This is a genomic window from Flammeovirga sp. AWQ4_249 (assembly GCF_056161045.1).
Map to the genome: position 1 here is coordinate 1 of NZ_JBSWYJ010000011.1, position 115,343 is coordinate 115,343.

General features: G+C 31.5%; 98 protein-coding genes and 2 tRNA genes (1 of these 100 running past the window's edge). 47 read left to right on the forward strand and 53 right to left on the reverse strand.

What is annotated here, in order from left to right; genetic code table 11:
* Positions 1–113 precede the first annotated feature (113 nt).
* Positions 114–186: transfer RNA gene (locus tag ACXAHM_RS10450), tRNA-Gly, on the reverse strand.
* Positions 187–653: 467 nt separating this feature from the next.
* Here ACXAHM_RS10450 and ACXAHM_RS10455 point away from each other — a divergent pair.
* Complete coding sequence (locus ACXAHM_RS10455; RefSeq protein ID WP_474960386.1) at positions 654–1,019, forward strand: hypothetical protein; 366 nt, start codon at positions 654–656, stop codon at positions 1,017–1,019.
* Positions 1,020–1,028: 9 nt separating this feature from the next.
* Here ACXAHM_RS10455 and ACXAHM_RS10460 read toward each other — a convergent pair whose 3' ends face one another.
* Positions 1,029–2,687, reverse strand: a complete 1,659-nt coding sequence (locus ACXAHM_RS10460) for a tetratricopeptide repeat protein (RefSeq protein WP_474960387.1) — start codon at positions 2,685–2,687, stop codon at positions 1,029–1,031.
* A gap of 139 nt (positions 2,688–2,826) precedes the next feature.
* Positions 2,827–3,189, reverse strand: a complete 363-nt coding sequence (locus ACXAHM_RS10465; protein WP_474960388.1) for a response regulator — start codon at positions 3,187–3,189, stop codon at positions 2,827–2,829.
* Positions 3,190–3,842: 653 nt separating this feature from the next.
* Between ACXAHM_RS10465 and recQ the strand changes: the two genes are divergently transcribed.
* Positions 3,843–5,984 (forward strand): DNA helicase RecQ, encoded by a 2,142-nt coding sequence (gene recQ, locus ACXAHM_RS10470; protein WP_474960389.1) that lies wholly within the window; start codon positions 3,843–3,845, stop codon positions 5,982–5,984.
* 45 nt (positions 5,985–6,029) lie between these two features.
* Positions 6,030–6,923, forward strand: a complete 894-nt coding sequence (era, locus tag ACXAHM_RS10475) for a GTPase Era (RefSeq protein ID WP_474960390.1) — start codon at positions 6,030–6,032, stop codon at positions 6,921–6,923.
* 68 nt (positions 6,924–6,991) lie between these two features.
* On the opposite strand, the gene ACXAHM_RS10480 is transcribed toward era, so the two are convergent.
* The 4 genes from ACXAHM_RS10480 to ACXAHM_RS10495 all read right to left on the reverse strand — a co-directional run bounded on the left by ACXAHM_RS10480 (position 6,992) and on the right by ACXAHM_RS10495 (position 11,041).
* Positions 6,992–7,810, reverse strand: a complete 819-nt coding sequence (locus ACXAHM_RS10480) for a hypothetical protein (protein ID WP_474960391.1) — start codon at positions 7,808–7,810, stop codon at positions 6,992–6,994.
* 12 nt (positions 7,811–7,822) lie between these two features.
* Complete coding sequence (locus tag ACXAHM_RS10485) at positions 7,823–9,298, reverse strand: BatD family protein (protein ID WP_474960392.1); 1,476 nt, start codon at positions 9,296–9,298, stop codon at positions 7,823–7,825.
* Positions 9,299–9,750: 452 nt separating this feature from the next.
* Positions 9,751–10,689: a tRNA epoxyqueuosine(34) reductase QueG gene (gene queG, locus ACXAHM_RS10490; RefSeq protein ID WP_474960393.1), complete on the reverse strand. Its 939-nt coding sequence runs from the start codon at positions 10,687–10,689 to the stop codon at positions 9,751–9,753.
* Entirely contained in the window at positions 10,682–11,041 is a 360-nt protein-coding gene (locus tag ACXAHM_RS10495) for an Hpt domain-containing protein (protein WP_474960394.1), read from the reverse strand. Before ACXAHM_RS10495 ends, queG begins: the two co-directional genes overlap by 8 nt.
* Before the next feature lie 585 nt (positions 11,042–11,626).
* Between ACXAHM_RS10495 and ACXAHM_RS10500 the strand changes: the two genes are divergently transcribed.
* The 8 genes from ACXAHM_RS10500 to ACXAHM_RS10535 all read left to right on the forward strand — a co-directional run bounded on the left by ACXAHM_RS10500 (position 11,627) and on the right by ACXAHM_RS10535 (position 21,896).
* Complete coding sequence (locus ACXAHM_RS10500) at positions 11,627–11,938, forward strand: DUF4286 family protein (RefSeq protein ID WP_474960395.1); 312 nt, start codon at positions 11,627–11,629, stop codon at positions 11,936–11,938.
* 19 nt (positions 11,939–11,957) lie between these two features.
* Positions 11,958–13,979 (forward strand): protein-disulfide reductase DsbD family protein, encoded by a 2,022-nt coding sequence (locus ACXAHM_RS10505; protein WP_474960396.1) that lies wholly within the window; start codon positions 11,958–11,960, stop codon positions 13,977–13,979.
* Between the two features lie 170 nt (positions 13,980–14,149).
* The gene (locus ACXAHM_RS10510; RefSeq protein ID WP_474960397.1) at positions 14,150–15,094 is read left to right on the forward strand and encodes a polysaccharide biosynthesis/export family protein; all 945 of its coding nucleotides are present in this window, start codon (positions 14,150–14,152) and stop codon (positions 15,092–15,094) included.
* A 27-nt stretch (positions 15,095–15,121) separates the two neighbouring features.
* Positions 15,122–17,596, forward strand: a complete 2,475-nt coding sequence (locus tag ACXAHM_RS10515; protein ID WP_474960398.1) for a polysaccharide biosynthesis tyrosine autokinase — start codon at positions 15,122–15,124, stop codon at positions 17,594–17,596.
* A 93-nt stretch (positions 17,597–17,689) separates the two neighbouring features.
* Positions 17,690–18,463, forward strand: coding sequence for a tyrosine-protein phosphatase (locus tag ACXAHM_RS10520; RefSeq protein ID WP_474960399.1), 774 nt, complete (start codon positions 17,690–17,692; stop codon positions 18,461–18,463).
* Between the two features lie 24 nt (positions 18,464–18,487).
* Positions 18,488–19,468: an NAD-dependent epimerase/dehydratase family protein gene (locus ACXAHM_RS10525; RefSeq protein ID WP_474960400.1), complete on the forward strand. Its 981-nt coding sequence runs from the start codon at positions 18,488–18,490 to the stop codon at positions 19,466–19,468.
* A gap of 100 nt (positions 19,469–19,568) precedes the next feature.
* A complete protein-coding gene (locus ACXAHM_RS10530; RefSeq protein WP_474960401.1) occupies positions 19,569–20,957 on the forward strand; it encodes a tetratricopeptide repeat protein in 1,389 nt (462 codons plus the stop codon).
* A 168-nt stretch (positions 20,958–21,125) separates the two neighbouring features.
* Complete coding sequence (locus ACXAHM_RS10535; protein ID WP_474960402.1) at positions 21,126–21,896, forward strand: phosphosulfolactate synthase; 771 nt, start codon at positions 21,126–21,128, stop codon at positions 21,894–21,896.
* A gap of 56 nt (positions 21,897–21,952) precedes the next feature.
* Here the strand turns inward: ACXAHM_RS10535 and ACXAHM_RS10540 are convergent, their stop codons facing one another.
* The 5 genes from ACXAHM_RS10540 to ACXAHM_RS10560 form a co-directional block, all read right to left on the reverse strand.
* Complete coding sequence (locus tag ACXAHM_RS10540) at positions 21,953–22,801, reverse strand: flavin reductase family protein (RefSeq protein ID WP_474960403.1); 849 nt, start codon at positions 22,799–22,801, stop codon at positions 21,953–21,955.
* Positions 22,802–23,724: 923 nt separating this feature from the next.
* Positions 23,725–25,065, reverse strand: a complete 1,341-nt coding sequence (creD, locus tag ACXAHM_RS10545; protein WP_474960404.1) for a cell envelope integrity protein CreD — start codon at positions 25,063–25,065, stop codon at positions 23,725–23,727.
* Between the two features lie 194 nt (positions 25,066–25,259).
* Complete coding sequence (locus tag ACXAHM_RS10550) at positions 25,260–25,949, reverse strand: hypothetical protein (protein ID WP_474960405.1); 690 nt, start codon at positions 25,947–25,949, stop codon at positions 25,260–25,262.
* A 51-nt stretch (positions 25,950–26,000) separates the two neighbouring features.
* On the reverse strand, positions 26,001–26,291 hold the full coding sequence (locus tag ACXAHM_RS10555; RefSeq protein WP_474960406.1) for a winged helix-turn-helix domain-containing protein: 291 nt from the start codon (positions 26,289–26,291) through the stop codon (positions 26,001–26,003).
* The gene (locus ACXAHM_RS10560) at positions 26,288–26,893 is read right to left on the reverse strand and encodes a hypothetical protein (protein WP_474960407.1); all 606 of its coding nucleotides are present in this window, start codon (positions 26,891–26,893) and stop codon (positions 26,288–26,290) included. Before ACXAHM_RS10560 ends, ACXAHM_RS10555 begins: the two co-directional genes overlap by 4 nt.
* A gap of 224 nt (positions 26,894–27,117) precedes the next feature.
* Here ACXAHM_RS10560 and ACXAHM_RS10565 point away from each other — a divergent pair, with 224 nt between their 5' ends.
* Complete coding sequence (locus tag ACXAHM_RS10565; protein ID WP_474960408.1) at positions 27,118–27,855, forward strand: head GIN domain-containing protein; 738 nt, start codon at positions 27,118–27,120, stop codon at positions 27,853–27,855.
* Positions 27,856–28,273: 418 nt separating this feature from the next.
* Here the strand turns inward: ACXAHM_RS10565 and ACXAHM_RS10570 are convergent, their stop codons facing one another.
* Together ACXAHM_RS10570 and panB are read right to left on the reverse strand one after the other, a co-directional pair.
* Positions 28,274–28,975, reverse strand: a complete 702-nt coding sequence (locus ACXAHM_RS10570) for an RluA family pseudouridine synthase (RefSeq protein WP_474960409.1) — start codon at positions 28,973–28,975, stop codon at positions 28,274–28,276.
* 33 nt (positions 28,976–29,008) lie between these two features.
* Positions 29,009–29,827, reverse strand: coding sequence for a 3-methyl-2-oxobutanoate hydroxymethyltransferase (gene panB / locus ACXAHM_RS10575; RefSeq protein ID WP_474960410.1), 819 nt, complete (start codon positions 29,825–29,827; stop codon positions 29,009–29,011).
* A gap of 178 nt (positions 29,828–30,005) precedes the next feature.
* On the opposite strand from panB, the gene ACXAHM_RS10580 reads away from it, so the two are divergent.
* The 4 genes from ACXAHM_RS10580 (at position 30,006) to ACXAHM_RS10595 (ending at position 34,715) form a co-directional block, all read left to right on the forward strand.
* The gene (locus tag ACXAHM_RS10580) at positions 30,006–30,800 is read left to right on the forward strand and encodes an SDR family NAD(P)-dependent oxidoreductase (RefSeq protein WP_474960411.1); all 795 of its coding nucleotides are present in this window, start codon (positions 30,006–30,008) and stop codon (positions 30,798–30,800) included.
* Positions 30,801–30,880: 80 nt separating this feature from the next.
* Complete coding sequence (locus ACXAHM_RS10585; RefSeq protein ID WP_474960412.1) at positions 30,881–32,563, forward strand: PHP domain-containing protein; 1,683 nt, start codon at positions 30,881–30,883, stop codon at positions 32,561–32,563.
* A gap of 125 nt (positions 32,564–32,688) precedes the next feature.
* Positions 32,689–34,305 carry an ATP-binding protein gene (locus ACXAHM_RS10590; RefSeq protein WP_474960413.1) on the forward strand — a complete coding sequence of 539 codons (1,617 nt, stop codon included), beginning with the start codon at positions 32,689–32,691 and terminating at the stop codon, positions 34,303–34,305.
* Positions 34,302–34,715 (forward strand): response regulator, encoded by a 414-nt coding sequence (locus ACXAHM_RS10595; protein WP_474960414.1) that lies wholly within the window; start codon positions 34,302–34,304, stop codon positions 34,713–34,715. The genes ACXAHM_RS10590 and ACXAHM_RS10595 overlap by 4 nt, the downstream gene beginning before the upstream one ends.
* 60 nt (positions 34,716–34,775) lie before the next feature.
* Here ACXAHM_RS10595 and ACXAHM_RS10600 read toward each other — a convergent pair whose 3' ends face one another.
* The 6 genes from ACXAHM_RS10600 to ACXAHM_RS10625 all read right to left on the reverse strand — a co-directional run bounded on the left by ACXAHM_RS10600 (position 34,776) and on the right by ACXAHM_RS10625 (position 42,084).
* Complete coding sequence (locus ACXAHM_RS10600; protein ID WP_474960415.1) at positions 34,776–35,219, reverse strand: DUF5606 family protein; 444 nt, start codon at positions 35,217–35,219, stop codon at positions 34,776–34,778.
* Positions 35,220–35,452: 233 nt separating this feature from the next.
* Positions 35,453–39,325, reverse strand: coding sequence for a DNA-directed RNA polymerase subunit beta (gene rpoB, locus ACXAHM_RS10605; RefSeq protein ID WP_474960416.1), 3,873 nt, complete (start codon positions 39,323–39,325; stop codon positions 35,453–35,455).
* Between the two features lie 221 nt (positions 39,326–39,546).
* Positions 39,547–40,131 carry a TlpA family protein disulfide reductase gene (locus ACXAHM_RS10610; RefSeq protein WP_474960417.1) on the reverse strand — a complete coding sequence of 195 codons (585 nt, stop codon included), beginning with the start codon at positions 40,129–40,131 and terminating at the stop codon, positions 39,547–39,549.
* 68 nt (positions 40,132–40,199) lie between these two features.
* Positions 40,200–40,664 (reverse strand): hypothetical protein, encoded by a 465-nt coding sequence (locus tag ACXAHM_RS10615; RefSeq protein WP_474960418.1) that lies wholly within the window; start codon positions 40,662–40,664, stop codon positions 40,200–40,202.
* Between the two features lie 104 nt (positions 40,665–40,768).
* The gene (locus ACXAHM_RS10620) at positions 40,769–41,359 is read right to left on the reverse strand and encodes a hypothetical protein (protein WP_474960419.1); all 591 of its coding nucleotides are present in this window, start codon (positions 41,357–41,359) and stop codon (positions 40,769–40,771) included.
* Between the two features lie 23 nt (positions 41,360–41,382).
* A complete protein-coding gene (locus ACXAHM_RS10625; RefSeq protein WP_474960420.1) occupies positions 41,383–42,084 on the reverse strand; it encodes a DUF4136 domain-containing protein in 702 nt (233 codons plus the stop codon).
* A gap of 216 nt (positions 42,085–42,300) precedes the next feature.
* Here ACXAHM_RS10625 and ACXAHM_RS10630 point away from each other — a divergent pair, with 216 nt between their 5' ends.
* The 5 genes from ACXAHM_RS10630 to ACXAHM_RS10650 all read left to right on the forward strand — a co-directional run bounded on the left by ACXAHM_RS10630 (position 42,301) and on the right by ACXAHM_RS10650 (position 49,621).
* Positions 42,301–43,647, forward strand: coding sequence for a neutral/alkaline non-lysosomal ceramidase N-terminal domain-containing protein (locus ACXAHM_RS10630; protein ID WP_474960421.1), 1,347 nt, complete (start codon positions 42,301–42,303; stop codon positions 43,645–43,647).
* Between the two features lie 207 nt (positions 43,648–43,854).
* The gene (gene rho / locus ACXAHM_RS10635) at positions 43,855–45,603 is read left to right on the forward strand and encodes a transcription termination factor Rho (RefSeq protein ID WP_474960422.1); all 1,749 of its coding nucleotides are present in this window, start codon (positions 43,855–43,857) and stop codon (positions 45,601–45,603) included.
* A gap of 152 nt (positions 45,604–45,755) precedes the next feature.
* Positions 45,756–49,103 carry a cyclic nucleotide-binding domain-containing protein gene (locus ACXAHM_RS10640; RefSeq protein WP_474960423.1) on the forward strand — a complete coding sequence of 1,116 codons (3,348 nt, stop codon included), beginning with the start codon at positions 45,756–45,758 and terminating at the stop codon, positions 49,101–49,103.
* A 16-nt stretch (positions 49,104–49,119) separates the two neighbouring features.
* Positions 49,120–49,245: a hypothetical protein gene (locus ACXAHM_RS10645; protein ID WP_474960424.1), complete on the forward strand. Its 126-nt coding sequence runs from the start codon at positions 49,120–49,122 to the stop codon at positions 49,243–49,245.
* Between the two features lie 4 nt (positions 49,246–49,249).
* A complete protein-coding gene (locus tag ACXAHM_RS10650; protein ID WP_474960425.1) occupies positions 49,250–49,621 on the forward strand; it encodes a hypothetical protein in 372 nt (123 codons plus the stop codon).
* A gap of 60 nt (positions 49,622–49,681) precedes the next feature.
* Here the strand turns inward: ACXAHM_RS10650 and gmk are convergent, their stop codons facing one another.
* A complete protein-coding gene (gene gmk / locus ACXAHM_RS10655) occupies positions 49,682–50,251 on the reverse strand; it encodes a guanylate kinase (RefSeq protein WP_474960426.1) in 570 nt (189 codons plus the stop codon).
* Positions 50,252–50,319: 68 nt separating this feature from the next.
* Positions 50,320–50,922 carry a sigma-70 family RNA polymerase sigma factor gene (locus ACXAHM_RS10660; protein WP_474960427.1) on the reverse strand — a complete coding sequence of 201 codons (603 nt, stop codon included), beginning with the start codon at positions 50,920–50,922 and terminating at the stop codon, positions 50,320–50,322.
* Positions 50,923–51,144: 222 nt separating this feature from the next.
* On the opposite strand from ACXAHM_RS10660, the gene ACXAHM_RS10665 reads away from it, so the two are divergent.
* On the forward strand, positions 51,145–52,044 hold the full coding sequence (locus ACXAHM_RS10665; RefSeq protein WP_474960428.1) for a glycosyltransferase family 9 protein: 900 nt from the start codon (positions 51,145–51,147) through the stop codon (positions 52,042–52,044).
* Between the two features lie 56 nt (positions 52,045–52,100).
* Here ACXAHM_RS10665 and ACXAHM_RS10670 read toward each other — a convergent pair whose 3' ends face one another.
* Genes ACXAHM_RS10670 through ACXAHM_RS10685 form a run of 4 tightly spaced genes read right to left on the reverse strand, consistent with a single transcriptional unit; the run spans position 52,101 to position 54,763 of the window.
* Positions 52,101–52,778 (reverse strand): hypothetical protein, encoded by a 678-nt coding sequence (locus tag ACXAHM_RS10670; RefSeq protein ID WP_474960429.1) that lies wholly within the window; start codon positions 52,776–52,778, stop codon positions 52,101–52,103.
* Positions 52,765–53,133, reverse strand: coding sequence for a GntR family transcriptional regulator (locus ACXAHM_RS10675; protein WP_474960430.1), 369 nt, complete (start codon positions 53,131–53,133; stop codon positions 52,765–52,767). The genes ACXAHM_RS10670 and ACXAHM_RS10675 overlap by 14 nt, the downstream gene beginning before the upstream one ends.
* Positions 53,134–53,940, reverse strand: coding sequence for a hypothetical protein (locus ACXAHM_RS10680; protein ID WP_474960431.1), 807 nt, complete (start codon positions 53,938–53,940; stop codon positions 53,134–53,136).
* The gene (locus ACXAHM_RS10685) at positions 53,933–54,763 is read right to left on the reverse strand and encodes an ABC transporter ATP-binding protein (RefSeq protein WP_474960432.1); all 831 of its coding nucleotides are present in this window, start codon (positions 54,761–54,763) and stop codon (positions 53,933–53,935) included. The genes ACXAHM_RS10680 and ACXAHM_RS10685 overlap by 8 nt, the downstream gene beginning before the upstream one ends.
* A gap of 404 nt (positions 54,764–55,167) precedes the next feature.
* On the opposite strand from ACXAHM_RS10685, the gene ACXAHM_RS10690 reads away from it, so the two are divergent.
* The 6 genes from ACXAHM_RS10690 to ACXAHM_RS10715 all read left to right on the forward strand — a co-directional run bounded on the left by ACXAHM_RS10690 (position 55,168) and on the right by ACXAHM_RS10715 (position 61,630).
* A complete protein-coding gene (locus ACXAHM_RS10690; protein ID WP_474960433.1) occupies positions 55,168–56,652 on the forward strand; it encodes a LamG domain-containing protein in 1,485 nt (494 codons plus the stop codon).
* 57 nt (positions 56,653–56,709) lie between these two features.
* Entirely contained in the window at positions 56,710–57,498 is a 789-nt protein-coding gene (locus ACXAHM_RS10695) for a hypothetical protein (RefSeq protein WP_474960434.1), read from the forward strand.
* 23 nt (positions 57,499–57,521) lie between these two features.
* Positions 57,522–58,292: a hypothetical protein gene (locus tag ACXAHM_RS10700; protein ID WP_474960435.1), complete on the forward strand. Its 771-nt coding sequence runs from the start codon at positions 57,522–57,524 to the stop codon at positions 58,290–58,292.
* A 42-nt stretch (positions 58,293–58,334) separates the two neighbouring features.
* Positions 58,335–59,165 (forward strand): hypothetical protein, encoded by an 831-nt coding sequence (locus ACXAHM_RS10705; RefSeq protein WP_474960436.1) that lies wholly within the window; start codon positions 58,335–58,337, stop codon positions 59,163–59,165.
* Between the two features lie 6 nt (positions 59,166–59,171).
* On the forward strand, positions 59,172–60,629 hold the full coding sequence (locus ACXAHM_RS10710; RefSeq protein WP_474960437.1) for a LamG domain-containing protein: 1,458 nt from the start codon (positions 59,172–59,174) through the stop codon (positions 60,627–60,629).
* Positions 60,630–61,432: 803 nt separating this feature from the next.
* Positions 61,433–61,630 (forward strand): hypothetical protein, encoded by a 198-nt coding sequence (locus ACXAHM_RS10715; protein ID WP_474960438.1) that lies wholly within the window; start codon positions 61,433–61,435, stop codon positions 61,628–61,630.
* 64 nt (positions 61,631–61,694) lie between these two features.
* Here the strand turns inward: ACXAHM_RS10715 and recA are convergent, their stop codons facing one another.
* Positions 61,695–62,744: a recombinase RecA gene (gene recA, locus ACXAHM_RS10720; RefSeq protein ID WP_474960439.1), complete on the reverse strand. Its 1,050-nt coding sequence runs from the start codon at positions 62,742–62,744 to the stop codon at positions 61,695–61,697.
* Between the two features lie 560 nt (positions 62,745–63,304).
* On the opposite strand from recA, the gene ACXAHM_RS10725 reads away from it, so the two are divergent.
* The 3 genes from ACXAHM_RS10725 to ACXAHM_RS10735 all read left to right on the forward strand — a co-directional run bounded on the left by ACXAHM_RS10725 (position 63,305) and on the right by ACXAHM_RS10735 (position 66,393).
* Positions 63,305–64,690 (forward strand): pyridoxal-phosphate dependent enzyme, encoded by a 1,386-nt coding sequence (locus ACXAHM_RS10725; RefSeq protein WP_474960440.1) that lies wholly within the window; start codon positions 63,305–63,307, stop codon positions 64,688–64,690.
* Between the two features lie 133 nt (positions 64,691–64,823).
* Positions 64,824–65,534 (forward strand): hypothetical protein, encoded by a 711-nt coding sequence (locus ACXAHM_RS10730; RefSeq protein WP_474960441.1) that lies wholly within the window; start codon positions 64,824–64,826, stop codon positions 65,532–65,534.
* 175 nt (positions 65,535–65,709) lie between these two features.
* Entirely contained in the window at positions 65,710–66,393 is a 684-nt protein-coding gene (locus tag ACXAHM_RS10735) for a hypothetical protein (protein ID WP_474960442.1), read from the forward strand.
* 5 nt (positions 66,394–66,398) lie between these two features.
* On the opposite strand, the gene ACXAHM_RS10740 is transcribed toward ACXAHM_RS10735, so the two are convergent.
* The 4 genes from ACXAHM_RS10740 to ACXAHM_RS10755 form a co-directional block, all read right to left on the reverse strand.
* Entirely contained in the window at positions 66,399–66,899 is a 501-nt protein-coding gene (locus ACXAHM_RS10740) for a GNAT family N-acetyltransferase (protein WP_474960443.1), read from the reverse strand.
* Positions 66,900–66,991: 92 nt separating this feature from the next.
* The gene (locus ACXAHM_RS10745; protein WP_474960444.1) at positions 66,992–67,558 is read right to left on the reverse strand and encodes a YceI family protein; all 567 of its coding nucleotides are present in this window, start codon (positions 67,556–67,558) and stop codon (positions 66,992–66,994) included.
* Positions 67,559–67,684: 126 nt separating this feature from the next.
* Positions 67,685–68,719 (reverse strand): aminopeptidase, encoded by a 1,035-nt coding sequence (locus ACXAHM_RS10750; protein WP_474960445.1) that lies wholly within the window; start codon positions 68,717–68,719, stop codon positions 67,685–67,687.
* A 236-nt stretch (positions 68,720–68,955) separates the two neighbouring features.
* Positions 68,956–70,233 (reverse strand): spondin domain-containing protein, encoded by a 1,278-nt coding sequence (locus ACXAHM_RS10755; protein WP_474960446.1) that lies wholly within the window; start codon positions 70,231–70,233, stop codon positions 68,956–68,958.
* 319 nt (positions 70,234–70,552) lie between these two features.
* Here ACXAHM_RS10755 and ACXAHM_RS10760 point away from each other — a divergent pair, with 319 nt between their 5' ends.
* Entirely contained in the window at positions 70,553–72,211 is a 1,659-nt protein-coding gene (locus ACXAHM_RS10760; protein ID WP_474960447.1) for a C45 family autoproteolytic acyltransferase/hydolase, read from the forward strand.
* Positions 72,212–72,240: 29 nt separating this feature from the next.
* The gene (locus tag ACXAHM_RS10765; RefSeq protein WP_474960448.1) at positions 72,241–72,660 is read left to right on the forward strand and encodes a hypothetical protein; all 420 of its coding nucleotides are present in this window, start codon (positions 72,241–72,243) and stop codon (positions 72,658–72,660) included.
* 60 nt (positions 72,661–72,720) lie between these two features.
* Here ACXAHM_RS10765 and ACXAHM_RS10770 read toward each other — a convergent pair whose 3' ends face one another.
* Both ACXAHM_RS10770 and ACXAHM_RS10775 read right to left on the reverse strand, forming a co-directional pair.
* The gene (locus tag ACXAHM_RS10770; RefSeq protein ID WP_474960449.1) at positions 72,721–73,788 is read right to left on the reverse strand and encodes a hypothetical protein; all 1,068 of its coding nucleotides are present in this window, start codon (positions 73,786–73,788) and stop codon (positions 72,721–72,723) included.
* Positions 73,789–74,099: 311 nt separating this feature from the next.
* Positions 74,100–74,909 (reverse strand): energy transducer TonB, encoded by an 810-nt coding sequence (locus ACXAHM_RS10775; protein ID WP_474960450.1) that lies wholly within the window; start codon positions 74,907–74,909, stop codon positions 74,100–74,102.
* Between the two features lie 427 nt (positions 74,910–75,336).
* On the opposite strand from ACXAHM_RS10775, the gene ACXAHM_RS10780 reads away from it, so the two are divergent.
* Both ACXAHM_RS10780 and ACXAHM_RS10785 read left to right on the forward strand, forming a co-directional pair.
* On the forward strand, positions 75,337–76,536 hold the full coding sequence (locus ACXAHM_RS10780; RefSeq protein WP_474960451.1) for a serine hydrolase domain-containing protein: 1,200 nt from the start codon (positions 75,337–75,339) through the stop codon (positions 76,534–76,536).
* A 4-nt stretch (positions 76,537–76,540) separates the two neighbouring features.
* Complete coding sequence (locus ACXAHM_RS10785; RefSeq protein WP_474960452.1) at positions 76,541–78,553, forward strand: OmpA family protein; 2,013 nt, start codon at positions 76,541–76,543, stop codon at positions 78,551–78,553.
* 261 nt (positions 78,554–78,814) lie between these two features.
* Here the strand turns inward: ACXAHM_RS10785 and ACXAHM_RS10790 are convergent, their stop codons facing one another.
* The 5 genes from ACXAHM_RS10790 to fahA form a co-directional block, all read right to left on the reverse strand.
* Positions 78,815–79,864, reverse strand: a complete 1,050-nt coding sequence (locus tag ACXAHM_RS10790) for a PorP/SprF family type IX secretion system membrane protein (RefSeq protein WP_474960453.1) — start codon at positions 79,862–79,864, stop codon at positions 78,815–78,817.
* 12 nt (positions 79,865–79,876) lie between these two features.
* Positions 79,877–81,127 (reverse strand): hypothetical protein, encoded by a 1,251-nt coding sequence (locus ACXAHM_RS10795; RefSeq protein WP_474960454.1) that lies wholly within the window; start codon positions 81,125–81,127, stop codon positions 79,877–79,879.
* Positions 81,128–81,214: 87 nt separating this feature from the next.
* Positions 81,215–82,057, reverse strand: coding sequence for an aspartyl protease family protein (locus ACXAHM_RS10800; RefSeq protein ID WP_474960510.1), 843 nt, complete (start codon positions 82,055–82,057; stop codon positions 81,215–81,217).
* Between the two features lie 551 nt (positions 82,058–82,608).
* On the reverse strand, positions 82,609–83,154 hold the full coding sequence (locus ACXAHM_RS10805; protein ID WP_474960455.1) for a helix-turn-helix domain-containing protein: 546 nt from the start codon (positions 83,152–83,154) through the stop codon (positions 82,609–82,611).
* A 98-nt stretch (positions 83,155–83,252) separates the two neighbouring features.
* Positions 83,253–84,509, reverse strand: a complete 1,257-nt coding sequence (fahA, locus tag ACXAHM_RS10810; RefSeq protein WP_474960456.1) for a fumarylacetoacetase — start codon at positions 84,507–84,509, stop codon at positions 83,253–83,255.
* Positions 84,510–84,658: 149 nt separating this feature from the next.
* On the opposite strand from fahA, the gene ACXAHM_RS10815 reads away from it, so the two are divergent.
* Together ACXAHM_RS10815 and ACXAHM_RS10820 are read left to right on the forward strand one after the other, a co-directional pair.
* Positions 84,659–86,095, forward strand: coding sequence for an aldehyde dehydrogenase family protein (locus tag ACXAHM_RS10815; protein WP_474960457.1), 1,437 nt, complete (start codon positions 84,659–84,661; stop codon positions 86,093–86,095).
* A 134-nt stretch (positions 86,096–86,229) separates the two neighbouring features.
* A complete protein-coding gene (locus tag ACXAHM_RS10820; RefSeq protein ID WP_474960458.1) occupies positions 86,230–86,766 on the forward strand; it encodes a hypothetical protein in 537 nt (178 codons plus the stop codon).
* On the opposite strand, the gene ACXAHM_RS10825 is transcribed toward ACXAHM_RS10820, so the two are convergent.
* Positions 86,763–87,962 (reverse strand): DUF418 domain-containing protein, encoded by a 1,200-nt coding sequence (locus ACXAHM_RS10825; protein WP_474960459.1) that lies wholly within the window; start codon positions 87,960–87,962, stop codon positions 86,763–86,765. The two genes, ACXAHM_RS10820 and ACXAHM_RS10825, sit on opposite strands and share 4 nt — an antisense overlap.
* 100 nt (positions 87,963–88,062) lie before the next feature.
* Here ACXAHM_RS10825 and ACXAHM_RS10830 point away from each other — a divergent pair, with 100 nt between their 5' ends.
* A complete protein-coding gene (locus tag ACXAHM_RS10830; RefSeq protein WP_474960460.1) occupies positions 88,063–88,464 on the forward strand; it encodes a hypothetical protein in 402 nt (133 codons plus the stop codon).
* 323 nt (positions 88,465–88,787) lie between these two features.
* Here the strand turns inward: ACXAHM_RS10830 and ACXAHM_RS10835 are convergent, their stop codons facing one another.
* From ACXAHM_RS10835 to metG, 3 genes are all read right to left on the reverse strand, one after another.
* The gene (locus ACXAHM_RS10835; protein ID WP_474960461.1) at positions 88,788–89,453 is read right to left on the reverse strand and encodes a hypothetical protein; all 666 of its coding nucleotides are present in this window, start codon (positions 89,451–89,453) and stop codon (positions 88,788–88,790) included.
* 4 nt (positions 89,454–89,457) lie between these two features.
* Positions 89,458–89,676, reverse strand: a complete 219-nt coding sequence (locus ACXAHM_RS10840; protein ID WP_474960462.1) for a hypothetical protein — start codon at positions 89,674–89,676, stop codon at positions 89,458–89,460.
* A gap of 71 nt (positions 89,677–89,747) precedes the next feature.
* Positions 89,748–91,811 (reverse strand): methionine--tRNA ligase, encoded by a 2,064-nt coding sequence (gene metG / locus ACXAHM_RS10845; protein WP_474960463.1) that lies wholly within the window; start codon positions 91,809–91,811, stop codon positions 89,748–89,750.
* A gap of 355 nt (positions 91,812–92,166) precedes the next feature.
* Here metG and ACXAHM_RS10850 point away from each other — a divergent pair, with 355 nt between their 5' ends.
* Positions 92,167–92,904: a class I SAM-dependent methyltransferase gene (locus ACXAHM_RS10850; RefSeq protein WP_474960464.1), complete on the forward strand. Its 738-nt coding sequence runs from the start codon at positions 92,167–92,169 to the stop codon at positions 92,902–92,904.
* A 157-nt stretch (positions 92,905–93,061) separates the two neighbouring features.
* Here the strand turns inward: ACXAHM_RS10850 and ACXAHM_RS10855 are convergent, their stop codons facing one another.
* The 11 genes from ACXAHM_RS10855 to ACXAHM_RS10905 all read right to left on the reverse strand — a co-directional run bounded on the left by ACXAHM_RS10855 (position 93,062) and on the right by ACXAHM_RS10905 (position 109,613).
* Positions 93,062–93,577 (reverse strand): hypothetical protein, encoded by a 516-nt coding sequence (locus ACXAHM_RS10855; RefSeq protein ID WP_474960465.1) that lies wholly within the window; start codon positions 93,575–93,577, stop codon positions 93,062–93,064.
* Positions 93,578–93,580: 3 nt separating this feature from the next.
* Complete coding sequence (locus ACXAHM_RS10860; protein WP_474960466.1) at positions 93,581–94,756, reverse strand: C10 family peptidase; 1,176 nt, start codon at positions 94,754–94,756, stop codon at positions 93,581–93,583.
* A gap of 139 nt (positions 94,757–94,895) precedes the next feature.
* Positions 94,896–96,737 carry a tetratricopeptide repeat protein gene (locus ACXAHM_RS10865; RefSeq protein ID WP_474960467.1) on the reverse strand — a complete coding sequence of 614 codons (1,842 nt, stop codon included), beginning with the start codon at positions 96,735–96,737 and terminating at the stop codon, positions 94,896–94,898.
* 1,415 nt (positions 96,738–98,152) lie between these two features.
* Positions 98,153–99,913 (reverse strand): Ig-like domain-containing domain, encoded by a 1,761-nt coding sequence (locus ACXAHM_RS10870; protein ID WP_474960468.1) that lies wholly within the window; start codon positions 99,911–99,913, stop codon positions 98,153–98,155.
* A 107-nt stretch (positions 99,914–100,020) separates the two neighbouring features.
* On the reverse strand, positions 100,021–101,895 hold the full coding sequence (gene mnmG, locus ACXAHM_RS10875) for a tRNA uridine-5-carboxymethylaminomethyl(34) synthesis enzyme MnmG (protein ID WP_474960469.1): 1,875 nt from the start codon (positions 101,893–101,895) through the stop codon (positions 100,021–100,023).
* Positions 101,896–102,205: 310 nt separating this feature from the next.
* Positions 102,206–102,643: an rRNA maturation RNase YbeY gene (gene ybeY / locus ACXAHM_RS10880; protein WP_474960470.1), complete on the reverse strand. Its 438-nt coding sequence runs from the start codon at positions 102,641–102,643 to the stop codon at positions 102,206–102,208.
* The gene (locus ACXAHM_RS10885) at positions 102,643–103,044 is read right to left on the reverse strand and encodes an ATP-binding protein (RefSeq protein WP_474960471.1); all 402 of its coding nucleotides are present in this window, start codon (positions 103,042–103,044) and stop codon (positions 102,643–102,645) included. Before ACXAHM_RS10885 ends, ybeY begins: the two co-directional genes overlap by 1 nt.
* Before the next feature lie 16 nt (positions 103,045–103,060).
* Entirely contained in the window at positions 103,061–106,438 is a 3,378-nt protein-coding gene (locus ACXAHM_RS10890) for a DUF4175 family protein (protein ID WP_474960472.1), read from the reverse strand.
* A gap of 123 nt (positions 106,439–106,561) precedes the next feature.
* A complete protein-coding gene (locus ACXAHM_RS10895) occupies positions 106,562–108,325 on the reverse strand; it encodes an ABC transporter substrate-binding protein (RefSeq protein ID WP_474960473.1) in 1,764 nt (587 codons plus the stop codon).
* A gap of 158 nt (positions 108,326–108,483) precedes the next feature.
* Entirely contained in the window at positions 108,484–109,248 is a 765-nt protein-coding gene (locus ACXAHM_RS10900) for an exodeoxyribonuclease III (protein WP_474960474.1), read from the reverse strand.
* The gene (locus ACXAHM_RS10905; RefSeq protein ID WP_474960475.1) at positions 109,248–109,613 is read right to left on the reverse strand and encodes a hypothetical protein; all 366 of its coding nucleotides are present in this window, start codon (positions 109,611–109,613) and stop codon (positions 109,248–109,250) included. The genes ACXAHM_RS10900 and ACXAHM_RS10905 overlap by 1 nt, the downstream gene beginning before the upstream one ends.
* Positions 109,614–109,734: 121 nt before the next feature.
* Here ACXAHM_RS10905 and ACXAHM_RS10910 point away from each other — a divergent pair, with 121 nt between their 5' ends.
* From ACXAHM_RS10910 to coaE, 8 genes are all read left to right on the forward strand, one after another.
* Complete coding sequence (locus tag ACXAHM_RS10910) at positions 109,735–110,436, forward strand: ComF family protein (RefSeq protein WP_474960476.1); 702 nt, start codon at positions 109,735–109,737, stop codon at positions 110,434–110,436.
* Positions 110,437–110,543: 107 nt separating this feature from the next.
* Positions 110,544–110,619 (forward strand) — tRNA-Met (locus ACXAHM_RS10915).
* A gap of 342 nt (positions 110,620–110,961) precedes the next feature.
* The gene (nusB, locus tag ACXAHM_RS10920; protein WP_474960477.1) at positions 110,962–112,146 is read left to right on the forward strand and encodes a transcription antitermination factor NusB; all 1,185 of its coding nucleotides are present in this window, start codon (positions 110,962–110,964) and stop codon (positions 112,144–112,146) included.
* 19 nt (positions 112,147–112,165) lie between these two features.
* The gene (locus tag ACXAHM_RS10925) at positions 112,166–112,486 is read left to right on the forward strand and encodes a YtxH domain-containing protein (RefSeq protein ID WP_474960478.1); all 321 of its coding nucleotides are present in this window, start codon (positions 112,166–112,168) and stop codon (positions 112,484–112,486) included.
* Between the two features lie 183 nt (positions 112,487–112,669).
* A complete protein-coding gene (locus tag ACXAHM_RS10930) occupies positions 112,670–113,143 on the forward strand; it encodes a DUF1573 domain-containing protein (RefSeq protein WP_474960479.1) in 474 nt (157 codons plus the stop codon).
* A gap of 108 nt (positions 113,144–113,251) precedes the next feature.
* A complete protein-coding gene (yajC, locus tag ACXAHM_RS10935) occupies positions 113,252–113,572 on the forward strand; it encodes a preprotein translocase subunit YajC (protein WP_474960480.1) in 321 nt (106 codons plus the stop codon).
* A gap of 130 nt (positions 113,573–113,702) precedes the next feature.
* Positions 113,703–114,746 carry a YbbR-like domain-containing protein gene (locus tag ACXAHM_RS10940; protein ID WP_474960481.1) on the forward strand — a complete coding sequence of 348 codons (1,044 nt, stop codon included), beginning with the start codon at positions 113,703–113,705 and terminating at the stop codon, positions 114,744–114,746.
* 8 nt (positions 114,747–114,754) lie between these two features.
* On the forward strand, positions 114,755–115,343 hold the 5' portion of the coding sequence (coaE, locus tag ACXAHM_RS10945; protein WP_474960482.1) for a dephospho-CoA kinase. The gene runs 5 nt beyond the window's last position; the window shows 589 of its 594 coding nt (coding positions 1–589); the start codon lies at positions 114,755–114,757; its stop codon lies off the right edge, out of view.

Consider the following 115,343-nt stretch of genomic DNA (forward strand, 5'->3'; position numbering starts at 1 on the left):
GAGTGGGAATCGAACCCACACGAGGTTGCCCTCACAAGATTTTAAGTCTTGCGCGTCTACCAGTTCCGCCATCCCGGCTCATCTACCACAAAGATAAATGAAATTTTTAAATGAGCGAAAAACGGGGTTCGAACCCGCGACCTCAACCTTGGCAAGGTTGCGCTCTACCAGCTGAGCTATTTTCGCTTATTTGTGTGATGCTTTTCGTTTAAAGCGATGCAAAGGTAAGGCGAGATTTTATATTTCCAAAAGATTTCTAGAAAAAAGATGACAACGAATGTAAACGCATTGATTTTCAGTACTATTTTTCATGATATTTTTTTGAGAAAAAATTTGGAGAGTTTGTTTCGTGTTATAGTATCACTTTTTAGACACTCTTTTTTTATCTCTTTTATGCTTTACATGAAAAAAATAAAAATCAAATATTATAAATAGACAAAAAGATATTATAAAACCTCCAATTCTAAACAAATCTTTAATGATCGTTATCGATTAAATTTTATTAAGTGTTGTTCGTACAGAGGAGTATAAAACCTCTATATATTTGCGTCATATCTAAGATTTTTCATCGAGATCTGATGTATTTGGTGATTATCATTCTAAAATCTAGATATTTTTGGAAAGATTTCATTATTTTTAAATGAACTAATATTATGGCAATATCAACTTATCCTATGGATTTCAGTTTTACAGATACTCTTTTCGAAGGAGACAAAGAAGGATATGTAGATTTTTTATCAATTTCTATTGATGAGTTTGAATCTGACTTTCCTAAATTAAAATTAGCTTTAGAAGATAAAGATTCTGATTTATTCAGTGCAGTAAAGCATAAATTTAGCACTAGGTTACATACCTTCAACCTAGATACACTTGAGCGCTTTATGGCCGAAGTTGGAGCAAACTACAAAGAGGATGTGAACTCTGTTGACCCAGTAATGGCTTGGGCAGAGCTTGAACGTCACCTACGTAACATTCTTGATACTTTGAATGAGAAATTGACAGAGATCAAAAACAGCTAGTAGCTAATACTAATTCATATTCTCTGAAGAAATAACGACCTGTATCTCTCGTGCGTAAGTAGCGTAACGTTGAGACAGGTCTTCTTTTTTTAGCGTTTTGTAATAGTTTGATAAGTTTTGATTCGCTTGAAAACTTACCTCATTAGGTTTTCTAAAGAGTTGAGCAGCAAGACGTATTGGCTTACTGTAATATTCTTCTACGGCTTTTTCTGATTCACCTTGTGCATAGATTATATTTCCTATTAAAAGATAGCATCCGATTGTTTTGATATAATCTCTACCGTAGTTTTCTTGATAATAATTCAATAATTCCTGACTAAAGGCATAAGCTTCTTGATAATTCTGTTGATGAAAATGAATCATTGATAAATTATTATAAGCTATTGCTTTCCATCTGCTTTCCCTATCTTTTTCAAGATCTAATACAGTATCATAAAGCTTTATGGCTTCAACTGTATCACCTTTCATTAATAATAATCCTGCTAAATCAATATTTTGAATCGCTCTTTGCGTACTATCTTTCTCTGAACCAATTTTCCATTCGATAGCATACGCTTTATTTGTAAATTCTTCTGCCTTTAGAAATTCATCCAAACGAACATAACATTTAGAAATATCGTGCATTATTTCAGCAGCTTTTAAATTTTCCTCTCCAAAGCTTTTTTGATTAAAGGCTAAAGCATATTGATAGATAGTTAGTGCCAATGAGTCTTCCTTTACTCTTTCAAATTTAGAGGCTACTTGAATATACCAGTCAGCAATTTGCGTTTGATCATTCATATTTGCATTTGCAATAATGGCATCATCAAAGAGTTTTGTATACCATTTTTGAGCATAAATATATTGTCGCTTATAGAAAAAAGTGTCTGCCAATTTTCTCTCATAAGTCTGTCTTCTTTCCTGATAACCAATATTCGCTAGAAGTATTTTTGTTACTTTATCTGCTGTAGCATCCGCATCTTTATAATCACCTCTTTGTAAATATATTTCTGCTAATGATTCATACTGATTGGCTAATTCAATTGCATTATTACCAAATACCTTTTTAGCTATCAAAATTGATTTTTCAATGTTTTGAATTGCTAACTTATAGGCTCCAGTTCTCATTTGGGACTTTGCAATCCTATTCAGAATTTCTACCATATCTGAACGGTATTGAGTATCCATTTTTTCGATTAAACTTGATGCTTTGGTGTAATACGAACTCGCTGTTCCAAAATTTTCAATTTCATAATGGAATGTTCCTAAAGTCATATAAACAGTAATCAAAGAAAAATAATGTCCTCTTCCTTCGGCTTGTTCATATGCTTCCATTGCCTGTTCGTAATAGTTTATGGCAATATTTGAAAGTTGATGATGTCTAAATATCTGTGCTAGATAAATATACATGTCACCAATAAATGCATAATTCGGATTAGGATCAGACCGTAGTATGGCTAAACCTTTTTGTACATATTGAGATGCTAAGTTTGAATAACCATTGTCTGCAAATTTTTCTGCCATTCTTTTATGAAGAAGGACAATTCTCAGATCAGTATTTGGGTAGATTGTTTTGGCCTGTTCTAATAAACTATCGGCCAATGCTGATGCTTTCAGATGATAATTATTGGAAAGAAGATCATCTAGACGTTCCTGTACTTTAGAAACTTCGAGTTCTTCTATCTTCAAACTATCAAATTCTTGAACTTGGGCTATAGAAAAAAAAGGCAATAGTATGAATATACAAAAGCCTAAAAATACGGACCAATATTTATGTATATTACAAACTATCACCTTTTACTTTTTATTTTCAAAAAGCAGAATATGCTTATTTTAACTCTTCTAATTTTATAGGAGTTAATGGCTTGATAATAATACCTGCCACTTGATCATATTGCGATGCCTTTTTTCTATCTTCTTCTGTTACTTCTGCCGAAAGCATATATACTTTATCATTTTCAATATTTTTTGCTTTCAATTGATCCAAGAAATCCCAACCAGTACTTGGAGGCATATTAATATCTAGAAAAACTACCTCTGGATTTACAGCATCCCATGCATCTACAGCTTCTTGTACGTTAAGAAAGGTCGATACGTTTTCCCCAAAACCAGTTTTTTCTATCATTTTTCGACAAATTAAATTATTTGTCGGGTCATCATCAATCACAAAAATATTTTTGTAGTTACTCATAATAGAATATGAAAATGAAATTTAAAAAAAGAGACTATCAAATCAGATAATATTTAATGGATAGTTCTTTTTCATGTACTTAATTATTCTATATACAAAGTTATACACTTTTGGGGATTTCTTCGCTAAAATTTGGCACATAAAAAAAGGTGAGCATTACTCACCTCCTTTCTAACCAATTCAATTATTTAAACTTCCATCGAAATATATTCATTAAAGAGTGTTTAATTTTCACTCTTTAAACAATTCAAATAAAGAATTACAAATTTTGTAATCATTTCCTTATTTGATTGACTTCTTGATTGTAAACATATTATAATATTAACTATTTCACAAATAATCAGTTAGTTATTTTAAAGATTTTGAATAAAATAAGATTTTTATAGATGATTTATAATCAAAACACTATGCACTCGCTAATATTAAACTATAGTTTTACTAGAGTATAGTTTTTTTGAGTTCATTTTTTCACTTTTCGACTGCCTTAGATTAATCCAATAAAAAATATAATATTGTATTTTTAGTTCTTATTATTTCCAATAAATGAGGATGTTCTTAATAAATTTTGATTAAATCCTTTTTCTTACAATCCTTTTTTGTGATCCTATAAGTTCATAGTAAATTGCATGAATATTTGACAAAAAAACTTTTCAATGGATATTTCAACTGCTAAACATGCCTTGAAACAATATTTCGGGTATGATCGATTCAGACCAATGCAAGAGGACATTATCCAAAATGTACTTGCAAAGCAAGATACAGTTGTCTTAATGCCTACTGGTGGAGGAAAGTCAATTTGTTATCAGATTCCTGGTATCATTTCTCAAGGAGTAGCCATTGTTATTTCGCCTTTGATTGCCTTGATGAAAGATCAGGTAGAAGGACTTAAAGCAAACGGTGTCCCTGCCGCTTATATCAACAGTACTTTATCATATACTGAGATAAGAGAGATAGAGGAAGACTTACTTCACAACAGATTAAAACTACTGTATGTTTCTCCTGAAAAACTACTAACACCCCATTTCTTAGATTTTCTAACAAGAATTTATGTAAGCTTCATTGCCATTGATGAAGCACACTGTATTTCACAATGGGGACATGATTTTAGACAAGAGTATACTCAACTTATTTCTCTTCGTCAGCATTTTCCTGATATTTCATTTATTGCACTTACAGCTACTGCTGATAAAGCTACTCGTAATGATATCGCAAAACAGCTCGGAATGAACAATCCTAGAATGTTTATTTCTTCTTTCGATAGATCTAATTTGAGCCTTAGGGTGGAAGCAGGGCAGAAAAGAATTGAGAAAATACTTCATTTCTTGGCAGAACGTCCCAATCAATCAGGTATCATTTATTGTCTTTCGCGAAAGAATACTGAAAGTTTAGCGACTAAACTTCGAAAAGCTGGGCATAATGCTTTGTACTATCATGCTGGAATGCCGTCGCACGAAAGAGCAAGGGTACAAGAAGGGTTTATTAAAGATGATATTCCAATAATCTGTGCAACAATTGCCTTTGGTATGGGTATCGACAAACCCAATGTTCGCTGGGTCATACATTATAACCTACCTAAAAACATGGAGGGTTATTACCAAGAAATTGGTCGTGCAGGTAGAGATGGTTTAGCTTCTGATACACTATTATTCTACACTTTTGCTGATGTAATGCAATTGAGAGAAATGGTAGGAGATAGCGGTCAATCTCAATTACAGCTGTCTAAGTTGGAAAGGATGCAACAATATGCTGAAACACGTACTTGCCGACGAAGAATTCTATTAAGTTACTTTGGTGAAACGTTAGAAAAAGACTGCGGCAACTGTGATGTTTGTAGAAATCCTCCTGAATTATTTGATGGTACTGTTATCGCTCAAAAAGCAATGTCTGCTATTATTCGAGCAAATAGAGAAATGAATAAAACCCTTTCCGCAGGTATGTTGATTGATATCTTGAGAGGATCCAGAAGAATTGATTTAATTAACCTGGGTTTTGATCAACTCAAAACTTACGGAGTTGGTAAAGATATATCTTATGATCATTGGCAATTATATATTCAACAAATGCTTAATCTTGGCTTAGTTGAAATCGCATATGATCATCATAATACTTTTAGAGTAAGTAAAGCAGGTCAAAATGTGCTAATGGGTAAATTCCCTGTCAATTTTGCCAAACTTTCTCAATTCAAAGAAACACCTTCTACAAAGGCACCAACGAAGAAAGTTACTGCTAAAGAAGAATTGAAACGTGATTTATTTGAAACACTTCGTGTGCTTCGTAAACAATTAGCAGATAAGGAAGGTATTCCACCTTACATGGTATTTAGTGATGCTACACTAACAGATATGGGTGAAAAAATTCCTATATCAGTACATGATATGATGAAAGTATCAGGTGTTGGTGAGATGAAGTTAAAGAAATATGGTAATCAATTTATTGGTGCTATTGTTCATTTTGTCATAACAAAAACTAAGGAAGGCTATAAAATTAAAGGTAGTTCACCACTTTTGACATACGAATTATATCAAAAAGGATATTCGATACATCAAATCGGACAAGAAAGAAAGCTTCGAGATGAAAGTATCTTAAACCATCTTGCGACACTATATGAAATGGGATATAACATTGATATATTCCAATTTATAAATGGAGATCAGATAGAAGCTGTGGCTGAAGCCATTAGAAATGTAGGTGTAAATCAAGGTGTTAAAGCTATTTTTGATTATTTTAAAGGAGAACTTCCTTACAGTTGTATCTATTTTGGAATGGCACATTTCAAAAGGTCTGTAGGAGTCTAATTAGGTCATAAGCATAAAACATATATAAATTAGTAGAACATTATTATGAGTGAAGGGAAAAAACACAAAGCGGGTTTTGTGAGTATTGTAGGTAAACCTAATGTGGGTAAATCTACATTGATGAATGCGTTGGTAGGAGAGCGTCTTTCTATTATCACGAGCAAAGCTCAAACTACTCGTCACCGTATTATGGGAATTATGAGTACAGAGGATTATCAGATTGTTTATTCAGATACTCCTGGTATTATTAATCCTAAATATGAACTCCATGAATCGATGATGGATTTTGTGGATAATTCACTTAATGATGCTGATGTCGTTTTGTTTGTAACAGATATTTTTGAAACATTCAAAGAGAAAGACGCCTTGATTAAATTGGAGAAAACAAAAGCTCCAATTATTGTCATTATCAACAAAATTGATCAAGCAAAACAAGATGATGTTTTGAAGAAAGTACAATACTGGCAAGAAAAATTGAATCCTAAGGTGATTATGCCAGTTTCAGCATTACATGGTTTTAATGTTCCTGCTATTTTAGACGAAATATTAAATCTTCTTCCTGAGCACGATGCTTTTTATGATAAAGAAGAATTGACAGATAAGCCAATGCGTTTCTTTGTCTCTGAAATTATTCGTGAAAAAATCTTTATGCACTATAAAGAAGAAGTGCCTTACTCATGTGAAGTAATTGTAGATAGCTATAAAGAAAGTGATGATATCATAAAGATTAGAGCTACAATTATGGTAGAAAGAGAAAGTCAAAAAGGAATTATCATTGGCAAAGGAGGAATCAAGCTCAAACATGTTGGGGCTGACTCTAGAAAAGAACTTGAAAAATTCATCCAAAAGAAAGTCTTCCTTGAAACTCACGTTAAGGTAGATGCTGATTGGAGAAAGAATGACAAGAGTCTCAAAATGTTTGGATATAAAAACGACTAATGAAAAAGCCTCACAAAATTTAAAATATTCTGTGAGGCTTTTTTATTTATGCTGATACCAATATTGATTTACTCAGTTACTTTAATAACAATAATGGCGTTTGTCTCATTTCTTCTTTGATCATTCGCTTTGATTCTTAATTCATAAGTTCCTGTATCAGCAAAGACATAAGATTCATTATAATCAAAGGGGTTATTCCCTGGAGTAGGAACGTCTACAGGGAAAATGTGAATGATATTACCATCACTTTCTTCATCCTCAACTGCTGAAGGATCTTCAACGATTTCATACATCTGCATAGTTAATGCATTAATATTATCATCTAAGTCATCCAATACATAGTTAATCGGAAGCGTTACTCCTTTATTAAATTCTATAGTATCCTCTAAGATATTGTCATCAAACTTGAAAAAAGGAGCATAATTTCTGAATTCCATTGCAATAGTAGCCCTATCTGCTTCATTAAGCCCTACATCTTTTGCATCTAAATGAATTTCATAATCTCCAGTTGCCGCAACATAAGACCCTTCAGAATCAGGTGCGGTAGCAATTTTCAGTATTTTATAAATTTCTGTCTGTGCTCCTGCAATTGGAAAAGTGTCTACTTGATCCAAAAATGCTGGTACTCTCAAACCTGACGTAATGACCTCTTTGGGCTCAAAAGTGATCGAATAAGAAAGTAAATTATTATCATCAGTCAAATACGATCTTATTTCCAACTCAGTACTTAAGGTATCAATTTCAGGTTCCGAACCACTTCCATCATTTCCATTGATATAGAAATTTTCAATCACAGGAGGAGTTGTATCCACATACCTTTCACATGAGAGAAAAGAGATTGACACTAAAATTACTTTTAGAAGATTTAGAACATAAGTTCTTTTCATAATGATCAATAATTAGAACTTCTTAAAAATAAGAACACCTGTTAGAATAAGAGCAATAACCACAAATACATTCAAAATGATTTGAAGAATTGATGTGTCATCCACTGCAACTAAAGTGTTATCAGCAAATTTCATTGCATCGTAAAACGAACCTAAATCCGTTTTAGAAATCTTTGCGTCTCTTAAACTTTTACCCGTTACTGTAATTGTACCCTCAGGGTATAAGGTTTTATATTCTGAAGTTTGAGGATTAAATATTGTTAGACTAATAAAGTCTTTAAGCTGGTATGTACCTGGCTCTTGAGGTTCAATATAATAGACAAACTCTTTAGAACCCACTACTTTGCCATTTGCTCTTTTAATATTTTGAGAAACACTTGGTGGGTAAAATAATAAATCTTCAGATTCTACTAAATCAGGCTCTCTAATAGAAGAAATATTACCAATACCTTCAATTTTAAAATCAAGTGTAATGCTTTCTCCAGTCTTAATCTCTGTTTCGCTTAAGTTTTGCTTTAATCTATAATTTCCAACACTTGCTACACTTTTGAATTGACTTTCTGGTAATGGTTTCACTTTAATCGTTCTACCTCTAGATTTGAACACCTCGATATCTTCTTTTCTATTTCTACCAAAGAAAGATTGTCTTTGTGCTACTTGATATTTTATCATTTGCAACTCTGTAGGTTGAATGACAATATCTTCAGTATTCAAAGGGTAGAACATCGCCTCATAGATCTTGTATTGACGATAAGATTTACCATTAAGTGTAATATATTCAGAATGAACTGACTCTATATTAAAGTTTTCTTCCCAACAATTTTTGGGTTTGACTTTCTTCAATATTTCAGAAACTTGTTCATCTAATTTATAGAAATCCATTTCAGCTCTATTTGTCACAGCGACAAAAAATGAAATATCCATTTTAAATCCTTCACCTCTATAAACTGATTTTTTATCTGTACTTACTGAGAAGAAAGCATCTGCTTCAACATTTACAAATTGTTGACTTTGTTGATTTCGTGATGAACCTCCACCCCAAAAATCAGCAAAAGGATCGTAAGTTTGTCGTTGAACTGCAGGACCTACTTTTATATCTGCACCGCCATTTTTCACTGTCTTTCCATTAACAGTCATAGAAAATGGGGCTAATTTAAATACACCTTGTTTCATAGGAGAGTACATCTGAGAAACACTCTGCTGTGTAGAAACTTGGCCATTTATAATCGAAGTCTGGCTGGAGGTAGAAGGTCTACCTTTTCGAAAGCCCTCAATATTGGGAAATTCAGAATATTTTGTCAATCGACCATTCTTAACGGTCAATGTAATTTCAAAATTTTCATTTTGTCCAATTTCTGTTCGACCTATTGTAATGCTAACCTGTTGAGAAAAAGCAGGAATAGATAGTGCAAACGAACAGAACAATAGAAATCCAAAGGATTGTAATAAACGAGTCAATGTAAAAAATTTCAATGGTAATCTTTTCATACCGTAAATATCTATAATTAGTCGGAAGAAAAGTTGTGAAAAAAATAAAAAAAAAGAATTTTTCTTCTTAAAAATGTAACATTTACACTATATTAGCGTTACAACAAATAGCATTAATCAAATTAATTGATCAGAAAATTAAATTTTTAATTTACAAGACAACCAAGTAAAACATACCCGATCATGCTTGAATATTCAAAAGTAATTCTCAAGAAAGTGTCATTTGACCGTCACTTATTTTTAAAAGAGTTACGCAAGTCTTTGGGAATTCTTTCGATCAATGAAGTACTGTCTTTACGATCGTGGGGAAAAATAAACTTTCCAAAGTATGCTTTCACAATCCAAAACGAATGCAATAAACATCTTAATTCTTATGCATTAGTTGGCTAAAGAAAAACATACATACTTTATATAAAAATATTGATAAAGTGGTTACCTAAACTAGAAGGTAATCACTTTTTTTTTGCAAAAGCTATATTCCTTTTAAGCCCATCCAGTTTAGTTCTCTTCACAGCAGACTTTCTAAAAATTTCTTTAAAAACATCTTCTGTAATTTCTTCCCAGTCTGCTTTGTACATTTCACCTAGTTTTTCATGAGGTAAAAATTCATCTGTTTGATGAGGTTTTGAAAAACGATTCCATGGACAAACATCTTGACAGATATCACATCCAAAAATCCAGTCTTCCATTTTTCCTTTAAACTCTTGAGGAATTTGTTCTTTAAGTTCAATAGTGAGATAAGAAATACATTTACTACCGTCAACAATTCCTTTTTCTGGGATTGCATCCGTTGGACAAGCATCTATACATCTAGTACAAGTACCACAATAGTCTTTAATTGGTGCATCTTCTTTTAATTCTAAATCAATAATCAGTTCAGCTAAAAAGAAAAAGCTACCCATTGATCTATTCAAAAGTAAACTATGTTTTCCAACCCAACCTAAGCCTGCTTTTTTTGCCCAAGCTCTTTCCATTACAGGTGCAGAGTCTACAAATACTCTCCCTTCTACTTCTCCAATTTCTGCATTGATGAATTTTATTAAATCTTTGAGCTTTCTTTTTATTACATAATGATAATCTTCACCGTAAGCATATTTAGCGATCTTGTAATTCCCATCAGTTCCTAAATCCTTTTCTGGAAAATAGTTATAAGATAACATCACAACAGATTTGGCACCTTCTACAAGTTTGGTAGGATCTAATCTTTTATCAAAGTGATTAGCCATGTAACCCATTTCACCATGCATTCCATTTTGAAGCCATTTTTCTAAAGGATCAGCTTCCTCTTCTAAAAAACCAGCTTTAGCAATACCACATTCAGAGAAGCCAAGTCGATAAGCTTCTTCCTTAATAAGTTTCGAATATTTCTCTTTTAAATTTTCTTTATCCACAATTGTTACGCATCTCTTCTAATGAAGCCCATCCGCAATGTTCAATTTCATCAATCAAATCATTATCAATTAGACTCATCTCTTCTGCTTTTTTAGTTAAAAACTGTAATCTCGCAGCTCCTAAAGTTCCAGCAATACCTTTGAGAGTATGAATTGACTGGAATAATTGCAAAGGCTTATTTTCAGTTACAGCACCTCTTGCTTTATTGATAAGGTTGACAAAATCTTTACAAAAAGATTGTATCACCGCGACCTGTTGATACTCTTCGGTAGCAAAGGTCTTAATTTCTTCCCAAACATTCTGCTTCAGAAGGGGAATACTTCCGTAGGGTTTAATAAAATTAGGTTTCATAATTCATAACCATAACGCTTAAATAAGGTTACCGTTTTAGTTCCCATGTAAGAACTGTAATTTGAATTCTAAATCTGCATTAAAATTTCCAATTATTATCGAAAACGCTTTTTTCGAAACTTTTTGAATTAGAATATTACTTGTCTTTTTAATCCATTTTCTCCCTTAAAAGTTCCAATTAAATCCTATTTTTACTATTTACCCTACTTCATTTTTTATATAAAATCAGAAATTCATACATAAGTATTTAATCTAGTTTATTTCATTAAAAAGAATAAGAACATAAATAAATACGTTATTCATTAGACTAATAACCAGTTTATTAAAAATATTAATTCATAAATTTTATATAGTATTATGAATGATTATCAAACAAGCTATATAACTACGTATTTATTTATGTTATGATTAAAGGGAATTTTAAACAACTAAGGGGGAAGAATGAACGACTAATTAATATTCAACTATATGAATCTTTGCATCTAGGTTATTAATCTACTTTTTCGACTAATTCTTGAAAGAAAAAGAAATTAATAATAGCACCTTTTACTTACAGTCATTATTTTGCGAAAAATATTAAATACCATGATTATATATAATATTTCTTTTCATGTTGATGATGATGTACTAGGTGCATGGAAAGAATGGATGAAAACATTTTTTATTCCAGAGATAATTAAAACAGAGTGCTTTAAAAGCCATAAACTGATGAAATTACTTTCTGAGAAAACTGAAGCGAAAGGATCTAATTTTGCTTTAATGCTTGACGTTGAAAATTTATCAGCTGCTGACAGATTTATGAGAAATCACGAAGTTGAACTTCACACACAACTAAAACAGAAGTTTGGCGAAAAAGTAAGTCAATTCCGCTCTGTATTAAGAGAAGAAACTATCTAAGAAAAACTTTTTTAGTAACATGAACACAATTTATCGATCACTTTGTATTGTTAGTATTTTCCTCTTGGGAATTATTACTACTGCAAATGCGCAACTTATTAACCCTGTCACTTGGAGTGCTGAACTATCAAACAACTCTCCCAAAAAAGGCGACATTATTACAATTACTTATCATGCAGAAATTAAAGATGGATGGTATCTCTATTCGTCGGACTTTGATCCTGATTTAGGTCCAATATTAACTTCTGTAAAATATGGTGAAAATAAGACTTTTGAAATTGCTGGAGATTTCACTCCTATTCATCCAAAGAAAAAATATGATGAATTGTGGGAAGGTGAAATTACTTATTTCAAGAAACATGGTGAGTTTACTCAAAAATTAAAAATATTAGAGGTTCCTTTTACTATAGAAACTACTATATCTGGCCAAAGTTGTTCTGATGAAAGTGGTCAGTGTATCCCTTTAGAAAAGAGTTTTACTTTTGGAAAAGCACAAGCTGCATCAAAAGAAGTAAAGAAAACGGAAGTTATTGAAGAAGTAAAAAAGGCAAATAATGGTGAGATCAAAGCAGTTTCTTCAAGTGGTCAAGATACTGAAGAAAGCCTATTTGGTTTTATGTTATCAGCTTTCATTTTTGGTTTGACTGCGATTTTCACTCCATGTGTATTTCCAATGATTCCTCTTACAGTGTCATTTTTCACAAATCAAAGTGGAGGTAAGTCAAAAGCATTTATTTATGGATTTTCTATTGTAGGAATCTACGGTTTCTTTGGAGCCGTATTAGCACCTTTAGCTGGAGACCCAAGTGTTGCAAATGCAATTTCAACACACTGGTTACCAAATATATTATTCTTTACAATATTCATTGTTTTTGCAATGTCTTTCTTTGGCATGTTTGAAATTACATTACCAAGTTCATTGGTAAATAAAATGGATAAACAATCTGATAAAGGAGGATTAGGTGCAGTTTTCTTTATGGCATTTACATTAGTTCTTGTTTCATTCTCATGTACAGGTCCTATCGTAGGTACTATTTTAATTGAATCAGTTGGTGGTGCATATGTAAAACCAATCTTTGGTATGATTGCTTTTGCATCAGCATTTGCTTTACCGTTTACTCTGTTTGCTCTTTTCCCTGGTTTAATGAAAAATCTACCAAAATCTGGTGGTTGGTTAAACTCAGTAAAAGTAGTTTTAGGTTTTGTAGAGTTGGCCTTAGCTTTTAAATTCTTATCAACAGTAGATTTAGTATATCATTGGGGTATTTTAGATAAAGATATTATGGTGGCAATTTGGATTGCTATCACTATGATGTTAGGATTATACCTTTTAGGAAAAATCCGTCTTCCTCATGATTCACCAGTAGATACAATTAGCCCTCCTAGAATGATTCTAGCAACAGTAGTTTTTGCTTTTGTCATTTATTTAATACCGGGCTTATTTGGTGCTCCTTTAAAAATGTTATCAGGTATTTTGCCTCCACAAACAAATCATACATTTGATATTAAATCTATGATCCGTGATGAAGTTGCTAATGCTTCAATAACAGGAGGTGAACAACAAGATATGTTATACCCTATCAAATATGGTGAGATCTTCCATTTACCTCATGGGTTAAAAGGATATTTTGATTATGATCAAGCTATAGAAGCTTCAAAAAAATTCGGTAAGCCCATTTTCCTAGACTTTACAGGTCATGGATGTGCAAATTGTAGAAAAATGGAAGATAATGTATGGTCTGATCAAAGAGTATTAAAACGTCTAAGAGAAGATTATATCATTTTAGCATTATATGTAGATGATCCCACAAAACTTCCAGAATCAGAGTGGGTAACTTCTTCTTTTGATGGAAACATTAAGAAAACAATCGGTGCAAAAAACTTTGATTTCCAAATCACAAAATTCAATAGTAACGCTCAACCTTATTATTGTTTATTGGATGAAACAGGTGAATTAATGATTCCTGCAAAGGCATATGACTTAAATGTTGAGAACTTTATTCAATTCTTAGACGAAGGAGTAAAGTCTTTCAAAAAATAATACAATATTTTTATACTTTTTGGCCCACTCTTTGAAAATTTATTCTGAGAGTGGGTCTTTTTTTTATACTTTTATATTCTAGAAGAACCCTTAGGCTTTATGGCCTATTTTTTTAAGCTTATTCTATTGAATATTTTTTCTTAAAGTAAGCTAACCTATGTTACTTAAACATGAAACACTGTAATAATATTATTCTTATAAAACATTCTCGATTTTTATTAGCACTAATAGTTCTAATTAATTTTTCATCTTGTTCTATACGAAAAAGTATACTTTTTAAAACAGATACTAGTATTAATGAAAATGTCTTCGAAGACGCTCAGCAATCTGCTTTAACAAACTATGTTATTGATGTAGATGATAGGATAGTTATGTCTGTATTTACCAATGATGGTGAACTTATAGTCGATCCTAATGGTGATTACCTACAACCTGAGCAATTAGGTAGGTTAAACAATGGAGGTTCTAATCTTAATAATGGAAATAACATTAATTCATTAGAAAATCCCAACAGTGCCATGAATATGGATATTCGTGAAAACAACGGTGAACCTAGAAATTATTTAGTTAGATCTGATAGTCTTGTTTTCTTACCTCTAATTGGAGACATTAACCTTGTAGGTCTAACATTATATGAAGCTAATAATCTTCTAGCTGAAAAATACAGTGCTTTTTATTTAGACCCATATGTTGCTACAAATTATATAAATAAAAAGGTAACGATTATGGGAGCTACAGGTTCTGAAATTATTCCATTGAGATCTGAACATATGACAGTTCTTGATATTATTGCTCAAGCTTCAATGAATGGTCAACAAGTTAAGAATAATGGAAATATTGCCATTCAGAATGATATCATGGCTACCAATATAAGGTTAATTCGTCCAGATCCAGTTTATGGTTTAAATAAACCTGCTGTTCAATTGATAGATTTAAGCACAATTCAAGGTTTGGCAAAGGCAAACTTAAATGTCATGCCCAATGATATCATCTATATTGAACCTCGTAGGAAATCTGATACTAGAAACCTACAAGATCTGACGTTGATAGTAAGTGTAATCTCAAGTGTAGTTTCACTTTACTTACTTATTGAACAAATCTCTACAGGAAATTAATTTCACATCATAATTAATCGTCTTTAAATGACTGATTTCGAAAAAGAATTTGACGACTTCGAAAGCGAAGGTGGAAATATTACAGATAGTCTTGATTTTGACAAACTAGAATACGTTGTTAAGAAAAATATTATTTGGGTTATAGTATTAGTTTCTTTAACTACACTTTGCTCTTTTCTTTACTTAAGATGGACACCAAGAATTTATCAAGCTAATACAATTAATCAAATCAAACTTACTTCAAGCTCTCAAGATTTCGCAGAAAAATTCGGAATAATGAGTAGCTCACTAAATGATGGAAAACTTGAAAGTGAAATGGCACTTATTACTTCAGGTGTTACTTATGATAGAGTATTAGATTCTTTAATAGATTTAAGTATTTCTTATTTTTCTGTTGGAGATGTTAGAGATTCTGAACTATTTGGTGAGGAAATACCATTTTCAATTTCATTTCTTGATTCTCAAAAATTTATTCTAGAAAATACTTCATACTCAATAAATTTTTCAGAAAACGGTGAAAAATTCACTATTTCCTATTTAAAAAACAATCAAGAATTTAGTATTGATGGATTAGCAAATAAACCATTGAAACTTGAAGGTGAGAATATTATAATTACCCCTAACTCTAAAGTAATTAATAATAATACATACTCTTTTCAAGTTCATTCAAGAGCTGCACAGGTCACATTTTTGAAAAAAAATATTAGTGTTTTAATTTTTGATCCGAAGGCAAATACAATTCAAATTTCATTTACAGCTGCCAATAGGGAAAAAGCAATTTCTGTATTAAAAGCAATCAATTTAGCTTACAGTCAAATATCCAGAGAAGGAAAAGCATTAGTGTATGAGCGTGCTTTAGATTATTTATACAATCAAGTAGATCTTACTCGAGATTCATTAGACTTACAAGAGCAAAAACTTAGGGATATAAGTTACAACAAAGATATTTCATCATATATGGATGCTACTCCTATAGTAGGTCATATTCAGGAATTAGAAAAATCTTTGAGTGAACTTAAAAGTGAAAGAAAGAAATATCAAAAACTACGTGAGTTTTTAGAAGCTGATAGTAGTATTGTATACATTCAAGCTTATGCTACTATTTTAACTGACGGAGCTATTGTTTCTAGTTTAGATGAATTAGCAAAACTAGAAACGCAAGCAGATCGAGTAAAAAACTCTTATACAGAACAAACAATTGCTTCGAATGCTAAACTTGTTTTGTATAAAAAACTAAGGTATGAAGTTGCTGAATCAATCAAATTTGCTGAAGAATTTCAAACTGAAAATATTGATGAGCTAGAATCAGAAATTTCAAAATTAAAACGAGTATTTTATCAAAATATAGGAGGTGATCCTGATCTCAAGAAAATTGAAAAAAGGGTAGAAATCTATACCAATATCTTTGACCTTCTTACCAATAAAATGATTGAGGTAAGTATGGCTCAGGCTAGTACAATTGAAAGTTCTGCTGTCATTAATTCTCCTTATGCTAGCAAAACTCCAATCACTCCCAAAACAATGATAGCGTATGCTATTGGTGTCGCTATTGGTGTTTTCTTATCTGTAATTCTTATTCTTATTGTATATGTAAGAATGGATAAAATTAGTGGGTTAAAACATTTAGAAAGAAGAACAAAAATGCCAATTTTAGGCTTAATTCCTCAATACAATAAGGAAGAAATGTCTGTATCTAAATTGGTAGTATCTAGTGATCCTAAGTCAACGATGAGTGAGGCATTTCGTTCTGTGAGAACAAACCTCAACTTCATGATTTCAGATACTGAATCAGAAGATAAAACTAAAGTTATTTCTGTAACTTCTACAATTAGTGGGGAAGGTAAAACTTTTATTGGCTCCAACTTAGCGGGTATTATCGCTATGTCAGATCAAAAAGTTGTCATGGTCGATCTTGATTTAAGAAAACCTAAAGTTCATTTAGCATTTGGTGGTAACAACTTTAGTGGTGCTTCTTCTATCTTAACAGGTCAAAAATCAATTCAGGAATGTCTTCAAGATACTGAAGTTGAAAATCTAAAATATATCAGTGCAGGACCAATTCCTCCAAACCCATCAGAGCTCGTAATGTCCAATAATTTTGATAAATTCTTGGCTCAATTAAAAAATGAATATGATGTGGTTGTTCTTGATTCTCCTCCAATTGGACTAGTAACAGATGGTATGATTATCATGCAACATGTTACAAATCCGATTTATGTGATCAGAGCTGATTATTCTAAGGTAAACTTTATTGATAATGCTGACAACCTATATAAATCAGGTAAATTCAAAAATATATCTCTAATTCTTAACTCTGTTCCTGATAGAAGAAGTTATGGTGGATATGGATACGGATACGGTACTATGTCATATAGTGCTGGTGGATTTGGTTATGGATATACGTATGGGTATGAGTCAGATCTGAATGAAGGAGATGCAGCTTATTTTGATATAGATAAAAAATCTTGGTGGCAGAAAATTTTCCAAAAGAAGAAAAAATAATAATACTTCTTAAAGCATGATTTAAATGGGCTTTTATAATAAAATCTCTTTTGTAATTTTGCCTTTCGTAAATTTCTATATGTAATCAATAGTATGGGTTGGCTATCAAAATTATTTTCAGGTAATAAGAAAAAAGAAGTAAAAGAAGTCATTTCTGCACCTTTAGGGCCAGAAGTAACCGTCGATATGCACGCCCATTTTTTACCTGAATTAGATGATGGTGCTGCTTCTTTAGAGGAATCTATGGAAATCATAAGAGGTCTTTATGATCTAGGTTACCGTCACATCATTGGAACTCCTCATATCATGAGTGATTTCTATAGAAATACACCTGAAGGAATTCAAGAAAAAGTAAATCTTGTTCAAGAAGCAATAAAAGAAGAAAATTTAGATATTAAAGTAGATTTTGCTGCTGAATATTATTTGGATGATGGTTTTTTAATGAATATTAGAAATGAAAAACCATTCCTAACTTTTGGCGAAAATTATCTTTTAATCGAAACCTCTTTTATTAATCCTTGTTTATTTATTGAAGAAGTAATCTTCATGGCGATAAACCAAGGTTATCAACCAGTAATAGCTCACCCTGAAAGGTACACTTATGTTTTCGATAACTTTGAGGAAATAAAAAGATGGAAAGATCTTGGAGCAATGTTACAAGTAAATGCACTATCATTAATTGGACATTATTCTTCAAAATCAAAAGACATTGCAGAAAGATTAATTGATGAAGGATTAGTTGACTTCATTGGCACTGATTGTCATAAACCTAAACATTTAGAAAGACTTAAAAGAGTTCGTAATTCTTCTTATTATTTCAAATCTTTAGGAGGTGACCTAAAAAATAATCAGATTTCTGCATCATAATTATCAAGTTTAAAGGATACTAGTTTGTCACTACAAGGGAAAAAAGTTTTTGTAACCGGAGGAACCGGTTTTGTGGGAGGATATATCATTCAGCATTTATTAAAAGAAAATGCTCATGTTGTAGCCATGAATGGTATTCATAATGACAAATCCTTTCTTCAAGATGAAGATAATAATATCCAGTGGGTAGATATTCATCTTTTAGACCCTAGTAACCTATTAGAAATCTTAGAGAATGTTGAATATATCGTACATGCAGCATCTATTGTTTCCTTTAATTCTTCACGTGAAGAACTTCGTGCAACTAATGTAGAAGGAACTGCCAATCTTGTAAATATTGCTCTTCAAGCAAATATCAAAAAGTTTATCTTCATAAGCTCTATCGCCGCTTTAGGTATTCCTGAATATGGTGACATTATTAATGAAAATTCAAAATGGACTGGAGAGAAAGGCATGTCTCAATATGCCATCTCAAAATATAACGCCGAACAAGAAGTTTGGAGAGGTTATCGAGAAGGACTAGATATGGTAATTCTAAACCCTTCTGTCATTTTTGGCGTAGGTAACTTTAAGAGAAGTAGTCTAACAATATTAAATTATATACAAAAAGGAGTAAAGTATTACCCTAGTGGTTTGTTTAGTTCTGTAGATGTTAGAGATGTATCTCAAGCTGTTATCAATGCTCTAACTTCTGATATTACAGGTGAACGTTTTATTTTAAATGCTTCTAGTATACCTTTTAAAGAAGCACTAACTGTTATAAGTGAAAACTTAAATGTAACGCCTCCTTCGAAAAGTATTTCAAAGTCAACTGTGATGAAGCTTTATTACTTAAAAAAGGTTTTATCATTATTCGATCAGAAAAAAAATTCTTTTACAAGAGAACTCATTAATACTTTATTCTCAACCTATCAGTATCAAAATAACAAAGCTATTGATTCTCTTGGAATTCATTTCCATTCCTTAAAAGAGACAATGCAGTGGGTAAAATCAGCTAAAAGTTAACCCAATCACTTAAATACAATTCACATAATAAGGTATCTATTAACATTATCACATTTAGAAAATGACGATATTGTGTAGAACTCACTATAGAAACTTCACAATGCCCAACGATAATCTACAAAGTGCCATTGAAAAGTTCGAATTGATGGAAAAGGAGGGAAGGATTGAGTTTTTCGATTTAAGTACCTTTGAAGATATCATCGAATTTTATTTTATAAATTTTAAAATACCTCAAGCTTTAAAAGCCTGTGAGGTAGCTGAAAAAGTATATCCATTTTCTAGTAGTGTAAAGGTTTTTCATGCTAGAATTTTAGCATTTTCAGGTAACTACACCAAAGCATTCCAAATCATCAATGAAGCTGTACAAATAGCACCAACTGATTTTAATGTACTATTTCATAAAGGGTCTTTACATTCAATAGTAGGCGAAGTAAAGGAAGCAATTAAAAGCTTTGAAATAGCCTTGCCTTTTGCTGATAATCCTTCTGATATTTACTATAATATTGGTATCACTTTACAGTCAATCAATGATTTTGAAAACGCAATTTTAGCCTTCAAAAACTCCATTGAAAGTGATATGTCTCATGAAGACACTATCTATGAACTTGTAGATTGCGGTATTCAATTAGGCAAACAAGAAGATATTAAAGACTTTCTTCAAGCTTTTGTTGATGAAGATCCATACAACATCGATGCTTGGTATAACATTGGTATTTTTTATAGTCAAACAAAGGATTATGATGAAGCCTTACAAGCTTTTGAATATGCTACTTTAATTGATGAAACTTTTGATAGTGCTTATATGCAAATTGGTCATTGCTTCATGAATAAAAAGCAATTTCCAGAAGCATTTAGAGCTTATCTTACCACCTTACAGCATACTGAAAATCCAACTGCCGAACTGTATTGCCACTTAGGTGCTTCTGCTGAATTAATGAATGATTACAATGTAGGTATTCGTTATTTTAAGAAAGCAATTGAAGTAGATGAAAATTATGATGAAGCTTGGTTTGGTATTGGTGAAAACCATCGACTTTTAGGTAATTTTCTTCAAGCTACGCACTATTTAAACAAAGCTGTCAAGCTCAATAAATTCTATGATGAATATTGGTATTCTTTAGCTAAAGCTGAAACATCATTGGGAAATCTCAATGCTGGATTAGAAGCGTATGAAGAAACTTGTAGAATTAATCCTCACAAAGCTTCTATTTGGGTAGAATGGTCGATGGTATATTATGAAGAGAATGAAATAGAAGAAGCAATTAAAGTTTTAATTAAATCTCTAGAGCATTTAGAAGAGAGCTATATTATAAATTATAGATTAGCAGGATATTATATGTTAGGTGGAAATTTAAATGAAGCTTATAAATATATTGAGAAAGGTTTAAAGTTAAACTATGATGCTCATACAGAACTGATAGATTTTATTCCAAATAATACAGTGAAGAAAGTATTAGAATCTGCGATTTTAGCCTTTAAGAGTAGGTAAATGCTAATTAGCATTAATATTTTAATTTTTTAACAAAAATATACTACATAACCGATTCACTTTTACGAAATTGCGCACCGTCTCAAATAGTTCTATTTTAATAAAACAGGAGACAAAGAATGTATCGGCATAATTAAAGTCGGTTTTTACAAAACAAATCGTCCGAGAATGAATTACGAATTAAATAATCTACCTGAAAGAAGTGTTAAGCCAAGAAATAAAGGTTTGACGATGGCAATGGATAAAGGTATGTCTTTACGTGAAGTAGAAGATGTATTATCCACTTCAGGTGATTACATTGATATAGTAAAGTTAGGATGGGCTACTTCTTATGTAACTCCTCAGCTTCAAGATAAAATCAATTTATATAAAGAAGCTGGTATTAATGTATACTTAGGAGGTACTTTATTTGAAGCTTTTGTTATCCGTAACCAATTCGAAGATTATCTAAGAGTTTTAGATAAATTCAACTTAGACTTCGCTGAAGTTTCTGACGGTTCAATGGATATGGCTCACGATGTAAAATGTGAGTACATTAACAAATTGTCTCAACGCACAACTGTACTTTCTGAAGTTGGTTCTAAAGATGCTGAAAAAATTATTCCTCCTTACAAATGGATCGAATTAATGCGTGCAGAATTAGATGCTGGTGCTTGGAAAGTAATCGGTGAAGCTCGTGAAGGTGGAAATGTCGGTCTTTTCCGTTCTTCAGGTGAAGTTAGATCCGGTTTAGTAGAAGAAATTCTAACTCAAATTCCTTACGAAAACATTATCTGGGAAGCTCCTCAAAAAGCACAACAAGTTTGGTTTATCAAATTAATTGGTACAAACGTAAACCTAGGTAATATTGCTCCAAAAGAAGTTATTCCTTTAGAAACTATTCGTTTAGGTCTAAGAGGTGATACTTTCCATGACTTCTTAAATGAAGGTTGGAAGTAATCAAAATACTATACTTAAAGTCCCTTTCTTATTTGAAAAGAAAGGGACTTTTTTGTTTACGATAGTAACACTTTCCAAGCCTCTATCACCATTCCTTTATCCAATAGTTTAGAAGCTAGCATATGATTATTCTCTCTAGATTCCATTTGTGGAACATCCATCGAATCTAATACTTCCTGAGAAGGTATTTCTTCTACATTAGCTAATTTAGCGAGTTGATTACCTGTCAAAATATCACTTTCTACAATGTGAAGTGGTAACTGATCAATTCCAATTCCTTTTTGTCTTAATGGTTTAGTTATAGACATCAAAGCTTTTCCACTAGCTCTAACATAATAATGACCACCCATTCGACCCATTAAATCTAATTTTGTTCCATCAATACCACCATTTGCGTCTAAGATATTTTCATCAACATGAAATTTTATAACCTCACAAATCACTAAGTTACCTGCTCCTCCTTCTTGCCCCATTTCTATCACCTGTTGTAATTTACATTCAAATTGTACTGGCGATTCCATAACACGAGGAGGTTTTACATCCATAGAGGGTCTTTCTGTTAGACCTGATTTTACAAACTCATTGACTCCTTTATCATATTCAGTTGAAGACAAAGACATCTGCTCTACGATTTCATAGGGAACAATGTTGACAACGCATTCTTTTGTCTCTAATATATTTTCTAATGTATGTTTTACGGTATTATCTCTAACTCTTCGAGTAGGAGAAAAAACTAATATTGGAGGATTTGCACCAAAGAAATTGAAGCAACTATATGGACTTAAATTTACTTTTCCATTCTTATCTACTGTACTCACAAATGCAATAGGGCGTGGAGCTACAGCATTCAATAAGTAACCATGCATTTGAGCAGTAGTCAATTCAGAAGGTGTCAGTGATTTCATGTGTTTACTGGTATTTTTTGATAATTACTTTAAAGTATTACGAAAAGAGTACTTCTCAAAGAGAACCTCCTAATTTTTATGTAAGAATATTAGAATAAAGTAATTATTTAGTTAGTTCTTGGTTTAATACAATTTTCATTGCAAAGCTGTATATGTGTTCTAGCAAATACTAAACATTCGAAATCACAAATATAATAACATCATTTTTGATGAATTGAACATTATTATTTTTAGAGAGTTAGAACAACACTAAATTGATTGAAAATAGAAAATATAATATTTAACTAGGTATCATTATTAATTTTGACAATTCATTTGATGAAATACTAACATAATTGCATTAACAAATATACTCACTTCATCAATGTAAGATATTTCAAAATTGCACTTTAAATGTAAATATTCCATTAACAAAATATTAGAAGAAGTATTGATTGTATTTATCTAACAATCAGTGACTAAAGATTAAAAAATGATATTTTATTTTCAAGGGTTATAGATTAATATCAAACGAATAATAAAAAAATGAAATTATAGAGGTTTCCTATTTAAACTTCCATTGAAAAATAAGCTTAAAAATGGATAGTTTATGTAATCAAATTTAGTTTTTATCTTATACAAAGATAGTTAAAACATACTGTGAATCATTAAATTATATAGATATTATTCAGAATATTAAATCACTTAAAAAATATTGAAATACAATATTTTTAATACCTTCAACTAAATGAATAAGACTTCTACTTGTTAGGAAAAATATATTGTGAAAGAATATCATAATTCAATAAAATACTGAAAACCAAAGAGTAGATACTTTAACTTGTAATCTAAGATTATATATTTTACTTATTTGAATATTTGGTTAAGCGTATTTACATATAAAAATAAGATCAGATCGAAAAATCGACCTGATCTTTGAGTTATTAGTTTGCTGCTAAGTTTAGTTTATACCAGTTAATTTTTCTGGTGTAGTACATAGTGGCAGCCAATATTACTGTCAATCCGATACTACCCATCAATAAAGCGTAGTCAACCATCTGAAGTGTCGTAAATAAAAATAGGTAAAGACCTAGTAGAATTGTAAATAGAAGTAAGGATAACTTCCAGCTATTAAATAGTGTCAAAGAATAAAGAGATATAAGTGTCACTATTGCTCCCGTGGCAATACTAAATGCTATATTAAAACTACTATGTTCTGATATTGAAACTAATAAAGTATAGAATAGACATAAAGCGATACCGACTAAGGCATACTGCAATGGATGTATTCTTTTTTTATTAATCACTTCTACTAAAAAGAAGATTAAAAAGGTCAAAGCTATAGTCATGGCTCCATATTTTGCGGAACGCATTGAGGCTCTATAATCATCCATAGGTAAAATCAGATCCACACCAAAAGCGGTACTTTTGATATTTTTCTCATAATTAGAGCCATTATCTACCCAGGATTGAGGAAAATTTCTATTCAATTGTAATACTTTCCATTTTGCATTAAATCCATTTTCTCCGACATCTCTTGAATCTGGTAGAAAATTTCCTACAAATTTTGGTGCTTGCCAATCTGAAGCTAAATCAACATTCGTTGTTGCTCCAACTGGTATAAAAGAGATATTTTGACTGCCTTGTAGATCTAAATCAAAATTAAAATCATACTCCTTTTGTTCATGTTTTAGTTTTAGTGGTATTGTCACTCCACTTGCTATTAAATTTGGAATTCTAGTACCTGGTTCAACTCCCAAAGTAGCGTCTAGCCATTTCAGTTTAATCTGATTTTTAATACCTCTTAAATCGCTAATACCAATAGTTAGGAAGGCTTTATCGTATTGAATTGCTTTTAAATTTGCCAATGCAGGAAGCTCTTTTAAATGAAAAGATCCATCTAGTCTCATTTGGGAAGAATAAACGATTACTTCATAAATTCCTCTTTCTAATGGCTTTGGAGCAACCTTTCCTTTTATATTCAAAGTCTCAGGTAATACATACCAATTTTGCTCATATTCTATGATATTTCCTTCTTTATCTTCCTTTTCAAATAATAAAGGAATTGTAAGGATAGGACCATTTACTTCCTGCTGATTCGCCCATTTTGAAGAAACATCATTAATAGCTGATTCACTTAATTTCTCCCGCTCAAAAATAATCTCTTGGATCATTGCTAGTGGAATTAAAAGTAATAACATAAGCACTGTGATAATACCAATTTTAATCATAACTGTATTTTTCATCCAGTTTTTTGTCTCTGTTTTTGTGTTTTGATCTTCCATATTTTTATTTCATTAAAAGTACTTTGAAATTCAAAGTGTATTTGTAAATTTTTTTGTAATAGTTAGTTATTTCCAAAAGGAAAAAACTTGTTTGCTTAATAAGTAAATGGAGAGGATATTCTGAATTTTTGTAACTCTTTTATCATTATAAAAAAGAGACGTTTTTCGTTGTGTATATTTCATAATTATTCAATTTAACTTTGACTCTGCCAACCTTCCACGATATAATTTCTTTCATAAATTTTATAGGCTTCTCCTTGGATCGGTTGAAACCATAATTCAATTCGACTGCCATATTCATCTCCTGGACTTCCTTCATAAATTCTAAATTCACCATGATGATTTGTATTAGAAAGATCAAAAATATGAGCATTAGAGCGTTTTCTTATTTTTTCTGTAGATAGTGGATCATTCTCAGTAATTTCATAAGCCTTGATAAATAAATCTCCTTCTTCATCTGCTTTATAAGTCGTATGATAATTGTAAATACCAGGTTGAAATGATTTAGAGATGATAAAATGATCATTCTCCACTTGCAATGATGATGGAGTTCTGTTCATGGGTGTATTAAAATTTATATCTGTAGGTATTTCTTTATGAACACCATAATAATCTGGAGGGGATAAAATGGCTACAACTGTATGAACACAGAATAAAAAAATAGCTACTAAAATAGGAGGAACCGAAAAGTACCATTCTCCTTTTACAATTTGATACACCGCTGCGGATAAACAGCCAATTAAATTTGTGTAAAACAATACTGTACCCACAGTAACTAAAAAATCATTACTTAATTCCATCGCCAATACGTAAAAGAATAAAACAATATTAAAAGTAAGAATTGGCAACCACCACCTTGAAATGTAATTGTTTATTATTTTCATTTTTTAATAGATTAAAAGTACTTTGAATTTCAAAGTAAATGAATAAAATTTTTATTTTAAGAGGCTTTCTATAGCCTTAATATGTTTTTTGAAAGCAATTCTTCCAGCATCTGTAGCAGAGTATTTTGTATTGGGTTTTCGGTTTAAAAATTCCTTTCGAACCAACACAAATTCATTTTTCTCTAAAGATTTTAAATGACTTGCCAAGTTACCATCCGTCACGCCTAAAAGTTCTTTGAGGGAATTAAAGTCTAAATACTCATTGACAACAAGTGCAGCCATAATTCCCAATCGAACTTTATTTTCAAATGCTTTATTTAAGTCGTTTAGTAAATCTTTCACTTTTGTTCATTAAAATACATGTATAAGCCATAGGCGATATGTAAAAAGCCAAAACCAAAGGTCCAAAACCATAATCCATAGCCTATGAATTGAGTTGCCAAAAGTCCTAAAATTATTTCAAATATCCCAAGACCTCTTAATTCTGAAACACTATATTTACTTGCATTCACTAACGCTAAACCATAAAATATCAAAGTCATAGGAGCTGCTAATCCAATGTATCCTTTTTGAACTAAAGCAAGTGTCAAAAGACCGCCAGTTGCTAAAGGTATCATCAAATTAATGATCAATCTTTTGGCTTGTAAATCCCATAAACTTTCACCTCTTTTATCTGCTTCTCTTTTTGTAAAATAAAAAGCAAAACTCAAGGCTGCAATTAAGGTAGTAATACCTGTTCCTACCAATGCTTTTACTTTTCCTGGACCGATAACATCTCTATCCAATCCAATGTTGTATAAAATGTCATAAGCAAAATAGGCTCCTACTAAAGCACAAAGTCCTGCACTAATTCCAGAGAGTCCACTCAAGGATAAAAATCGCGATGAACGATTCATAATATCCCTGATTTCTTTTAAGTCGTTGATGTATTCTTGTTCTTTCATAAAAAGTACTTTGTACTTCAAAGTAAGTGAATATTTTTTTATTTATCAAAATAAATTCAATGATAATAAATAGAATATGAAAAGTCATACACATTTAAATATTTAGTTTTCAATAAGTTAAGTTTCATAAGATTTTTTTAAAAAAAATATATTTCTGAATAGGGGTATACCTAAAGTTATGTGTCATGTATATGTAAACTTGATAAATAAACGAAAGATAGATTATGAAAAACTTAATTTTATTCCTTTTTAGTTCAATTGTTTTATTCACTAGTTGTGATAGAAATGTAGGAAATTCTCCTCAACAAGCGTTTGATTTAAAGATTGATGAAACGATTGAAGGTATTGAATTCAATGTAGCTGGAGATGTCATCATTGACGAAGGGAATACGCAATCTGTTGTGATAGAAACTCAGCAAGAGGTCATGGATCACCTTACTTACAAAGTTCACAATGGTATTTTAGAAGTTAGTTTAGATAAAAACTACAACAACTATGATTTCGAACTTCATTTAACAGTGAATACACTAAGAAAAGTTGAAATAAATGGTAGTGGTGATATTTTAGTATATAACTTAAATACTAATGGCGATGAACTAGATCTTGATATTGATGGAAGTGGAGAAATTGTTATTGAAGATGCCTCTCATGCAGAAAATCAAATTGATATCAGTATTGAAGGTTCTGGTTATATTAAAATCCAAAAAATTAATACTTCAGAAGTTGCAGTTGAAATCGCTGGTAGCGGAACAGTTGATTTATATGGAAATACGCAGTCTTTAACTATAGACACTGAAGGTTCTGGAGATGTAGATGCAGGGCAATTAGTATCAGGAGATGTCACTATTAAAAATGCTGGTTCATCAGATATTCATGTAAATTGTAATGGTAAATTAACCATACAAAATTCAGGAAGTGGAGACATCAAAGTAGATGGTAATCCAACTTCTATTGGAAAGTAAACAATTATAGTCTGTTTAATATACAATCTAAAACCTTAGATAAGCTTGAAGTTTTTCAATGCATATCTAAGGCTTTTATTTTTTTGAGTTGAAATGAATGTCTCAAAATTATTATTCACTTTAAATGTGGATAACTTTTAGATTTTGATTTATCAAAAGTTTATCAACATTATAATTCACTGATAATAAATTTGATAAATGCTTAATTCAAGCCTGTGAATATAGTTATTCACAAATTACCAGTCTTTTTCTTTATTCTTATAACAATGTTTCCACGTGAAACATTAAAGTTATTCACATTGTAAAATAATCACTGAATTTATCAACATTCATGTGGATAAATCCATATAAACACAAAAACCTCTGTATTTTCATTATCGAAAAAACAGAGGTTTTTAATAGTATGTGAATAACTAGCTTATATACTAGCTGCCATTTCTGTAAAGTTTTTCCAAATATCGTGATCTGGAAGTTTAGCTGTAAAACGTACAGGCTCTTTTTTCACAGGATGTTCAAATTCCAATTCTCTAGCATGTAGGAAAATTAATTTACCTTGCATAATTCTTTTTGGAGCTCCGTATTTCATATCACCAACAATAGGAGAAGCGATATTTCCTAATTGAGCACGAATCTGATGTGAACGACCTGTTTTTGGAATTACTTCTAAACAGTAATTATCACCGACTCTACCTAATAACTGATAGTATGTCTCTACATATTTACCACCTTTTTTATCAGATTGATAAACATGTGAACGGTTTTTCTTTGGATCTTTCTTCATCCAGTTAATCATTGTATCCTCATCGTATTGAGGTTTTTTCCCCACTAGAGCAATATATTTTTTTGTCACTTTATGATTCTGGAAGATCTTTGCCATTCTCTCTGCCGCTTTAGAAGTACGTGCAAAAACAACGACACCACTTACAGGTCTATCAAGACGATGTACAGGGGCTAAATAAACAGCTCCAGGTTTATTGTATTTTTCCTTAATGTACTCCTTTACAATATCCAAAAGTGTTTCATCACCAGTTTCATCTCCTTGAACTAAGATTCCTGGCGCTTTATTCACAACCACTAAATGATTGTCTTCATAAATGACTTGTGATTGATCGATTTTCATATTTTTCAACGTTTAAACTATCTGATTATCAGATTAGTATTGTTCTTTTTCGTTCGGGAAATCTACTGATTTTACATCTTGGATATAATGCTGAACAGCTTCAGTCATCATACCTCCTATATCAGCATATCTTCTTAAGAAACGAGGTTTAAAGTCCTGTGTAATACCTAGCATATCATGTACAACTAGTACTTGTCCATCCACTCCAGAACCAGCACCAATACCGATTACAGGTATAGTCAACTCTTTTGCAACTCTTTCTGCAAGTGCTGAAGGTATTTTTTCTAATACTAAAGCAAAACAACCTAACTCTTCTAATAGTTTGGCATCTTCAATAAGTTTCTGAGCCTCAGCTTCTTCCTTAGCTCTAACTGTATATGTACCGAATTTATAAATAGATTGAGGAGTTAATCCTAAATGTCCCATTACTGGAATACCTGCAGATAAGATTCTTCTCACTGAATCTTCAATTTCTTTACCTCCTTCAACTTTTACTGCATGTCCGCCAGACTCTTTCATGATACGAATAGCCGAACGTAATGCTTCAGTTGAACTACCTTGATAACTACCGAATGGAATGTCCACAACCACTAATGCACGATCAACAGCATTAACTACTGAAGTCGCATGATAAATCATATGATCTAATGTAATTGGTAAAGTAGTTTCATTACCTGCCATTACATTAGAAGCTGAATCACCAACTAGAATAACATCAATACCTGCTCCATCAATAATTTTAGCCATCGAATAATCGTAAGCAGTAAGCATAGAAATTTTCTCACCTCTTTCTTTCATCGCTGCTAATTGATGAGTAGTAACTTTTTTGATATTTGATTTGTGAACTGACATTTTATATTTTATTAATAATGTATTCCTCGATCTATTTTGAATTGATCTGCAAATATACGAGTATCTCTTGATTCATAACAGATATTCACCTCTACTAATTCCCTGATTATGATCATCTTCCCCTTACTTTTTGTCAATAGTTCAAAATAGATTCATTTATTGGTTGTATTTTCGTGATATGAACAGAAAAAAGAGGTTTGAAAATAAAGTTTGTTGGATCACAGGAGCTTCTTCAGGTATTGGTAGAGAGGTAACATTATTACTTAGTAAACAATATCCTAAATTGATTCTTTCGGCAAGAAGTATTGATAAATTAGAGGAAGTAAAAAAAGAAATTGAAGGCAAAATAGAGGTCCATATTTTACCATTAGATCTATCTGATTCAAAGGAAATTTTAAATCAAAAAGTAGAAGATGCTTTTCAAATTCATCAACAATTAGATTGTATTTTTCATATAGGAGGAATTAGTCAACGTTCAAGCTTCGAAGAGACTACTACAGCTACATTTGAGAAAATATTTAATGTAAATTTCTGGGGTCCTGTTCATATTACAAGAGCTATATTACCATTTTTACGAAAGTCGTCAGATCCTATTATTGTAGTCATCAATAGTGTACAAGGTAAATTCGGTGTACCTGATCGAACTGCATATTCATCTTCAAAACATGCATTATTAGGCTTTTTTGATTCATTGAGAGCCGAAAGTGTTATTCCTAATCTACAAATCACAAATATTCTTCCTGGATATGTAAAAACTGATCTTGCCAAAAATGCATTATTGGGAGATGGAAGAACACAAGGACATCTTGATGAAGGTAAAGGAGGAATCACTGTAGAAAATGCAGCACAAGATATTATTAATGCTGCTACAAAGGGTAAAAGTGAAGTGGTGATTGGAAGACCGAGAGAAAAAGCTGCAGTTTGGATCAAACGATTTTTACCAAAGATCTTTGAGAAAATTATTCAAAAATAATTAAGACTGTCAAAGCAAAAACTATAACTTTGGTTGATAGTAGCACTTTAAGAAAAGAGAAAGATTAACTCAAAAAGAGTATGACAAATAAAGATATAATTAAGAAGTTCCGCCTCACAACATCCTTAATGGAACTTCATGGCGCTAATCCATTCAAAACAAGAGCATATAGTACTGCGATTCAAAGCATGGAAAATGCAGGTACACCTCTTATTTCTTTAGATCAAGAAGGTTTAGTTGGTATTGGTTTATCCAAGACCATGGCTGAAAAGTTAATTACTCTTTTTGAAACAGATTCTTTTCCAGAACTAGATGACCTAAAGGAAAAAACTCCTATTGGTGTCATCGAAATGATGGGCTTAAGTGGTGTTGGTCCTAAAAAGATTGCAGCATTATGGAAAGAACTAGAGATTGATTCTTTAGAAAAACTTAAGGTTGCTTGTGAAGAAAATAAGGTACAAACATTGAAAGGTTTTGCTGCTAAAACAGAGGCTAAAATCCTTCAACAAGTTATCTTCTTACAGGAAAATAGAAAGAATATGCATTATGCTAAAGCTGAAGTAGTGGCAAATGCTTTCATTCAGTTTTTAGAAGAAAAAAATATAAAAGTAGCTACTGCTGGAAATTTAGCGTTACATAGAGAGGTAGTTGAAGTTTTCCAATTTACGATTGAAACGGAAAGTTCAGTTGCATTAATCGATACACTTAATGAATATGATCAGGTTAGTATTGATTCTGAAAAATCAATACCGCTTACACTTAGAGGAAGTATTGGTGAAAATGAAAGTCCATTAGAGATTTTCATCGCATCACCATCAGAATTTGTCAAACTTTCTTTTCAGAAAAGTGCCACTGTTCAGCACCTTCAATTACAAAAAGAAGGACACCCAACCTTGGCTGATGTATTGAGAAAAGAAGAAGTAAATACTGTTGAAGATATTTATCAAAAAGCAGATTTACCATTTTTCCCGGCTCCACTGAGAGAAGGCTTATTTGATACAGATTTTGTAAAAAATGGTATTCCTAATTTAGTTGAGGATAGTGATTTAAAAGGTTCTTTACATAACCACTCTGATTACTCTGATGGTCAAAATACTTTACGTGAAATGGCTGTCTATTTAAAAGAGCAAGGTTATGAGTATTTAGGTATTTCTGACCACTCTAAGACTGCATTTTATGCAAATGGATTATCTATCGAAAGAATCGAACAACAGCATAAAGAAATTGATGAGTTAAATAAAGAATTGGCTCCTTTCAAGATTTACAAAGGTATTGAATCTGATATCCTTTCTGATGGTAGTTTAGATTATACAGATGATATCTTAGATACCTTTGACTTTGTGGTTTCATCTATTCACTCTCCTCTGACAATGACAAAAGAAGTAGCGACTAAGCGATTGATCAAAGCTATTGAGCATCCTGCTACTACAATTTTGGGTCACCCTACAGGACGATTATTATTGAGAAGAGAAGGTTATCCAATAGATCATAAAGCTGTTATTGATGCGTGTGCAAAACATGGTGTCGTTATAGAAATTAATTCTAGTCCTTGGAGGTTAGATTTAGATTGGAGATGGGCGAAGTATGCATTAGATCAAGGCGTAAAATTATCTTTAAATCCTGATGCACATGCGTTAGAAGGTTATGCTGATATGCACTATGGTTTATTAGTAGGTCAAAAAGCAGGATTAACGAAAGAAATGACATTAAATGCAATGTCTAAAGATGAAATTGAAGCTTATTTTAAATCCAGAAAAAAGTAAGTGCTAATTAAAAAAGTACTTTATAAATATTCCTTTTTACATTCTATGGAAATTACAAATAGAGTGTAGTCAATGGGTCTCAAAATTAGTATATTCTAATACTAAATTCTGAGGCCCATTTTTAAATGTTTAAAGAAGACACCAGCAACTACATCGCTAAATTACCCAAGTGGTTTATTTGGACTATTATCATTGTCAGTATATCCCCCTTTATACTACAACTCACTGTAATTAATTTTGGAAATCCACCTATCACTTCTTTGACAGAATATAATCTAGAGGAAGTTGATGTTAAGTCTTTATTTTTCAAAAGATATATTGGTGTGTTTATACATCTCATCTTAGAGTGGAGTGCTGTAATTATTGCTTTATCAACAGCTATATTGAGTTTTGTACAATACAAAATGACAGGAAATACCACTGCTCCAATTATTGGGATAGCATTATTTTTCTCAGGTTGTTTAGATGCTTTTCATGCATTAGCTGCTACAAAAATCATTGAATCTTTTGCTAATAATGATAACTTCATTCCTTTTACATGGACACTTTCTCGAGTATTTAATGCTCTTATTCTATTAGCTGGAATAATGCTTGTTTTCAAGTATCGTGATGTACTACAAAAGTATAGAAAAGACCATATCCTATTAGTAATATGCTTGATCGTAATGGTGATCACTTATAGTATTGTACATTATATCGCAATCGCTCCTTCTATCCCAAATACTTCTTTCCCTAATCAAGTTATCACACGCCCTTATGAGTTGATACCTGGCATCATTTATTTCCTTTTAGGAGTAATTATTCTCCCGATGTTTTATAAAAAATACCCTGGAATATTTGTGGAAGCATTAATGTGGAGTATGATCCCTGCTATTGCTACACAGCTACACATGGCATTTGGTTATACAAGAATCTTTGATGGACATTTTAATATTGCTCATTTTTTAAAAGCTATATCTTATATCGTTCCTTTTATGGGAATTATCATGGATTATATGTCTATGTACCAATTAGACCATATACGATTGGAAGAGATGGAAAGAGCACAAAGTGTCTTAGAGGGAAAAAATGAAGAGTTAGAACAATTTGCGTTCATTACTTCACATGATTTACAAGAGCCATTAAGAACTATATCTAGCTTCTCTGATTTGTTACAAATGCAAGAAAATACACAGTTAGATGAAGAGTCCAAAAAGTTTATTTATTACATAGGACAGGCTTCTAAAAGAATGACTATGCTTATCCATGGACTCTTAGAATACTCGCGATTAGGTAAAAATAGAGAAATACAAAGAGTTAATCTCAATGAAATTCTAGATGAAGTTCAGGAAGATATGCTAGGGAGTATCAATGAGACGAATTCTATTATTGAATATGTTGATTTACCTGAAATCAATGGTTACCCATTAGAATTACGATTATTATTTCAGAATTTATTGAGTAATGCAATAAAATTTAGGAAACCGAATGAAGCACCATTTATTAAAATTTCTGCAGCTTTTCTTGATGGAGAATGGATGATAGGAATTCAAGATAATGGCATTGGAATAGATCCAAAATACGAGAAGAAAATCTTTATTATCTTCCAAAGATTAAGTGCTAAAAACGATGGAAAAGGTACCGGCATTGGTTTAGCCCACTGTCAGAAAATTGTCAATCTACACCATGGTCAAATTTGGGTAGAATCAGAAGTAGGAGTAGGAAGTACCTTTTATTTTACAATTAACACAGAAGAAAAATGAACCGAAAAAACTTAAACCAAATATTACTAATTGATGATGACGAACCCGTAAACTTTTTACATGAAATGGTGATCAAATCATCAAACTTAACAAAGGCGAAAATAGAAATTAAAATGCTGGCTCAACAAGGTCTTGATTTTATTAAAACACAAAAAGTAGCAGATGGAAATCCATTATTAATATTCTTAGATATCAATATGCCGAGAATGAATGGATGGGAGTTTCTTGATGAGTTTGATAATTTTCCTCAAGAATTAAAAGAAAATACTGTAGTTGTAATGCTTACCACAAGTCTTAATCCAGATGATAAGGTAAAAGGAGAGGGGCATCCTACTGTCAAAAAGTTTATGACAAAACCATTAACGAATGATAGTTTTCAGAATGTTATGGAAGAATTTTTTCCAGCATAAAAAAAGGTTTGGGAGTCGATAATATACTCTCAAACCTTTTTCTTTATTTATAACTAAAAACTATTCAGCAGCTGCTTCTTCGTCTTTAGTTTCTTCTTCAGTGTCTTCTAATGCCTCAGGATAAAACTCTGAAAGTTTGTTATACCAAGTTACTAATTTTTTGATATCAGAAGTATAAATACGGTCCTGATCCCAATTAGGTAATACTGAAGTAATGAAATCAACTAAATCATCTTCGCTTTTAGGATCGATATCTGCTAAAATACCTACACCAAACTTAGATTTGATTGATTTGAATACATCTTCTAATGCTACAGATTCTTCAGCTTCACCTGTTACATACATAGAAATCTCTTTTAAGATTGAGATTCTTTGGCTAGCATTAATGATAGTTTTCTTAGGTTTAACCTCTAAAGATTCTACAATAACACCTGTACGTGATGGCTTTACGATCTTAAATAGACCTGGCTTACCAGCTACTGAAGCAATTTCTTTTAAATTCATCTCTATATGTTTTATATAATGATATTCATGTACTCTACAATTTTTTATAAGTTAGAGTTCATGAACTTAATGACTTTTATCGTTAAAAATGCTTCGCAATATAATTAATCCTCTTTTTATTTCTCAAAAAAATGAATGTCATTAATATTTAAAGCATAAGAAAAAACCCATGGAGAGAACTCCATAGGTTTTTATATATACATTTTGGCTTTTTAGTCTTGTCGAGACCAGAATTACTGTAATGTAATTTCTAATGCTAAACCACGAAGTTCATGCACTAATACATTGAATGATTCTGGAACATTTGGATTTGGCATATTGTCACCTTTAACAATCGCCTCATACGCTTTCGCACGTCCTTGAACGTCATCAGACTTCACAGTTAAGATTTCACGAAGTACATTAGCTGCACCGAATGCCTCTAATGCCCAAACTTCCATCTCACCGAAACGCTGACCACCAAACTGAGCCTTACCACCTAGAGGTTGTTGAGTAATCAACGAGTAAGGTCCAATAGAACGGGCGTGCATCTTATCGTCAACTAAGTGACCAAGTTTCAGCATGTACATTACACCAACAGAAACTCTTTGGTGGAATGGATCACCTGTTAAACCATCATATAATTGCGCACGACCAAAGTCAGGTAAACCTGCTTCCTTCAACTCTGCTACTACTTCTTCTTCAGAAGCACCATCAAAGATTGGAGTAGCATACTTTCTACCCATTTTTAAACCAGCCCAACCTAGAACAGTTTCATAGATCTGACCGATGTTCATACGTGAAGGTACACCTAGTGGGTTCAAGCAGATATCCATTGGAGTACCGTCTTCTAAGAATGGCATATCCTCTTCAGGAACAATCTTAGCAACAACACCCTTGTTACCGTGACGACCGGCCATCTTATCACCTACTTTTAATTTACGACGCTTAGCGATGTAAACTTTAGCAAGTTTTACGATACCTGTTGGTAATTCGTCACCCACTTCTAATGTAAATCTATCACGCTTGAAGTAACCTGTTACTTCGTTACGAGCATTCACGTAGTTTTTCACTGTTGAACGAACAAGCTCATTCACACGATCATCTGAAGTCCAGTTATCTAAGATAAGGTCACCGATAAGGTTAGCTTCCTCAGGAACTGCATAAGATGAATCATCACGGAATGGGTTCTCACCAGAGAAAATATTTTCTGCGATATTAGCTTCTGAGAAAGTTACACCTTTGCTCATTACTTCTTGACCAAACTTATGGAATACACCTTCAGAAGTCATTCCGTCAAGTAAGCTTACTAATTTCGATAAAATCTTGTTTTCTAAGTTCTTTAAGTCACGAGAGTATTGTTTTTTCAATAACTCTACTTCCTTCTTAGCCTTAGCACGCATCTCTTTATCTTTCTTAGGACGAGCAAATAGACGAGTGTCGATTACTGTACCAAGTAAAGATGGAGAAGCTTTTAATGAAGCATCTTTTACATCACCTGCTTTGTCACCAAAGATTGCACGTAAAAGTTTTTCTTCTGGAGTTGGATCAGATTCACCTTTAGGAGTAATCTTACCAATTAGGATATCACCAGGGCGAACACGAGAACCTACACGGATAATACCGTTTTCATCAAGGTTTTTCACTGCATCTTCACCAACGTTAGGGATTTCAGAAGTTAATTCTTCTTCACCACGTTTAGTGTCACGCACTTCTAATTCGTATTCAACAATGTGAAGTGATGTATAAACATCATTACGTACTACACGCTCAGAGATTACAATCGCATCCTCAAAGTTATAACCTTGCCATGGCATGAAGGCTACAAGTAAGTTTTTACCGATAGCTAATTCACCATTTTCAGTAGAATAACCTTCTGAAAGAACGTCACCTTGTTTTACTCTTTGTCCTTTCTTCACGATAGGACGCATATTCATACAAGTATCCTGGTTTGTTCTACGGAACTTCACCAAACTATGAGATTTTACATCATCTTCAAAGCTAGCAAGCTTCTCATCTTCAGTAAGATCATATCTCATGTGGATACCATTCGCATCAACTGTATCTACAACACCGTCTTTCTCAGCAAGAACAACAGTACGTGAGTCAATTGCTACGTTTCTTTCCAAACCAGTACCTACGATTGGAGCTTCAGGCTTCAATAATGGTACGGCTTGACGCTGCATGTTGGATCCCATTAGTGCACGGTTGGCATCATCATGCTCTAAGAAAGGAATCAATGATGCAGCAATCGATACAATTTGGTTTGGAGCAACGTCCATATATTGGATATCTTCCGGCGCTTTTAACGGGAAGTCACCCTCATAACGAACTTTTACTAATTCTTCAGTGAAACGGTTATTCTCATCTAAGTCAGTCTTAGCTTGAGCGATGAATTTCTCATCTTCCTCTTCAGCAGAGATATAAGTTACGTTATTATCTTCAATATCAACAACACCATCAGTTACTTTACGGTAAGGAGTCTCAATGAATCCCATGCTGTTTACTTTAGCATATACCGTAAGAGATGAAATCAAACCAATGTTTGGACCTTCTGGTGTTTCAATCGTACAAAGACGACCATAGTGAGTGTAGTGAACGTCACGAACCTCGAAACCTGCACGCTCTCTTGATAAACCACCTGGACCTAAAGCTGAGATACGACGCTTATGCGTTACCTCTGCAAGAGGGTTAGTTTGGTCCATAAACTGAGATAGCTGGTTTGTACCGAAGAACGAGTTAATCACTGATGATAACGTACGTGCATTTACCAAGTCAACTGGCTTAAAGTCTTCGTTATCACGAACGTTCATACGCTCTTTAATAGTACGAGCCATACGAGCTAAACCTACTCCGAATTGAGAGTAAAGTTGCTCACCCACCGTACGGATACGACGGTTTGACAAGTGGTCAATATCATCAACTACTGTTTTAGAGTTGATCAAGTGGATCAAGTGCTTGATGATTTTGACAATATCTTCTTTAGTCAGTACGCGCACATCCATGCTAGTCTCTGACTGAAGCTTACGGTTAAGTTTGTAACGACCTACTTCACCTAAATCGTAACGCTTGTCTGAGAAGAACAAGTTGTTGATAATATCACGTGCTGTCTGATCATCAGGAGCCTCAGTATTACGAAGTTGACGGTAGATTTGGTGTACCGCTTCTTTCTCTGAGTTTGAATTATCTTTTGATAAAGTATCGAAGATGATACGGAAATCGTTGATGTTGATATCTTTTCTATGAACGATCACAGAGTTAACACCTGCGTCTTCGATCAATTCAAGATCTTCTTCAGAAATGATATGATCACGTTCTAAGATTACATCGTTACGATCGATAGATACTACTTCACCAGTATCTTCATCTACGAAGTCTTCTGTCCATGTTTTAAGAACACGAGCAGCCAGCGTTCTATTCTCTAACTGAGCAAGGTTTTTCTTGTTTACCTCGATTTCCTCAGAAAGTTCGAATAAGTCTAAGATGTCTTTGTCTGATCCATAACCGATCGAACGAAGAAGCATCGTAACTGGGAATTTCTTTTTACGGTCGATATAAGCATACATCACGTTGTTAACGTCAGTTGCAAATTCGATCCATGAACCTTTAAAAGGAATTACTCTTGCTGAGTAAAGTTTTGTACCGTTAGTGTGTTTTGATTGAGCAAAGAACACACCTGGTGATCTGTGTAGCTGAGAAACGATTACACGCTCTGCACCATTGATTACGAATGAACCACGACGCGTCATGTAAGGAATATTTCCTAAGAACACATCTTGTTCGATCGTCTCAAAATCCTCATTATCCTCATCACTACAAGATAGCTTTAACTTAGCTTTTAATGGTACACTAAATGTCAAACCTCTTTCTACACACTCATCAACAGTGTATTTAGGAGGATCAATTGTGTAATCAATAAATTCCAAATTAAAGTTCTCGCGAGAATCTGTAATAGGGAAATTCTCCATAAATACTTTGTAAAGACCTTCGTCTTCACGTAGTTCTGGTGGAGTGTCGATTTGAAAGAAATTGTGGAAAGATTTAAACTGCACATCCAAGAAGTCTGGGTAACCCAATACTCTCTTTGCTGATGCGAAATTCTTTCTACCGTTCTTGAATGTTGCCAAGGTGGTATTCTTTTTTAAGTTTCAAAACTATCTGTTTATATAGTAACACGTACTATTCTAAACAGAGGCGCCAAAATGTAATTAACTGCAATTCAAATACACTATTTATAGAATGAAAATAATATATTTTACATGCAATTTGCAAATATAGACAAAAGTTACTAAAGTCATACTCTTGAGGGCAGAACTTTTATCAACAATACTAAATAACTTAAGAAATGTCATTGTATTGTTAGCATATTCCTAAAACTATCTGAATTATAGTTGGCTAAACCTTGATGTTTAAAGATAATTTCGCCTTTCTCATTGATCACATAAGTAGAAGGAATGGAGTTACTGTAAAAAACGGAAGGAGTCTGTGATTTTCTTCTGTAAACAGGAAATGTGAACTTTTTTCGTTGAAGAAATTTTTCTGCTTTCGTCTTATCTTCATCAATGTTCAACATGATAAAAACGACATCTTCATCTTCTTTGAAATTTTGATATAAAGCTTCAATACTTGGCATTTCTGCAATACAAGGAGGACACCAAGAAGCCCATACATTCAAAAAAACTTTCTTCCCTTTGAATTGAGCAAAATCTATTTCTTCCTCCGAGTCAAAAGCGGCTAAGGTCCAATTATAATCTGTTTTACCATTATAACTTTCTTTAGCCGAAGGGTTCATGACTCCAGTGAATAATAATACTCTTTGTAATCCTGCAGATAGGTCTACATATAAACCTGAAAAGTAAAGCCCTGCCAAGATGATTGTAAATATCCCCCAGGATTTTAATTCTTTTATAAGGGTCTCTTTTGTGATTTTCATGATAATAGGTATTAAAAAAGCCTCTATATACAAAAATACAGAGGCTTAATTTATAATTGAAAGTATTCTTACTTTTTCGTTTCTACGATTGGTAATTCACTTAATATTTGTGTTTTCAAGAAGCTATTTACCAATTCATTTAATTGGAAAAACCTTGCTGCAATTTTAGGTGACAGTTCTTTCTGCATCACTTTTAAATGCTTTTTCTTAATTTTCAACTCTTGTTGCTGTAATACAATTAATTTATCAAGCATTTCTTTAGCATCATCATCGGTTAGGCCTTCTGTTTTTGCAATTAAGCTTTCAAATAATTTTGTTTTCTCTCTTGAAATTTCAGAATTGTCTAATTCAAATTTATCGTATAATTCCCAGAATCTTGTCGCTTGGTCCAATGGAATATCCATATTCTCCATAAAGAAAATACGCTTCTCCGTTTTTATTACTGTTTTGATCGTTTCAGCATCTACATTTTGAGCAGTAGCTGTAAAAGATAACCCGATTAGGATAGAGAAGATAAAAAATAATTTTTTCATTGAATTGTAGTTTGATTTGTCATTGAATAAAATTGATCATAAAAATACCTAGTCTCTTCGAAAAAAATAAGACTAGGTATCATTATTATAAAATAAAGTGCTAATTAATAAACAAAACCTAGATTTATACCTAAATATGAATTATTAATTGATGTATCTCCTGATTCTAAAGCATAATTATATCGTATCGATAATACAAAATCCACATTAGGATTAATATCTGCTACAACACCAACTTCTGGGGAAAAGCCAAAATGCCAATTATCTTCAACAATTGCCCATTGTCCAAACTCTGTACGTTGGTTTATATAATAAGTACCAATACCAATTCCAATATATGGACTTGCCACAGCATCTCTATTGAAATAATAATTAATATGCCCTAAAATAGGTACGATATTCATGTATCTATATTGATTACCATCTGCAACAACGCCATTTGAGGTATCAATATATCTATCATCTGTTTCTTCATACAAAACATTCCAACTTGATGATATACCTAATGAAATAGGAGCAGAGGATAAATGTTCTCTCCATTCTATACCAAAACCTCTACCGCTATACTTACTTATATAATCACTCGTTTCTCCTAAAGGCAAAGCCATATTATAGGTAAGTATTAAATTGGATTCCTGACCGAAAGTAGACAAACCTATTAATCCTACGATCAGCGTTAAAAAATACTTTTTCATTTTTCTTCTTTTCTAATTTAGGATTAATTATTTGCATCTTCAGCAATGATATATTGATCTAACAATACATCAATGCCATTTTCAATTAATGTTGTATTATTGGCTCTAGATAATACTCCATTAAGAGCACCCTGCCAACCTAAGATCAATTCATATCTTTCATCAGCCGGTGTGTTTACATTATTTTCTTGTGTAGCAGCTACATCTACAAAATCTAATAATATTGTTCCATTACTGTAAGAGTAGTAAGAATATCCGCCACCATACCAAGGATAGCCATATCCTGGATAGCCAGGCCAGCCCCATCCTGGCCAACCAGGATACCCTGGATACCCTGGATATCCTGGCCAATAAGGAGGTTGCCAAACGACTCCTGATTGCTGTAATGCGATTTGTGTTAGGTGAACAAATAAATCAGGTTGATTTTCTTCAGTAGGATTTTCTATTTCTGTTAATCCTAATTCAGAAATTAATTTTAATCGAGTATATTCTGCAATTTGTTGTTGATCTTCTAAATCAAGTGTATAATCCGTTCCTATTCCAATTATTGACATAGAATCTGTTACTATATAGAAAGTGTTATACTCACTTAATTTTTCTTGAGAATCGTAGTGAGAGATAGCAATATCTAAATCGCTAGTATATTCTGCGCCACCAGGATAACAACCTTGCAAGAATATAAAAGCACTGAGCACAGTAAGTGCTTTTAAAAAATATGTTTTCATGAAAAAAATGAGTTATTAAATATTCAACTGTTAATACACTTAAAGATAATGTCTTTTTATTTTATAAATATAGTTTCATTAGCATACTTTATCCTAGAGTAATATTAAAAAGTATTTTAGTTCAATGTTGATAAAAATTTAATAGGAAAATTAGTAATACTACGCCTCTCGTTATAATTTTAGATTTTTAATTTTTAGTCTTTAAATCATACATTCTTGCTCAAAAAAATCAGCTTTTTTATAGGCGGCTTATTGCTACTTGCATTTATATTGATAGGTACAATAGATCGAACACCTATACATTCAACATCAGAATACAAAGAGACGTTACTAAAAACAGATGATATTTTATCTGCAATACATAAAGAAGTATCATCAAGTGATACATTACAAATTGGTTGGTCTGCTGAATCTATAATTCCAAAGGGTATTGATTTACCTGTTGCTGGCTATGGATTCAGAACTTCTTATACTACCGTAAGAGATACATTGTATGCTAGAGCTTTTGCTTTTGATGATGGTATAAGAGAGTCATTTGTATTGACACTTGATTTAATGATATTCCCTGTAGAAGTAAAAAATAGATTGGCTAAAGAGTTACCTAAAATTGGTATATCTGAGGAGCAGGTTTTATTTTCTGCTATTCACACCCACAATGGAATGGGAGGATTTGATCCATCATTATTGGGTAGTATTTCACTTGGTCAATATTCTGAGGAAGCAACTGCTAAAATAACAGAAGCATCTATTCAAGCTATTCAAGAAGCTAGAGCTAGAAAAAGTAAAGGAGCCATCGGATTTATTCAAACTCAATCTCCTGAATGGGTTACCAATAGAATTGTTCGCGGAGGTCGAAAGGAAATTTCATTACGAGCAATCAAAATTAAAAGAACGGATGGAAAACAAGCAGTTATTACAACTTATAATGCTCATGCCACATGTCTAGATAAGGACTATTGGATACTTTCTAGAGATTATCCTGGTGAATTAATTACAGCATTAGAAGAATCTCCTAACATTGACTTTGCAATGTATTGTGCAGGAATGGTAGCGAGTCATGGTCCTGGAAATCCTGATGACGAAGATGATTTTGAACATATTGAACATATGGGAAAAGCCTTATCTGATTCTATTCTTCATCAGTGGAATAATGTTCCATTACAATATATAGTCAATACGAGTGTTCACAAAATTCCTATTCAATTTAGGCCATCTCAAGTAAGAATTGAAGAAAATCTAAAAGTTAGAGATTGGGTATTTGAACTCGCTTCTGGAGGTTTGAAAGGAGATATTACTTATTTCCAATTGGGAGATATTAATTGGTTTGGTGCCCCTTCTGATTTTTCAGGAGAAATCGCATTAGATTATCATTTTGATTCTTTAGCCAAAGCACACCATAAAAAATTTATGCTTTCTAGCTTTAATGGAAATTATGTTGGGTATATCACCTGTGACGCCTACTATGATTCTTTAAATAGCTATGAAATCAGAGAAATGAACTGGGTTGGTCCAGAGTATGGTGCATATTTTGGTGATATAATTGAAAAATTAATTATAAATTAGAGTAAACTTCAATTTTACGTTTGTTAAATTAATCCTTATCACTTAGATTTGTCTAAGGAATTAAAAGTCACATAAACCTAAATCCTTCCGGTAAGGTGACTATATATGTCGAGAGCTTCTATCTCACATACTCTTAATAATTAAAATTAAGTTTCTTCAAAAAGTATTTCATTATACGACAGCCTTTGTACTGTCACCATTATTTTTATGTATACAAGAAAGCTACTAGAGGCTAAACTGCTATCTGAATTAAAAGATATTGCAGATAGTCTTGGCATGAAAAATTTCAGTAACCTTCGTAAGAAAGAACTCATTGAAAGAATTGAGAAAAAAATAAAATCTCAAGAAAAGAATGAGGCATCTGCCCCTGTATCTGAAGCCAAAAAAGAGCAAACTCCGAAAGTTACTCCAACTGCCTCTAACGATAAAGAAGGTGCTGATCAAAAAGAAGGCGATAAACCTGTTAATCAGCAAAATAAACAAGATAACAGACCTGAAAAAGCCCGTTTAAACAGAAGACAGCCCCGTGAGCGTGTCAAAAGAGAAAATGTGAAGAAAGGCAACGCCAATCAAAATAAAAAACAAGATAACCGAAAAGGTAAAGGTCAAAAAAATAACCCTAATCAAAACTCTCCAAAACCAGTTACACATGATGATATCATGTCAATGGAAGAAATTGATTTAGGAATTGACCCACTTGACGATATGCCTGATTTCGATATGTTCTTGGATGATGAAACTGATGAAAAACATCCTACATTAGAACAAGAAAGAGATAAGGCCATTCAACAAAAAGCCACTGAACCTCCAAAACCCGTACAAAAAGTTTCTGTAAAGGACTTTGATGGTGTTATTAGTAGTGAAGGTGTACTTGAAATCATGTCTGATGGTTTTGGCTTCTTAAGATCTTCAGATTATAATTACTTAGCCAGTCCTGATGATGTTTATGTTTCTCCTTCTCAAATCAAATTATTTGGTTTAAAAACAGGAGATACTGTATGCGGTAATGTAAGACCACCAAAAGATGGTGAAAAATACTTTGCACTTCTAAGAGTTGATACTGTAAATGGTAAAACTACAGAAGAAATTAGAGATCGTATTCCATTTGAATACTTAACACCACTTTTCCCACAAGATCAACTTCACTTATCTACAAAACCACAAATATATTCTACACGTGTATTAGACTTGTTTGCCCCAATTGGTAAAGGTCAACGTGGTATGATCGTAGCACAACCTAAAACAGGTAAAACAGTGCTATTGAAAGAAGTTGCGAACGCAATCGCTCAAAATCACCCTGAATGTTATTTGATTATTCTTCTGATTGACGAACGTCCGGAAGAGGTAACAGATATGCAACGTAGTGTAAATGCTGAAGTAATTGCATCTACTTTCGATGAAACAGCCGATAAACACGTTAAAGTTTCTTCTTTAGTTTTAGAAAAAGCGAAAAGAATGGTAGAATGTTCACATGATGTTGTCATCCTATTAGATTCTATTACTCGTTTAGCTCGTGCGTATAACACAGTTACTCCATCATCAGGTAAAATTCTATCAGGTGGTGTAGATGCTAATGCATTACATAAACCAAAGAAATTCTTCGGTGCAGCAAGAAATGTAGAAAATGGTGGTTCATTAACAATCATCTCAACGGCATTAATTGATACGGGTTCTAAAATGGACGAAGTTATCTTTGAAGAATTCAAAGGAACTGGTAACATGGAACTTCAGTTGGATAGAAAATTGGCCAACAAGCGTATTTATCCTGCAATCGATATTCCAATGTCAGGTACGCGTCGTGAGGACTTATTGATGGATAAAGATACATTACAACGTGTTTGGATCATGCGTAGAATGATGTCTGATATGAAGTCAACAGAAGCAATGGAATTCTTACAAAGTAATATGAGAGGTACAAGAACAAATGAGGAATTCTTGATCTCAATGAATAAGTAAGACAAAAAATATATTCTTTTAGGCCGGAGTAATTTTAATTGCTTCGGCCTTTTTTTTCTGCTATATTTTGAAATAGAAAGACACTTCAAACTATTACAAAAAAAAGTAGGTCTATTTAAAACACTATACTCTAGGCAATCTGAATAGAAAAGATGAATTCAATCGCTTCAAAAATATATTATTACCTTCCAAAGAATAATTTCTTTAGTCGATTATATCAGTTATTGAGAAATGAAAATCCGAATTGGGTTATTTTATTTTTTGTAGCTGAAGGAGCAGGGTTGACTATAGCTTTTTCTATTTCATACACTGCTTTATTCCAAGAAAGAGCAGTGGATTCATTGCCTTATTCATTTATTTTTAGTGGATTAACAATATTATTTTTAGCTCGTTTAATCGCTTATTTAGAAAGAAGATTAAGAGTTGAGCACCTCAATGCTACTTATAGTTTCCTTAAAGTACTAGTCAGTGCTTTTATTTGGTATTTAAGTATTAGTGTCAATGACTACCTTACAATTTTAGGTTTAATCATTGGTACCAAACTATTGATTTATTTTGAAGATTGTACTTATTGGACAATTGTTGAAAATAATGCTTCAACACCAGAAAGAAGAAATTTATTTGAACAAGCACGATCTTACAAAGTACTTTCAAAATTGACAGGTTTTTTAATTGTCCTTGTCGGATCAAATCTATTTAGCTTATCTGCTATGGCATTTTGGTCTATCCCTTTGTATATCTTATCTGGGTGGGGATTATGGCAATCTTTAAAAAACACTAACCTCACTAAAGATTTAGAAGATTATCATGAAAATGTAACTCGTCCTTCTAGAAAATTTACACCAGATAGTTTTTGGGCTTTTGGTATTACAAACCCTTATGTATTCAAGATTGGAGTTCTCACTTCTTGTATTGCTTGTGTATGGGGAATTGTGGAATTCTTTTTCATGATTGATTTAAAAATTTCACTTTATATCCCTAACAAAGGTGTAATTGCACTTGCTCTTCTTCTTATTGTCTCTTATGCTATAGTAGCGACAATTACACCTTTCTTCACTTCTAGGAAATTACAAGATATTGGAATCAAAAAACTTCTTCTACTACCTCCATTAGTACTTTTAGTAGTTGTCGTTTCTACTTACATCGTTTTAAGATTTAGTGCTGATCAAATTCCTATCATGCTCACACTAATGGCTATTTCTTTTATTTTGACTAGAAATATTATTCTTTCAACGATTACTCCTTCTTTATTGAGGCCAATTAAGAAGAAACATAGAAGTTTTACTTTTGGGATTCTAAGAGGATTTTTTGGATCAATAGGATTAATATTCGCTGGATTATTATTATGGATTGTTGACGCTGATATTCCATCTAGAGAAGGACCCTTTATTATTTGGTTGCTTGTCAGTTTACTTTTAGCATGGTGGCTAGGCGCTAAAATCGTTTCACGAGATTATAGAGTAATTATCCGTAGAGCTTTTCTATTAAGAGATATTGAAAGTTATGAAATCGCTACCCATGACCAAGAAGTCAATCGATTATTAGCGAATAAATTAATATCGAGACGTCCTGAAGATGTCATTTATGCTTTGGAGGCAAACACGATGATCAATCCAAAGAAAAATGAAACTATTCTTTTACATATGCTTCGTCATCCTGAGGAAGTAGTGAGGTATTTTTCGATTACATTCAATGAAGTTATCAAAACACCAAAAATAGAAGAAGCTATAAAAGGATTGGCGCAAAATGATCCAGATCCTAGAGTAAGAAAAAAAGCAATTATCAGTACATGTAAGAGTGATCCAACTTTTATTACTGAAATCATTGATTTAATAGATAATAAAGAAAAGGAAATTCGTAAAGGTGCCTTGTATGGATTGCTTTCTTCAGAGTCTGAGGAACAAAGAGAGATTGCATTAAAGTATATAAAAAAGACATTGCAATCTGATGATCCTTCTCAAAAGATATTTGCTTTGAAGATCCTTGCTAAAGTTTCTCCTCTTGAAAGCGAACCTCACATATTGGAGGCTTTATTAAGTAATGATGACTTACTTATTGAAGAAGGAATTAAGATTGCTGCCATTGTAAAAAGTCCAACGCATCTTCCTTTATTAATTTCCTTATTGAAAGAAAATAAATTCAATGATATCGTCTTAAGAACACTAATTCAGTATGGCGAAGATTGCTTGGATATCTTAGAAAATGAATTATTTGTCAACAAGAGAAGAGAGGATATATATCTTATTACTCTTTGTAAAGTAATGGGAAAAATTGATTGTCCTAAATCTTATGAGATCCTTTGGCAATTGGTAGACTATCCTTGGCCATTTATGAGAATGGCTGCTTACAATGCTTTAAAAAGATTAAAATATAGACCTAAAACAAAAGCTGATTTTCAAGTTTTAGAAAAACATCTCGAGCGTTTTTTCCAGAATTACTATTGGTTATCTAATGCTATTGTTGTTTTAAAACATGAAAAACCATTCCGTGCAATGCTTTCAAGAGCATTACAGGATGAAATGAAGATATTAGAAGAAGGTATTCGTACTATTCAAGGTTTCTTAATTGCAGGAAAAGGAGATCAATTATTTGAAATGACTTCTTTTTCTAATAGACCTTTCGAAATCACAGATCAGGAAATGATTCTTCAAAATGCTGAAATTGAAAAGAACTTATACCAGACAATGCCTTCATCTATTTATCAAAAACTGATCATCGTTCTTGGGTATTATAGTTTGGAAGTGAAGATGCAAAAATTAGGAGATTATTATTCTTCTAACCTTGTGGATCCATTGAGTATTACTTTAGGGATTATTCGACCATATAGTTTTAATCGTCCACTATTTAATACTTGGACTAAAATTACTGCACTCATTAGTATTCGTGATTCTATGTCTCCAAGTTTGATGAAATATATAGGGCAGATTTTAAACAAAGACGATATAAAACTGATCGAACCTGCATTAATTAGTTTAAAAAGAATAGAAGATTATCAGGATTTAACTGTGTCAAAATCGTTGGATGAATTAGTTACACCTGAAAGAAAAGATTGGCTTATGGGTATTTTAAATGAAGGAACTAAACCATTACTAGAATTAGAAAAAGTAATCTTATTGAGATCTACTACACTATTTAGAGATATACCTGAATATATCTTAGTAGATGTTGCAAGTATTATGCATGAAGTTAGAATTCCTAGAGATACTACAATCTTCAGAAAAGGAGAGGAGAGTAGAGAAATGTATATTATTTACGAAGGGGAAGTAAAACTACATGATGGTGATTTTACGTTCAACACTCTGATGAACAGAGATCTTTTTGGTGATTTAAGTATACTTGATTCATCACCAAGAACCCTCACCGCTACCACAACAAAAGATTCTGTTTTGATGACAATCGAACAAGATGACTTCCTTGCACTAATGGGATATAGAAGAAGCCTAATGCAAGGTATCATGAAAATCATGGGACAAAGAATTCGAAATCAAACAAACAAATAATTATATAATCAACAAAATGTCTAAACTAAACTTCAAATTGCTACTTACTATTACTTTATTACTTTTCATGAGTAATACGTATGCTCAAAACATCACTCTTCCTCAATTAGATAGTGTCGTCGCGACTTCACCAAAAAAGTAAAGTCTTGTTAGTCGTTGGTGCTACATGGTATGCTCCTTGCATTAAAAGTGAAAGAGAACTTCAGAAAAAGGTTGAAGAGTTTAATGCTCTAGATATTGAATTAGTATTTCTTTATGAGAAAAATTCAAAAAAAAATGATAAGTATTTATCCAAAGATTTTAGATCTTTTATCGTACAAACGAAAGGAAAAAAACCAAAAGAAAATCTATTAGAAATTGGTGAAAAGCTTTGCCCATTAGAAGCATATTGGAAAACATGGCCTCTTAATCATTTCTTTTTAGTTGATAAAAATATGAAGCCTCTATTACATTATAATTCACCTAATGATAAAGTAGATATCATCGTTCGTTTAAAGGAGTTAGATATGGAAATATAAACGAAAAAGAGCATAATCCTCTCATAAGATTATGCTCTTATTTATATAGTAAATCAGCTTTTATTCTGATAACTTTTGCGTAACTAATTTCTCAGCATTTTTTAATGCTTCTGGTAGATCTTTATTGATTAAACGAACATCAAATTGATCTCCAAATGGCATTTCTTCTGCTGCTTTGGCTACTCTTTCACGAATTGCTTCTTCTGAGTCTGTAGCTCTGTCTCTTAACCTTTGTTCTAAACAAGCTACATCTGGAGGACACACAAAAACGGAAAGTGCTTTTTCTTGAAAATATTGCTTCAAACTAATTCCGCCCTGAACATCTACATCCAGCACAACGTGTTTTCCGGCAGCCCAAATTCTTTCTACTTCACTCTTTAGTGTTCCATAGAAAAGATTATGGTATACCTCTTCATATTCTACAAATTCATCTTTTGCGATTTTATCCTTAAACTCTTCTGAAGAGAGGAAGTAATAATCTTTCGCATTTTGTTCTTGCCCTCTTGGAGCACGTGTCGTAGCAGAAATTGAAAAGGTCAATTCTGGAAATACACTTAGAAGATGTCTCACAACGGTGGTTTTACCTGATCCTGACGGTGCAGAAAAGATAAATACTTTGCCTGATTTCATGCTTTATATGTGCAAATAAATTTTTGTTTAAGACTGCAAAGATAATGACTTAAACGGCTATTTCTCATTTAGTTTGCTTTCTTTTGATAATAACCCATCTTTTTCGCGTAAACTTCTAGTTTTTCTTTCAGTAAGTTACGTGCTCTATGCAGTCTACTTCTAACTGTACCTATCGGAATATCAAGTATTTTCGACATCTCTTCATACGTAAACCCTTCGATATCGCATAAAATGATAACAATTCGAAAATCTACAGCTAAAGCATTTAATGCACCTGTAACTTCATCTCCAATCTTGTATTTTGTATTTTCTTGCTTGAGCCCTGCCACTAAACTTGGATCATTTTTTTCTCCACTGTAGACAGTCTCTACTTCATTATAATCAATTTTAGAAGGTTCTTTACTTTTCCTTCTGTATTCATTAATAAAACTATTTTTTAATATTCTAAATAGCCATGCCTTCGCATTTGTTCCTTTTTCAAAACTATCAATGAATCTATAAGCTTTCATATGTGCATCTTGCACTAAATCTTTGGCATCTTCATCATTACCAGTCAAACGATAAGCGAAACTATACATTGAATCAGTATGAGGTGCAAACTCACGATCAAAAATTGCTAATCGTTCAGCAGTGCTGTTCGGGGATTTTTTCTTTTTTGAGTCGTTATTCATGGTGATAATAATAGTAGAAAGAGCTACCTTTGAAGGCAGTTTCCTTTCAATATGTGCTAATAAATTAAGGTTTAAACAGTGCTATAAGTAATCCTGTTTTTTTGAGTTATTCCCAATATACTAAGGAACAAAGTGAAAAGAAACTAATTCAGTAAAAGATGAGTGTATAATGTTATGAGAATACAAGTAATAGATAATATTGTTATAATTGGCAGTCCTTTAATGAAGGAATTTTCCATTTCATTACAGATAATCAGTGCTTTAAGGTCACATAACGACCAAATACACATCAATTGGGTAGGAGATTCAGCTCAAAAAGAACTTACTGAATATATTGAAGGTATCAACAGTTTTCATACTTATGAAGAAGCAGACGAATCTGTTTTAGCAAAAGCCAATGCTGTTCTTTTTCTTTCTGAAAATAAAGAATTGGCAAAAAAATGTAGGGATCTCAAAATTTCCATTCGAATTGGAGCAAAAGATAATTGGAGAAGTAATCGTCGTTTTACAGATACAGTAGATATTTCCAAACAAGATACTTTATTGGATTGTTATTTTGCATTACTCTCACCATTAGGAATCCAAAATCAAACTTCTTCTGATATTATTACTCCTCCTGTAAGTACTTTTAGAGGAATTATAAAAAAGGATTTAAAAAACATTCTTTTCTATCCTTACCGATTAGACACTCATAGAGTTTGGCCAGCTGTTAGGTATTTTGAATTGATAGATGTCTTACCAAAATACGAGAACAATTATGTTATCGCTGGAATGGAATTAGAAGGTAAAGCCTTACAAATGACTGCTCCAGAATTATTTAGAGTACCAAGTGTAAAAAATGCTACTGACCTAGAAGATATAATTGAAGTTTTGGCTTTGGTTGAAAAATCAGATTTGTTTATTACTTACAATAATGATATTGCCCATTTAGCTTTTGCAATGGGTAAAAAAGTGATTTGCATATCTTCTGCTGCAGAGTCTTTCTACATCAATAAAGAGATGAATTTTATATCTACGAATGATGTTTCTTGTATCAAATGTGTAGGAGAGAAGCCCTGTGAATGTTTAAGAAAGCTGAGTATTGATGAAGTTAAATCTCAGATAGAAAACTTGATGAATTAGATAAATATTAATATTAAAAAAGTTCCTTATCTTACAACAAGGAACTTTTCTTCATATTAGTGATAATAAAAAGTAACAGATGAACTTTCATCCTTATTCGTACTCATCTTTCCAGGATGTTTTATTCCAACATTTGAGTTATTAGATACTTCTGCTACGATATTATCATTAGAACCCCAACTCATAAATTTAGAATCCTCCACTTTTATTATTACTTCATCGAAATTAACCGATGAACGAAAATCAGAACCATTTTTACTATTTAATTCAATATTCACTTTTTCCTCATTTTCAGTGAAAACCTGAACATTAGAATGATCTAAATCTAACTTTAGTTTTTGACCGTTAAAATTTTTGATTTGTAAATCTGAATCTATGACATCACATTGAAGTTGATCTGAAGGCACTGTTAATTGAAGATTCAAAACACCTTCTCCTTTCTCTTTTGGTAGAGATTTAATGATAAGTGAATCTCCTTTTATCAAATAAGGAACATCTACTTTTTCTTCTCCTTTTCTAAAAGAGAACTTAAATTTATATTCCTCACCTGATGTGATAAAAACTATATAGTTTACATGATCTAACACTAAGTTTTTATGTGAAGGTGCTGATAACTCAATACTATTATCCACCATTTCTTTCTTTCCATTTGCTACAGAATACAATGCTCCTGTACAAATAAAAAGGCTTATACTACTTATCGCAGCAATTAATATTATATTACTTCTCTTCATGATATAATTCTTTTAGATAGTCTTGGAGTTCATCAAAAGTAACTCCTAGGTTCGTTGCTTGACGAACGGTTTCTGGAAGGGTTTCTTTAAGAAATAGAATCTTTTGAGCATTTAAGATCATATCTTTTGCTCCTTTACTTACAAAGTATCCTTTTCCCCTCTGTGTATAAATAATACCCTCTTGTTGTAAGGCAACATAGGCTTTGATTGTTGTATTTGGATTGACGCCAACAATACCTGCTAGTTCTCTTGTGGATGGAATTTTTCCTTCTTCTTTATATTCTCCACTAATAATTTTATCCTTCACGTCATCACCTATTTGGGTAAAAATGCTTTTTGTGTTTTTAAACTCCATCTACAATTCTTTTTCTTTTAATTTCAAATAACTACTCGTGATAAATGCAGTATTGATCAACAAAACTGAAAAAATAAGGAAATACATTGCTGCATCTTTCGTGTCGAAAAAGAATAAAGGTTGTTGACTACTAATGTATTCTTTGACATTCATTCTAATGAAGATCAGATAAACTAGAAAGCCATTAAAAATACCGATTAATGCAACTGCTAATACAGTTTGTGGAATTGTAAATTTTTTGAATAAAATAGCTCCTGTAAAAAAGATATTAAAGGCTGACCAAGGTAAAAGTATAAGAATCAAAAATGCCAATAGTTTTCTTACTACAACTTGACTCTCTACATTGGTACCCACAATATTATCAATAAAATTTGTGATAAACTCTAAGCCAATGTACCCAATACTTTCATCAAAAGAGGAATGAACTTCACCTTCAATCATATAGGATAATAAAACCAAAGCAGGAATTACAAAACATCCAACAATCACTGTAGACAGATATTCAAAGATAAATTTCTCTAGCTGTGAAATAGGAAATGTCAAATAAGTAATGATCTTTTTACGATTACGAAGTTGATGAAAAGCTCTGCTAATAATTGCTACGCCTGAAAAACAAACGCTAGCGATAAACATGCCCATTAGTACTTCATCCTCTATCGGTTCTTCATTTACAGCTCTTATTACTAAAAGAAATAAGATTACAAAAGTCATTAAACCACCTATTTCTATAAGTGTTCTTTGCTTATTGTAAACAAGTTCCATATAAATGTATTTCTTGAATCTATTGAAATCAAAAGTATTATTCATCTCTAATTAGTTTTTTATAGTCTTTAATTAATGCATTAAAAAAGAGTTCCAAGTCTACTTGAGTATCCTCTTCTTCTTGTTTTGGAGTGATCGTTTTGTATCCTCCTAATATTGGTTCTGCATAAATTGTTTCTACAGAAGATTGAAGTTTTGCTACTTTCAAGAAGTCATACTTTTGCGTTAGCTCAAATATAGATTCATTATAAATGACACCACCTTGATCCAAGACAATCAAATGATCAATGATATTACTGACATCTTTTACTTGATGAGTTGAAATCATAATAAGTTGATCTTCTTCAAAGCTGCCAGCCATAATTTTTCGGAAAGTGGCTTTTGATGGAATATCCAAACCATTTGTAGGTTCATCCATTAAAATAAACTCAGCTTTTGTTGCTAAAGCAAAGGCAATAATTGCTTTTTTCGTCTGACCATAAGACATTCCTTTTAGATTCATCTCAGGATTCAACTCAAATTCATTGAGTAAACGAATCATTAATTCTTTATCAAATCGAGGATAAAAAACGGAAGTGGTGGATACAAAAGATTGGATACTTACTGGAGGTAGATCAAATTCTTCTGGTACAAAGAATAGTTTAGATAAATAGGAAGGTTGACGATGAAAAGGATTCTCACCCAGTACATTCACAATTCCTTCTTGTGGTTGAATAAGACCACTCATCAGCTTGAATAAAGTACTTTTACCAGCTCCATTTTTTCCTAGTAAACCTACAATACAGCCTGCTTCTAATTCGAGAGAGAGATTATTCAAAATAGTTTTCTTCTTCGAGTAACTAAATTGAAGATTGTTAATTGACACCATAGTTATTTATAGTTGTTTTATAGTGCACTACTAATATAGTGCACTATAAAAGTGTTTTTATTTTTTTAGATCTCCAAATTTTAAGATGAAATTTCAATTTTTTTTTAGTTACTCAACCTTCAATATTTAATCTATAATAGCTCTCAATTCTTTATTAAAATAGGTAACAATAAGAGGTTTACTTGAAGTTATAAAAATTAAAAAAGTACTATTAACCAATTAAATAGGATTATAAAAATATTTTGTATGCTTATTTTAATTTATTGAAATATATTATGTAATATAATTATGAGGAAAATTCATTTTTTCTACAAATTGCGCCAACTACTTTTAGCTCAAATACTTACTGTCAATTATTAAATTCATAAGAATTAAAACTATTATTTTTAAATTAACATCAAACAATGAAGTATTTTAACTTTACTTCAATTTACATTTTAGCTGGTACTTTATTATTTTTCACAAGTTGTAATGTAGATGAAGTTCAAGTACAAGATGAAAATGAGCATCTAGTATTTGAAATTACAAGCGAACTATCTAACGCTAAAACTTCGAATAATCAAATTCCTTATTCTCTTTTAATTACCATAAAAGATGAGGAGGCGAATGAGATCTATTCCTCTAAAAATGTCACTATTTATAATTTTGAAGGAAAGTATATTAGTGAGCCTTTAGTAATTGCTAAAGGAAATTATAAGCTTACTGAATACAAGATCGTTAATGATCTTTCAGAAGTAATTTATGCCACCCCAACATCTACTTCTTCTTTACATCATTTGGTCAATCAACCATTGGATATGGAAATCATCATCCAAGAAAGTGAGGTAAATGAAGTTGCTCCACAAGTGATTAGTACAACTGGGTATACTTCTCAGGAATTTGGTTATGACTCTTTCGATTATAACCTATTCGAAAACCTGCAATTCTTTGTGGATGTTAAAGTGAAAAACAAAAGTGGTGAACTTGTTTCTACTCCTAGTGACTTAATTATATCAGTTGCTGAGGAAGAAAATTATGAACATCATATTTCTGCTGAGGTAAATAAAGTTTCTACCTATGGTAATTATGAAAACTATTCACTTTCAGTCAGTAAAGAAGGACATATCATTTTTTCTACTGTGTACACAAAAGAAGAACTGGAAGGCTTTACTTCAGAGAGTCCACTAGAAATCGAATTGATCAACTTTTTAGATCAACCATTATTACACCTTCCTTTTTCTAATTCGTTATTGGATATTTCAGGTAATAACTACAATGGTTCTTATTCTGCAACAACACCAAACTATGTCGTAGATTATAATGGAATAAGTGACGACGCAGTACATTTAAGTAATTCAGGAGAATACATCAATGTTCCTGCAATCAATGATTTCTCAACAAATCAAATTACTGTTGCCACTTGGGTTAGACCAACGCAATTCTATTTTTCAGAATGTCAATTGAATATGATTATTCTAAATAAGACTGACAATGAAAGTAACCATGGTTTATGGTATTTAGCCTATGGTGATAATTTTGCAGATGGGAGTAATTGTAACAACTATGACCCGGAAAATACTCCATTTGGATTTAGAGTTGATTTTGAAGATGGATCAATAGGTTTTGAGTACACAACTACCCGAATTAATTTGAATCAATGGTACTTTGTCGTTGGTCAATATGATGGTAAATACTTGAATATCTACGTTAATGGAGAATTAGAAACTCAAGTAGAATACGATAAAACTTTAAAAGTATTTAGTAATGGTCTTACTATCGGTAGAGACACTGGAAGTGATAAATTCCCCTATAATATGAGAGGTGATATTGATGATATAAAATTATTCAATAGAGCTTTGACACAAGAGCAGATTTTAGAACTGTATCATGAAAAAGTAAACTTAAAGTAAGTAAAAACAAAAAGAGTTAAAGTAGTTAAAACTAGTATTTTACTTATTAAAAGCTTTATGAAAAATCATATTATATATTTCATAGCTTCTTTAATTTTTAGTTTCCTGATTGGTTGTAAAAATGAAGAAGTCAATTTATCAGCTCATGATAATAATGGAAGTGTTGTTTTTGAACTTAACAATAATTCCAATAATAGATTAAAAACAACACAAACTCCCTCTTCAATACTATTAACGTTAACTGATTCAGAAGGGAATATTCTTTATTCTTCAAAAGAAATTGAATTAGTTGATTTTGGTGGAAGTTATAAAACCAACGCCTTTCCTTTAAAACAAGGCAACTATATAATAACTGAATACTTAATCGTTAATAGCAATTCAGAAGTTATCTATGCTACACCAAAACAAGATGCTGAATTAGCTTATTTAGTAGACGAACCTCTTCCTATTTCATTTAACGTTGAAACGGATAACATTAGTAACCTTAATCCTGAAGTGATTTCAACAGAGAATATTTCAGCGGAAGATTTAGGCTATGCTACATTTGAATTAGAAATCGTTGAAACTTTCTCTTTTAATGTAGCAGTAATGGTTTTTGACCAAGAAAGCAATTCATTTCAACTGACAAATAGTACACTTCAAGTTTACTACGAGGACGCCTTATTATTAGAAGAAGATCTTTCTGATGAAACATCAGGTTTTAGAATTAAATCTGGAGACCAGCCTTATAAAGTTATTGTTTCAAAAGAAGGTTATATCGCTTATGAAATGGATTATTCTATGGATGATTTAAATGAGTTCAATGATGAAAATCCATTAATCATTCAATTACAAAAAGCAGAGTAATCAGAAAGAAAAAGAAATCAACAATGAATAATCTAACAATAAAATATAGTCTATTAATAGGCATTCTATTTTCTTTCTTTAGTTGCACAGACCAAAAGGAAGAAATCAAACTCCAAGAAGGTAGTATTCAATTCCAATTAAATACTACTTCTAATTCTAGAATTACTTCTGATTTAATGCCTTCTAAAGTCGTTGTTTCGGTAAATGATCAAGAGGATAATTCTATCTTTTCTTCAAAAGAAATCGAATTGTATCAACTTGACGGTCGTTATTTAAGTCAACCGATAAACCTTCCTACAGGAGCATATACTTTGGTTGATTATGTAGTATTAAATGATAATGATGAAGTAATCTATGCAACTCCAAAGCAAGGAGCTGAGTTAGCGGATTTAGTATCTAATCCATTACCAATTGATTTCGCTATTGTAAAAGATGAATTTACAAATGTTGCTCCTGAAGTAATAGAAGTAGAAGAACATTCATCAATAGCATTAGGCTACAGTACTTTTGGATATGAGATCGTGGATACTTTTCATTTTTATGTTGGAGTAATCGATCATGAAACTGGTGAAATGATCAATTCAGCTATTCTAATTGAGGATATCGAGAATAATATAGATTTTGAATCAACACTTTCTGCTAAAGTTTCTCCAATCCGATTAAGAGAAGATGGAAGTCAATTTGACATTTCAGTTAGCAGTTCTAGCTACACCAACTACACATCTTCTTTAAGTATTGAAGAATTAAAAATGTACACTGCTACATCACCTCTTCTTATTCGACTAAAAAAATAGCAAACTCAATAAAGTCTAGAACACTTTATAAAAACAGAAAACATGAAAATTATTAATAGATATAGTTTTCTTCTTTTTTCACTAATTGGACTTATGACAAGTTGTGGTAGTGATGAAGGAGGAAGCAATAACAATCCAACTCCGGATCCAGAACCTGAAGTAAAAGTTGATGGAACTATTGTCTTTGAAATCAACAATGCTGACTTAGCACATGATGATTTATCTGAAAATTCAACACCTTTTTCCATCGTTATTTCTTTATTAAATGAAGAAGACGATACAGAAACTTTTACTTCTGAAACATTTGAATTGACAGCTGTACCTTTTGGTTTTAAGACTGAAGATATAACATTATTAGAAGGAGATTATTCTCTTACAGAATATCTAATTCTCAATAGTGAAAATAAAGTTATTTATGCTACACCTAAAAGTACTTCTCCCTTAGCTAGTGAAGTAAATGATCCACTTCCAATTGCGATTAATGTAGTAGGAGAGGAAACAACGAGTGTTTCTCCAGAAGTTTTATCCACTGCCAGTATTGATCCTGAAGAATTAGGATATGCCACTTTTGAACTAAACATTGTTGAAACAATGCCGATTTCTATTGGCGTGATGATTTATAATTATTCTTCTAAAAGTTTCGAATTGACTGCTGCTTCTTTAACAATTGATGATACTGAAAAGACATTAATTGAAAAGGAATTAGAGAATAAAACTTCTCATCTAGTGATTCAGAGTAATGTAGAGGAATACATTATTCAAATTAAAAAAGAAGGGTATGAAGGATTTGTCAAGACCTATTCTAATAGTGAATTAAAAGTTCACAATAGTGAAAATCCTCTATTAATTCAATTACAAGAAGTTATTAATTAGATCATGATGAAAAAATCAATTTTAAATATTATGCTTTCTATCCTTCTTGTAGGATTTTCACTTACAAGTTGCGACACACAAAAAGAAGAGGCTATAACAGAAGGAAATCTAGTTTTTGTAGTTGATCAGGCATTCAATAATGCTAGAATTTCTGCCGATTTAGAGCCTACTTATGTTCTTGTTTCGATTTCAAATACTGAAGGTACTTCTGTATTCAATTCAACAAAACTAGCACTCAATAGTTTTGAAGGTAAATTACAATCGGAAGGTCTTTCACTACTCAACGGTTCTTATTTTTTAGATGAATATCATGTCATCAATGCTTCTAATGAAGTGATTTATTCTACACCTAAATCAGATGCCGAGTTAGCTTATTTGGTTAAAAAACCATTATCAATAGAATTAAACATTTCAGAAAATGAAGTTACTTCATTACAACCTGAAGTAATTAGTACCGAAGGACATGAAGCGGTAGATTTTGGATATGCAACCTTTAGTTTTAACATCGTAGATGTATTCTCTTTTGGAATTGAAGTAAAGGATATTGATACAGATGAATTAATTACTTCTCAAGTTAATATCAAGAATGACAACAGTGCTAATAGCTTTGAATTAGAAGCAGAAGTCTCTAAAATTTCTCTTAAAAATGATGGAGAGAATTTTACTTTTTCTGTAATCAAAGAAGGCTATTACTCTAGTAATTTTAGTATTCCAAAAGAAGAACTAGAGCAATATTCAATCGATAATCCGATTATTGTTTCATTAGAAGTTTATGGCAATAGTTTATTGGCTCACTTTCCATTTAATAATTCATTAAAAGATATATCGGGTAATGATTATCATGGTACTCATTCCTTAGGAATACCAAATTATGTAGTGGATTATCATAACAATGCCGCTAATGCACTTACATTAGATAATAAAGATCAGTACATCAATGTACCAGCAATAACTGATTTTTCTTCCAATGAAATCGCTGTTGCGGTATGGATCAAACCAAAAGAGTTTTATTCTAAAAGTTGTCAATTAAATATGATAATTGGCAATAGAGTCAGTGGTAATGGTTTATGGTATTTGGGTTACGGAGATAATTTTGCTGACGGAAGTGACTGCGGTAATTATGATCCAGAAAATACCCCTTTTGGATTTAGAATAGCTTTTGATGATGGTTCATCAAGTTTTGATAAATCTGAAACACTAATTTCTTTAGATGAATGGTATTTTGTAGTAGCTCAATACAATGGTACTCATTTAAATATCTATGTCAATGGGGAATTAGAAACAGAAGTTGAGTACAATAAAACTTTAGTGGTTAATGATACTGATATTGTCATTGGTAGAAGTATATACGATAGCAATTTTCCGTACAATATGAATGGAGATTTAGATGATATCAAAATTTTCAACAGAGCATTAACATTAGAGCAAATTCAGGCATTATATCTTGAAAAAGTAAATTTATAATCCCGTTTTCTAATTATTAAAAATCTCCTTTTATCTATTTACAGGTAAAAGGAGATTTCTTTTTAAGTAATTTTATTCACATAGTACTTTTGAAAAGTCTAAAAAGAAACAACTTTCATAAGTTATCAACATTGTGTAATATGCACTTTCCACAATGTGGATAAATACTATTTTTTGAAGAATTAGAGATAATTTCAAAGAAACTTATAAATAGATACATTAACCATCTCAAATGTTGATAACTTTATCATAATTCAATAAATGTTGATAAAAACAAAACCTTATTTTCATTCTGAGTAAAGGATATTCAATATCTTTTTTGAGTTATCAACAATCAATCACTGATATTATCACTCAAAAAGAGACAAATATTTTCTATTAATAACTTATAAATCAATAAAATAATTGAATCTATTTTTATCAATGATAACTTCTAAAGCCTATATACCTTTTTTAGTTAAAAATATATTAATTCTCATAACATTGTGAATAAGTCTACTCATATTAGTAAGTTGATAACTGTATATTTCTACTTTAATAACTTATCAAATATATATTCAACATCAACTTGAAAGCTATACTGATTTTTTTTAATGTATTAGGTCTTAACAAATGAGTTATTCACAATCAAACCTTAAAAACAGAACAGCTGAGTAAATGTTGATAAGTTTATTTTAATCCTAAAGGAAAGAACTTTTATAAATTCTATTTAAGAGATTCATTAGTAAATTGAAATGATGATTGATCAAAAATCAGGATTCAAGTAAACTATAAACTATTATTCTACTTATTTTTTATCTGACATGTTTAAAAAACTTTTTGCCAAGGTTGGTCTTGGAAGTGCCAAAACTTTGAAAAATGTTGGAACTGCTGATATCATTTCTTTTACAGAAAATGAATTAATCATTGAAGCAAAAGTTTCAAGAGAAACAAGCATTAATGGCTCTATGACGGTAGTCTCTTTAGAAGCTAGAATGGAATGTTCAAGATCATTTTCTTGAAAAAGATAAAGCCAGACACATTCGAAATGTGTCTGGCTTTTTTATGTTCTAAAGTATTTAGGAATTACTTTTCTGCAGCAGCAGGAGCTTCTTCCTCAGCAGGAGCTTGACCAAATACTTGTACTTTGATTTTCTCTTCTAATTCTTCCATTAACTCAGGGTTGTTTTTGATCAACTCTTTTACAGTTTCTCTACCTTGACCTAACTTTGAACCGCTGTATGAGAACCATGAACCTGCTTTGTTTACGATTTCAAACTCAACAGCCATATCTAATACCTCACCAGCACGAGAGATACCTTCACCATAAAGGATATCAAACTCAGTTTGCTTGAATGGAGGTGCTACTTTGTTCTTCTGAACTTTCACTCTTGTACGATTACCAGTTACGTTATCAGCAGATTCTTTGATCGCACCAATACGACGGATATCCAAACGTACAGAAGCATAATATTTTAAGGCGTTACCACCAGTTGTTGTTTCAGGGTTACCGAACATTACACCAATTTTCTCACGTAATTGGTTAATGAAGATTGCTGAACAGTTTGTTTTAGAGATTGCACCAGTAATTTTACGAAGTGCTTGAGACATTAAACGAGCGTGAAGACCCATTTTACTGTCACCCATATCACCTTCTAATTCTGCTTTTGGTACTAAGGCAGCAACTGAATCGACTACCATTACATCAATTGCACCTGAACGTACTAATTGTTCTGCAATTTCTAATGCTTGTTCACCATGATCAGGCTGAGCAACAAGAAGACGTTCCATGTCGATTCCTAATTTCTCAGCATAAATTTTATCAAAAGCGTGCTCTGCATCGATAAATGCAGCCATTCCACCTTGTTTTTGAGCTTCTGCAATGATGTGTAAAGTAAGTGTTGTTTTACCAGAAGATTCAGGACCATAGATTTCAATGATACGACCTTTTGGTACACCTCCTACACCTAACGCTAAGTCAAGACCTAATGATCCAGTAGAAATAACAGGTACGTCTACAACGCTATCATCTGTCATTTTCATTACAGCACCTTTACCGAACTGTTTTTCTAACTTAGCAATAGTAGTTTCTAGTGCTTTTAATTTTTCTGTGTTTTGACCTTTATCCGCAGCCATGATAATTATAATTTAAATGGTGTAAGTTCTCTTTGTAAATCCCAATCAGAAACCTTTTCTGATTGTTTATACTACAAATGTAGGGGACATGAACGTAACACAAGTACGTACTTCTAAAAAATGTCAATTATTTTCAACATTTCTTTAAAAATTTATCAAATGTCTCATTTTTGAAACTTTTACCGATAAATATTTAAACAAATATAAAATTAAGTTTTTACAAAAACTACTAAAGATTAAAATATTATCACATTATTGACATTTAATTAATCAATGATATTTATTTAAACATTTATAAATCTATAAACACGCTAAAAAGGAGGATTTGTTTAAAATTGTGGTAACAATAAGATATTCTGTAGCATAAAAAGCCAAAATAGAGAGCAAAATGAAAGAGTGATAATGTTTGAATGAGATGAAAAAAGAAGAGTAGTGATAAATTTTATAAAAACACCTTCAAAATCAGTGGATTTATAGTCTAAATAATTGTTTCGAAAAGTCGCTATCGTAACTTTGAAGAAATTTGGAGATTGTACAACTTACAAACACAAATAGATAACATGAGCGAAACAAAACATGACCTTATTTCTCTAATTGGAAATACACCCCTTGTCAAAGTAAGTAATATAGATACAGGCAACTGCGAACTTTATTTAAAATTAGAAAATCAAAACCCTGGTGGTTCTATAAAAGATAGAATTGCTTTGAGCATGATTGGAAATGCTGAAAAAGCAGGAAAAATTAAGCCGGGAGATACATTAATAGAAGCTACTGCAGGAAATACTGGATTAGGTTTAGCCTTAATCGCTATTCTTAAAGGATATAAACTGATTTTAGTAATGCCTGATAAGATGAGTAAAGAAAAGGTTTCTCATCTTAGAGCAATGGGAGTGGAAGTGCTTTATACGCGTTCTGATGTAGGTAAAGGGCATCCAGAATATTACCAAGATATGGCTAAGCGTATCTCTGAAGAAAAGGGATACTATTATATAGATCAATTCTCTAACCCTGACAACTCATTAGCACATGAGTTAACTACTGGCCCTGAAATTTTAGCACAAATGGGCGGTAATGTTGATGCTGTTGTCGCTGGTGTTGGTTCTTCTGGTACAATTTCAGGTATGGCTGCTTTCTTTAAAAAGGCAAATCCATCAACAGAACTTGTATTAGCAGACCCTGAAGGTTCTATCCTTAAAGATTACATCGATAAAGGAGAATATGGAGAAGCAGGTTCATGGTATGTGGAAGGTATTGGTGAGGATTTCATTCCTGCTATTGCTGACTTTTCTTTAACCAAAACAGCATACTCTATTCCAGATAAAGAAAGTCACAATACTGCTCGTGAATTATTATTGAAAGAAGGCATCTTAGGAGGTTCTTCTACAGGTACATTATTAGCAGCAGCTTTACGTTATTGTAGAGAACAAACGGAGCCAAAACGTGTGGTTACTTTTGTTTGTGATAGTGGAAATAAATACTTCTCTAAATTATTCAACGATCATTGGATGAAAGAGAAAGGGTTTATTGAAAAAGAAACTTTTGGTGATCTTCGTGACTTGATCTCGAACTACTATGACAAAGGTGAAGTAGTAACAGCAAGTATTGAGGATACATTATTAGATGCTTATAAAAAAATGAAGATGTACGATATCTCTCAACTTCCAATTATGGACGGAGATGAGATCTTGGGTATCATCGATGAATCAGATATTCTTTTCAGTGTATATGATGATGAAACTGCTTTCGAGCGTTTCGTTGCCGAATACATGACAAGTAATCTGGTAATCGTAGAATCTTCTGATAGTATTGACCGATTAATGGAAATCTTCAGAGATGGTATGGTTGCCATCTTAAAGAATGAAGGAAACTTTGTTGGTTTAATTACTAAGATTGACGTCTTAAATCACTTAAGACAACAAACGGCTACTGATAAAGGTAAAGGATAGACTTTTTTGAAGGAAGAAGTATGAGGGAAGAGTGAAAAGGTGCTTTAAGGTATCTTTTCACTCTTTTTTTTTATATATTTTTTTTATTAAGTTAGTGAGTTAATTCTAACAAAAAGCAAACTTAAACTACCTTATGAAAACTTCTCTTTATCTTATATTTATACCTACTTTCTTATTTTTTTCATGTAATCTCAATGAAGAAAAAATAGAACAACATAAGTTAAATCTTATAGTTGAAGAAGGTGAAATTCTAGATTTGAACATTATAAAAATCGAAAATGATCAACATTTCTTCTTAGAAGCTGAAAGTAATCGGCTCAAAGAGAATGGAGTGATAGATCTACCTGAAAATGGTACCTATCAAATATCAGTTAGAGTTGATATAAAAGGCACTATGTATGGTGATTTTAATGTTATTGAAATCAATGAACAAAAAAGTATTTCAGTTACACTTTCTCCACAAGATCAAGTTGGATCATTAAGAGTTTTGATTAATGGAGATTATTCAAATAAAAAACTTTATGCAGCAGTTATTGTTAAAGAAACTCCAGAACTTCCTTATGGGTCAACTACAAAAGAGCATATGACTAATTTTATCAATCACTCTGTGGTTATATCTGATAAAATGAATAATGATGATATTATTATAGAGAATATACCTGCTAATAGTAAGTATATTGATGGGTATGGTAGTTTAATATACTTAAATAGTAATGTAGAATCTGCTTATTGTATCGTAATGGTTTACGATGAAGATTTTACAGTTAATGGTTATGGAATTGTACATGGCATTAAGGCACAAAATGAAGAGTTTACGACTGTGTATTTACAAGAGGTAAATTAAAAAGAAGAAAATAAAATATAGAGAAAGAGTGAAGAGGTACTTTGGGTATTTTTTCACTCTTTTTTTCGTTAAAAATCTTAAGCTAACTTAAAGTAAATAGAGTATTTAGTTATGTAAAAACATAAATATCTAACTTATAAAAGTAGATATACTCTCTTTTTCAATTGATACTATTATGCTTAAAATACAAACTATAATATGCTTACTCATCAGTTTCTTATTTTCATGTAACAAGGAGTTAGAAGTTTTTCATAAAAATGAGCAGTCAGAGTTCTATAAAATCAAAATTTATAGAAATTCGGAACTTTATCCCAATTCAAAATTAAATACTTATTCAGACTTTAAATTGAAAATCACTTCTTCTTTTCTTGATAAAAATAGAAAGACATATGACTATGATAGTTTCTATTTTGTTTATGACAATAATAAAAATACACTTAAAGGTAATTGGCTAGAAGAGGATATTATTGAATGGAGTTTTGATAGTAAAAAAACAATTAATATTAATCATCAACAGATCAATATTAGTAAATTTTTAAAATTGAAATTAAATAACTGTTCATGTTGCCCTGACAACTATTATGATACTCTCAGTACGCTTTATTTTAGTAATGAACTAGGACTTATTCATGAATTAGGTTGGAGATACCAGCAGAATTTTGAAGTCACTGAAAATTCTATTCTTGAAGGTATTGATGATGTTACACTTTTATTTGAGGAATTAAATAAAGATGAAGATTTCTATCCTAACGTACATAAAACTGCATTAAGAAAAGAGCTTAAAATATCAGAAATAATAATTCCTGAAGAGGAAGAGGAAATCGATGATATTGAACTTGAACTCCCTAAACCTGAATAATTAAATTAATCTTCTTTCAGTTTCGCATAAAAGTATTCATCATATATAATTTCATTTTTTACGATAGCCTTTCGATGAATTCCTTCAAGAGTATACCCATTTTTTTCTAATGCTTTCATTGACCCTTTATTATGATCAATGACGCCTGCATAAATTCGCTCAAGATTTAATTTTTCAAATCCATAGGAAGATATTTCTGCTATGGCTTGAGACATTATTCCTTTTCCCCAGAATTTTTCACCCAACCAATAACCAATTTCAGCACTCAAGCGATGGATATCTTCTTGTTTCATTAAAGTAATCACTCCACAAAATTCATCATGAAAGGTAATTGCAAAAGTTGTAGAAGGGGAGATGGTATTAGTAACATCAATAAAATGATCAGCATCTGATAAAGTATAAGGATAGGGGATACGATCTCTTAAATTATCGAGTATATTTCGATTATTAATAAGAGCAACAATAGTATCACGATCCTCGCTTGTTGGTAACCTTAATTTTATCATAATCTAATATAACAAAAAAAGGGAGCTAAGTGATGTAAACTTAACTCCCTTTTAGGTCAAACTAAAAGTTCAATATTTTTAAAAAACTATGATTATAAAGTTTCTACTTTGAATTTGATATCGAAGTTATTTGAAATTGCTTTGTCACCTAAGTTGTCAAAGAAAGAATCAGAACCGTATTTTAAACCGAATTTAGTTCTGTCGATTTCAATTGCACCTTCTAAAACATGTTTTTTACCCGCTTCAGTTAAAGTTGCGTCAAAAGCTACTTCTTGAGATACACCTTTGATTGTCATATCGCCAGTGATTTTTAATTTACCATCTACCTCTTCTGCTGATTTAACAACAAATTTTGCAGTAGGATACTTCTCTACATCGAAGAAGTCACCTGATTTTAAATGACCATCTAGCTTTTGTTTCCACTCACCTTCTAAATCAGTAGAGTTTAAAGAAGTAATATCAATTACGATTTCACCACCTTTTAAAGCTCCTTTTTTGATTTTCAACTCACCATCTTTTACTGTTACAGTACCTGTATGTGTAGAACCAACTACTTTGTGACCTGTCCACTCTACTTTAGAGTTATCAGCTGAAATTTTTTGGCCGAATGATACTAGTGAGAATAATAAAGCTACTAGTGTTAAAGAAATATTTTTCATAGTGTATAAAATTTAGATAGAATGTTTTCTTTTTGTTTTTATGATGATACAAATATATGTACAGACGATATTTGTTCAAACAAATTACAAGAAATTATTTTATAAAATTTCATAAACAACTGATTATTAGTTTATTATTTTTTTGATTAAATGTAATAATGATTGTTCTTTGGTTTTCAAATAAGAAAAGTAAGCATGAAAGTCACTATTGAAATCATTTTTGAATTCTTCTTTAAACTCATTCTGCTTTCCTCTATATCGAATATATCCTAAAAATAAATTGTTGTTAGGTGTATAATTATCAAAATAATGGCAATATCCACTATTCGCAAAAGATAGATCTTGAATACCTTCAGTGATTTCTTTGATTTTTTTATCCTTTAAAATAGTTTTCTCCTTATCACTCATCCCTTCTGGAAATGAATTATAAAGTGCATCCAATTCTTTAGCACTTTTAAGAAGATATTCTGAAAAAGTCTTTCGATCCTGTTTTTTAGCCACATACTTGATATATTCTGAAGAGTATTTACCGTATTTATAAGTTAAAAAACGTTTTGTTCCTTCATCACCCACAAAGTCTGCTAAGTTTTCGTTATAGGATACACTATTTTTCAAATATAAAGTACCATGTGTTAATTCATGAATGATTAGATGGGTAAGGTCTCCTTCATTTCTTTTCAACATACTTGAAAGAATAGGATCATCTAAAAATCCTAGAGTGGACCATGCTGAAACTTCTCGAATAGAAGCATCCCAACCTTCATTGATAAGTTCTTCTTTTGCTTCTACGACAAGATCTTTATTAAAAAAACCTTTATAGGAAAAAGATCCAGCAATTGGGAATGACCATTTTTTTGCTTCAAGAGCAAAAGGTTTACTTCCTGTCACTATCCACAATATTGGTTTTCCTTTTTGATCATAAAGTCTTGTATAACTTCCTGAAGGATCTAACCCTAAAGAATCAATTGTAAATTGTCGAATCTCTTGAATAAGAAGTATTTTATCTTTTTGTTCTTGCGTAAATGAAGTATCGTTAAGAAAAACTTCTATTGGTTCCGTATTCGTGATAATATCCAATTGTCCCATTCCCTGTCTAATACCATAAATTGCTTCTTCATGATAGTATCCCAAGAAACAAATCACACTAATAAATAGTGTCATTAATATTCTCTTAAGTATTGTGACAATTGTTTTTTTATTCATGAATATCTGAATTGCTAAGTTTTGAATATAAAACTACAAAAGTAGAAATATCAAGTTAGTAACATAAAGGGTTAGAAAACAAAAAAGCCTCCTACTAAATTTAGTAGGAAGCTCGTTGTATTTAAAGTACTAACACTCTATCCAATTCAATTATTCACTATTAGTTCCAATAATAATGGGTTAATAAGTTAGGTTTATAAAGATTCAGAACTGATTGTAATTCTAAGCATATCCATATTTTCAGGAAGATTTGAACTTCTCTGTGTTTCTTCTTCAACAGTACCATTTTCAGTTTCACCAGTATTTGGTCCTGCTTGACGTGGTGCTTGATTAGCCCCTGCTCCTGCATATTCGTCTACTTCTGTTCCAGCATCGATCAACATTAATAAATCAGATAAATCACCCGAGATAGGTTGTCCATTACTGAAAAGATTAACGTTATCTAATCCTAATACCCAATCGTTAGATTGTACCAACATAGTAGCTAAAGAAAGCATATCACCATCTGTAGCTGTGAAAGTAAAGCTATAAGACTGACCAGGTAAAATAGGACCTGCTCCATCTGCTCCAACAGGAGTATTGAAGTGATTTTCGAATCCTGATGCATCACCATCTTCTGCTAAAGCTTCAAACGCTGAAGATGCTGCTTCACCTACCATAAATACTGTATTTTCATTTCCTACAGAAAACGCTCCTGGAGCAAATGGAGAAACTAATCCAGACATTTCAGATAGCATTGCATCATTTACCGCTGTCATTCCATCTTCCGCAAGATCTTCTAAACCTTCTGAAGCTGCTTCACCTTCCGTAAATAATGGATATTGACCCTGAGAATGAATTACCCAGTTTCCTGGTGCAAATGGCGACATTAATGAAGCATTATCAGAAATATTATTTACTGTAACTGTAAAACGAGTTCCACCATCATGAGCAATTGATACTTGAATCATATCACTTACACTTGGATAATCAAATCCATCATTTACTTCAGAAATCAATCTTACTACTCCATTTTCAGTCTCACCAACATCTGTCATTCCTTCCCCTTGACGAGGTGCTTGATTTGGCCCAACACCAGGTTCTTCATTTACTTCAGTGCCAGCATCCCATAGATAAAATTGAGAAGTAATATCGCCCGTTAATGCATTTCCTTCTTCATCGTACAGTGCAATACCACCATCATTAGGTGCATAAAATAAATCGTTAGACTGTACAAGCATAGTAGCAAAGCTCAAGTAATGTCCTTTACCTGCATTAAAAGTAAATTCTTGACTATTACCTGGTGCAAGTAATCCATCGGTAGTTCCAAAATTGTAGTAATCTCTAGCAGAAAATGCATTTTCTACTGTAACTGTAAATGTTGTTTCTGGTAATACTTCTGGGTTATTATCGTTGTTATTTTCGTCGTCGTCAGTACAACTTGTTAATGCTAATGATGATAAAAAAGCAAAAGCTAAAATTGAGTTTTTCATTTTGATTGATATGTTATAAGTACAAATTTATTTTAAAGTAATTGTTAGCACCTAGTTGTTTTAAGGTGGTTAGTAAAAGGCTTCATAGCTGGTTGTTTTAAGAGCCTTTGTTGTTTTTGTTATTGCAATGTTACGGCAGTAATCATACACGAAATGTGAGCGAGTTCACATTTAGAAAAAAAGTTCAAAAAAAATATTCGTATCTTAGATAAGAGGTGGAAGAATAACCCATTTTTATTAAGATTATATTTCTAGTAAATCACACCTCTATTTTAGTTTATCATACATCACTTTACTCCAAAAACTACTCTATTACAGTATGAGATCCGTTACTATAAAATTAGGATTTGCACTAACTCTATTTTTAGTTATCATTATTACTTGGGCACATTCATGGTTATTTATCCCTTTACCAAAAGTCGATAACCTTTCTATTCTCCAAGCTAAAGTAGATACGATTAGTCAAAATCAATTTAAGATTAAGGAAAACTTTATTATTAAGAAAAAAGAGAAAATCTGGGAATTATATACAGAGGGATCTCCTTTTGAAATCGGTTATAGTACAGGTTTACTGAGCAAAACTATACTCCAAGAACAAGAAGCCATCTTTGCTCATCGATTAATAGAAAGTGCTCCCGGTAGGAATTTACATGCTACAAGAATTATCAGTGCATTTTATAACAGACATATGGATAATCTAATATTACCTGAATACTGTCAAGAAATGTATGGTATATCAATGCATATGAATCCTAAGTTTGATCCATTGGGTTCATCTTATCAACGTATCCTTAATTACCATGGCATATATGATACACATCGATCATTTGGAGAAATAGATGTGAAAGTAAATTCTGCTTTTGCAATCAATAATTCTAAAACGAAGGATAATGATTTACTCATTGGTAGAAACTTTGATTTTTTTGTAAGTGATCAGTATAGACAAGATAAAATTGTTCACTTCATCAATCCTAATGAAGGTTTTAAATTTGCATCCATCAGTTGGGCAGGGTTTATTGGAGCAGTTTCTGGCATGAATGAAACTGGACTTACAGTCACAATTAATACAGCCGAATCTAAAGTGCCTATCTCTGCATCGATGCCTATGTCTATTATTGCTCGAGAAATTTTACAATATGCTCAGACCATAGAAGAAGCCTATAATATAGCTTTAGTAAAAGAAGCTTATGTCAATGAATCAATACTTATCTCATCTGCTTTTGATTCTACAGCATTAATCATAGAGAAAACACCTAGTGGTATTGATACTGTTCATATGCGAAATGATGAATTAATTTGTACCTCTCATTTTCAAACAAAAACATTACGAAAACCTATTCAATATGATGACTCTTATGCATCCTATTATAGAGCTATTCGTTTACATGAACTTATTAACGCGAAAGAAAAATTAAGTGTTGATGATATGGCTACAATTCTAAGAGATACAGATGGTTTTGAAGGGCAGGATATAGGTTTAGGCAATGCCAAAAGTATTAATTCATTGCATTTGCATCACTCCATTATTTTTAAACCAGAAACAAAAGAAATGTGGCTTTCTACAAGCAATCATGGGATGGAAGAATATATCTGTTATGATCTTGATTCCGTATTTTATGGAGCCAAAAATTTTCCATTACCTTCAACATTAGCCTGTGAATCCAAACAGATCAACGAAGCAAGCCCTGCCTATTGGACTGATTATCATAAGTATCAAAAATTTAAAGGAATGGCCATACATTTTAAAAGTTGGAATAGTCAACTTCCACCTATTTCTCAAAAAATCATAGATGAGTTTATTGCTTTAAATCCAAAAGGATATAATGCATATGATATAATAGGTGATTATTATGTTAAAGCACATCATAAAAAAACAGCTGCTAAGTACTATAAAATGGCCTTAGATAAAGAAGTTAGTACAAATCGTGATCGAGATTTTATCAAGAATAAATATGAGTTGGCACTCAATAAAAAATAATTACACAAAATTTACACTAAAACCATGTTATGAAAAAAAGTTTGTTAATACTATTTGCCATAGTCTTTCTTTCTTGTTCGAATGATGATGACGAGTCAGTAGATTGCTCTACAATTGATTGCATACCCGCTGATCAATTAAAATTAAATATATTGAAGAATGACATAAACATCTTCGATATAAACCCTGAATTGGAATTGACTATCACTCAAAATAATCAAGAACAAGAATATACGACGAATGAAAATATTATTTATTTATATGTGTATGGGGATACTCCAATTCTAATTGCTATGGGTGATGATACGATAGAATTAAGTGGAAATATTACCACCTCTGAGGGAGAATGTTGTACCGTTTATACCATTGATCAAGTTTATTATAATAACTCAACAATTTGTGATGGAGGTGCAGCTTGCGATGAAGTTTTGACGATTAATATAAACTAAAAAAGAGCTACTAAAACGATAGGATTTTAGTAGCTCTTTTTTTGGAGATAATCTCTTTTATCAATGAACTTGAATACTTTCTGCTAATTTTTCATTCGAAAATTCTTCTAGTTCAGCTATTGCCATTTTCTTATGATTAATCACAATAGAATCATTTTCTATGGAATGTAAAAACTTCCTCAAAAGTTCAAATTTGTTTTTATCCATTTGTTCTGATAAAGCTGCTAATTGTTCAGAAATCGATGAAATTGATGCATTTGTTGTTGCTAATGTTCCTTGAAATTCTTTCATTTTCTCTTCAGTATTCGAAAGAGAAGTATTAATACTATCTACATCACTTACTGTTTGATGAATATTTTCTTCCAGAGATACAATTGATGAATTCGTTTCTATTAAAGAACTATCTAAATCATCCAGTTGATTTTGAGTCTCCAAAACATATTCACCAACTGTTTTTATATTTTCATTTGATCTTTTAATACTTGATGAATTTTTAGCAATTCTTACTTGTAAAGTATCCACTTTCTCATCCGTTTGATCTAATTGATCCTTAACACCTAAAACAGAATTTTTTGTTTCTACTATATTTCCAGCAATCACATTGTTGCTTGATTTATTATAACCAATTTCACTAATTATGGATTGAAATTGTTCTCTTTCTGAAGATCCTAAATTCTTAGAAAGCAACTCCAATTCATTCATTTTATCTAAATAGGCTTTTTGATTGGCTACTTCTTTTTGTTCATCTTTTTCATCTTCAATCTTCTCAATCCAAATATTTAATCCAATTGCTAATCCTACTAAAGCAATACTTAATACATGAGATAATCGAGGATTTCCGTCATGATCTGTAAAGTTGTAAACAGCGGATATCAAACCAAAAATACCTGCTATAAAAGTAAAGACTATCTTAAAGAATTCTTCATCTGTTTTATATTCAATTGCCTCTATTTTTAAATCAATAAAAGTGAAAGCAAAGAGAGAAAAGACCAATGCCGTTCCAAAGATGCCAAATAGCGCTTCTCTTTTCGACTGAATTTTTGCTTTTGATTTTTGAAGAATAAAAATACCAAAAAGAAGAAGTATGAAGTGAGAAATTAGTCCAATTGTTAAGAAGTTAATGTCCATTGTCTAAATAAAATTTATAATTCGCTTTCAAGTTTACGGTATGCAAACGATACATTTTATAATCAATACTATGATAAAATAGTTGATAAATAATTGATTGACAATCTACTCGTTTTTTGGGAAAAGAAATATGTAAAAAATAATAATAATCTAAAAAAGATAGTAAATGAGAAACTACAATTCATTAAAAAAAGCTACCGAAATAGGTATATTCCGATAGCTTCTTTGATTACAATTATGATAGTTTTTTCTCTGTGACAAGAGAGGGGAGTCATTTTAAGTAACTCATCATCTTAGTCGTAGAAAAAATATTAATTAAGGCGAAAAGAGATGGGTAAAACCATTTTTTGACGAACAGGTCTTCCTCTTTGTTCACCTGGATTCCAATTAGGACATAACTTTAAGATCCTTATTGCTTCCTCATCACAACCTGCTCCAATTCCTCTTACAACTTTTAGATTCGAAAGTGAGCCGTCTCTTTCTACGATAAACTCTACAAATACTCTACCTTCAACTCCCATTCTTTTGGCTTGACCTGGATATTTTATTTTTTTGCTTAACCATTTATAAAATTTGGTCATACCGCCTTTATATGTTGCAGCCTTTTCAGCTATCAAAACAAAATCATCTATTGGTTCTTCATCCTTCTCTTCTACAAAAACATACTCCTCAATAGGTTCATTTTCATCAATATCTTCTGGAATGTCGATATCAATGTCTTCGATTTCTTGCTGATTGTCAACTTCAACAATTTTTATAACAGGAGGTGCCTTTACCTTTTGCGGTACTTTTGGTTCTGGTAAAATAAATGCTGAATCAATATCGTCTGGTTCAAATACATAGGTATGTTCTAATTCCATTATTGATGATCCTGAAGAGGGATATTCAAAAGCGGCTAGAACTGTTAACATCACAATACTTAAACCTAGCATTCTAAAAAAAGACGTGTACCTTTCTAGGTTTACCTCATCGTATTTTTTGACAAGGGAATTGCTTTCAGATAATGGAGTAGAGTTTTTCTTTTTTACTATGAATTTAAAAATTTGGACAATGGCAATCAAAGAGGCTAGAAAGGCTAAAACTAGGCCTTCTAGACCTATAATTCTTAAAATATCAATCATACTTAATGAAATTTATAGCGAAAAATGAAGTCTAATTTTACTGGAAAAAACATAATTTTTCCAAAGCAAAAAAGGAATACATTTTTACACTCAGGCATGTCTATTTACACACCCATTATGAACAGATAATTTTAAAGAAGAGGCCTCTTCCACATTAATAAGGTACGGGTATCTAATGGGGAACATGAGTGTTTTAACCAACTTAACAGCGAATTATTGAATATTGACATTGATTAACACTAGATTTAATAATTCTCTTAATTTTTTTAAAATTTATTTTGAATAAAAAAGAAAAATTGAAACTTTATACTAACAATTGAGTATAAAGCAGAATAATGAAATGTAATTACATTACTTTTACATATCTTTACAATAGTGTCATAGCAAATTATAAATACTAAATAAAAATCTAACTAAACGCTTTACTATGAACTTAAAACCAATGCTCACAATGAGCCTTCTATTTCTATGTCTAAAAATAGAAGTATACTCTCAAGTAAATTTTATTGAAAATCGTATTGATCACATCTATCGTGATCTTGAATCTAATTACTCCAATCAAGGAGCTTCAATCTCTGTCTTTAATGCGGATAGCATTCTCTATCAAAAGCATTTTGGCATACAAGATCATATTAGTAAATCTCCTATCAATGATTCTTCGATGTTTTATCTAAGTGATATCACCAAAACAGTTATCGCTACTGCAATTCAACATGAATTTGAAAAAGGAATTCTACATCCTGATAGTATAATTGGGCATTATCTTCCTCATTTAAATTTAGAAGAATCGTTGATTAGGGATATCAAGGTACAGGAATTACTTTATCATTATTCTGGAATCCGGGAAATGGAATTTAGAGTAGAAAGAAAATATTCTGCAGGCTATTATGATGAGAAAACAAGACTTCAAAAAGGTCCTAAAGAAACTCAAAAGTTAACGAAAGACATTAGTGAGAATACTATTTATTTTGATGCACAGAAAAAAACAAAATATTCTAATGTAAATTATTTACTCTTGGTAGATCTGATAGAAACAGTCAATAAGACCACTTTTAATGACTATTGTCAAAAAACTTTCTTCCATCCTTTAGGTATTGAATCAGCAACTTTTTCACATATAAAAGATCAATATCTCGTCCATCCTTACAGACTATTTTACAGAGATTTTCCTGAAGATTCTACCGAAAGAGCTATTCAAAACGTTTATCGAATGGCATCACCATATCATATGAATAGTGCATATATAGATGGACTTTATATGAGCACTTCTGATTTCACAAAATGGATCCAATATTTATTGAGATTGAATAATAATTCTTATCAAGGAGCAGCTCCAAAAGTAAATATTGAAAAGGTATGGCAACAAAAATCAGAAATTAAAGATGTAGACTTTTGGTATTTAAAAGCTATTAAAGGAGGTTTATCCATGGGGTGGCATAACAAAACTATACTGAATACAGATATTGTCATTAGCTTTTCTCAAACTCCGGGCTTTCCATCTGTATGTTTCATTGTTCCCGAAAAAAATATTGGTGTATGCATTTTAAGTAATACAAATGATTTCCCTGCCTTAGGGCTTTCCTATTCATTACTCGAAATTATCAACGAAGAACAACTTATCTACTAAAATCATGTCTAGAATTATATTAATAACACTCTCATTTTTCTCATTTCATTTTTGTCTCGGTCAAAAGGGTAAACTTGGAGATGTTACCCTTCAAGGAAATGGAAATATTGTCAATGAATTTACCACATTGACAAAAGATATTCAGAAAGGAACAACTCAAATCAATGTCAAAAATTATCATCTAAATACTCAAAATAGATTTAAGAAACCACTACATAAAGGTGATCTTATTATGATAATCCAAATGCAAGGCGCTGAAATAAATGCTCTTGATGACAGTATATCTTATGGAGAAATTATCGATTATCATCAATGTGGAAATTGGGAATTTCAAGAAATCTCTCAAGTAAATGATTCTCTTATTTTTCTAACAGAAAAGGTTAAAAATGATTACACCATAAAAGGGAAAACACAAATTGTGAGAGTTCCGAGATATAGTAACCTTATTCTAAAAGAAATTTCAACACTTACCACTGAAGGTTGGAATGGTGAATACGGTGGAGTATTGGCTATTGAAGTGAATAAAGATCTTGTGATAAGAAATAAAGCTAAAATTACAGCCACTGGTTTAGGTTTTAGGGGTGGAAGACAAAATACTGCTGCTCAATACCATGAAACCGAAAGGGTCGATATGGAAGTGATGAACTATAGAAGCTTCTCTCCGTTTATTGGTGCCGAAAAAGGAGAAGGTGTTGCTGGATGGTATACAGAATACAATCATTTTTATAATGGTAAATACGGAAGAGGTGCTGCTGCCAATGCAGGCGGTGGTGGTAACTCCCATAATGCTGGTGGTGGTGGTGGTGCTAATGCTGGTATTCCAATGGATTGGACCGGAAATGGAAATCCTGATATTTCTGAAGAAAAATGGAAAAAAGCTTGGGCTCTAGAAAAGTCACTCACTCCATATTCCATTTCATCAGGAGGTGGCAGAGGTGGTTATTCTTTTTCATTTCGAAGAAGTAATGCTTTTAAAAAAGGTCCAGGAGATAAAACTTGGTCAGGAGATAGAAGACAAAATAATGGTGGTTTAGGTGGTAGACCATTGGATTATTCGTCAGGAAGAATTTTTCTTGGTGGAGGAGGTGGAGCCGGTGACTCTAACAATTTTAATGGAACAAAAGGAGGCAATGGTGGTGGAATCATCTATATCTTATGCAATAGAAATATTTATGGCAAAAGAAATGGGATAAGCCTTATTGAAGCCAATGGTGAAGCTGCTTTAACGACTACCATCAATATTAGTGATTCAGGACATAGAGCTGGAGATGCTCCCGGAGGAGGTGGAGGCGGAGGTGCCATTATTTTAGATAACAAAGGGAGTATTGAACATATAATTGTAACTGCAAATGGTGGAAATGGTGGTTCACAAATGATCATATATCAAGCTGAAGCTGAAGGTCCAGGAGGAGGAGGTGGTGGTGGTTATATTGCCGCTAATAACACTTATTCTTCAGTAGTATTAGAAACTTATGGAGGCTTAAATGGTATTACGAATGCTAATGGACATTCTGAATTTATTCATAATGGGGCTACATTTGGTGGGATAGGAGTCATTGCTCAAATCTCAAATTATAGTTATACTTCTGCTCAAGAAATACAAGGCGCTGATAAATTGGTTTTCAGTAAGAAAAGAGAAATATCTTTCGAGCATATTTCGGAAAATGAAGAGCACATTCTTTTCAATATGTACTTTGAAAAACGATCTGATAGAATCACTAAACTTAGTAATGAAGTTTTGGAAAAAATTGTAGAACACCTAAAAAAGAAACCCGAACTCTATTTCTATGTAAAAAATTATTGTAATGAATTTGATAGAGAACAAAAGAATCGAGAAATGTCTTTAGATAGGGCCAATAGCTTAAAAAATTACTTGGTAAAAAATAAAATAGCTTCAAATCGAATCATCACAAAAGGATTCGGAAGTCATACGAATACATCAGATATGAATGAGATAGGTAAGGAAAGTTCTCACACTGAATTTGCCTTTAGTACCGAAAATAATTTCTTACAATAAATAAAATGGAAAAATAGAGTAGCAGATCTCCTCATAGATTTTCTATATACTTAACTCAATAAAATCTATTTGACTCTATTGATACTCTAAACCATATTTGTAATGTAATAATAAGAAAATCACATCTTTCAATCATTCTTATTAATAGATCGGAGAATGTAGATTTCGCGAACTTAACAAATAAAATTTTCCCATTTTATCTCTCAATAAGTACAGATCAATGCAAGGTCTGTACTTTTTTATTTTTAATAATATCTATCATTACAACACCGGTAAAGTACTTAATTTCTTTATAGATTTCTTGTAAGAGTCATTTGAAAATCCTGCTGATAATGTAAATTCAACAGTAGGTTGTAAATATGAAATACTTGAAATTGGAGGATAATAGGATACCCTTAATTCTATATGATCACTTTCTTTATTAATCCTACCAATCTTTGAATAACTCGCTTTATCTCCAAAAGGAACTTTGACTGAAGTAGTAATAAACACTCTAGACAAATTAGAAAAGTCAGAAATAGAAGGGATCCATCCTCCACCCATCTTTATAACAGATAATCTTCCTTCTGCTGAAATGTACATTTCATTGTTTGCTCCCTGATTAAAAAATCCTACTGTAGTCTCTACACCATTACTTGAGCGTGGATCAAAGAAAATATATCTACTCATCACTTCAAATCTCGGTTTCAAATCTTGTAGAATACTCACTTCATCATTTTGATTAATGAAACCTTGCAAATGTTTAGCAGAAACACTTACGAAAAAGTTTTCATGGGTATAAAAACTTATACCACCGCCAATATCAACAGTTCCTTCTTGACGCATAGCTAAAGAATAAGAAGGTGTTGCTCCAATAAAATCTGAATCTGAATCCAATTGACTATAATAGACTCCTGGACTATCTCCAAATTGATGCATCAAGTAACCTAATGAAATTCCAAAACTAAATGCATGATCCATATTTCTATATGTCATTGACAATGGAATACTAAATGTCTGTTGAGTAAGCGTTGTAATTTCTTCTTCTCCATTCATAACTGGTATTCTCACTCTATCGAATAATACCCCAAGTCCAAACCCATTTCGCATGCTTGAGTTTCTATAAATGCCAATACTACCTCCAACACTTACATATTCCATCCCTTCATGTTGTGAAGCATACCTAATTCCAACATTCGCTTTATTATAAGTCGATCCCGCAAGGGCAGGGTTATGTGAAGAAGGTAACCAAAGTGGATTTGCAGTAATCAAATCCTGTGCATAAAGTGAGGTTGAACAAAGAAGTAAGAAAGTATATAGTAATTTTTTCATTCGTCTAGTGAGTTAGGGCGTTACAATAAATGAAGTATTCAAGTTCTCTACCAGACCATCATCATATTCCAGTTTTATTTTTGCATTGTATAATGAAGAACTCAACGATTCATCATCTCCAAAAATAAAATTAGGATCATTCGACTCAAATACTAAAAGATTTGTCGCATTAAAGATCTTTATATTAAAATTATCAATAGACACTCTATCTCTAATCAATAAACGATAACTGCCATCTTCGTTAGCACTACTTCTCTTTGAAACGGCTGTCGGTAATTTCACTCTTGGAAAATAAGGAACCTCTACATTTCTTAGCGTATCTCTATTAATTCCACTTTGACAATTAATGGCTCCTGAAGCATCACTTGCAATCAAAACAACATCATATTCTTTATAGGGAGTGCTTTCTCCTTTTTTAAGATTAGGAGTAGCAAAATTGAATATAAAATCAGCATTATAATAAGAGAATGACGAACCTATTAAATTTCCATCTTCATACACTTCCCATAATTGTTCAGCGCTATTAATTGAATTGGAAGAAAATGTAAGTTGTCCATAGGTTTGAGAAGCCACAACATAATTATCATCGATTACTGCTCTTGCAATGGGTGCAACGGCACCAAGATCTCCTTCATTTACTTTTTGTCTATTCAAACATTGATTATCTCTTGATGATTCTAGATAAATATCAAACCGTAATGAATCTTCTAACGGTCGCTCAATACGCATATCTGTCAAAGTACCTTGAGTACCATCGATCGTTAATTGCTGTTCTTTATAAAATCTATCATTTACATAAACTAACACTAACTCATTGGTTAGCGTATCTCCATCTGTTGTAAAGTTGATTGAAACATAATCACAATTATATATCAAATCAGTAATTGGATTAAAGTTGATAGTACGTTGGATTAACCCAAAAACATCAACGATTTGAGTCTCATTAGAAGTTACAGAAGTGGTATTATCCAACATTGTAACGACAACTTCATGTTTATCAATAGTAATATTGTCATCGTCAATAGCAACTACTAAATAAGTTACTGTAGGTGATGATGTAATAACATTCGTCAAAATCCCCAATTGATCTAAACCTGAAACAGTCTGAAAAGTCTCATTACTTTGATGTGTAATTGTAAAAATTAGGGTATTAGGTAAGTTATCTATACAAAATTCTTCATTATCTACGCTTACATCAAAAGCGTATGCGGTTGGATTCCATAGAAGTGTTTGTAGTAGAAAAAAAAAGAAACAACGTTTCATATGCTAGTAAATTAAAAAGATGTTTTAGAGCTATGTTATATAGTGTATAACAATGTAGTTTGAATTTATCATAATTGAAAATAAAAACTAAAGGTATCTATTCTGAATCAATATTTCTTTCCTTTGATAAGAAATAATGAACTTCTGCTTGGACATTATTTCAAAACCCAAAATTCCATCGATTATCGTATTCTTGTTGAGATGATCTATGTTTGAAAAAACTGTATTGATGGATTTAAATTCAAAATCACCGATATACATCTTCTTTATTTTTCCTTTTTTGACTTCTTCTTTACTTCCTGAAATTCCTATTAGTCCTGTTGTTTTCACTCTTTTTAAATTACTTTTCAATAGCTCAAAATGATGAATTGAAAATAAATTGGCACCAGCTCCACAATCAATCGCCATATCAAAAAATCTATGATCAATTTGAACTTCAATAATTGGTAAATGCCCTTTCATCTCTTTAATGGGAAACTTAGTATACTCTGAATGTCGATCAACTGTCTTTTGGTATTCTATGAAAGCCTTTGGTTGAATTAATGTGATCTCTTTCTTTTCATAATCAAATGAGATATCAAAGTGGTGTATAAAATCTGTTCCAATGATTCCATAAATCTCTGTATTTGTTTCTTTACTAAATGTAGAAAGATCAGTTACTAAAACTTTTTCATTTTCAGCTTTCAACTGTCCAAATTGAATGGAAGGAATAATCAAAATATCTTGTTGGTTTTTCACTTCAATATTATGAACACCTTTCCCTTTAGCATTTGATATTGATTTTGATTCTTCTGTTGCTTGGAATTCAGTATTCAAAATAGTTCTGGAAGAACCACTATCTAATATAAACTTTCTTGGTTGTCCATTAAGAATAACATCTACAATAAGTAATTTACTTTTGAGTTCAAATGGAATAATTTGATAACTCATTGCAGACAAATTATGCACCTTTAATTTATCTTCTTTGTGTAATACTTTCACTTTTGCTTCTATCAGAGAAAGTGAAATCACTTTATTTTCTTCATTAAAAGAGATGCTTGTTTTTTGGGTTCCTAAGTTCTCATATACAAAACTATATATCAACGTAAGTTTCTTCTCTTCTTTCAATTGCTTTACCTCTTGAATAGAAAGAATATTATCATTTAATTTTTGAGTAAATAGCATTTGCATTACCTGTTCTGCTATCTCTCCTTTTTGTCCTAAAATACTAAAATCTTCTGATAGCCAAGGTTTAATTTCATCAATGGATTTTAATTGAATTCCTTCTTCTAAAATAGAAACAAACGATTTACATTTTGATACATCTTGAGCATAAAGAGTAGTTAAAAGAAGGTTGAATAGAAGAAAAAAACTAAAATTATTAATCAATGATTTCATGAGATTTACTTTAAATGAATAATGAAGTAAAACTAAATCATGATCTTATTTTATAATTGAAAAAGGAGGTGGATAAGAGTTCTAGTTGAGGGTGGATTTTATACTCATACCTCATTTAAATGCTTTATTACAATATTTTTCAACTTTTTACGATCAGAGATCTTCAATTTCTTATAGATATTATTGATATGCGTTTTGACAGTACTCAATGAAATATTCAATTCATCTGCTATTTCTTTATTCATTTTTCCTTTCTGAACTAATGCTATTACTGCCAATTCTCTATCAGACAAAGTATCTATTTTTTTTAGGTTTAATTCCTTTTGCTTTCTGATAAATAATAAGAGATAGAATAGACCTACAATGCCTATAATAATGCTAATTATTAAAAAAATGACTTCATACAGTTCAAGCTGAAATACCTTTATAGCTGAACTAGCTTCTATCATTGAATATTGATTTTCATTCAACTGAATTACTCGAACTGAATCAGATGTTTTCTGGGTAAGAATATTCAATATTTCTGCAGTTCTTTCAGAATTAGATTTGACAATAATGCTATCATTATATTCAGCAGCTAAAACTGAAAAACAAACAAATAAAAGAGAAATGATTGGAAGAAAAATTTTGAATAGAAGTCGATGTATCATGTTGAATTTCATAATTCTCTAAACGAGGAATAACAATAAAGGACGTATTACTAAAAATAGATACGTCCTTTAAATATATATTAAAATTATCTTTTTAATTATTCTACGATCTGTCCAATAGCTTCACCAAAACCAATTCTTAAATCACCATTATCACAAAAACCTTTCAGTGTAATTGTATCATTATCTTCTAAAAATGTACGTGTTTCTGAACCAATTTGAAGAGGTTCTTTTCCATTCCAAGATAATTCTAATAATGAACCATAAGAATCTTTTGTAGGTCCCGAAATAGTACCAGAAGCACACATATCTCCAACATTTAAATTACAACCATTCACTGTTTGATGTGCTAATTGTTGCGCCATACTCCAGTATAAATATTTAAAGTTTGAAGTAGCAATCTTAGCTTCATTTCCTAAACCAGTTTTTAGATAGACTTCTAAATTAATATCAAATGTAGAAGGTGAATCATTTTGTAAGTAAGGAAGTGGAGTAGGAGATTGTTCCGGTCCTTTTGTTCGGAAAGGCTCTAAAGCATCCAATGTTACAATCCATGGAGAAACGGTAGAACCAAAGTTTTTACCCAAGAAAGGTCCTAAAGGTACATATTCCCATTTTTGAATATCTCTGGCAGACCAGTCATTGAAAAGCATTAAACCAAAGATATAATCCTCTGCTTGATCAACGGATACACTTTCTCCTAAAGCTGTAGATTGCCCAACCACAAAGCCCATTTCTAACTCGATATCCATTCGACTGGATTTACCGAATACAGGTGTTTCTGCTCCCGGAGGCATTTTCTGTCCATTAGGTCTTTTGATAGGTGTTCCTGAAATTACAATAGAAGAAGAACGTCCATGATATCCTACTGGAAGATGTTTCCAGTTTGGCATTAATGCATTGTCCTTTCCTCTAAACATCGTTCCGACATTGACTGCATGTTCTTCTGAAGAATAGAAGTCCGTATAATCACCAATTTGAATTGGTAAGTGCATCGTCGCCTCTTTTTGAGCAACCAATACATTTTTATCTGCTAATTCAGTATTTCCTTCTTTTAATAAATCGAAAATCTTAGCACGAACTTCTTGATGTATTTTCTTTCCTTTTGCTAGAAATGGATTCAATATCTCTTGTGAAAAAGTAATGGCTGCATCTTTAAAAATACCATTAAAATGACCTAAAAGAGCTACTTCTTCCAAATCAAGAATATCATTTCCAATCGCAATTCCCGCTCTTTTCGTTTTGGTTGATGTACTAAAAATTCCGTACGGTAAATTCTGAATAGGAAATTGAGAGTCTGAAGGTACGCTGACCCATGATTTTACTGAGGGATCATTAGTATGATCAATAGCCATAGTTATTTCTGTTTATTGTGTTGATTATTGGTTAGCACATGACATTAAATTTGCATGTTATTAAGATATTCATGTAATTAACGTAATTCTCACATTTTATAATAGTATTTTACTATTAATTTTTTCATCAAATTTCTAATCAATTCATCATGGACGCTATAATGGACCCATCAATTTCAAGTTCAAAAATTGAAGATATATTCATTCAACTAAAAGAGAATACTGCAAATGTTAAAGCCACAAATGCCAAACAACGTATTCAAAAGTTAGCGAAATTAGAAGAGTATATCCTAAAAAACAGAACCGAAATTCAGAAGGTTATTCATTTAGATTTCAAAAAGAATCCAATCGAAGTCGATGCCACTGAGATACTCAGTACAATGGGATTGATTAGACATACAAAGAGAAACTTAAAAAAATGGATGAAACCGCAAAAAGTAGGTACTCCATTAAGTATGTTGGGAACATCATCTAAAGTAGTTTTTGAACCAAAAGGTGCTTGTTTAATTATTGCTCCTTGGAATTACCCATTTTACTTGGCAATCGCTCCATTAATTTATGCCATTGCAGCTGGAAATACAGTAGCATTAAAACCAAGTGAGATTTCTAAACACACTTCGGGTTTTATTCAGAAAATGTTGGATGAACTATTCCCTGCCAATGAAATTAAAGTAATACAAGGTGGAGTTGATGTTTCTACTGAATTATTAAAAAAGAAATTCAATCATATTTTCTTTACAGGCAGTCCCCAAGTTGGGAAAATTGTAATGAAAGCCGCATCTGAAAACCTTACTTCAGTCACGTTAGAGTTGGGAGGAAAATCTCCTACAGTTATTTGTGAAGATGCTGATTTAAAAGATGCCACTGATAAAATCACATGGGGGAAATTTGTCAATGCTGGGCAAACATGTATTGCTCCTGATTATGCCTTAGTTCCTACACATCGTATGGATGAGTTTGTAGAACAAATGACCAATACTATTAATGAATTTTATTCTCCAAATGGAGAAGTTATCAGTGCTTCAGAAGATTTCTGTAGAATCATCAATAATAACCACTTTAATCGTATCAAAGGTATCATTGAAGAAGCAGCTCAAAAAGGAGCTACAATTTTGATGAATGGAGAGATGGATGAAAGTACAAATTATATTCCTCCAACATTGGTCACTAATGTAACAAATGACATGCGTATCATGCAGGAAGAAATCTTTGGACCTGTATTTCCTATCATGGCTTATGATCAATTAGATGAAGCTTTACTAATAATTGAAGAGAAAGAAAAACCTCTTGCTTTATATATCTTCGGGAAAAAGAAAAAACTAATTAAAAAGGTCTTAAATAATACAACTGCTGGAGGTACTTCTATTAATGAAACATTAGTACACATCAATAATCCAGAACTTCCTTTTGGAGGAGTCAATAACAGTGGTATTGGCAAATCACATGGAAAGTATGGTTTTATTGGTTTCAGTAATCAAAGAGCTGTTTTAAAAAATAGGGTAGGAATGACAGGAATTAAACCTGTTTATCCTCCATATGGTAAACTTGCTAGTAAATTGACTGATTTTATTATTAAGCACTTCTAATATTTAATATTACTATAAATAGAAATCCCATCAGAATTCAATTTCATTCTGATGGGATTTTTTTATTCATTTTTTAAAACGATATCTTATATAAAAATTATCATCACAACAGTTCTTTTTCTAAGTATATATTAATGCTTTCTTTCTGCACAAAATATTTCTTAACTCTATTATTCTTATTGGTAAGTCATACTATTTTTTCTCAAGAAATTATTTTTCTAGGAGGTATTGCTAATGATACTTACCTAAATACAAAAGGAGGAAGTTTACAACTTGAAGGTGGTTATCCTGTTATTAAAAAATTAAATATTGGTGTCTTTGGAAATTTTGGCTACAAATTCGGAAAAAATGATGATTTAAATCTTCACCCAAGTGAGCAACAACAAAGACTTGATATTAACTTTGGTATCTACAAGGAATTTATCATAGCAGATAAAAGTAAATTAAGAGTACAAGGTGGAGTTGGATATGGTAAAATGTTAGATTTAGAAGCTGATATTAATGTATCTTCTATTTCTCCATTTGTAGCCATTGGATATTACTTAAAATTAACGAACAAAACCATGATAGGTATCAGTTATGGTATTCGTGGTAATGAACTGGTTTATGATAATTTCAATTTTGGATTCATTTATTCTTTTAAAAAAAATCATCAAGAAATTAAGGATTAGAATTTAGGCCACCATGTCAATTTATGCCATAGCATTTCGAAGGGGCCTTGTTTATATTTCTTTAGCCAAAAATGACAGAACATCATTTGACAAAATAAAAAGACGAAACCAATTAGAAGACTAAAAGCTACTCCACAGGTATCTGCTAAGTGAAATCCATAACCAAAGTATAAAATTCCTCCAAAAACAGATTGTAATATATAATTGGTCATACTCATTTTACCATAAGTCTGAAATGGTTTACTTATTTGCTTTACTTTGTCTGATTTATACACCAAAACAATTACAGCAACCCAAATTAGTGTAAAACTAAATTTCCACCACATATCGAAAGTAGTTCCTAGTGTTCTTCTAATTACTTCAGGATGATCACTTCCTAAGAATTCACCTTTTAGATATAATAATGGAAGCATAGCTATAAATGAATATAGCAATACCTTTTTCCAATAAGGATAATTTTCAGTTTTGAATGCACCTACTTTTCCTAACCAAAAACCAAGGATAAATAATCCCATGGTTTGAATAGCTCTTCCACATTCTATTGCCCATAATAAAGAAAATGATTGACCATAGGTAAAATTACCCCATAAGGTTTCTAAGAAATTTCCTTCTTTAATAATAGCCATTGCTGCTTTCCATGGAGCAACAAACATTCTATCTGCAGGTACAAAATCAGGATTAATCAATGAGTAAAGATATAAACCTATATCTGTAGGTTGTAGTAAAAAGAAAATCGCCCCTATTAGTAAAGCCTTATTCGACCAATTTCTGACAAAGAATAAAACCACGCCTGTTAATGCATATAACATTAATACCTCTCCAGGAAAAAATAATGCATTGATACAAGCAAATAAGGTTAATGTCAAAAGTCTCCACAAATAACGATAGCCAAAATCCTTACCTTTTTTGACTTGTTTGTTATTCATTAAATAAAAAGTAAAACCAAATAGAAGGGCAAAAATTGAATACGTCTTACCTGCAAACAGAAAAAAGATACCATCAAATAAGTAGGTATTCAAAGTGTTTAACCAATCCGGGTTTAAAGCCTTATCAGGATAATGGTAATAATTAAAATGTTCAATATTATGGATAAGCATAATAATCGCTACTGCATATCCTCTAAGTACATCTACAACATCAATTCTAGATTTTGTGATTGTAGTAGTATTCGTTTGTTGTGTTAATGTAGGTTCCATGCCCTAATTTACATTAAAATAGGGAGGTAAAGAAACTTGTATTTTCACTTTGAATGAGTAATTTTACGTCGATTCAATATTATTTATTTGACTTTTTATCATGACTAATTTTTTTAAACTATTCAGCTTAAGCATCCTATTTTCTTTTGCCCTATTAGGATGTGAAGAAACAGAGACAATCTCGCCAGAAGAAAATAATGATTACTACATTTATGAAAATGGTAGTGAAATCATCAAAGTAATTGTAAAATCAAATGGTACTTTCCAAATGTCTTATGGATATGGAATTTCTCCATCAGAGGGTTTTGAATATGCTTGGATCAGTGAAGGACAATATTCAGAGTATTCTCAAGAAGGATTTACGATTACTTCAGAACGCTTTTTCAATACTTGTGATGATTGGGAAGATGATAATGAAAACTACGATGAAGATTTAACTAGGTATAGAAAAGTAAATACTGCTTTTGAAATCAATTGTTCACACTTTGATTTGTTAAAGTAAAATTACAGAAAGAGTAAATGGAAGTTTACTCTTTTTTTATACAAAAAGCTCTTACAAGCAAGGAACTTGTAAGAGCTAAAATCAATTGATCAATAGTTGTTTCTCATAATGTAGTGGTCTAGTTCTACATTACTTTACTCAATTAAAACAAACCTTAGGTAAAGAATCGCTTATAGTATTATGAAATAAATTAACTAATCATTATCACTTTATATACTCAGCTTTTTTTCTCTTTTTATTTTATAATACAATAATACGAAACTCATGTAACATTGTTACTATTTAGGTAGTTAACAGATATTATGTAACCAATTAATTATGTGTTACTTAATTCCTAAAAGTTTTTCTCTGATTTTTTTGATATAACCAAACTGTGGACATCTTTCTAATAATAGATCTAATTGCTTCACATAAGCTTGAATTAAATCTTCATTATCTTTTTGTCTTTCATAAATATGTTGACCAACAAGCCAATGCACCCTTTCTGCAACTGACATTGTTTGTCCATAATTTTGGTAATGTTGAGGAAGTAAATTGGATAATCTCCAAGTACGTACAAATGATAAAAAGTTAGGAAGATATTGATTGAAGTGCATGACCAATTCCAATATCTGATAAAAAGTTTTGGGCCTTTCTTTTTGAGGGTGAAATTTTAATGGAGCAAAAAGAAGTAAAAGCTGATCTGCTAGATCATATTTTTCCTGTTCTAATAATACTTTAAGTTCATCATAAAAAGACAAACAAGCGCAGTATTGTAATCGATCAGCTTCTTCTGGAATATATTCAACAAATGGAGAATATAATTCTAAAAATTGTTGATGTTCGTTTTCCTGAAAAGCAACTTTCAGCATATCATAAAGTACCCATGCCATAGCAGCATGAATTTCTTCATCATTAGGAGAAAGCTCTAACAGTCTTCTAGCTGTAATAAATGCTTCTTGATATTTACCTTCTTCTCTTAAGCTATAAATTTCACGAACTGAATACATCTAACTATTTACCAAATTTACCATTTCTACGATTCTGATCTCTTTTTGCAGTTTGTTTTGACATGATAAATCTCAATACTAACAACAAAGTTGTTGCACCTGCATATTGTAATGTTTCCATGTATTCTTCACCGCGATCATACTCATAGTAAGCCAATAGAAGTAATGAGACAGCTGCTATGATAAATATGAAATTAGCGATATTTCCGAATCCTTTGCCCATAAGTTTAGTGTAGAAAAGTTGAAAGAAAAAGCCCACAATACTACTACTGTGGGCTTTAAAAGTTTATATAATTAACGAATGATTCCGCCTTCAGCAATTTGTGAAGAAGGAGAAACAAACGACAATGAACCATCTTTATCTTCAGCCATCAAGATCATACCTTGAGACTCGATACCTCTGATTTTTCTTGGAGCTAAGTTCACAAGAATAGAAACTTGCTTACCAATAATATCTTCCGGAGAGAAAAACTCTGCGATACCACTCACTACAGTTCTCTTATCAATACCAGTATCCACTGTCAATTTTAGAAGTTTCTTGGCCTTCTTCATTTTCTCAGCTTCAATGATAGTACCTACACGGATATCCATTTTTTGGAAATCATCAAACGTAGTCTCTTCTTTTTGAGGTTCAACTGGAGTTTGAGCAAGTTTTGTCTTCTCTAATTTTTCAATTTGAGCTTCGATCACTTTATCTTCTACTTTGCTAAATAATAATTCAGCTGGAGCTAAACGATCATAAGCAGAAACTAATTCAGCATTACCTACTTGATTCCAATCCAATGATTCCATACCCAACATGTTTTGGATTTTCTTAGCCGTATTTGGTAAGAATGGATCAATAGTGATGGCCAAGTTTGCAGCAATTTGTAAAGACATATTTAAAATAGTCTTCACTAACTCTGGATCCTGCTTAAACAATTTCCAAGGTTCAGTATCTGCTAAATATTTATTTCCTAAACGAGCTAACTTCATTGCTTCAATTAAAGCCTCTTTGAATTTATATTGCTCGATTAATTTTTCAACTCGTAAAGGAATTGCTTTCATTTCAGTAATGATTGCTTCTTCCATTGGAGTAAATTCGCCAGCTACAGGTACTTCACCTTTAAAGTATTTGTGAGTAAGTACAACTGCTCTGTTGATAAAGTTACCTAAAATAGCCACTAACTCGTTGTTGACTCTTTCTTGGTAATCTTTCCATGTGAATTCAGAATCCTTATTCTCAGGAGCGATTGATGTTAATACATAACGTAATTCATCCTCACGACCTGGAAGATCCTCTAAGTACTCATGTAACCAAACTGCCCAATTACGAGATGTAGATAACTTCGCACCTTCAAGATTTAAGAATTCATTGGCAGGGACATTATCTGGTAAAATAAAGTCACCATGAGATTTTAATAGGATAGGGAAAATTAAACAGTGGAATACGATATTATCCTTACCAATAAAGTGTACTAATTTCGTATCTGCTTTTTTCCAGTAATCTTCCCAGTTTTTACCTTGAGAAGCCGCCCAATCTTTCGTTGCAGAAATGTATCCAATAGGAGCATCTAACCATACATAAAGTACTTTTCCATCTGCACCTTCAACAGGAACTTTTACACCCCAATCCAAATCTCTAGTCATTGCTCTAGGCTGTAAACCTTGGTCTAACCATGATCTACATTGACCTAAAACTGAATTTTTCCATTCAGAAGGATTATGATGTTCTCTACCATCTAAAACACCATCATTAATCCAAGTACGTAACCAATCTTCATGTTTGTTCATTGGTAAGTACCAGTGACGCGTTGTTTTTAAAACTGGCGTATTTCCTGTGATTTGAGATTTAGGATCGATTAAATCTGTTGGGCTAAGTGCCGATCCACATTTTTCACATTGATCACCGTAAGCACCTTCATTACCACATTTAGGACAAGTACCTGTAATGTAACGGTCTGCAAGGAATTGATTCGCTTCTTCATCATAATATTGAGAAGATTCTCTCAATTCAAATTCTCCTTTATCGTTTAATACTTTAAAGAAGTCTTGAGCAGTCTCATGATGAATAGGAGCAGAAGTTCTATGGAATAAATCGAATTCAATCCCAAAGTTCTTAAATGTATCTCCAATTTGCTTATTGTACTTATCAATAATATCCTGAGGTGTAATGCCATCTTTCTGTGCACGAATGGTAATCGCAGCACCGTGTTCATCACTACCACAAATAAAAGCTACATCTTTTCCCTTTTGACGTAATGATCTTACATAAATATCAGCTGGTAAATAAGCTCCAGCAATATGTCCAATGTGTAAAGGTCCGTTTGCATACGGCAAAGCCGCTGTTACGGTGTATCTATTGTAATGTTTTGACATGGATTGTCTTTAAATTTCTATCCTTCTTAAATGACTAGGCACGCTATTTTTACTGACGATAAGTCGATGCAAAGATAAACATTTTGCTTTTTTATTCACTACTTAATAGTACTGATTTACAGTTGTTTTCAATAGAAAAAAGCGAAGTTATTCACAATTAAAACTTACAATTGTTGATAACTTATTGAAAAACGTTAATTTCTTATGAAAAAGGTGAATTTTCAAAAACTTATGCACAGTATTTAAATTTGTTTTGATCCATAAACATGAAAAGCATACTTTCGCATATTGATTTCTCAAAACAACCACAAAGGTAAGAGTTGTTTATTATAGAAAAACAAAACTAGTGAATAAAATGCAAAAGGGTGAAGAATGGTTTGATCAATGGTTTAATACACCATATTATCACATTCTATATCAAAATAGAGATTTTAAGGAAGCTGAACAATTTATGTGTACACTTTCTGATAATTTAAAGATCTCCAAAAGTGACAAAGTACTTGATCTGGCATGTGGAAAAGGTAGACACTCTATATTTCTAAATAAACTTGGGTTTAATGTAGAAGGCATCGATTTATCCACAGAAAGTATTCAACATGCACAACAATTCGAAAACGAACGATTAAAGTTCAATATTCATGACATGCGTGAGCTTTATAAAAAGGAAGAATACAACTTCGTCGTTAACTTATTCACAAGTTTTGGTTATTTCGAGACTGCTGAAGAAGATTTATTGGCGTTAAAGATGATTGCACATAGTTTGAAGGAAAAGGGAATTTTTGTCCTTGACTATTTTAATACTTATAAAGTCATCAACAGTTTACCTGAAAAATCTGTGATCGAAAGACCTGAATTAGACTTTAATGTGCATAAGTTTCTAAATAATCGTCATGTAATGAAGCAAATTGAATTTACAGACAAAGGAAAGCACTATATATTCACAGAAAGAGTTGAAGCATTAAATAAATCAGATTTTTTAATGCTATTTGAGGCAGTAAATCTTAAAGTTATCAACATTTTTGGTGATTATAAGCTGAATTCTTTTGATAAAGATACTTCTGATCGTATGATTTTCGTTGTTCAGAAAGGTTAATAGCATAATTATATATGAAAAAAGGGGTATTCTTAAATGGGTATCCCTTTTTTTGTTGATATGATTTTATTTATATACCTTTTTATAGTCTATAAACAATAAAAAAACTGAAAGTTATTCACAATGGTTGGTATTATTTGTGAATAACTTTCAGTTTTTATTTTAATTTTACAATATAATAATGTGAATCAATTTTAGTTAATTCATTATTATTATATGTTATTTTATTAATATAATAGTCTGAATTTATTTTATTATATTCTATATTGATATAACCAATTTTATTTTCTTCTACTTTTAATTGAAGTTTACTCTCTACAATATCTAAACTAGAATCATTCAAAAATGGTAATCCATCAAAACGAAGTAAAGTAGGTATTTCATTATTAGAATTTTCTATAAGTAACCCATTAGGATTATCTAAAATAGCTGTAGTTTCAAGATCCTGTAAACTAAATAGTTCACCATCTATTTCATAATGTAACTCGAATTCGTCAAATGGTAAAATTATATTACTTTCAGAAAAATTTAATAGATCATCAGCTGATTCATTCTGAAAACTTAATAAAACTGTAGTTGTTAAATTACAACATTCTTTAATATTTTCTTCTTTATTACCTTTCGTACAGCTAATAGAGATAATAACTGATAAAATAAAAATTATATACTTCATAATTTAATTTGGATATAATCTATAAATCATTTCTTTTTTTGTATTAAAGTTATATGATCCAGGAGTAAAATCATTAGATAAAAACCAACCATTATTACTACCTGACCAACCCCAATTCATGTGAATATATAAAGAAGAATAAGTATATGATTCATATTCATAATTTGTACCCGGATTATGAATAGTTATATATTTGTATTGTCGATAACCATCAGCTACCCAAGCATGTCCACCTTGATTACCTTCTCCTCTTAAAATAACAGGTCTATCATTATCGATTTCTATTTTAAATAATCTAGTATTAAAAGAACCATAAAAAGCATATGAAGAATAACCAAAATTATTTACTAATACATTTTTAGCATCTGATGTATATGCTCCTGATCCAGAGCAATTATAACTCATATTTACATATATACCAATATCTCTTAATAACCTTGAAGTTTCAGAAGAACCTCCAGACATTGAACTCCAAGAATATGTATTAGGGTATTCCCAATATTTCATAACTTGACCAACTGCAACAGCTACACATCCTGCTGGAACTTTATTACATGAACCTGTTTGGCAATATTGTAATAAATCATTATATCCACACCCTTGCCCCCATGATGTATTTAATAAAGGACCTTCATTATAATAAATACTTCCTCCATTTACAGTTTCCTCTTCACCTACAGGAGGAGCAGCAAAATCCCAATGAGTGTTTATTGAATCTGTTTTATTATTTCTAAGATACTTAGAGAATAGTTTACGTTCGTTTACCCAATTATATAGTCCTTCATTATTTGGATTTATAGAATAGACATCAAAAGTATTATTAGAAGAGAATCCTATAATTGGTTCGTCATTCTTTAAAGCTGAAACTATAACAAATCCAGAAGGAATATAATTAATAATATAAAAAGAAGGTAAATTATCAACGCCAAGAACAACATCTATACTTTTTACCTCCAAATCATTATTTAAATTAGACTTACGAAACGAGCTTTTATTATCTAGATTATTGATATCATAAACAAAGTTATTTGCTACTTTTAAAGCCATGTCTTGAGAAACGTCATAGCTCTCATTAAAAATTGACTCTTTTTCAAAATTGGATTTAGTACATGAAAATAAGTTCAATAGTAGAATAGAATAGAATAGAATAGAATTTGCTTTTTGAACATAGTTATACATAGTTAGAAAAAATAATTGACTTAGCAGCTAAAAATTATTATAAAATTTATTTTTTGTATACAAAACAAATTTACATATATATATCTGATTTTCAAAAATATATTCATGTAGATAATCTAAACTTATTATTTTTTGAAATCTATGATTTGTTCACATTATCACCACGAAGTGTTCTAAATCGCTTACGCGCATCTACTTCATAACTGGATCCTTTGAACTTAATCAGAATATCTTTGTAATAATTCATGGCTGTTTCTTTATCATTAAGATGATCTTGATAAATTGTTCCTAGAAGATAATAAGAATCATCTGCAAGGATATCATAACCATAGAATTCAACAATTTCTTTTAACGGTTCGACCGCTTCATCATATTTTCCCAATTTTATCAACAAATGTGCTTTTTCCCAAAGAATTTCGTCAGATAAACGATGTCCTTTGAACTGTACTAACATTTGTTCGTAACCTTCGATTGCTTCGAGGTATTTTCCTTGAAATACTAACAAATCCATCTTTGCATATTCTTCCATTGCTAAAGAAGTCGTATCCAAGTTAAGATTATCACTGATCAACATCGAAAGTGCCATAGCATCATTACTGATCGTTCTAGATGTCGCTAATTTCAAGATATCCAATTGGGATTGAGCCAATCTAAAATCACCTGTATAGTAATATAGCTTCGCATTCTTCAATTTAGCCATATGCCCAATGGTCATTTCACGATTAGCATTAGCAACTTGCGAATAAAGTAGAGAAGCTTCCCAAGGATTATCTTGTAGCAAATAGATATCCCCTAAATCAAGTTTAGCTTGTGAAACTAAAGACTTAGGAATTGATCTATTGTTGATTAGTTCTTTTAATTCTTCAATAGCTTTGTCTTTTTCATCTAAATAGAAAGCTTGTAACAAAGCCATATTTCTTAATGCATCTCCAGTTTGTCCATTTAAACCAATTTCATCAATGATCTGTTGGTAATCTTTCACAAGAGAATTGATTTGTTCTTTGTCAATAGGGTAGGTACTTTTCACAATTTCCTCCTTTGTTTCTATCAACAGTTTTCGAGACATCGGATAGACTGCATAATCTTTATAACGATCGACTAGATATTGGAAAATCTTAGAGGCATTCTTATAATCCTGATTGTTTTTGGCTAAACGTCCAATTTCCAAGATCTTATAACCTTCTAAGCGAAGACGTTTATCAAGTGCACGAGCCTGTATAAAAGCGGCATAGAACTTTTTCTGCTGTAAGTAGTACCAAACTATCAATTCGTTAAAGACCGTCATATTCGCGTTCTTCTGCACCATTGTGAGTAACTGAGGTTCTATAAGCTCAAAAGTCTCTTCTGTTGTTAATCGATCCTGTAGTGCCATTTCAACATATTCCAATTGATCAGGCTTCACTAACAACAGCTGCATGTACTCATCTATCATCAGATCATATTTTCCCCAATTAGAATATAGATCTGCCAATTCATAGTAAAAAGTCTCTCCTTGGTTCTTCTCACCAGTTCTATAGCAATTCTCCGCATAGGTGTATAAACCGAGATCTATACAGTAGAGAGCTGCATACCTCAACTTAGTTGTATTATTAGCAACTCCCTTGATATACGTGTCCATTATCTTATCCCCATAGAGTGTATCTTTTTCAATCAACTTTACTCTTGCGTAATCCACATTGTATATCGAATTTTTAGGATTACTCTTTGTTATTTTACGGAGGTACTTATCTGCCTCCTTTAATTCTTCCTTTTTTAAAAGAATGTTGAGATAGTTTTCATGGATTTGAACAATCAAGTCTTTGTTCTTAACCAAGTCCCTGTATAATTCAAGGGCTTTATCATATTCTTCCGTTTTATAATATTCCTGGGCTAAGTTTAATTTCTCTTCTGTTTTATTTTGAGCTAAACTGATTTGAGAGATAATGAAACATAGGAAGAAATAGAGATGCGTCTTTTTTTGACCAAATGCGGTTTTCAACATTTCACTCTTTAATAGATTATAAAAAAATAAAAATTTAAAATTCTTTTTTATTATTATTAGGGCTGTTTATAAGTTGATAACTCAGAATACTAACAGACTTTGATTACTTATACACAATCTTATTAATATACAATACCTCCTCTAATATACCTAAAAACAACGATTTTAAGCGCTTTTCAACACTTTTTACAGTTATTAATACCTTTACTTATTCAGTTAATTTGTGTGTGTAAAAGCGCCATATTTAATCACAGGAGCTTATAAACACCCCTGTGAATAGCGTGAATAACTAGCTTTTGTGAATTACTGTGGATATTATCAACGCTTATTCAACATTTTACTCACTAATCACAAAAATGTATATTTATAGTGTGAATAATGTGGATAACTTCTTATTAAATATCGTTTATGTACAATTTTTTAACCAAATAGGATAAGTTCAGTGAATAACTATCTACTTTACTATTAATATACATACTTTGTTTATTTATCAATCATTTTTGCGCCTAAAATATCAAGCGCAAATCAAAGAATTATCAACACACCATTTTCTTATACTTTTCTATAATTCATTCAGTTATTTAATCTCATTTAAAGGTCTTCATTTTTGAACTTTATCATCTAATATTAGATCTAAAAATAAACACGATGTGAATTGATATAATGTGTATATGTTAATAAAAGATCCACTATATTTTATAATAGACCGATTATCAGTGTATTAATAGGTTGATTTAGTTTGAATACGCTCTTAATATATGTGTATAATAGAGTGAATAGTATCTAATAGTATATGATTGTTGATAAAACTGTTGATAACTCACTATTTTATTCACAAAATCGTGAATAAGGTGTTGATAATGCTGAATAATAAACAAAATATCCTTTTATTTCACATAACATTGATTAATAGATAGTTACGTAAAAAACAGCGTTTTTATATACTTAAAGCCACTTTTTGATAGTATGTAATCATATTTTGATACTTAAAATGTGGACATAAAATGAGTATAAAATGTTATTCACAGTATTTTCTATTGTTTTCTGAATAAATCATGAAATTATGTATAAAGTACCTAATTCTACTACCAACTTATTCACACGTTCTATTAATACAAAGGAAAAATTAATTGCTTTTGATATCCCATAATTGATTAGTTAGAAGATGAGTGTCATTATCTATTCAACAATATATAGTTGTATTTTCTATATTTCCCCAAATTGAAGTTATAGTAATTAAAAATTATAATAGGCTAGACTATAACTTAATCCATATGTATCCATTGTTATAAGATTCATAATTAGGAGGGATAAAATATTATTTTTTATCAATTCTAAAATGTCTAAATAAATTATTATACATTAAAAAAGACTTACATTTCTGTAAGCCTTTAATATTTTAAATTTATTCGATATTATTTTTTATCAGTATTAATGACAGTGTCTTCTCTACGAATTTCCCAGTTTGCTTCTACTTTTATTTCTTTAGGGAAGAAGGCTGTTGGTTCAGGAGGTAATCTTTTTTTGAAATCACCAGGGAACCAAATACCATCATTATTTTTATCAATTAAAACTCTGATCTTATAAGTTCCAGGTTTTACGTAATCAAAAGAGAATAACCTTTCATTCTGTACTTCTTTTACTACGTTTCCTTTTGTATCAACAAGCTGTACAATAAAACTATTGTGACTTCCAATTACTTGTCCTTCTACTATTCCATATTTATCTAATTGCTTTATTGTAAAACTAATTGTTTTAGATTCAGTAGAATCTTCTTTTACAGATACGAATGCATTATCAGTAAACATTATACTAAAAGCAGAGTCTGCATAGAACTGAGGGAAAGTAAGTTCAGTATTATTAAAATTGAAACTTAATTTTTTATCAATTAATAAACTATCTAATCTTGTTGTGTCTTCATTATATATATAATACATACTATCCATATGATACTCTTTCATAGGAAGTGGGAATTGTATTACTAACTCCACACTATCTTCTGGAACAATATCATTATCTATGGGTAATTTTTTATCAAAATCGATTCTTTCAATTTCAACTTCTTCTTCACCTTCAACACCTACAGCATCACCAAGTGTTTTAATAGCACCACCAATTAAACCACCATTTTTCTTATTCTTTTCTTTTCTTTCTTCGGCTCTGATTTCTTTTTTACTAGGGAAAATTAATGAAGTATCAAACTCAACTTTTTGATCAATAGAATCAATAGCATAACCTTTAATTCTAATTGAATCCTCAAAATCTCTTTCTCCTGTATAGATTAATTTTACTTCTCCATCTTTGGTAGACATATCAAAGATACTGTCTGTGTAAGTTGTCTGATCAGGAAAATATACTCTATAATCCACCACAAACTTGTTGAATTTTACAACAAGATCTTCCTTATCGATCACTTTTATATCTTTAAAATTAAATTCAACTAGATCATAATCTCTGACAAATAATTTTACATCATCTATGTTTTTATCAATAAGAATAGAGTCTTTAAAGAAGCCAACTTTCTCTTCTCTCAAAGTATATTTATAATCTTCATTAGTATCTTCAATAGCATATACCGTATAGTAGCCAGGTTTAAATCTTTCAAGAATAAATAAACCATTCTTAACTGTTTTTGAAAAATATACTGGAGGGTCTGTATTTACATCCAAAGAATCATAAGGATTGTATAGCGCGATGATAGCTCCTTCAATAGGTTCATCTGTCAATAAATCTCTAACTTGACCTGTAACTTCAATCGAGTCTAAATAGTCTCCAGTACTGAAAGAGAATCGAACATTTTTTGCTGGATTCTTTTCTGTTACATCAACTACTGAATTAGCAAAATCAAAGAAGTAGGTCATGTCTTCTTTTAATGTATCAAGGACATTGACAATAACTTTGTTTCTAGCAAACCTAGCTTTGTATTGGAATGTAGGACTATAAGGGGTGATAATTAAGTTCTGTCTTAATTTATTTTCCTCAATATATTCATCAAAATAAAGAGTGATTTTTAATTTTTCTCTTTCCACATTTGTCTCTCCATTAAATGGAATGCTACCACCAAACCTTGGAGGTATCTCATCTTTAGGTCCACCTGTAGGGGAGGAGATAACAGCACAAGCGTAAACTGTAAAGAGTATATATACAGAGATTAGAATTCTTAAAATTAAGTTCATTATGATAGACTTTCTAAGACATATTTTTTCTGTTACAAAATAAGGCATATCTCTATAAAGAAATATGCCTTTTATAAAATTTATTTATTTTTTTTTAGATCTAGGATCTATGCTTTTTGCTTATCTAAATAAACCATCAGAATTGTAACATCTGCAGGTGTTACACCAGAAATTCTAGATGCTTGACCTAACGTAAGAGGTGCAACTTTAGAAAGCTTTTCTCTAGACTCAGCTGACAATGCTACGATCTGTCTAAAATCAAAACCTTCAGGAATCTTATAGTTTTCTAAAGTGGTTAATTTCTCAGCTATCTTTTCTTCTTTTTCAATATATGTTTCATACTTTAATAGAATCTCTACTTCTTCTAAAGCTTTATCATCATACCCCTCAAAAGCCTCTTTTAAAGTAGGAGCACTGTCTAAAGTTAAGGCCATATCAACCTTTGTTTTCTTCAAGAATTTATCAGCTTTCAAACCATGATTCATCGTTTGTAAACCTCTTTCTTCAAGGTAAGGATTGGCATTACTTACTTTAACACTAGTCTCTTTAAGAACATCAATAGCTTTATCAATTTGTTCTTTTTTCTTCTGAACAGCTTCGAATCTTTCATCAGAAGCTAAACCAATTTGATGACCTAAATGTGTAAGTCTTAAATCAGCATTATCTTGTCTTAATAAGATTCTATACTCTGCTCTAGAAGTAAACATTCGATATGGTTCATCAGTACCTTTATTGATAAGATCATCAATAAGAACACCAATATATGCTTCCGATCTTTTTAAGATAAATGGCTCTTTTTCTTGTAGCTTATTATGTGCATTTATACCTGCCATTAAACCTTGAGAAGCAGCTTCTTCATAACCTGTGGTACCATTGATTTGTCCTGCGAAATATAAGTTTTCAACAAGCTTAGTTTCAAGGGTAGGCTTAAGTTGAGTAGGAGGGAAGAAGTCATACTCGATGGCATAACCTGGTCTAAACATCTTCGCATTTTCAAAACCAGCAATTTTACGAAGTGCTTTGTATTGCACATCTTCAGGTAATGAAGTTGAGAAACCATTGATATACATTTCACAAGTATTCCACCCTTCTGGTTCTACAAAGATTTGATGGCGATCTCTTTCTGCAAAACGATTGATTTTATCTTCAATAGAAGGACAATATCTTGGACCTAAACCTTGAATTCTACCATTGAACATTGGTGATCTATCAAAGCCAGTTTTTAAGATGTCATGTACTTCATTACTTGTATATGTGATGAAACAACTTCTTTGTTTCGTTAGTGTTTTAGTCTCATTTGAGAAAGAGAACTTTTCTGGATTATCATCACCAGCTTGTTCTTGCATTACTTCCCAGTTCAATGATCTACCGTCAACTCTTGGAGGAGTTCCAGTTTTCATTCTTCCTGATTCAAAACCTAATGATACCAATTGTTCAGTCAAACCTTTAGCAGCATGTTCACCACTACGTCCTCCACCAAATTGTTTTTCACCAATATGAATTAATCCATTCAAGAATGTACCGTTCGTTAATACTACTGATTTAGTATTAAAAGTTACACCTAAACCTGTTTTAACTCCAGTGATTTTATCGCCTTCCATGACAATTTCTGTAGCCATTTCTTGCCAGATATCTACATTAAGATTTGCTTCTAAAGCATCTCTCCATTCTTGAGCAAACACCATTCTATCGCTTTGAGCTCTAGGGCTCCACATAGCCGGTCCTTTTGATCTATTCAACATTCTGAATTGGATCATAGACTTATCTGTAATAATACCTGACATTCCGCCTAAGGCATCAATCTCTCTTACTATCTGTCCTTTAGCGACACCACCCATAGCTGGATTACAGCTCATCTGAGCAATGGTTTGCATATTCATTGTAATCAACAAAACTTTGGATCCTAGTTTAGCAGCTGCATTTGCTGCTTCACATCCGGCATGTCCTCCGCCAATTACAATAACGTCATAAGATGGATACATTCTTTTCTCCTTTATTTTAAAGTTCCACGTGGAACAAATACTTCTTTTGGAAACTACTAAAGAATATTAGTAGGTGTAAATCTATAACTGTAATAAGTATAGAAATGTTCATCAGTTAACGATGATTTAGAATCGCTTTCATTTTGAACCACGCAAAGATAATAAATGAAACTGTGTAATTATGAGTACTTTGTATATTTATTAATAATCTTTATCAAGTATATAATCAAAAAGTTCCACGTGGAACATATAGATTTCTAATTCTAAAATGTTTCACGTGGAACTTTAAAATATCTACTTAAGATAAACTTTAGTTTAAAAGTTTCTTACTTCTCATTGCTAAAGAATCATCCTCAAGTTTTCTCATGTTCTTTGCATCTTCTTCAGATTTATCTTTAAAACCTAAAAGATGAAGAATACCATGAATAAGGACTCTATGTAGTTCGTCTGTTTCAGAAGTACCAATACTATTTGCATTGTCTTTAATTCGATCAATACTAACAAATATATCAGACTCTATTTCATTGTCATATTCTGAATTATCAAAAGTGATAATATCAGTATATGTGTCATGATCTAAATACTCAACATTTACTTTATGTAGGTATTCGTCAGAACACAAAATATAGTTGACTTGAATTAATTCAAAGTCATGTTTTTTTATTACATCAAGAATCCATGTCTTTACATCTTCATCATTTTGAATTGTAAAATCAATGTCTTCATTAAAGAAAGTAATGTTCTCCATTAAATGTAAAATCTTAATGTAATAGCTCTTCCTTCATTAGAAAACTCTACTTCATCAGTAAGGTTTTTAATTAAGAAAATTCCACGTCCACCTGGCTTATCTAAATTTTCAGGAGCTGTTGGATCTGGTAAACTATCGTAATCAAAACCTTTTCCTTCATCCTCAATTGTAAATGAAATTTCTTTATCAGATACATTTAAGTCTAAATGAACATTCTTTTCTTTATCATTACTATTACCGTGAATGATGGCATTATTTACAGCTTCAGTTACTGCGATCATAATGTTACCATAAATATCATCATCAAAGTTAAACTCATCACGAGCTTGATCGATAAAACTTTCTGCGATACGAACGTTTTCAACCAACGAAGGTATCTTTAATTTGAATGGCTTATTCATTGTGCTACTCGGCATTTCAATCTTTTATCTTTTCAAAGTATTTATTCACTTCCTGCTTGTAGTAGGTATTAAGTGAAGTAGGGATTGTTCTCAATAATTCTATTTGAGTTTCCTTTTGTTTTAAATATTCATCAAAACTATCTGGTGGCGGAACAACTTTTTGTTTCTTAGCTGTTTCACCTTTCCTTTCTTCATCCTGCCCTTTTTCTTTTTTAGCCTTTTCAGACTCAAGCATTCTAGTTAAAATTTCTTTCTGTCTTTGTATTAGCTTATCTGTAAGCTTTTTATTTACTAAGTCATCTTCGGTTTGCTCCATCTCTTTAAGGATCTTTTTGTAAGGATCTCCGCCTTCTCCAGCTCCATCTTTTTCCCCACCTTTTTCCTTACCTTGCATTTGCTCTTCTCCTTTTCCCATACTTTGTTTTAAAGCATTACGGATCATTTCTTGTTGAGCTGCAAGTTTAGCAAGTTCCTTGGATAACTCTTTTCCAGACTTCCCACTCTTTTTTAAGTTTTCCATCTGTTGATTTAGATTCTGCTGCATCTGACTTGGACTTGGCTGAGAAGATGATTGTTTTTGATTCATCTGTTGCCCTGCCATACTTTGAGACATTTGCTGTTGCATATTATCTAAAATATCGTTCAATAACAATGCTAAATTGTTAATTGAGGTCATAGAAAATTGTTGTTTACTTGCTGCTACCTCTGGAACTCGTCTTTTAATAGCATCTAAACTTTCATCCATATACTTATTCATATCTGTTACTTCTCGAGTAACAAAAGATTCAATTTGGAAGACACGTTTAGATAAAGCAATTAAGCTATCTTCTATATATTTAGAATCATCTCTCAATTTAAGTTGAGTTTGTGATAATTCCACAAATTTAGGGTCTATTCTTCTAACCTCCTTAAAGGATTCCATTAGATTTTCCTGATCAAAGGAAAGTTTTATCAGATTTTCCATAATCTGTCTCAGTGCATCATGATCTTCACTGATTTGTTCCATTTCAGCAGACTGCATACTTTGTTGCATTTGCTTGGCCATTTGCTGCATTTTATTCGCAGCTTTTTTCTGAGATTGATGAGCTTGTTTCTTCTGATTCTGCTTTAATTGTTCAGAGGCATTTTGTTGCTCTTTAGAAATAGATCTCTCATTTGGAGTGAACTGTTCGAAGTCTTGATTCGTTTGTTCTTCCTTATCCATTTTACGGAGTTGGTCCATTTCTTTTTTTATATCATCGAACTTTTTATTTATATCATCCTGCTTTTTAACAAGTTTATCTTTCTCTTTTTGTTGTTCTTTCTTCTCTTCTTCTGTTTTAGCTTGCTCTTCTTTATTTTCTAAGTCTTTTGTTTCTTTTGCCAATTCTTGTTGTTCTTTTGCTAAATCTTCAAGTTTATTGGCGACTTCATTAGCTTTTTGTTCCATCTGAAGTTTCTTAAACAATTTAATAGTTCTTTCTAACTCATTACGAAGATTCTTTTGTTGCTTCTCAATATTCTTTAGGTTTTCTTGAAGGTTTTGATTGATGTGGTTTTGCTCCATCAATTTAGATAGCTCTTCATATAATTTCTTTGTTTCTTCATCATTGATATCATCAATAATTTTTTGAAGTTGTTCTGATTTTTGAGAAGTGTTTTCCTGCTGATCAGAAAATTTATCTTGTTTATCTTTTAACTCTTGGCTTTGCGATTGAAGGTTTTTAATTTCATTCTCTAATGCCTTACGTTGTTCAATCAATTTTTGAATATCCTTTTTATCCTGCCAAGTAAGTTGACGTTTACCTTTTAGTTTTTCTTCTAACTTTTTAAGGTCTCTATCTAACTTATCTGCTTTTGCTAAAGTTTCCTCTAATTGATTTTTTGTTTCTGCTTTTGTTTGCTCTAGATCTTTTTCGATCTCTTCTGATGTAGGAAGTTGGAATGTGTACAAAGGTGTTTTACTTCTTTTATTTCCATTTACACCATCATTATCATAAACTTCAACAAAGTACTCTAATTTATCACCTTCGCTTAAGTTAAATTGATTCGTTTCTAATTTGTAATAAAAACTTTGATCAATTGCTTTTTTATTAAAAGGGATATCTATTTTTTCAAAAGTAGTAGGTGCCTTTTTATCTTCCTTTCTTTTAATTCTGTATCTAGTTCTTAAGCGTGTTATACCATAATCATCTCCAATGTTACCTCCAAATACTAAGTAATCAAACATTACAGTATCTTGATATTGTTTCATACTAATACTTGGATACTGATCTTTGATTACATTCAAATAATATGATATACTGTCTTTATTAGTACCATAAATATTTGAAAGTGTAACACTGTATTCTGTTGAGTTACTTGAAGTGTAATTAAACTTAAAAACATTATCATCTATATTTTCAGCATCTTGATTCATAACAAGGTCTTTAAAATATAGTCGAATAGAATCAGCTGTTTTTGTATCAAAAAGCCATGTTATTTTTGAACCTTCAGGAACTAATAGATTACCAGTATTATTAATTGTTTCATTTGTTTTATTGGTATATCTAGGAAATTCTACCTGAACACTAAACTTAGATAAACTAGGTCTAGTCAACATATTCATTTTAAATTCTTTCGAATAATAGCCTGCTGCTTTAAATCTAAAACGAATAGGATGTTGAAGTTTTTTAAATGTATGAACAAAAGTATATCCTGGTTGAGCTGCTTCTAATTTTATTAAAGAACCTTTATTCGTTTCGATATAAACATCAGCAGGAATAGCATCTCCTTTTAATTCTACCTTTAATTCGAAATCATCACCTTTAAAAATATCTAGATTAGAAGATTGTAATTCAAAAGAGAAAGGAGCTACAGGTAGAAACTCTTTATCAAACTGTACAATTTTAGGAGTACTCTCCGTAATTACTTGTGGACGAATGATTAGAATTCCAATAAAAATAATTAAAGCTGGTAATAAGTACTTGTACCAATATGTAAGATTCTCTTTGTAAGAGATTGCAGTTGTAAAATTTATCGGAGAAAATTGTTGGTCCCTTTGTTCTAAGGTAGCTTTAATCAGACTGTTCTTTTGAGCTTCAGCCTGTAGTTGAATCGAGTTTAAAAGTTTATCAGATATTTCAGGAAAAAACTTACCAATTTCTTCTGCCGCTTTTTCATCTGAAATTTGATTACTTATACCATTTAATTTCGCAACAGGTTTTAGAACCCATACAAATAGCGTATAAACAAATACACTTATATATAACCCAAAAAGAATTGCTCGAGTGGTAGTACCAAAATTATTTAGATATTCTAGAACACTGAAAAGTAAAAGCAAACCGAGAACAGCAGCAATAGTAAGAATTGTACCTTTAAGTATAGCATTTCTATAGAGCTTTTGTTTATAGGCTTGTATTTTACTGTCGAACATATGGGTTATAAAGTCATTGGTGATAAAATCAAGGTGTTAGTATACCTTTTTACTTTTTGAAAAATAAGACTGATTTTACAATGAAATCAGTCTTATTATAATCTATAAGTAATATACTTAATATTAATTAGTTTTGTCAAAATAAACGGTACTGAAATCACGATATTGCATAGCATTATTGTCAAAATCCTTTACATATCGTTGAATTAGTCTATATCCTTCGTCATACCAAAGAACAATAAATGGTGCATCAGCCATTAAAATTTTCTCAGCTTTCATAAAGTGAGTCATCGCTTCTTCCTCAGTTCCGGCAGCCAAAGCTTTTTCATATTCAACATCAAACTTTGAATTCTTGTAACGAACTAGGTTTGGCCAAGACTTATCATTTGGATTTTCTGGTAATGTCTTAGAGTAATAAGCCCATAGATAGTTTTCTGGACTTGGATAATCTGCAATCCAAGCTAAACGTAAGAAATCATATCTACCCATTATACTTTTTTCGGCGATTTGCGCAAAAGGAGAGAATTTCAATTCAATATTGATATTCAATTTATCTTTTAATTGCTTCTTCACTTCTAAAGCGACATTACTATATTGTTCACCTTCTGTATTAAGATCTAACGTAATTTTAGGGAATCCTTTACCATTAGGATAACCTGCTTTCGCTAAATAATATTTCGCTGAGTCAACATTTAATGAATATCCTTTTATTTTTTCAATATCATAATTTTTAAATACCGGAGGAGTGATACCGTGATATCCTTCCATATAACCTTCTCCATTTAAAATATATTCTAAGATTCTTTGTCTATCGATAGCATAATTGAATGCTTTTCTAACATTGATATCACTAAAAACTTTACTTTGATTATTCAATGCTAAGAATTGTGTAGACATCTCAGGAATTCTTTGAAGGCGATACTTGTAGTGTTCTGTACTTTCATCAGATTCAGTAAGAATATCAATAATATCTTCAGTTGGAATTCTGTACATCATATCCAACTCACCTTTTTTAAATTCTAAGAATTCAATTTTCTTATCCTTAATGAATGAAACAGCAATAGCTTCTAAGAAAGGTAATTTGTTACCATGTTCATCTGTTCCATGATAGTTTTCATTCTTATGTAAATTAATGCTGATGTCTTCATCCAAAGATGCTAATTTAAAAGGACCAGTTCCTACACATTTAGAACGCATATCATCACCATACAACTCTCTAGCTTCCTTAGGGAAAATAAAAGCACCTGGTCTAGCCAAATTATATAGGAACATTGAATTAGGTTTGATAAGCGTTACTTGGAAAGTTAACTCATCTATTACCTTAAAACCTTTTACACCTTCAATGCCTTGAGGCGTTCTAACATAAGATAGATTTTCTTTTGTTGCATTATAATACTCAGTAGCACCTTCAACGATATCAGTAAATAAGTGAGCATACTGATTATTCTTATTATAAGTACAAACTAAGTTGAAGCTGTAAAATATATCTTGAGCTGTTAATTTCTTCCCCTTATTATTTTCGAAACATTCATCGTTATGAAAATAAACATTGTCCTTCAGTTTAAAAGTATAAACTAATTGATCATCAGATTTAGCATAACTTTCGACTAAACTAGGGATTACTTGTAATGTTTTTTGATCAAACTTAAATAATCCTTCATATATCTGAGAAGCAATTCTATAGGAGTAGATATCAATTATACTCAATGGATATAAATTCTTGATATACTCTGATTCATTCACTTTAAATATTCCTCCGTAATACTTATTTCCTTTAGCAGGGACTAAAGTATTTTCTTCAGTTGAATTTTCAGAATCACTCTTAGTACATCCAGTAAAGGTTGCTAGAGTCAATAAAGAGAATGTAATAGCTATTAGCTTTTTCATCTGCAATGAAATTTTCTATTTGTTACAGTTACACAAATTGTATAACTAGGTTTAATCTTTTTAATTGAAAGAGATCGCACAATAAATGCATAAGATTAAAAATATTCAAAAAAATGATCAATTACCTATTTTAAGACCAATTATTTATGAATTTTATTTTAAAAATCAATTTCAACTGGACAGTGGTCAGAATGATAAGCTTCATTATGTAAAAGAGCATTGGTCAATTGATCTGCAAATTCATTTTGCACCATAAAATAATCAATACGCCAACCTAAATTTTTACCTCGAGCTCCTGCTCTGTATGTCCACCAACTATATTTACCAGGACTACTATCAAATTTTCTAAAAGCATCAACAAAACCACCTTCATCAATAAACTTTGTCAACCATGCTCTTTCAGCAGGTTGGAAGCCAGATGTGTTTTTATTTCTTTCAGGATTATGTATGTCTATGGCTTTATGACATATATTAAAATCACCACAAACAATTAAGTTTTTATACTCTGCTTTTAAACTTTCTATATAATTAAAATAATCATCTAAAAAGCTATACTTGAAGTTTTGTCTTTCATCTCCAGATGTACCTGAAGGGAAATATGTATTGATTAAAGTAAAATTTTCGAACTCACACAGTATTGTTCTTCCTTCATAGTCGTATACATCAATTCCCATGCCTATTTTTGTCGATTTTGCAGGGATTTTTGATAAAATTGCTACACCACTGTAACCTTTTTTTTGTGCTGAGTGCCAATACACATATTTGTACCCTAAATCTTCAAAAATACTAAGATCAACTTGATCTTCATTTGCCTTAACTTCTTGTAAGCAAACGATATCGGAATTGACTTCTTTAAGCCATTGATCCAATTCTTTTTTTAAGGCAGCTCGAATGCCATTTACGTTGTAAGAAATGATTTTCATTATTCGTCAAGTAGATCTGTTTCGTGTTTAAAATATTCTAGAATGTGCCATCTCATAAGCTGTTCTTGAGCAAGAAGGTCCATAGAAGGTATTTTCTTCAATAATTTCCAATGAGGCCAACCTTCATGATCAACACCTTCAAGTTCATAATAACCTGAATAGCTTAAAACTTTACAAGTGGCTATATGTATTAAATCTTGTTTTTCTTCTTTCGAAAAATTGATTGGTCCTTTCCCTAATTCTTGAACTCCAATCATAAAGAGAACACTATTGAGATCGGAAGGTTTCTTGCCTAAAACTTCCGTAAGTACATGCATCAGTTTTGTCCACTCAATTTTCAATAATTCTAATTCTTCGTTTTCCAATATATTCTGATTTCAGGTAAATAAAATTTAAGGATGATTAAAGATAAAAGGTAATATTATATTTAATACCCTAATTTAATTGCTAATTTAGAGAGACGATTCAAAACTAAATCTATTTTTTATGATTAATCTTAACAAACTGCTTAAATCTCTATTTTATGCACTATATCCGGAAACTTGTGTGCATTGTAATTGTTCTCTAAAAGAAGGTGAAGAACAAATTTGTTTTAAATGTAATCTTAAAATTATTGATTATAAATATTCTTGGATAAATAGTAATAAAAATAGTATTACAGAAAAATTTAACCATAGATTGTCTGTTTCGAAAGGAGCGTCTTTTTTTCTATATGAATCAAGTTCTGTAGTTAGAAGCTTGATTCATGAATTGAAATACAAGGAGAATCAAGCTATAGGAAAATGGGTTGTAGATTACTATAAATCCTTATGTACACCTTCCTTTTTTGAGGATATTGATTTAATAATACCTGTTCCACTACATAAAAAAAGACTAAAACAAAGAGGATACAATCAAGTAGACATTTTCTGCTCTTCTTTGGCTGATTTTTCCAAAGTAGAATATGCTCCAAATCTTGTCAAAAGAATAAAATACACTACTTCTCAGACAAAGAAGTCAAGAGAAGAACGATTAAATAGTATGCAAAATGTATTTAGCGTAAATGAAAAACATTTAGTAAGTGAAAAACATATACTGATTGTAGATGATGTATTGACTACCGGAGCAACAATTGAAGCTATAGGATACGAATTATTAGAAGCTGGAGCCAACAAAATCAGTGTGTTAACTGTAGCATTAAAAGTTTAATTAATATGTACTTTTCTGTATTATAGTTTGTTAACTACGAATACTTATATATAATTTGGTTTGTAAAATATAATCCTCTACTTTTGCAGAGCATTTAAGAAAAACAGTGCGGGGTGGAGCAGTTGGTAGCTCGTCGGGCTCATAACCCGAAGGTCATCAGTTCGAGTCTGGTCCCCGCTACCAAGTAGGGCTAGTCAAATTTGACTAGCCTTTTTTATTTCAATCCAATGCCTTTAAAGAGGAAGTTGCGTTTTGTTGCACAAGCTATTTCTATTATAACTTGATATAACAAACATCTCATCTTTAAGTACATTAATTATTTGATTGTGTGTAAATTAACATAATTAGATAGTACCTTAGAGTATGTTTGTAATTAATATCAAAGTGAATCTCATCTTATAAATTCCCTTTCCTATCATTTTTACAATCATATCTCTTAATAAAGTTAATTGACTTGAACTTTCATTGAACTGTTTTCGTCAAGTAGTTGTAAATGTTCTTAGAATTTAAGGAAAATTAATATCCATGCTCAACAGAAGATTATTACGCATCAAAGTGATGCAAAGTGTATATGCATTCAAGCAAAGTAAAGCTTCCAATAAAGAATTAACGATTGATAAAATCAAAGCGGAATTCAGAGAAGAGTTTCTTGAATTAGGTCAAGAAGAAAAAGCTAGAATTGATGAAGAGCAAGCAAAAGTAATTGAATATTTCAATAACTATGTGGATGAAGACACTGAAGCATCAACTGAAAATCTAGATGCTAAATTGATGAAAGTAGCTTCTAACGCTAGAAGCCATTATGAAGATTTAGTGACAAATGATCAATTGGAATTCAGAAAAAAGATGGTTTTGGAAACAGAACAACTTTTTACGAAATACCTTAAATTATTATCTTATATCATCGATATCTCTGAACTTTCTAAAAAAGAATTAGAACGTAAAGCGGAGATAGGTGCAAGAAACATGGAAATGGACGAGAAGTTCGTGGATTGGTTCTATAATAATGCAGCTTTCAAATTGCTTAGAGAAGATGTAGCGCTTGAGGAACTTCTTTCTGATCATAAATTGAGAAGAGTAGAAGACGACGAAAGAGTGTTAGAATGGTTAAGATTCTTGAAAAAAGATGAAGAACTTATTGGTGAAATTGAAGAACTAGCGAAAGAATCAAACTCATTTGAAACTCAACTAGAAATTCTACGTTTAATTGTTAGAGACTTCATCTTCAAAAATGAGGTTATTGAATCTACATTCGAAGCTGAGGATTTAAACTGGTCTGAAAACAAGAAAATATTGAGAAGTATGGTCTTGAAAACAGTGAAAAATCTTAGTGAGGATGGTGAAACTGAAATTCTTTCTATTTCTAAGAATTGGGAAGAGGATAAAGAGTTCTTCGAAGATTTATACACTTATACTTTAAATCAAGAAGAAAGCTTTAAAGATATCATCGCTAGTAAGTCCAAAAAATGGGCAGTAGACAGAATTGCGAAAGTAGATGCCATTTTAATTAATATGGCATTAGCAGAGATGTTAAACTTCAGAAATATCCCTGTAAAAGTGACAATAAACGAGTTTATTGAGATCTCTAAGCAATATAGTACTCCAAAAAGTTGGCAGTTTATCAATGGTATGTTAGATTCAATATCTGAAGAGCTTCAAAATGAAGGGAAGATCAAGAAGAGTGGAAAAGGCTTACTAGATAACAAATAATTAAAATATTACTTTTAAGATGGCAAAAAACGGAGGAAATTCATTTTTTGGCTTCGTTGCTGGAGCAGCAGCTGGAGCTTTATTAGGCGTTTTATTCGCTCCTGATAAAGGAAAAAATACAAGAGAACGTCTTTCATACAAGCTTGACAAATACCGTGAGGAATTGGAAGATCTTGTTGAAGATTTAATGGAAGAAAGAAAAATCGCTGTTTCTGCTGCAAAATCTGAAGGTCAAAGAGTAATCGATGACGCAGTGAAAAGAGCAGAAGAATTAATGGGTGAAGTTGATGCAATCAAAGAAAGCATTGCAGATCCTATTTTAGAAGGAGACAGAGAATAATTTTAATATATTCTAGAGAAGAGGCAAGGAAATTAGTTTCCCTTGCCTTTTTTCGTTAAAAAGTTTTTATAATTGTAATGTCAGAATTAATGTTGGTGGTGTTAAATTAAATTTATTGTACTAACCTACATTACTTTACAATCTATAAGTCAATCATAGATAACAATCTAATTTTTTCTAAAAATGAAATATTTAAAGTCAATTTCAGTAGCATTATTGGCAATTACAATGATTGCTTGTGGTGAGCAAAAGTCAGAATCGTCAGCTTCTACAGCTACAACTACAGCAAAAACTGAAGTTACAAGTGAAAAATCGAATGCTCCGGTAGCAAAATTTAAATTCGAAGAAAAAGAATTTGATTTTGGTGAAATTACAGAAGGTGATAAAGTATCACACGTATTTAAATATACGAATACAGGTCAAGTACCTTTACAAATTACAAATGTGAGAACTACTTGTGGTTGTACTGCTTCTGATTGGAGTAAAGAACCATTAGCACCTGGTGAGTCTGCAGATTTAAAAGTAAACTTTAATAGTGCACATAAAAAAGGTACTCAAGTGAAAAGAGTTACGATTAGCGCTAACGTTGAAGACGGTATGGATATCGTTACAATTAGAGCTAAAGTGAATCCTAATGAAGAGAAAGCAGCAATGTAATCTTTCTTTTTTCTAAAGAATTCACAAAAAAACCTCTATTAGGACTTTATCCTAGTAGAGGTTTTGTACTTTTGTACCAATACAAATAATATTACAACTATGTCATTAATGAATATTCTACTTCAGGCAGATCAGCCTGGAAATATGATGAACTTGGTATTTATTGTAGGGATGGTAGCTGTTTTCTACTTCTTTATGATTAGACCTCAACAAAAAAAGCAAAAAGAACAACAAAAGTTTTCTGATGCTGTAAAAAAAGGACAAATGGTCGTTACTGTTAGTGGTATGCACGGTAAAGTATCAGAAGTAAATTCTTCGACTGTTGTTTTAGAAATTGATAGAGGAGTAAAAGTAACTTTTGAAAAGTCTTCAATCTCAGCAGAAAATACAAACATTGTTTTTGGTCCTAAAAAAGAGAAAAAAGACTAATGTTTGATTTCGATAAATGAAATTTTAAGCCGTTATACAAATTTAATTGTGTAACGGCTTTTCTTTTTCTGTAAATTGCAGTTATAGAAAAATATTTTTTAGATTAGGTTATTGAACCGTAATCAACAATATGCCAGATAAAAAGAAATATCAAATTCCAGACTTTAAAAAGCTAGTGAGTTGGTCGAAAGAAAAATTCGATGAATTTATAGAAGACAGTAGCTTTTTGCATGAAATAAAAACATGGGACTGGAGTGCAATGATAATTTGTTTTATGACTGCATTTATTTTTTGGATTTTCCACTCTCTCAATGAAGACCATACTTCTACAATCGAAATAACAGTTGATGTAAAAGTAGAAGGTGATAATGTTGTCGCTCTGCAAGAACCTCCAGAATATGTTAGTGTGAATGCTACAGGGAATGGATGGACTCTTTTGTCTAAATCTCTTGGTGTTGGAAAAAATAAATTGACAATCAATCTTGAAGATCCAGTTTCTGTTAAATATTTAGCAGGAAAATTCTTATTAAAAGAATTGACACAGGTGCTAAAAGGTCTAAAAGTAAATTATATTTTAGAAGATACTTTAGCTTTTGATTACGATACACTTACAAATAAAAGATTAGCGGTAGAAATTGATTCATCTTCATTTCATTTTCAAAATGGATACAGAAGAGTTGGGAAAATAAATGTGTCACCTGATAGTGTTACATTTCGAGGACCATCTACAGAATTAGCTTTATATCCTGATGTATTAAAATTATCTTCTGAAGATGTAGAGCCAATTGCAGAAGATTTAAATGAATATATTCCAATAGAGACACCAATTTTTAATGATAAACGATTGGTTGTTTCTCAATATGATGAAGTAAAAGTATCCTTCGATGTGTATTATTTTATATCCTCAACAGATAAAACTCGTATTTTAAAAGTTAATTTTCCCGAAGGAAGTGATTCATTATTTTTGTTAGATCCTAAGGATGTGTATATTAGCTATAACATAAGAGAAGACCTAATCAATAGCATAGACTCTATCCCTGTAATTATTGATTACAAGGATATAAATTGGGCAGATTCTACGGTAACACCAAAGGTGTTTTTAGACAACGAAGATTATGAGAACGTAACCCTCTCACCTAAGCACCTAAGAGTGCGAAAGATCAAATTAAATTAAGAATTAATATGCAAGTAGGAATTACTGGTGGTATTGGTGCTGGTAAAAGCTTTATTTGTAGAGTTTTTAAAGTTTTAGGAACTCCAATTTATAACGCTGACATTAACGCTAAAATGTTGATGACCGAAGACCCGGAAATTATCAAAGAAATTAAATTAGCATTTGGAAAAGATGCTTACCTTGAAAATGGAAATTTAAATCGTGCTTATCTAGCCAATCAAATTTTTAAAGATCAAGATAAACTAACGGTGATGAATAATATTGTTCATCCTAGAGTTGCTAATCATTATGAAAATTGGGTGAAGTTAGAATTAGAAAGACATCCTTATGTTGTCAAAGAAGCTGCATTGATGTTTAGTAATGGCACTTATAAAAAAATGGATAAGATTATTTTAGTAGATGCTCCATCTGAAAAAAGAATTCAGAGAGTAATAGCACGTGACCATCGAACTCCCTCTCAAATTGAAGAAATTATAGGAAAACAAAAGAAGGAAGAAGAAATGTTTGGTCTTGCTGATTTTACTATTCAAAATGATGATTCCTCACTTATTATTCCTCAAATTATTGAACTACATAAATCTTTTTCCTCAGATAATA

What these genes read in the sequence shown, in the direction of transcription:
- ACXAHM_RS10455 (WP_474960386.1), top strand. Translation starts at nt 654, where the DNA reads ATGGCAATATCAACTTATCCTATGGATTTCAGTTTTACAGATACTCTT.
- ACXAHM_RS10465 (WP_474960388.1), bottom strand. Translation starts at nt 3,189, where the DNA reads ATGAGTAACTACAAAAATATTTTTGTGATTGATGATGACCCGACAAAT.
- recQ (WP_474960389.1), top strand. Translation starts at nt 3,843, where the DNA reads ATGGATATTTCAACTGCTAAACATGCCTTGAAACAATATTTCGGGTAT.
- era (WP_474960390.1), top strand. Translation starts at nt 6,030, where the DNA reads ATGAGTGAAGGGAAAAAACACAAAGCGGGTTTTGTGAGTATTGTAGGT.
- ACXAHM_RS10480 (WP_474960391.1), bottom strand. Translation starts at nt 7,810, where the DNA reads ATGAAAAGAACTTATGTTCTAAATCTTCTAAAAGTAATTTTAGTGTCA.
- ACXAHM_RS10485 (WP_474960392.1), bottom strand. Translation starts at nt 9,298, where the DNA reads ATGAAAAGATTACCATTGAAATTTTTTACATTGACTCGTTTATTACAA.
- ACXAHM_RS10495 (WP_474960394.1), bottom strand. Translation starts at nt 11,041, where the DNA reads ATGAAACCTAATTTTATTAAACCCTACGGAAGTATTCCCCTTCTGAAG.
- ACXAHM_RS10500 (WP_474960395.1), top strand. Translation starts at nt 11,627, where the DNA reads ATGATTATATATAATATTTCTTTTCATGTTGATGATGATGTACTAGGT.
- ACXAHM_RS10505 (WP_474960396.1), top strand. Translation starts at nt 11,958, where the DNA reads ATGAACACAATTTATCGATCACTTTGTATTGTTAGTATTTTCCTCTTG.
- ACXAHM_RS10510 (WP_474960397.1), top strand. Translation starts at nt 14,150, where the DNA reads ATGAAACACTGTAATAATATTATTCTTATAAAACATTCTCGATTTTTA.
- ACXAHM_RS10515 (WP_474960398.1), top strand. Translation starts at nt 15,122, where the DNA reads ATGACTGATTTCGAAAAAGAATTTGACGACTTCGAAAGCGAAGGTGGA.
- ACXAHM_RS10520 (WP_474960399.1), top strand. Translation starts at nt 17,690, where the DNA reads ATGGGTTGGCTATCAAAATTATTTTCAGGTAATAAGAAAAAAGAAGTA.
- ACXAHM_RS10530 (WP_474960401.1), top strand. Translation starts at nt 19,569, where the DNA reads ATGCCCAACGATAATCTACAAAGTGCCATTGAAAAGTTCGAATTGATG.
- ACXAHM_RS10535 (WP_474960402.1), top strand. Translation starts at nt 21,126, where the DNA reads ATGAATTACGAATTAAATAATCTACCTGAAAGAAGTGTTAAGCCAAGA.
- ACXAHM_RS10540 (WP_474960403.1), bottom strand. Translation starts at nt 22,801, where the DNA reads ATGAAATCACTGACACCTTCTGAATTGACTACTGCTCAAATGCATGGT.
- creD (WP_474960404.1), bottom strand. Translation starts at nt 25,065, where the DNA reads ATGGAAGATCAAAACACAAAAACAGAGACAAAAAACTGGATGAAAAAT.
- ACXAHM_RS10550 (WP_474960405.1), bottom strand. Translation starts at nt 25,949, where the DNA reads ATGAAAATAATAAACAATTACATTTCAAGGTGGTGGTTGCCAATTCTT.
- ACXAHM_RS10560 (WP_474960407.1), bottom strand. Translation starts at nt 26,893, where the DNA reads ATGAAAGAACAAGAATACATCAACGACTTAAAAGAAATCAGGGATATT.
- ACXAHM_RS10565 (WP_474960408.1), top strand. Translation starts at nt 27,118, where the DNA reads ATGAAAAACTTAATTTTATTCCTTTTTAGTTCAATTGTTTTATTCACT.
- ACXAHM_RS10570 (WP_474960409.1), bottom strand. Translation starts at nt 28,975, where the DNA reads ATGAAAATCGATCAATCACAAGTCATTTATGAAGACAATCATTTAGTG.
- panB (WP_474960410.1), bottom strand. Translation starts at nt 29,827, where the DNA reads ATGTCAGTTCACAAATCAAATATCAAAAAAGTTACTACTCATCAATTA.
- ACXAHM_RS10580 (WP_474960411.1), top strand. Translation starts at nt 30,006, where the DNA reads ATGAACAGAAAAAAGAGGTTTGAAAATAAAGTTTGTTGGATCACAGGA.
- ACXAHM_RS10585 (WP_474960412.1), top strand. Translation starts at nt 30,881, where the DNA reads ATGACAAATAAAGATATAATTAAGAAGTTCCGCCTCACAACATCCTTA.
- ACXAHM_RS10590 (WP_474960413.1), top strand. Translation starts at nt 32,689, where the DNA reads ATGTTTAAAGAAGACACCAGCAACTACATCGCTAAATTACCCAAGTGG.
- ACXAHM_RS10595 (WP_474960414.1), top strand. Translation starts at nt 34,302, where the DNA reads ATGAACCGAAAAAACTTAAACCAAATATTACTAATTGATGATGACGAA.
- ACXAHM_RS10600 (WP_474960415.1), bottom strand. Translation starts at nt 35,219, where the DNA reads ATGAATTTAAAAGAAATTGCTTCAGTAGCTGGTAAGCCAGGTCTATTT.
- ACXAHM_RS10610 (WP_474960417.1), bottom strand. Translation starts at nt 40,131, where the DNA reads ATGAAAATCACAAAAGAGACCCTTATAAAAGAATTAAAATCCTGGGGG.
- ACXAHM_RS10615 (WP_474960418.1), bottom strand. Translation starts at nt 40,664, where the DNA reads ATGAAAAAATTATTTTTTATCTTCTCTATCCTAATCGGGTTATCTTTT.
- ACXAHM_RS10620 (WP_474960419.1), bottom strand. Translation starts at nt 41,359, where the DNA reads ATGAAAAAGTATTTTTTAACGCTGATCGTAGGATTAATAGGTTTGTCT.
- ACXAHM_RS10625 (WP_474960420.1), bottom strand. Translation starts at nt 42,084, where the DNA reads ATGAAAACATATTTTTTAAAAGCACTTACTGTGCTCAGTGCTTTTATA.
- rho (WP_474960422.1), top strand. Translation starts at nt 43,855, where the DNA reads ATGTATACAAGAAAGCTACTAGAGGCTAAACTGCTATCTGAATTAAAA.
- ACXAHM_RS10640 (WP_474960423.1), top strand. Translation starts at nt 45,756, where the DNA reads ATGAATTCAATCGCTTCAAAAATATATTATTACCTTCCAAAGAATAAT.
- ACXAHM_RS10645 (WP_474960424.1), top strand. Translation starts at nt 49,120, where the DNA reads ATGTCTAAACTAAACTTCAAATTGCTACTTACTATTACTTTATTACTT.
- gmk (WP_474960426.1), bottom strand. Translation starts at nt 50,251, where the DNA reads ATGAAATCAGGCAAAGTATTTATCTTTTCTGCACCGTCAGGATCAGGT.
- ACXAHM_RS10660 (WP_474960427.1), bottom strand. Translation starts at nt 50,922, where the DNA reads ATGAATAACGACTCAAAAAAGAAAAAATCCCCGAACAGCACTGCTGAA.
- ACXAHM_RS10665 (WP_474960428.1), top strand. Translation starts at nt 51,145, where the DNA reads ATGAAGGAATTTTCCATTTCATTACAGATAATCAGTGCTTTAAGGTCA.
- ACXAHM_RS10670 (WP_474960429.1), bottom strand. Translation starts at nt 52,778, where the DNA reads ATGAAGAGAAGTAATATAATATTAATTGCTGCGATAAGTAGTATAAGC.
- ACXAHM_RS10675 (WP_474960430.1), bottom strand. Translation starts at nt 53,133, where the DNA reads ATGGAGTTTAAAAACACAAAAAGCATTTTTACCCAAATAGGTGATGAC.
- ACXAHM_RS10680 (WP_474960431.1), bottom strand. Translation starts at nt 53,940, where the DNA reads ATGAATAATACTTTTGATTTCAATAGATTCAAGAAATACATTTATATG.
- ACXAHM_RS10685 (WP_474960432.1), bottom strand. Translation starts at nt 54,763, where the DNA reads ATGGTGTCAATTAACAATCTTCAATTTAGTTACTCGAAGAAGAAAACT.
- ACXAHM_RS10690 (WP_474960433.1), top strand. Translation starts at nt 55,168, where the DNA reads ATGAAGTATTTTAACTTTACTTCAATTTACATTTTAGCTGGTACTTTA.
- ACXAHM_RS10695 (WP_474960434.1), top strand. Translation starts at nt 56,710, where the DNA reads ATGAAAAATCATATTATATATTTCATAGCTTCTTTAATTTTTAGTTTC.
- ACXAHM_RS10700 (WP_474960435.1), top strand. Translation starts at nt 57,522, where the DNA reads ATGAATAATCTAACAATAAAATATAGTCTATTAATAGGCATTCTATTT.
- ACXAHM_RS10705 (WP_474960436.1), top strand. Translation starts at nt 58,335, where the DNA reads ATGAAAATTATTAATAGATATAGTTTTCTTCTTTTTTCACTAATTGGA.
- ACXAHM_RS10710 (WP_474960437.1), top strand. Translation starts at nt 59,172, where the DNA reads ATGAAAAAATCAATTTTAAATATTATGCTTTCTATCCTTCTTGTAGGA.
- ACXAHM_RS10715 (WP_474960438.1), top strand. Translation starts at nt 61,433, where the DNA reads ATGTTTAAAAAACTTTTTGCCAAGGTTGGTCTTGGAAGTGCCAAAACT.
- recA (WP_474960439.1), bottom strand. Translation starts at nt 62,744, where the DNA reads ATGGCTGCGGATAAAGGTCAAAACACAGAAAAATTAAAAGCACTAGAA.
- ACXAHM_RS10725 (WP_474960440.1), top strand. Translation starts at nt 63,305, where the DNA reads ATGAGCGAAACAAAACATGACCTTATTTCTCTAATTGGAAATACACCC.
- ACXAHM_RS10730 (WP_474960441.1), top strand. Translation starts at nt 64,824, where the DNA reads ATGAAAACTTCTCTTTATCTTATATTTATACCTACTTTCTTATTTTTT.
- ACXAHM_RS10735 (WP_474960442.1), top strand. Translation starts at nt 65,710, where the DNA reads ATGCTTAAAATACAAACTATAATATGCTTACTCATCAGTTTCTTATTT.
- ACXAHM_RS10740 (WP_474960443.1), bottom strand. Translation starts at nt 66,899, where the DNA reads ATGATAAAATTAAGGTTACCAACAAGCGAGGATCGTGATACTATTGTT.
- ACXAHM_RS10745 (WP_474960444.1), bottom strand. Translation starts at nt 67,558, where the DNA reads ATGAAAAATATTTCTTTAACACTAGTAGCTTTATTATTCTCACTAGTA.
- ACXAHM_RS10750 (WP_474960445.1), bottom strand. Translation starts at nt 68,719, where the DNA reads ATGACACTATTTATTAGTGTGATTTGTTTCTTGGGATACTATCATGAA.
- ACXAHM_RS10755 (WP_474960446.1), bottom strand. Translation starts at nt 70,233, where the DNA reads ATGAAAAACTCAATTTTAGCTTTTGCTTTTTTATCATCATTAGCATTA.
- ACXAHM_RS10760 (WP_474960447.1), top strand. Translation starts at nt 70,553, where the DNA reads ATGAGATCCGTTACTATAAAATTAGGATTTGCACTAACTCTATTTTTA.
- ACXAHM_RS10765 (WP_474960448.1), top strand. Translation starts at nt 72,241, where the DNA reads ATGAAAAAAAGTTTGTTAATACTATTTGCCATAGTCTTTCTTTCTTGT.
- ACXAHM_RS10770 (WP_474960449.1), bottom strand. Translation starts at nt 73,788, where the DNA reads ATGGACATTAACTTCTTAACAATTGGACTAATTTCTCACTTCATACTT.
- ACXAHM_RS10775 (WP_474960450.1), bottom strand. Translation starts at nt 74,909, where the DNA reads ATGATTGATATTTTAAGAATTATAGGTCTAGAAGGCCTAGTTTTAGCC.
- ACXAHM_RS10780 (WP_474960451.1), top strand. Translation starts at nt 75,337, where the DNA reads ATGAACTTAAAACCAATGCTCACAATGAGCCTTCTATTTCTATGTCTA.
- ACXAHM_RS10785 (WP_474960452.1), top strand. Translation starts at nt 76,541, where the DNA reads ATGTCTAGAATTATATTAATAACACTCTCATTTTTCTCATTTCATTTT.
- ACXAHM_RS10790 (WP_474960453.1), bottom strand. Translation starts at nt 79,864, where the DNA reads ATGAAAAAATTACTATATACTTTCTTACTTCTTTGTTCAACCTCACTT.
- ACXAHM_RS10795 (WP_474960454.1), bottom strand. Translation starts at nt 81,127, where the DNA reads ATGAAACGTTGTTTCTTTTTTTTTCTACTACAAACACTTCTATGGAAT.
- ACXAHM_RS10800 (WP_474960510.1), bottom strand. Translation starts at nt 82,057, where the DNA reads ATGAGTTATCAAATTATTCCATTTGAACTCAAAAGTAAATTACTTATT.
- ACXAHM_RS10805 (WP_474960455.1), bottom strand. Translation starts at nt 83,154, where the DNA reads ATGATACATCGACTTCTATTCAAAATTTTTCTTCCAATCATTTCTCTT.
- fahA (WP_474960456.1), bottom strand. Translation starts at nt 84,509, where the DNA reads ATGGCTATTGATCATACTAATGATCCCTCAGTAAAATCATGGGTCAGC.
- ACXAHM_RS10815 (WP_474960457.1), top strand. Translation starts at nt 84,659, where the DNA reads ATGGACGCTATAATGGACCCATCAATTTCAAGTTCAAAAATTGAAGAT.
- ACXAHM_RS10820 (WP_474960458.1), top strand. Translation starts at nt 86,230, where the DNA reads ATGCTTTCTTTCTGCACAAAATATTTCTTAACTCTATTATTCTTATTG.
- ACXAHM_RS10825 (WP_474960459.1), bottom strand. Translation starts at nt 87,962, where the DNA reads ATGGAACCTACATTAACACAACAAACGAATACTACTACAATCACAAAA.
- ACXAHM_RS10830 (WP_474960460.1), top strand. Translation starts at nt 88,063, where the DNA reads ATGACTAATTTTTTTAAACTATTCAGCTTAAGCATCCTATTTTCTTTT.
- ACXAHM_RS10835 (WP_474960461.1), bottom strand. Translation starts at nt 89,453, where the DNA reads ATGTATTCAGTTCGTGAAATTTATAGCTTAAGAGAAGAAGGTAAATAT.
- ACXAHM_RS10840 (WP_474960462.1), bottom strand. Translation starts at nt 89,676, where the DNA reads ATGGGCAAAGGATTCGGAAATATCGCTAATTTCATATTTATCATAGCA.
- metG (WP_474960463.1), bottom strand. Translation starts at nt 91,811, where the DNA reads ATGTCAAAACATTACAATAGATACACCGTAACAGCGGCTTTGCCGTAT.
- ACXAHM_RS10850 (WP_474960464.1), top strand. Translation starts at nt 92,167, where the DNA reads ATGCAAAAGGGTGAAGAATGGTTTGATCAATGGTTTAATACACCATAT.
- ACXAHM_RS10855 (WP_474960465.1), bottom strand. Translation starts at nt 93,577, where the DNA reads ATGAAGTATATAATTTTTATTTTATCAGTTATTATCTCTATTAGCTGT.
- ACXAHM_RS10860 (WP_474960466.1), bottom strand. Translation starts at nt 94,756, where the DNA reads ATGTATAACTATGTTCAAAAAGCAAATTCTATTCTATTCTATTCTATT.
- ACXAHM_RS10865 (WP_474960467.1), bottom strand. Translation starts at nt 96,737, where the DNA reads ATGTTGAAAACCGCATTTGGTCAAAAAAAGACGCATCTCTATTTCTTC.
- ACXAHM_RS10870 (WP_474960468.1), bottom strand. Translation starts at nt 99,913, where the DNA reads ATGAACTTAATTTTAAGAATTCTAATCTCTGTATATATACTCTTTACA.
- mnmG (WP_474960469.1), bottom strand. Translation starts at nt 101,895, where the DNA reads ATGTATCCATCTTATGACGTTATTGTAATTGGCGGAGGACATGCCGGA.
- ybeY (WP_474960470.1), bottom strand. Translation starts at nt 102,643, where the DNA reads ATGGAGAACATTACTTTCTTTAATGAAGACATTGATTTTACAATTCAA.
- ACXAHM_RS10885 (WP_474960471.1), bottom strand. Translation starts at nt 103,044, where the DNA reads ATGAATAAGCCATTCAAATTAAAGATACCTTCGTTGGTTGAAAACGTT.
- ACXAHM_RS10890 (WP_474960472.1), bottom strand. Translation starts at nt 106,438, where the DNA reads ATGTTCGACAGTAAAATACAAGCCTATAAACAAAAGCTCTATAGAAAT.
- ACXAHM_RS10895 (WP_474960473.1), bottom strand. Translation starts at nt 108,325, where the DNA reads ATGAAAAAGCTAATAGCTATTACATTCTCTTTATTGACTCTAGCAACC.
- ACXAHM_RS10900 (WP_474960474.1), bottom strand. Translation starts at nt 109,248, where the DNA reads ATGAAAATCATTTCTTACAACGTAAATGGCATTCGAGCTGCCTTAAAA.
- ACXAHM_RS10910 (WP_474960476.1), top strand. Translation starts at nt 109,735, where the DNA reads ATGATTAATCTTAACAAACTGCTTAAATCTCTATTTTATGCACTATAT.
- nusB (WP_474960477.1), top strand. Translation starts at nt 110,962, where the DNA reads ATGCTCAACAGAAGATTATTACGCATCAAAGTGATGCAAAGTGTATAT.
- ACXAHM_RS10925 (WP_474960478.1), top strand. Translation starts at nt 112,166, where the DNA reads ATGGCAAAAAACGGAGGAAATTCATTTTTTGGCTTCGTTGCTGGAGCA.
- ACXAHM_RS10930 (WP_474960479.1), top strand. Translation starts at nt 112,670, where the DNA reads ATGAAATATTTAAAGTCAATTTCAGTAGCATTATTGGCAATTACAATG.
- yajC (WP_474960480.1), top strand. Translation starts at nt 113,252, where the DNA reads ATGAATATTCTACTTCAGGCAGATCAGCCTGGAAATATGATGAACTTG.
- ACXAHM_RS10940 (WP_474960481.1), top strand. Translation starts at nt 113,703, where the DNA reads ATGCCAGATAAAAAGAAATATCAAATTCCAGACTTTAAAAAGCTAGTG.